Genomic DNA, 86,057 nt, shown 5'->3' on the forward strand with positions numbered 1-86,057 from the left:
GCCGCCACGACATCGGGACAGAAATGACATGTTAGTGAAACAAAGATTTCTATTTTTCTTTTTGGCAATGCAAGTATGTTCTTTTGCAGACTTGCTTCTAACGGCTGCCCCTCGCTGCCGACATTATAAACCGCCAAAACCAACGAGTTTACTTCATGGCCACTAGGAATACCACTAAATTTAATTCCTGTATAGTTTCCTGCCGCATCTAAGAGCACAACGCTAGGCATTTTTTCAATCCCATACAGCAATTCTTTGGCTGGCTCAGTATCTTTCAAAATCGTTTCTAAAGTAATCTTCTGATCCAGACTTGCAAATTCTGTTAAGAATGACTGAAGTTCCAATGATTTTTCATCACTTGCATCCAAAAACTGAAGTAATGTCACTTTTTTGGTTAGTTTAGCGAAAATACCGTTTAATTGTTGGCGCATACTTTCTGGGAACCACTGATGCTTACCAGTAACTTTTGCTGGCTGTTTTTCTTTTGGTTGCTGACTGTTTGTTTCAGGGGCAGATTGATTAGCTAATCGTTCAGTCATTCGCTTCGTTACAATCGGTTGGCCCGCCTGTGTTTTTTGTTCTGTCACGTAACGTTGCGCATGAGTGGCGGCAATTGCACCGTCTGCAACCGCCGTCACAATTTGACGTAATTCTTTTATTCGTAAATCTCCTGCTGCATAAACTCCGGGAATATTGGTTTCCATATTCTCAGTTGTTGGCACATACCCACGGTCTAAGGCAATTTTCCCTTCAAAAATTTCTGTACTTGGTTTATTTCCAGCAAAAACAAACAGACCAAATGTACTGTCTTTTGGTGCTTCATAAACCGTTTCTTCTCCCGTCTGGTTATTGACAAACACAGCTTTCCGGACAAAATCATCGCCCATAATTTCTTTCACTTCTGTGTTATAAACAATCTTAATTTTCGGGTGATTTTTAGCCGCCTCCGCAGTTAATTTTGCACATGTAAAATCAGGTTCTCGGATAATCATCGTTACTGATTTACCGTAACGTGTCAAATAAACGGCCTCTTCCGCTGCTGCATAACCGCCACCAATCACAAAAATATCTAGGCCTTGGAAAAACTCCCCATCACAAGTAGAACAATAGGCCACGCCGCGTCCTGTAAATTCACTTTCACCAGGGAAACCAATTTTACGAGCAGAAGCTCCTGTCGCAATCAATACTGCATATGCTTGGTAGGTTTGACTCGCCGATTGAACAGTTTTTATCGTTTGACTAAAATCAACATCAATAATCTCGTCGTTTGTAAAAGCTACACCGAAGTCTTGTGCTTGAATGCGCATTTCTTCCATTAGTTCTGGACCTGTTGTGTGACGAATCGCTGGATAGTTCACAATTTCAGAAGTCGTCGTTACTTGTCCGCCAATTTTGTCTTTTTCAATAATTAAGGTATCCATCATTGCGCGACCTGCATAGATACCTGCAGATAAAGCAGCTGAGCCGCCACCAATAATAATCAAATCGTAGATTTCTTCTGTCACTTGCTTCTCCTCTTTCTTCTGTGTTTCAGAAAAAGAGCTGAACAAAACATTTTCTCTGTTTTATCCAACTCTTTGACCTCTATTTACAAAGCGAATTTAAATTTTACCAACTAAATCTAAGCTTGGCGCAATTGTTTCTTCTCCTGGTTGCCAATTGGCTGGACAAACTTTATCACCATGTTCTGCTACAAATTGAGAAGCTTCTAATTTACGAACAAGTTCTTCAGCATTACGACCAATACCCATGTCGTTGATTTCATAAGATTTGATGTCCCCTTCTGGACTCACAATAAATGAAGCACGGTAAGCCATTCCAGAATCTTCATCTAAAACGCCAAAGAAACGAGCAAGTTGACCGTTGGGATCGGCTAACATTGGATATTTAATTTTTCCAATCGTTTCTGTAGCGTCAGCCCATGCTTTATGCACATAATGACTATCTTCTGAAACAGAGTAAACCTCACAATTTAATTCCTGTAAATGCGCATAATGCTCTTGCATATCCCCTAATTCCGTAGGACACACGAAAGAAAAATCAGCTGGATAAAAGAAGAAAATACTCCATTTTCCTAAAATATCTTCTGTTGATACTCGTGTAAATTCACCATCGTGATAGGCATCACATTCAAAGTCAAAAAGTTTTTGATTAATTAAATTCATTGTCGTTCCTCCTCTGTTTTTTTACTCTTTAAGGATAACAGTTTATAATTATTCCGTCAATAGAATAATTATAAACAAACTAGGTTCTATTAGCGTATAATACTGTACTATTGAGAATTATATGATTATCATTCTCAATTAGAAATAGCGAGATAACTTTTTAAATAACATAAAAAAGAAAGCGAATCATTAAAAGAACTTGCTTTTTAATGATTCGCTTTCTTTTTGTGAATACATTCTTTAACTATCTAAAATAATCGTTTCTTTCTCTTTGGTAATTAAAATAACTCCATCACCAAGAGGAACTAAAGTAGAAGTTAAATCAGGGTGCGCCATGACTACATCTAAAAATTGGTTTAATTTACGATGAATCGCTCGATTTTTTTTCGGTACTTCCTCAGCAGGGTCTAAAATTGTCCCAGCTTGAAATACATCATCCACCATCAAAACGCCGCCAACTGGTAGCAACCGTAAACATTCAGGTAAAAATTCAATGTATTTTGATTTGGCACTATCCATAAAAATAAAGTCATAAGGTCCTTCCAACGTTGGTAGAATCTCAGCTGCTTGTCCTTCTAAAAGAGTGACCTTTTCTTCTAAGTCTAGGCGTTGGTAAGTTTTCTTCGCTTTTTTTATCATTACGTCAAAACGATCAATCGTGGTCACGTGACCATCTTCACCGACAAATTGGGCCATCAAGCTTGAAGAAAAACCAATTGCTGCCCCGATTTCTAAAATATTTTTGGGCTTTAGTTGTCCTAGCAAAAATTGTAGAAAAACTACTGTTTCGTGCGGAATAATCGGCACCCCTGCTTCATTGGCTTCCGCCTCCACTGCCCCTAATTCTCCGGGAAGTTTCTTTTGTTTTGTACGCATATACTCAACCAGTTCTGGTTTAACGACTGGTCGATGCATCATTTCGTTTCTCATCACTTTCGCTCCTTTTCGTCCCTTTATTATACGAAGTCCTTGTTCCTCTGTAAAGGATTGAAATAGGATTCTTATTATTTGTTTGAAAATAACATGCACATTCTTAACTTCCTAGCTAAGTGCGGATTACTTCTTGTAAGCACATTTTTTCTTTGTTTCTGCTATTTTTTATTAAGTTTTATTCAGAAAACGTCAAAAAGTAGCCCTCAAGAACATACCTATTGATTTTTTCTCGTTATTTCTTATAAAAATATTTCTACATATGTTAATATTTTCCCTTAAATCACTATTAATTCTTGCTAATTCAAGCCCCAAAACAAGCCTATAACCTTGCTAAAATAAGAAACGTCAAATTTTACTACTTTGTCTGTAAAAATTTGATATCACAAAAGAAAGGAAATCTTGTATACTCTTTACAGATAGTGATTTATAGTGAAGCACATAACCAAATTCCCGGACTTGACTTGGTTCAAGTACATATGCAGGCGAGCTATTTGATAGTTCCCTGATAAAAATCGTTTCGACGATTTTGCACATAGCACTACCTTTCTAAAAGCTAAAAATTATTTTTAGCTAGAAAAAAGACAACCGTTTGAAACGGCTGTCTTTTTTTTAATAAATTAACCCAAGCAAATCTTCTTTTTCGATATTTCCAAAGTATTTTTTAACGTCAATTTGATCAATGGCTTCTTCTAAAGAAGCTTTATCATATTTCACGCCGGTTAAAATATCTTCAACATCTTTAATTTCACCAAGCCCAAAGAAGTCCCCAAAGATTTTAATTTCTTGAATGGCACCATCCGCCACATTCATTTTCATTTCAATTGAACCAATTGGAAAACGATGGCGACGTTCTAAGTTAAATGCAGGTGATTTACCATAATTCCAATCCCAATTGCGATAGTATTGCTCTGAAATTTTGTTAATAGCCGCCCAGTCTTGATCAGTTAATTCATACGTTTTAACTTGGTCGATCGAATCTACGCCGAAAATTTTCAAAAGAATTTCTTGGCGGAATTCTTCCGTTGTCATCTCTTGTTTATCTTCAGATAAAAATGGTTTAATGTTTGTTACCCGTGAACGAACAGACTTGATACCTTTAGATTCGATTTTATCTTTCCGTACTTTCAATGTATTTACAACTTCATCAATATCACTATCAAACATTAAGGTTCCATGCGCAAACATGCGGCCGTTGGTAGCGTACATCGCATTTCCTGAAAACTTCATATCATTAATCACTAGGTCATTGCGCCCTTTTAATTCGGCACCTTCAACGCCTAAGTCCTGCAATGCTTGGATAATTGGTTGGGTAACTTTTGCGAAATCACGGAAAGAGTTGCCGTCATCTGGCATAATAAAACTAAAATTCAAATTACCATGATCATGATAAACGGCGCCGCCGCCACTTAAGCGACGAACAACATGAATGCCGTGCTCATCTACATATTCTTTGTTAATTTCTTCAATTGTATTTTGGTTACGGCCAATAATGATTGACGGCTCGTTAATGTAAAATAAAAGAATGGGCTCATCTAAAGGCATTTCTGTTAACAAATATGTTTCAATTGCTAAGTTCACTCGTGGGTCATTATTTTCATTCGGTACAAAAATCACAATCGGTTCTCTCCCTTGGTATAGTTACTTTTTTAAATCTCAACTGTTAAATCTGGTTGGGCTAATGTCACTGGAATTTCCGTTCCAGCATAGTTTTGCGCTTCTTCCCGTAGTTGTTCCAATGACCCATGTTGTGGTAAATGGGTCAACATCAATTGTTTGACTTGTGCTGCTTTGGCAATTTCACCCGCTTCTCTTGACGTAAAGTGTGCATGATGTCGTTCATTACCTTCAAATAAGTACGTATCCGCTAAGAATAAATCAGCGTCTTTTGCAAAGTCTTCAAAACTTGCTAAGTAACCAGAGTCTCCTGTAAAGACAAAGACTTTGCCAGTCGCTTTTTCAACAATCCGCATCGCGTAACAAGTGACAGGATGAATCGTTTCCATGAAAGTAATTAAAAATGGTCCTACTGCCAACTCTTCTGCTTCAAAATACTCTTTCCCTTCGGAAACGTTAGGAAGCGTTAGTTCTTTGAAATGCATTTGATCTTGTGTATGGCCATATATTGGCAAAATAGGCGTCAGTTCCAGCGTTGGATAAAGCTGACGATAATATTGTAAAACACCTAAATCTGCGATATGGTCATGATGGTAATGCGACAGAATGACAGCATCTAATTTCAATGGATCTAGATAGTTTTCTAAACGCACTAATGTCGTACTGCCTGCATCAATAAGCAAATGAAAGCCTTCAGATTCTAACAAATAGGAACTCGTTCCTTCTCCTTTGTATGGATAAGCACCTAAACAGCCTAAGACAGTCAATTTCATGTGTGGACAACCTCCTTCAATACGATACTTCCATGTTACCATAAAATAACGGAAAAACGAGGTTAAAACGCTTAAATTTTCACAAAAAGACCAAAGAAAAAACCTGAACCCTTTGTCGAGATAACGAAGGATTCAAGCTTCTTTTTTATTCTTCGGCTAAACCTTTTTCTTCTAAGGCAGTTTGATAAAAACTAGCTAACGCTACATAGTTATAAGGAATCACCCATAATAGACCGATACCAATAGCTAAAAAGCCCACAATATACCAACCAATAAAAGAAAATTGTAAACATAAATATTGCCAAAAACGATTTTTCATTAAATATAACGCCTGTTTCAACGCCATCATAATTGGCAGTTCTGGATTATCAAAACGTAGCCACACAGCAAATTGAAAAACGCCACTCACAAATAAACCAATTAAAAAGATCAAGATAGTGGCAACACCAAACGCTAGGAAAAAGGAAAAATCATTTAAGAAAAAGGCTTGGATTTCCTCTGGTGTAACTGTATTAAACATCAATTTGAAATACAAGGTTGTCCCTGCCCCAAATAAAATTGGTAACAAAAATAACAAACCAATTACACGTTCAAGTACTTTTTGAAGTAGGTTGACCACAAATAGCGGACCATAATATTTTCCTTGAAAAACACTCATTAAAATATTGACCCGCACCTTTTCACCACGCAACACCTTCAAGGCTGCGTAATATAGCGCATAACTTAACGCGAATAAAACAAAAATTTGCAGTAATACTGCGGCAAAACTACTTTGAAAAACTTGATTTTCACCAGAAAATAAATTTTGCACAATCGATGTTAAGAAGCTCTGTAAAACCACTCCTAAGAAAGTTAACCAAGCCATGATCCCCCATTGCCCATCAAGGGCTCTGCGAGCATTGGCACGATGTTGCGAATTTGTTACTAAACTTTTCATTCATTCCATCCTTTCTGAAACTAATAACTAGTCAATTTAGCGACTGTTTCTTTATCTAGACGTTTCACCACTTCTGTGACTAATTTGACTGTGTTGAAATAATCATCTTCATGAATAACTGAGGTATGTGAATGCAGATATCTAACAGGCACCGTGATGGCTAATGATGGAATCCCGTTGCGCGTTAAATGCATGCGGCCAGCATCCGTACCTCCCCCTGTAATCACTGTATATTGGAAGGGAATGTTATTTTCTTCCGCCACTTGAATAACAAAATCACGTAATTTTTTATGCGGAATCATTGATGCATCATAAATCAAAATTTGTGGCCCTTCACCTAAAACAGAGTCGGCTTCTTTAGGTGTCATTCCTGGTGTGTCACCAGCTGTTCCTGTGTCTAAAGCAAACGCTATGTCTGGATTCACAAGATGCGTACTTGTTTGCGCACCGCGTAGCCCGACTTCTTCTTGCACATCACTGCCTGCAAATAAAATATTGGGGTGCCCTTCTGTCGCTAAATTTTCTAAAACTTTTAATGAAACGGCCGTACCAATTCGGTTATCCCACGCTTTTGCCAATAAAAATTTTGTATCATTCATGCGACGATAGTCAATATATGGTGTCACCATATCCCCTGGATGAATCCCCCATTCTGCAACTTGTTGATCGCTACTTGCACCAATATCAATAAACATATCTGCAATCTCATAGGGTTTGTTACGAACTTCCGCTGTTAACACATGCGGTGGTTTAGACCCAATGACACCATGGTAAACCTTACCAGTCGTGGTTTTAATCTGAACTTGTTGGGCCAACATCACTTGCCCCCACCAACCGCCAACGGTTTGAAATTTTAAAAAGCCTTTTTCTGTGATTTGGGTAACCATGAAACCGACTTCATCCATATGCCCAGAAATGTAGACTTTTGGTCCTTCTTTATCACCAACATTTTTTGCAATAATACTGCCAAGGCCATCATATAAAAATTTATCCGCATACGGTGCTGCATACTTTTTAAATAACGAACGTACTTCGTCTTCATTCCCAGCAATCCCTTTAGCACTTGTTAAATCAATTAACATTTTTTCTTCTTTTGCATCCATAAAAATAACTCCCCTCAAAAACCAATTTTATCCATTATACCACGAACTAAAAAAATACTTACAAAAAATAAATTGAGCAACGTTCTCCACTAAAAATAAACGAAAAAACAGCCTGCACGCTCGTTATTCAACGGCAGGTACAGGCTATTTTCATTGTTACGAAGCGTTTCTAGTCCGCTTCAGATAATTGGTACTTGATCCATCTTGCCTTCTTAAAATTGAGGTAAGACCAATGGATTTTGTTGTTGCCAATCTGTCTGATAAAAACGATCATCAATTTGATACGCTAACTTTTTAGACGCAGGTTGTTTCATAAATTCATCTACTTGACGATCAACAGCGAGCCAACCACGCCAACCTAAATGAATCGTGTCCGCCATAAAGTAGCGTTCATTACTACATGTTGAGAAGTCAGCAATGTTAGTAAACCCTTGCTCTTGAAGTTGATATTTCAGCTTGCGTGCTACTTGTTGCAACATATCTTGTGACAAGCCCGTATAGTCCGACCAACGTTTGTTAACAGGTGGGATTACAAATAAAACATCGACATTTTTTTCTGCTAACTGTTCTAACGCAGCTTGGAAATCACCATATTCTGGAGAAAAACGGTAATCCCATTTCTTTTGTGAATGAGCTAATTTCGGTAAAACTGGTTTAATCCGTTGGCGATAAAAACCGTTACTAATTTCAAATTTATTATTAATGGCTTTTGCCGCAATTTTTCCAGCTAGCTGATCTAATTCATTAAAATTATACGTAGCAGGTAATTGTTTCATATCTTTTTCAACAATTGGTTCTCTGCTAACCATGCCAATTTGGCTAAACAATTCATCTTCACGATTCAAGAAACGGAGATTCATTATAAAATAATCTCGTTGAGAGCGTTGGGGAAGTTGCCCTGCCTGCAGATTTGCCAAGGTTTCCATTAAGACTTTGTCTTTTTGAACAACTGGAAATTTGGTCAAACGTTGTGCTAGATATTGGTCACCGCTGGTTAATTCGGTTAAATTAGCTAACCATTGATAGGTTTGTAATTGTGAATAGTGTGCACCAAAACTATCATTAGGTACACCCTTTTTGACAAACCATTGCGGAGATAAAATAAAGACCGCTTTCTTATTGGCAATCGCATCGCCCATCGAATGAATGACCATTGCTTGGGTTAATGACTGTGTGCCCGCTTCTCCTAGTAAAAACGGTCGGTAGTTCCGTTGATACTTTTCAGAGAGCACACTAGGGTGGAAAGCACTAAATCGACTTAATTCAGAAGAGCCAAAAAAAGGAACATATTTACCAGAAGCCACTGCTTTGTTTTTAATCACATTGCCTTTTAAAACGTTCGGTGCCATTGACGTTGATGCTTCCTTCAACGTTTTTTCGGAAGTTAAATTGATTCTGAACGGTGCAAAAAAGAACACTGCAACCAAGACCGCTGAACAAAGCACTGGACCTAAGATTCTGATTAGTCGTTTTTTTCTAGACATTATTGTAAAGCTTCCACTTGTTGAATGATTTGTTTTGGTGTTCCCCATACTTCACGGTCAAAGTCTGATACAGGAACTTGGATTCCTAATTGTCCTTCAATTTCTACTAATAATTGAACCGTTGCTAAAGAGTCCAATAATCCTTCTTCAAATAATTGAATGTCTTGATTGTTCACAACTTCGTCTGTTCCTGTAATATCTTCTAAAATGTTTAATACTGTTTCTTGAATGTTCATTGTAAATTGCCCCTTTATATTTTTATTTTTGTTTATTTAAACCATAGTTTGTCTAAAAATCCTGAGAAAATCAGGAAGCTGACACAAACCGCTTGGAAAGTTAAAAAGACTGCAAATGCATGTGTAAATTTGTTTGATGGTATCTTGTCTTTATGTTTTTTCTTAAAACGTAGCCAAGCATCTGTTACACAAATTAGTGTTGCATGGTAGAGCCCATAAGCGATGTAGAACCACGTTAATCCATGCCAAATGCCCATGATTAAGAACAACGCAAAGTAACCAATATTAGAAGTCACAATCCGACTTTTAAAGACTTTCTTTTTCATTAAGAAAAACATTAAGCGCATGTAAATGTAATCACGGAACCAAAAAGATAAGGTCATGTGCCAACGATTCCAGAATTCTTTAATATTCCAACTTAGGAACGGTTTGTTAAAGTTCATTGGTGTATCATAGCCCATTAAATAACTTGTGCCAACGGCCAGTAAACTATAGCCTGCGAAATCAAAGAATAGATACAAACTGTAATTATACATATAGCCGACTGTCCACCAAGATAAACCACCTTGTGCCAAGGCCATTTTTTCCACATGTGGTAAAAAGACACCACCAAGATAATGACTGATAATAAACTTATATAAAAATCCTAGAAATAAATAAAAAATTCCTTTTTCTAAAAAGTCTAAATATTTCTCCGCACTCGGCGGGTTTTTCAAATCTTTTTCAAAGCGCCGATAACGATCGATGGGTCCTGAAGAAATAGTCGGGAAAAACAAGAGAAACTGAATGTAACGAAACGGATGATATTCTTTCATTACGCCATCCCGTAAATCCATGACCACTTGGACCGCTTTAAAGGTTAAATAAGAAATCCCTAAAAAGCCAAGTAAGGTTGTTTTGCCTGTCATGAAGGGAGAAACTTTCACCCAAACAAGCGGTAATATAGCTAAAAAGACAGCCAGATAAAAGACCCAACCTGCATTTTTATTTTTTCGATAAGCCGCATAGCCCCACGTTAGTAACGTTTGATAAATAACATATACAATCAGAGCGACTCCTTGTTGCCAAAATTCGCCACCAAAACTGATATATAGAAAGACCAGTGTCACGAGTGTTTGGTACCAAGGCCAACGTGTCCCTTTAATGGCTAAAGTTAAAATCATCGGCAACAAGGCCGCAATTAGCAGAACAAAGTAATACGGTGCATTATAGGGAATCATATGAGGAAAATTCATCATGTGGCATTCACCTCATTCATCAACCCTTTCCGATCAATTTTGCCATTACTTGTCAAAGGTAATTGTTCAACATATACAAATTTTTGTGGAATCATATAGTCCATTGTCAACGTGGCTAATTCTTGTTTAATTGCCTTAGTTAATTGAAAATCACTTGAAAATTCATGTGCTTGCGGAACGACATAGGCAATTAATTGTTGGACTTTATTTCCTTGATATTTCGGCACAACGACTGCTTGTTTCACGTAGGAAACATTCGTTAAGTGATGATCCACTTCTTCTAACTCAATGCGGTAGCCATGCAATTTAATTTGAAAATCTAAGCGTCCCTCATACTGCAATAGGTTATCGACTAACTTTCCAGCATCGCCTGTGCGATAAGCTGGTACGCCATCTAATTGGAAAAAAGCTTCAGCTGTTTTCGCAGGATTATTTAGATAGCCTTTGGAAACACTTGGTCCAGCAATGACGATTTCACCAATTTCACCTGCAGGTAATTTTGACATGCCTTCCATAATATAAATTTGCGTATCCTCTTTCACATACCCGATTGGTAAACGTTGGACACTTTTTAAAACTTCTTGAGTGATTTCAATGGCACTAATCGCTACAGTCGCTTCTGTCGGCCCATACGTATTATAAATATGCGCAGTTGGGAAACGAGCGGCTAATTTTTCAGCCGTTGGTTTTGGTAATTCTTCTCCACAGAATAAAAACGTGCGCAGTGCTGGTAAATGTTCACCATCAAAGCTTGGTTCCATTAGACACAATTCAATAAAGGACGGTGTTGAAACCCAGACGTCGATTGTTAATTGTGGCAAACGCGTAAATAATTGTTTAAAATCGTTAATGATTTCATTGGGTAACGGAGTTAATGAGCCACCTAACGCCAATGCGGGATAAATAGACATCACCGATAAATCAAACGAATAAGGTGCCTGTGCTAAAAAGCGGGCCCCTTCTTCTAAACCAAAATCTTGCAACAACCAATTCGTAAAGCTAACTAAATTATCATGGCTGATTTGCACACCCTTTGGTACGCCAGTTGTCCCTGAAGTGAAAATGATATAGTAATTACTTGCTCCTGTGACAGGCGTCAACGCAGGCGCATATCGGGGTGCATGCATCATCATTTCTGTTAATTCTTCCGCCGTAATTACTGGCACTTCGGTGGCTAATTCAGGCCATTCATGCACAGCAATCACTGCGGTTGGTTTGGCTACGTTTAGAATTAGTTCAATGCGTTCTTTTGGTGTATGTGCATCAATGGGGATATAGCTAAAACCAGCTTTCGATGCGCCTAAAAAACTCACAATCATTTCAAAATCTAATTCTCCGTATACGACAATCGCTGACTTGTCCGTTTTCAGCTCAGCTAAATAAGCGGCTAGATTGTCTGACTTTTCTTTTAACTCTCCATACGTAGAGACTTTTTCTTCGGTTAAATAAACAGGACGTTGGGGTTCTTTACGTGCCCATTCATCAATCGTTTGAATCATATTAATTACTTTTTCCATGTATAGCCGCCTCCTTAAAACTCGTTATAAATGAAGGTTCCTCCATTGATATTCTTGTAATGATAAAGATAAATTAATGCAATGACAATGAAAGAATAAAATAACGTTTTACCGATGAATTTAAGACTTTCGTTATTGAGAATTTTCTGAAAAGTTGTTTTCATTATCATTCACCTCCTAAGGTTAATCGCTATCCATTATTTTATGCTATATTTCAGCAAAGTCCATTGAAATTTCTTACAATTTAATAAAAAAACTAACAATTTCGTCACTTCTTAAATTTTCATGATTTTCATAAACGGAACTCTCATAATTTTTTCGCATAAAGAAACTGTAAAAACCGCTTCACAACGGCTTTTACAGTTTTTTAAAAATGGATGTGTCGAATCATCCGCGCATAAATGGCAGACGTTAAAATATAAAAAATTAGATAAACAATTATTAAGATTCCACAAGAAAGATATACTAACAAATATCCTGGACTCTTAATAAATTGGCTTAGCAAATAAATGGCAAAGGTAGTATGCAAAATCCCAATGACCATCGGCGGAAAGAAAATCAAACTATTCTGTCGATAAATTTGCTTAGTTATCTCTTTACTAGAAACACCCATCCGTTTTAAAGTCACGTAATCTTGACGCTCACTTACAGCTGAAAACAGTTGTCGTAACATCAAAATACTGCCCGTAATAAACAACGCTAAAATCGCCACAAACATGGAGACATATAAAGTCAAGCCGTTAATTTTTCGTTCATAGCGTAAAGAGGCGTAGCGATCATTCATATTTAGTCGCCAAGTTTCGGTGACATCATCTTGCGTATTCTTTGCCTCTTCGTTAGGCATTTGTTTGGCAAAACCACTCAACTGCTGGTTATTTTTTTCATACTTATACAAAATTGGCGCTTGCCATTCTGTGGCAATCTGTTTATTTACGGCTTCATAAAGTTTTTCACGGCTTTTCGTGTCAACATTTACGGCGTTAATCTGATACTGAATGGAATTTTTTGTCACTTTCTGATAAAGGGCATCGGAAACGACAATCGTTGGTAAAGAATATTGCAATAAAAAATTGCCTAGATAGTTAGGCAGCACTTGTTGTAGTTGTGCCTTCTCCCCTTCAACAAATTGCAGTTTCGATTCATAACGAGACATACCACTTAAAATATTGGTAAAGCTATCCATATAGATAACACTTTGGTCATTTTTTAAATGTAAATCGTTTAAATAAGGATTAATTTTTTGATAGTTGCGGTAGTTGGAGAAAGATAAAACATTAACTGCTTCAATCGTTTCTTGTTCCTCTTGCGCTTGACCAATTCGCAAACTGCGTTCAATTCCAGTAATTTTATAAGAAAGTGTCACTTCATTTTTTATTTTGGTGTCCTTCGCTTCATCGAGAACTTTCTTCAATTTAGGATAGCTTTCCTGTGAAACTAAAAAGTCCACGGGGCCATCACTGTTGACCGTGTGCATACTAATCGTATACACAAAAACCATCACGCCAATCCCACTCAAGGCTGTCGCAATTAACAAGGTCAAACCAGTGAGTGTTTTGCTACTTTTAAATAAGTAGCGTTTGGCATTGCCTAAAGTAATCATGCGTAAATCTTGGTAATACCATTTTTTTCTATGATTAAATAAGCGAATGATAAAATACATGGTATAACGGAAAAATAAATAAGTTCCCACCACACAGAGACCCAAAATGATAAAAGGCGTCAATGTAATAATCATCGGAATCGAGATATCCAATGAATCATTTAATTGTTTATACACAATACCTGTCGCTAAATTCCGAAAATCAAACGCAATAAAATAACCAGCCAGTAAACAAATAGGTCCTAAAATACCTAGAAACTGCCGCCGTTTCGTTAAACGACTATAATTAATTTGACCAATTTTTTCTTGGTGCATAAGCTGCGACAATGGATAACGATAAATCATCCAAATACTTCTTAAGCAGACAATCAAAATCATAAATGCAAAAGCTATACCGGTTTCAATAACGGAACGCCAAGAAATATAGAAGAAACTGGGGACTTCTAAAAACATAACTTTGGCTAAAATCATTGAAAACAACTTGGTGAAAATCACTCCTAAAATAATCCCATTAATTAGTGAAACAAAGCCTAAAACTAAATTTTCCACTAAAAAAATTAGTGAAACTTGGCTCTTTCTCAAGCCAATTAATCGATACAAGCCAATTTCTTGGCTACGTTTGCCTATAAAAAAGCGATTTGCTGCCAACATAAAGCCCAAAATAATAATGGTGACTAAGGTACTACCGAGTCCTAAAGATCGCTTAATTTCGATATCACGGCCTGCACCTGCGACAAGAGGTTGGTTGTAAGCGATCGCACGGAAACAATAATAAACGACCGCTGCAAAAGTCATACTAATGTAATAAACCAGATAGTTAGGTACATGAGCTTTTAAATTTTTTAATGATAGTTTAAAAATCATTTGCGCGCCCGCCTCCACCAATCGTTGCTTGCATATCTATCACACGATTAAAAAATTCCTTACGTGATCCTTGACGAACAACTTCTGAGAAAATCGCACCGTCTTTAATGAACAAGATGCGATTGCAAAAACTGGCCGTGTACGGGTCATGTGTCACCATCAAAATTGTGGCATCATCATGTAGATTAATTTCAGCTAAATATTTCAACAATTCTGTTGCTGATTTTGAATCCAGTGAGCCAGTTGGTTCATCTGCAAAAATAATTTTAGGGTTCGTAATCAAAGCACGAGCAGCTGCTACCCGTTGTTTTTGTCCCACAGATATCTCTGGTGGATAAGCAGATAAAAGCTCCTGAATCCCCAAAATCGAAGTCACATGTAACAAACGTTTATCCATTTCTTCTAATGAAACTTTTTCTACAGCTAAAGGCAACAAAATATTGTCCTTCACATTTAACGTATCAATTAGGTTAAACGATTGAAAAATAAACCCCATTTCGTTTCTTCGAAAATCACTTAATTGATTATCTCGCATTTTTAAAATATCTTGTCCGGCGATGCGCACGATTCCTGCGGTTGGCAAAATAATCGAGGATAAGACATTCAATAGTGTCGATTTCCCAGCACCGCTGGGACCCATAATCCCCACAAATTCGCCTTCATCAACGGTAAACGAAATATTATCTAATACTTCTGTTTTATTATTTAAACGACCATATGTCTTGCTGACATGGTTTACTTCTACAATTTTTTTCATTTTTCTCGCTCCAACGTTTTGTTATTACTCTTATTTTACCAAGAAAAAATCTGAATGAACATCGTTTTATCTTACAATATCGTTCGGTAGTCAAAGAATAATTGTCATTTCGTGAATAAATCCGCAAACAATTATTATTTAATAATTGTTATTTTTTAGTGTTACTTTTAGCAATTTGGCAAAAAACTCTTTGCTGTTTTTTAATTTTGACAAAGAATTTTTTTCACGCAAAAAAATTTGCTCAATCCTTTTCTTCATTTGTTTTCATATTTTTTCAAAACAGCACAAGCACAATATATAGTGTTTGTCTAGTGATATTTTACTAAAAATACGCAATATATCGATTGAATTTAGCCGACCTTTGTATTAGGATAGTTACTAACGAGATATAAGGAGCTGGATAAAATGATGAAGATTACTGATGAAAAAGCCGAGGATGTTAATCTCTCAACAATTAAAGTCGTCAAACGGGATGGTCGTTTAGTGACTTTCGATGATCAAAAAATATACGATGCTTTGATCAAAGCTGAACAAAAAATACATGACCAAGTCACTCCTTTGACACATCAAAAAGTCCAATCGATTGTTGCCGATGTCAATCGAGAAATTGCCGAACGTTTTACCAATAACGTAAAAATTTATGAAATTCAAAATATTGTGGAACATACTCTGCTATCCAACAACGAATATGCCTTAGCCGAAGAATACATTCATTACAGAACCCAACGTGATTTTGAGCGTAGTAAAGCGACTGATATTAATGTATCTATCGGCAAATTAATTAATAAAGATCAGACTGTCGTGAACGAAAATGCCAACAAAGACAGTGACGTTTTTAATACGCAACGTGATCTAACCGCTGGGATTGTTGGAAAATCAATTGGTTTAAAGATGTTGCCTTCACACGTGGCTAATGCCCATCAAAAAGGCGACATTCATTACCACGATTTAGATTATCATCCATATACTCCCATGACAAACTGCTGTTTAATTGATTTTAAAGGCATGCTAAACAATGGCTTTAAAATTGGGAACGCTGATGTCGAATCACCAAAATCAATTCAAACGGCCACTGCACAAATTTCTCAAATTATTGCCAATGTAGCTTCCAGTCAATATGGTGGTTGCTCTGCCGATCGGATTGATGAATTATTAGCGCCTTTTGCGGAACGTAATTATGAAAAACATTTAGCAGATGCGCAAGAATGGATTGAAGGAGAAGAACGCCAAAAAGCATTCGCTCAGAAGAAAACGAAAAAAGATATTTTTGATGCCATGCAAAGTCTTGAGTATGAAATTAATACTTTATTTACTTCCAATGGACAAACCCCTTTTACTTCTCTGGGATTTGGTTTAGGTACCAACTGGTTTGAGCGAGAAATTCAACGGGCGATTTTACAAATCCGAATTAATGGTTTAGGGATTGAAAAACGAACAGCTATTTTCCCAAAACTAATTTTCACAATTAAACGCGGCGTCAATGCGCAACCTACTGATCCAAACTACGATATTAAACAACTGGCACTGGAATGCGCAACGAAACGCATGTATCCTGATGTTTTAAACTATGATAAAATCGTTGAACTAACAGGTAGTTTTAAGGTACCAATGGGCTGTCGTTCCTTTTTACAAGGCTGGAAAGACGAACAAGGTGAAGAAGTAAATGTTGGCCGAATGAATTTAGGCGTTGTGACCTTGAACTTACCAAGAATCGCTTTAGAAGCGCAAGGAAGCCAAGAAAAGTTCTGGCAAATTTTAAATGAACGTTTGGCGATCGTTAAAGATGCTTTGGTTTATCGGGTTGAACGTGTTAAAGAAGCTAAACCAGCGAATGCACCGATTTTATACATGTATGGTGCATTTGGAAAACGTTTAGCTACACAGGATGCCGTAGATGAACTGTTTAAAAACAAACGTGCCACGGTTTCACTTGGCTATATTGGCTTGTATGAAGTGGCTTCTGCCTTTTACGGCGGTGCTTGGGAGGACAATCAAGAGGCCAAAAACTTTACACTGGATATTTTAAAAGAACTGAAAAAAAATGCCGACAACTGGGGCAACGAATACGGCTATCATTTTAGTGTCTACTCTACACCGAGCGAAAGCTTGACTGACCGTTTTTGCCGTTTAGATACTGAAAAATTTGGCATCGTCGAAAATATTACAGATAAAGAATATTACACAAATAGTTTCCATTATGATGTACGCAAAAATCCAACGCCTTTTGAAAAACTTGATTTTGAAAAGGATTATCCAAAATACTGTTCTGGTGGTTTTATCCACTACTGTGAATACCCCATGTTACAGCAAAATCCCAAAGCACTTGAAGCTGTCTGGGATTACGCTTATGACAAAGTTGGCTATTTAGGAACCAATACGCCAATTGATCATTGTTATGCCTGTGGTTTTGAAGGGGACTTCCATCCAACTGAACGTGGCTTTGAATGTCCAGAATGTGGCAATCATGATCCTAAGACTTGTGATGTCGTTAAACGGACTTGTGGTTATTTAGGTAACCCGCAAGCTCGCCCAATGGTACATGGTCGGCACAAAGAAATTTCCTCTCGTGTGAAACATTTAAAAAATTAAACTCGATTATTCTATAGAAAGAAGTTTTGCTGATGCGTAATCCGAAACCACAAGAATGGAAAACCGAAGACTACAGCCAAAAAAAGATTGCCGATTACAAAGCGTTCAACTTTGTTGATGGCGAAGGTGTACGCAATAGTTTATATGTGAGTGGCTGTCTCTTTGCTTGTGAAGGTTGTTTTAACAAAGCTGTCCAAAATTTCAATTACGGTACGCCGTTTACAGAATCTTTAATGAATCAAATTATTGAAGATTTGTCCCATGACTATATCCAAGGTTTGACTCTTTTGGGTGGTGAACCTTTTCTGAATACAGATGTTTGTCTTAGTGTAGTCAAACGTGTGCGGGAAACATTTGGCTCAGCCAAAGATATCTGGTCTTGGTCTGGGTATACCTTTGAAGAACTACTTTTAGAAACGCCTGATAAGCTTGAACTACTCCATTCAATTGACATTTTAGTCGATGGGCGTTTTGAACTGGCAAAACGTAATTTAAATTTACAATTTCGTGGCAGTAGTAATCAACGGATTATTGATGTACCCAAATCACTTGCTGCTGGCAAAGCTGTTATTTGGGAAAAATGTCATGACGCCGAAACGTCTTATGAACAAATCAAAAAATCAATTTAAAAAAGTTAGCCCTTTAGCCATCTCTTGAGGATGTGTCTAAAGGGCTAACTTTTTTCCCATAAAGGTAAAACAATGTTTTCATACGCTAGTGGATCTAAATTCGTTAAAGTAATGCCTAATAAACGGATTCCTTGTTCTAAACCTAAAATATCTTCCCAAATTAAATTCGCTTGATAGAAAAGTTCTTCTTTTTTAGAAATATATTCAGGTAATGTCACACGTTTCGTAATCGTCGTATAGTCAGTATAACGAACTTTCAGGACTACTGTTTTGCCATGCTTTTGCACTCGTTGCAATGCACGCTCAACACCTGCTGCTAATTGTCTCAATTGAGCCGTAACCTGCTCTTCCGTCGTTAAAGGGGTGCCGTAAGTATGTTCCTTGCCTACCGACTTACGATCTCTAGTCACTTGAACTGGCGCATCATGGATACCACGGACTTTACGATACAATGAATAACCCATTTTACCGAATAACCGAATCAACGTCATCTCATCTTGCTTGTATAAATCTGCTCCAGTAAAAATCCCTAGTTCATGCATTTTAGGCACTGTTTTTTTCCCGATTCCGTGGAAATCTTCAATCGGTAATGCTTTCAAAAAATCTTCGGCCTCTTCTGGTAAGACAACCGTCAGGCCCTTTGGTTTCTGGAAATCTGATGCTAACTTGGCTAAAAACTTATTGTAACTAACACCTGCCGAGCAAGTTAACTGCAATTCATGCCAAATATCATACTGGATCATTTTCGCAATTTTAATAGCCGACTTACTGTTGACCTTATTTTCAGTTACATCTAAATACGCTTCGTCAATAGATACCGGTTCAATCACATCTGTATAGCGGCGAAAAATTTCACGGATTTCTTGAGAAATTTCACTATATTTCTGATAATTACCTGGCTTAAAAATGGCACTTGGACATAGTTCATACGCCTTTTGAGCACTCATAGCCGAGTGAATACCGTACTGTCGAGCAATATAATTCGCTGTAGTCACCACTCCTTTGCCCCCAGTATCACTTGGATGGCGCGCAATAACTAACGGATGTCCTACTAACTCTGGATGATCTCGTTCTTCAACTGAAGCAAAAAACGCGTCCATATCTATATGTATAATTTTTCTCGACGTATCTTTTTTTAAGGGAAAACGTAATTCACTCATCATTTTGATTCGCCTCCTCCTTCTATTATATACGAACGTCCGTTCTTTTTCAAATTGAAACTTCTTTATTTCAACCAGAAAAAGCTGAAAATCCGTGAAGTTATAAACACAGATTTCCAGCTTTTTAATTAAACAACCAATTGTTTTTGTTGATTATAGTAGCCTTTATAGGCAAGATAAGTTGCAATCACTGAACCAATACTTGTTGCTGATAACAACATAAAAGTCACCATAATCTGATATTTTATCGCATGGACAGGATCAACGCCCGCAAAAATCAAGCCTGACATCATCCCAGGTAAACTAACAATTCCGACAGTTTTGGCAGAATCAATCGTCGGCGCCATCCCGGTTTTCACACTTTGTTGGATAATTGGTAAAGAGGCGAGTTTGATAGTTGCACCTAATGCTAGTTTCTCCATTACCGCTTGCCGTTGGTTTTGAAAAAGAGTATCTAAATTGCGATAGCATAAACCAATTGCCACCATCGAATTGCTGGCAATCATCCCACTGATAGGAATGATTTGAGAAGGAATAAATTTGATAGAACCAGAAAAAATCAAAATACCAATGGTAATTCCTGTACTACAACCAATTGCAATGAAAGAAATCAAAAAGCCCTTTTGTAATTGCTGGCTGCGTTTTTTTGCATTAAAGGCTGCGTTGGAAACAATCACCAAAACCATGATGAGCGTTAAAATCAGGTTATTGACTTGAAAAACATATTTTAATAAATAGCCGACTGCGACTAATTGAATGACTGCTCGAATCACACTAATAATAATATCTTTGGTAAAACCTAATTTTTCTTTAGTACTAATAATTAATGCGACCACTACTAGCATGGCTGAAAAAAATAAGGATAAATTATTAACTGCTAAATCCATCTGTCGGCGCCACCTTTCCTGCTACAATACGAATCACTTGCTGTGCTTGCTGAATTTCTTCGGTATCATGCGTGATACGAACCAGCGTGACTCCTTGCTCTTTGTTTAATTGGTTTAACAATTGATTGACAATTTGTTTGCTTTCTTCATCTAATCCCGTTGTAACTTCGTCTAATAATAAAACATCTGGTACAAAAATAATGTTTCGTAGCAAAGCAACCCGTTGTCGCTCACCACCAGAGAGTTCGGCTATTTTCTTTTCAAGATAAGCAGCGGGCAATTTCACTTGTTGGAGCAATGCCACGACTTTTTCCTGATTAAACGCTTCTTGTCTGACGGTAAATGGAAATAATAAATTATCATACACGGTTTCACCAAATAAAGTTGGCTGCTGAAAACAATAAGAAACCTTTTGGCGGTATGTTTCGATTGGCATTGTAGTAATTGGCGCTTCTTGATAAAAAATTTCGCCTTCTGTAGGACTTAATAATGAAGATAAAATTTTTAAAAATGTACTTTTCCCGCTACCTGAAGGACCAACAATTGTTGTATTGCTGCCTGTTTCAAATGACAAATCAATATCAGAAAGAATGCTACGACCATTTACTTGATAAGACACGCCTTCTGCTCGCAATAAATTACTCATGTTTCTCTCCTTTTTTAAATGGAATGATATTCTTTATATACTTCTTGTTTTTTTACATTTCTCAATTTAGCCACTTCTTTGATTGCCTCTTTTGAACTCCGTCCCTCTTCCTCCATTAAAACTTGCACATGTTCCTTGAGGGAAATAGCTGGCATTGCTGCTATTGTCTCTTTCTCACCAGTAAATCCGCTAACTAATAAACAACACTCGCCTTTTAGCGTATTTTCTGCTAAATATTCTGTTAGTTCTCCTAAGGTACCACGCAAATACTCTTCATGAAGTTTCGTTAATTCTCGACAAATCACAGCGGGGCGTTCTTGACCATAGACTTCAGCAAACGTTGCGACCGTTTTAGCAATCCGATAGGGGGACTCATAAAAAATCTGTGTCGGCCGTTCTTCTTTTAATGCTGATAACACGTCTTTCTGTTCTTTTTTCTTTCTTGGTAAAAAACCATAAAACGTAAATGGCTGTGGTAAAAGACCCGAGGCAATCAAGGCGGTCATTCCTGCCGTAGGTCCTGGCAAGGCAATCACTGCCAGTTCTTCTTCAAGACATGCTGTAACCAATTCATGACCAGGATCACTAATTGAAGGCATACCTGCATCGCTAACTTGGGCAATCGTTTCACCACTCAGCAATCGTGTAATCAGTTGAGGAATTCGCTCTTTGTAATTATGTTCGTGTAAACTAATTTGTGGTGTTGTAATCTCAAAATGATTTAGCAATTTTTGTGTGTTTCTTGTGTCCTCACTAGCAATCACCGTTGCTTCTTTCAATATGTTTAAACAACGAATACTCATATCTTCTAAATTGCCGATCGGTGTTGGGACAAGATACAATTTTCCTTTTGTTGTTTGCTTATCAAAACTTTTCTGTTTTTGCATAGCGCATCCCTCATTTTCCTTTTTCGTTCTATAAATAGATAAAGGTTTGATTTGACAATCGATTGACTGTCAAACCAAACCTTTCCTTTTTATTTGCAGTGTCCACTAGACTTAACGCGTACGTTCCCCATAAATAACATCAAGACAAAAGGCACATTCTTCATCATTTTCACGTCTTGAACCATATAAAATATTGCAGACATGGAAGCCCTCTTCATAAAGTTTTTCCAAATTCATACGTGATTTTGATAGCTCTTGTTTTTCAGTTTCAGTTGTATTTCCTGCTAACTTATTCAGTTCTTGGAGATGCTCCCGTAAGCGTTGGTTTTCGATTTCCAACGTGGTATTTTTTTCTACCAACTCATGGAGTGCTGCTTTAATTTCTCTTAATTGTGTCACTGAACTGTCTAAATCAGTTTCCAACGAATTTAATCCATCATAGAGCGAACGTTTATCCATTTTGATCACCTTTTTCAGCAGCAACTTTCGCAGTAGCTTCTTTGATTTCTTCGTAATCATAATCCGCTGCGATTTCACGACCATGCAGACGAACTTTGACAATCCGACTTAATAGATTCAACCCGACGACTTTGCCTTTGCCATCTGGTGTTATTACTTCTTTTCCATAATCTGGTAATTCTTTTTTAGCGGCTTCATATTCGTCGTTTTCGTATTTCAAACAACACATTAAGCGGCCACATAATCCCGAAATTTTGACAGGATTTAAAGATAACCCTTGATCTTTAGCCATTTTGATTGAAACTGGCATAAAATCTCCTAGAAATGTTGAGCAACACAGTTGTCTGCCACAAGGGCCAATGCCACCTAATATTTTCGCTTCATCTCGGACACCAATTTGACGTAACTCAATTCGCGTCCGGAAAATAGCCGCTAAGTCTTTGACTAATTCACGAAAATCAATTCGCCCATCTGCCGTAAAGTAAAAAATCATTTTGCTACGATCGAAGGTATATTCTACTCGCACTAATTTCATTTTTAAGTCATGAGCTCGAATTTTTTCATTGGCAATGCTTTTGGCAGCTTCTGCATCAGCCAAATTTTTTTGTTCTTTTTCTAAATCATTGGCTGTTGCTTTATTTAAAATGGGTTTTAGGTCCTCTGGTAAATCGTCTGAATCGACTGTTTTTTTAGGAATAGCAACAGTAGCTAATTGTTTTGACTGTTGAGATTCAACGAGTACTTTCTCATTATAAATATACTCAGATTTTCCAGGAGCAAAATAATAGATATGACCGGCTTCACGGAAGCGAACTCCTACTACTTCTACCATTTTATTCCTCCTAATCTAGTTCAAGTGAACGTCGCTTCAATCGGTTAAGGAACTTGCTGAAACAACTAAGTTCCTACTATATTATGAAACTGAATGCCACTTGGCACTTTTTTCCTTTATGATTTAGGGTGAATCATTTGGATAACTAATTGTTCACAAACATTTTGCCAACTAACATTGGCAGTCCATTTTTGGCGTGCTTTCAAAATTAGCGCCAACCGTTCCGCCTGCTCTTCCGTTACTTTTTTGGCTTGCTGTGTCGCAACACTTTCTTCCAATAATTGACGGTAATAAACCATGAGCAAGTCAAAGCTAAGCGCTTGTTGTTCTTTTTCCTTAAATACTTTGACCATTTTCTTCTGAACGTAGATAAATGCCTGTAAATCATTACTTTTTAGATAATTAAACCATTGCAAAATGATTTCCCTAGCTTCATTAAACCATTCATCTTGAGAGATTTCAACTGCTTTCTCAAAACTATTTGTCAGCTCAGCTAAAAGGGTTGCAGTCTTTTCACCAATCCCCTGTTTGATTAAGCGATCAATTAATGTTTTTTTGACTAATGGTTGAAAATGTAAGGTTTGGCATCGTGATTGAATCGTTGGTAAAATTCGAGAAAGCGAAGTGGTTTCTAAAATAGCTAAAATTTGTCCTTCTGGTTCTTCTAAAAATTTTAAGAGACTATTGGCTGCGCCGGTACTCATTTTATCTGCTTCTTGAATTAAGAAAACTTTTTTAGCAGTCTCGACCCCACTTTTAGAAAACTCCGCTTTTAATTCACGGATTTGGTTCACTTTGATGGTTTGCCCATCTGGCGCAATTCTTAAAACATCTGGATGTTCATTTTCATTAATCCGCACACAATTATGGCATTCGTTACAAGGCTGTTGATTTACTAAATTCGTACAAAAGACATGTTTCGCCATCCATAAGCCAAATTCTTGTTTTCCAGTTCCTGTATCTCCTTCAAAAAGATAAGCATGGGCAAGACGACCATGCTCAAAACTTTTTTGGAGTTGCTTGTACAGCAAAGGTTGCATTTGCTGTAGCTGTTGTGCTTCATTCATCTTAATATTGATGGAATCCTTCAACTGGTAAGACGAAGCAAGTAGCGCCGCCTACTTCAACTTCCACAGGATAAGGAATTTGGCCATCCATTGTGATATCTAAAGTCACAGGTGTTGAAACATATTGTTTTCTTGATTGACATGTTTCTTTAATTAAAGCTAATGTTTCGTCGACACGTTCATCATCAATCCCAATAATAAATGTGCTGTTTCCCGCTTTTAAGAATCCACCTGTTGAGGATAATTTTGTAGCACGAATATTGGCATCAATAAATTCGTTGGCTAATCGGTTACTATCTTTGTCTTGTACAATGGCTAAAATAATCTTCATGGTCTACACCTTCCTATAATTAAAAGTTTTCTGGATAACGTTCAATAATCGCCTGATACGTTGCTTCTACGACAAGTTCTAAACTCATCCGTGCATCAATCTTTTTGATACGTTGTGGATTTTCTTCTGCTAATTTCAAATATTCATGACGAACACGTTGATGAAATTCTAATCCTTCTGAATCTAAGCGATCAATTTGCTGTGTTCGATTTTCTTGAATCCGCCGTAAGCCAGTATCTGAGTCAACGTCTAAATAAATTGTAAAATCTGGTGAGACACCTTCTGTCGCAAACGCATTAATTGAAGCAATGGGTGCAATCCCAATTCTACGCCCAGCGCCTTGGTAGGCTAATGAGCTGTCAACAAAACGATCACATAGGACTAAATGACCCGCTTCCAAAGCTGGCAAGATTTTTTCCACTAAATGTTGACGACGAGCAGCTGCGTAAAGTAAAGCTTCTGTTCGCTCATCCATTCTGTCATTTCTTGGATCTAAAATAACTGTTCGAATCTTTTCGGCAATCGGTATGCCGCCTGGTTCTCTTGTAGTGACAATTTTTCGTTTTGACTCTTTAGCTAATCTTTCAGAAACTTCCTTCAAAACACTGGTTTTGCCAGCGCCATCTGGACCTTCAAATGTGATAAAAATACCCTGCACGTGCGAAAACTCCAATCAATTTTTACTTGTATCTATTATACTTCATCTTGCTCTATCAGTCTAATTGAAATCCTTATGTCCAATTTAAAGTAATGCATCCGCTGAAAAAAAGAAACTGAAAAAGAAGTACGGAAAAGCTTGAACTGCGACATTTTCTCACAGAAACGACCTACTTCGATTTCAACTTCTTTTTCCAACGATGTTTCTTTTAAATTTCTCGACGTCCTTCGACTGCTTTTAGCAAGGTTATTTCGTCTGCATATTCAATATCGCTGCCGACAGACAAGCCGTGTGCCAAACGAGTAACGGTGATTCCAGCTGGTTTAATGAGCCGTGATAAATACATCGCCGTCGCTTCTCCTTCAGTGGTAGCGTTTGTTGCTATAATGACCTCTTTCACTTCATCATCGTGCAATCGTTTGATCAAAGAGGCAATATTAATATCTTCTGGTCCTGTTCCTTCCATCGGTGAAAGCACCCCGTGGAGTACGTGATACAAGCCTTGATATTCACGCATTTTTTCCATTGCCATAACGTCTTTTGGTTCTTCCACTACTAAAATAATACTACGGTCACGATTTTTATCTTGGCAAATTTCACAAGGATCTTCTTCAGTAATATTTCCGCAAATACTACAGAAATGGAGATCTCTCTTGACACTAATTAGCGCTTTTGCAAAAGCATTAGCATCTTCTTCTTTCATATCAATTGTATAAAAAGCAAGCCGTGTCGCTGTTTTTTGACCAATTCCTGGTAATTTCATATAACTTTCAATCAATTTTGCAATCGGTTCTGGATAATTCATGAGGCTTCTACAGTCCTTTCTTAGCAAGGCGTTTCTGTTATTACTGAGCGAGTTACAACAGATTTTGCGTCACTGAATATCTTATCACGACCTGTCAAAAAAGCAACTGACAATTACTGCTTTCTAATACAAAAACAAGTCGTTAGTTACGAGCACTAAACGACTTGCTTTTGTATTAACCAATCCAGGTTTCGTGTGTATAGGCCATTTCCCAAAAAGCGTATTCCATCTCACTGCTGATAACAAAAGCGGTGATCATAGCTGCTTGTTCTTGTGGTGAACTTTCTTCATATAATTGGTCTAACAGTTGGCGTTCCTCTTGGACGTGTTGGTACGCTTCCTCCCCAGCATAGGTTTCAATCCAACGTTGGTACAGTGGCTCTGGTGAGTGTTGTTTGACTAACTGTGCACCAATTTCTTGATAGAGCCAAGAACAAGGCAACATACTTGCTGCGGCCGTCTTAGGCGTTCCTTCAATAAGTTGGCGATACATATGAGAAACATAGTGATAAGCGGTTGGTGCAATCGGTGTCGCTGCAACTTCTTCTTCTGTAATCGCTAGTTCTTCAAAAAAAGTTTCACGAATAGCTAATTCGCCCAACGCGAGATTTTCCGCATTTGTTAAGAGTAATTTTTTCAATCGAGGTTGTTGCGTTTGTGCCGCAATCAAGCGATAAAGCTGACTAAAATGTTTTAAATAGTAATGATCTTGAATTAAATAGTAGCGAAAAATCGTTGGACTCAAGGTTCCTTCATGTAACTCTGTGATAAAAGGATGCTGAAAACTTCCTTGCCAAGAAGCTTGCGCTTGTTCTTTGGCTTGTTCTGTAAATGTCATAGGTTTCTCCTTTACGTTAGAAAAATAAACAAATTTGTAAAAATGATGATCAAAATAGCAAGCCCCAGACTGACTTTTGCTGACACAAAATGCTCTTTTCGACTTCTGGTGGCTCCTTCTTCATAGCCATGGGCAGACATTGCTTCCGTATATTTATCTCGCCAAGAAACAGCAACGAGCAGTGTTTTAACATAAAGCATCGGCGACCAAAAATGAAACGTTTTGCCACGGAGTAGGCTTGCTTCTTTTAAATCATTAATTTCTCTTTTCACTTCCGGTAAGGCGTGAACCACCACTAAAATTCCATAAACAAAGTTTGGTGCTAGCCCCTTTTGTTCCAATAACAACAATAATTCTTCAAAATCAACGCCTACAGCAAAAGCTAGTCCTAAACCGGCAAAGGCATACGTTCGACTAAACAAAAGCCAGGCTTGTTGACTACTCGTACCATGCAAATAAATAGACCAAAACGTCCCGATTGCTGGTAAAAGTGGCAAGAAAAATAACCAAAGCAGTAAGCGGGATTTTCGCTGGCCTATTAAAAAAATGACACAACCCATAAAAACCGCCAAATTTGCCAAAATTGACTGAGAAAAAGATAATTCAAAGGTCAAAATAAGAATCAAAGAAGCATAAATTGCTGCATTTGTTTGCTTTATTTGCATGTGGTTCCCTCCTGCCAGATAATCAGTTGTTGCTGCAGCAATTCTATTCGGTAATTGCTCACGCCAGAGAGAGGTTCTAGCCGATGCGTGACGATTAGAAAATCTTGTTGCGCACTTTTTTCTTTGATCCATTCAACAAAATAATTGCATGCTCGCTCATCTAATCCAGCAAAAGGTTCATCTAAAAGTAAACAGTCCAAATCTAAGCTCAGCAAACTAATTAATTGCACCATCTTTTTTTGCCCTTCACTTAGTTGAAAAACACTGTACTCTAGTTTTTCTTTTAAACCTAAAAAAGTTAAGGCTTCCTCTTGTTTTCTTCTTTTTTCTGCTGTCATGTTCTGACCAAACAAAAGCTCTTCTCGTAAAGTCAACGTGACAAACTGACGATTGGCTTGTTGCACCGCTAATGTCATGTGTTGATACAATTTTTTTGAAGCCCGCAAGCGGCGGCCCGCCAAGAACATTTTTCCTTGATATTTTTGTCTCTGAACGATGGCTTTTAATAAGGTGGATTTCCCCGCCCCATTTGGCCCCGTCAACGTGGTAATTCCTTTAAAAAAAAGCGCTTCTTTTTCTTCAAGTAGCACTCGTTTTCCCTGAGACAAACGAAAATTTTTCAATTGGAGCATTGGTTGTTTTACCACAGAAGTTGTAAGCTGAAATGTCTGCGGTTTTGTTTTGATAAACGTCAACGGTTGCTTTTCAAACTGGCCATTTTTCAACGTGACGACTTGGTCCACAACATCAGCGTAATCGTTGAAATCGTGGTCGCACACCAAAATCGTTTTGCCTGCTTGATGGAGTCTTGCTAAAATTTGAATAAATTGTTTTCGAGAGGTTGGATCAATGCTTGCAAAAGGTTCATCTAATAAAAGAATATCTGGGTTCATTGCTAGCAGAACTGTCAACGCCGCTTTTTGTTTTTCACCACCAGATAACGTCGCTAATTCTCGTGTGAATAAGGTTTGAGTCTGAACAAGTTGAAGCGCTGTTTGGATTTTTCGGTTCATTTCTTCAGGCGAGATTCCTAAATTTTCTAAAGCAAAAATCAGTTCTCGTTCCAAGGTTTTCATTGTAAATTGTTGACTGGGGTTTTGAAACAGCATGCCAATTTTTTGCGCCTTTTCACGAGTTGATAATTGTCGGCGCTCCATTCCTTCAATCAAAATTTCTCCTTGGTAATCAAGCGGAGCAAATCCGGCAATCAATCGTAAGAGCGTTGATTTTCCACTACCACTATCGCCAATTAATAAGGAAAACGTTCCTTGAGGAATTGCTAAATTTGTCTTTTCAAACAAGGGTTGTTCTCGTGAAAAGGACACAGCTTTTAATTGGATACTATTCATTTTGCCTTCACAGCTAACCCTTGCGCAGACTGATACATTCGTAAAATAACTTTCGTTAAGAAAATACCAAAGAAACAAATAGAAACGAACCGAACGCTAATTAAAGCAATGTTCATCCCCAGTCCGTAATTGCCATAACCAAACTTAAAGTATTCATACACATAACTAAAAATAGTCGTCCCAATCGCACTATAAAATAACGTTAGTGTATCGTACCGTTTGTAGCGTGTCACCAAAAAGCCACTTTCACTACCTAGACCTTGAATCACACCAGAAATTAATACACTAGGACCGAAATACGAACCATAAAGCATTTCTGCCAAAGCGGCTAAAACTTCCGCCAAAACAGCACTTCCCGCTCGTGGAATCAGCATCGCTGCAATTGGTGCCACCATGGTCCACATTCCAAATAAAAGCTCATTGGCAAATGGACTCAGTCCTAATGGTAACAGCGCAGCATTCAATAACGCATAGAGGAATCCTGCCCCCATAAAAACACCGCCAAACAAAAAGGCTAAAAAAGCGAGTAAGACGACTTGTTGCAATGACCATTTTTTCAATAAAAAAACTCCTTTCTCTTAACAAAAAGCAAAAGGAGTGACTTAAATAAACCCTGATAAAAGAAAACACACTCATCCTAGGACAGAATGAGTGCGTGAAAAATCAAAGTAAATCGGCATTTCCCTGCGACAGTACTAACTGCATCAGGTTCAATGGGTATCATCTCAGCCATAACAGCACCCCAAATGTTTTTTATTAAAATGTACTTTTACTATAGCATAGAATAATTATAAAAACTAGTCTTGGCACTTTTTTCTTTCATCAAAAGCTGAAGAAATCAAACAATTTTGTAAGATAACTGTTAGGCAAATAAATGGTTGGTTTTTCTGGACTTTGTTATATTGTTCTTTATGAAAGAGAGGCGTTTATACTATGGGTAAAACATTAACTGGCTTTCATTTGAAAGTCATTGGGGTTATTTCAATGGTCTTTGACCATCTATTGCAATTTTTTAGTTTTTTAGGCGTGCCTGGTTGGTTCGGATGGATTGGACGAATTGCTGCACCTATTTTCTTATTTGAAAGTTCTGAAGGCTTCATTCACACAAGCAATCGGCGAAAATACATGTTCCGGTTATTGTTAGGCTTCTGGATTATGGGGATTCTGAACGGCATTTTAAATGCGTATTTTTCAACAGGTGGCTTAATTATCAATAATATTTTTGGGACGTTATTTTTAGGTACGGTCTACATGCAGTCTATGGACTATTTTAAACAAAAACAAATTGGTAAAGGGCTTCTTTGGTTTATTGTGCCTTTATTAATCAGTGCCCTACCTCTCGTTGTTTTTAGTTCTCCAGACATATTAAGCAACCCTGCTATCTTAATTGGTTTCCAAATTTTCAATCTGATTGTGCCATCACTAATGATGACAGAAGGTGGGTTTTTATTTGTTCTCTTGGCCGTAGCTTTTTATTTATTCCATGGCAAAAAGTGGTTACAAATTTCAGCAATTGGCGTTGTTGCGTTGATTTCAGCAGCCAGCTATAATTTCCAAGAACTATTCGGGGTGAACCACCAATGGATGATGATTTTAGCAGCGATTCCAATTGTTCTTTATAATGGTGAAAAAGGCCGTGGCATGCGGAATTTCTTTTATATTTTCTATCCAGCTCACATTGCTATTTTTGCAATTATTAGTTTCTTCATGCAACGTTAATTATTTTCTGCTTGACGATTGCCTAAAAACTGTTTACAATGCAACATGTAAACAAATCGTACAGATAACACGCAAGTTGCGTGTCGAGAGAGAGGCGGTTTCTATTCTTATAGAAACTGCTTCTATTTTTTTACGAAAAAATGAAAACTATAGAGGTGATTAAATGGAACAAAAAAACGTACGATTATTCCCTGCCGTTTTAGCGACAGGAATTATGTCTTTTGCTGGCGTATTAATTGAAACAGCAATGAATGTAACCTTTCCGACATTAACAAAGGAATTTGGTGTTTCCACCGGTACCGTGCAGTGGGTGACAACGATTTATTTATTAGTTATTTCTATCATGGTGCCCTTATCCAATTATTTATTAAAAACCTATTCGTTAAGACGCTTATTTATTGTTGCGAATCTTTTCTTTTTGATTGGTTTAGCGATTGATGTCTATTCGCCATCTTTCAGTATCTTGTTATTAGGCCGACTCTTCCAAGGGGCTAGCACTGGGATTGCTTTGCCACTGATGTTTCATATTATTTTGAACTTTACCCCGCTGGAAAAACGAGGAACGATGATGGGGGTAGGCACATTGACCACTTCAATTGCTCCAGCCATTGGTCCAACGTATGGTGGAATCTTAACATCTTCCCTGTCTTGGCACGCCATCTTTTTATTCTTAATTCCTATTTTACTGCTTTCTTTGTTTATGGGCTTATCTGCTATTCCAGAAATACCTGTTAAAAAAACCACCACTCTTGATTTGGTTAGTTTAATTGGTATTGCCCTGTTATTTAGTGGTTTGTTGATGTTTTTAAGTAAAATTGGCACATTGTTTGGCTGGCTTTCACTTCTGGCAGCTGTTATTGGCTTTGTTATTTTTTATAAACGAGCAACGACCGCTGAACAGCCACTAGTTCGTTTGACAATTTTAAAAAATCCCGCCTTCGTTTTATTTTTATGTGGCTTTTTAGTTTGTCAATTCTTATTGTTAGGTATTTCCTTTGTCTTACCAAATTTTGTTCAAATCGTCCTTGGAAAAAATGCGTTTGTAGCTGGGCTAGTCATGCTGCCAGGTGCTACAGTTGGGGCCATTTTGGCACCACTTTCTGGACGAGTGTTGGATCAATACGGCGCTAAAAAACCTATATTATTTGGCTTAAGTTTGGCGACAATCGGTTGGCTAGCTTTAACAATTTTACTAGAGATGCCTGTTTTATTAGGATTCGTCGCTGGACATGTTACCTATATGATTGGTCTAGGTTTTGCATACAGTAATATGATGACGACTGGTATGAGCTTGTTAGAGGAGAAAGATTTTGGCGACGGCAATACGTTATTTAATACACTTCAACAATTTTCTGGCGCTATTGCGACGGCCATTGTAGCGACGATTATTAATATCGCTCAAGACCACGCAGATAATTTTGCTCAGGGGACAACGATGGGCTCCCTCATTTCTCTGATTTTCTTGTTAACCTTATTAGTAATTGTTTTAATTGCTTGCTGGAATTATTTCCGCAAAAAAGCTTAAAAAAAAGCAGCTGGTCAGTTCCATAGTGACCAGCTGCTTTTTTTAGTTTATGACTTTAGTCAGTTGAAATCTCTAAAGAGATTTCGACAAAAAAACCACGCGTACTGCGCGTGGAGGCCAGAGCTTTAGCGATAAAAACTCCTTTCGATATAATAGATAAAGGCTACCAACCGTTATCAAATCGAAAGGAGTTTTTGAATGTCGAACGACGATAAAAGTTTAGCACATACTCGTTGGAATTGTAAGTATCATCTTGTGTTTACACCAAAATATAGAAGAAAAGTAATCTATGGTAAATTGAGGCGAGATATAGGGAAAATACTAAGGAAATTGTGTGAGATGAAAGAAGTCGAGATCATTGAAGCACATGCAATGCCCGACCATATCCATATGTTGGTAAGAATTCCGCCGAAGTTGAGTGTATCAGGTTTTATGGGTTTCTTAAAAGGAAGAAGTGCAGTAATCATTCATGAACGTCATGCGAATTTAAAATACAATTATGGAAATCGATCCTTTTGGTCAAAAGGCTATTATGTGAGCACTGTAGGATTGAACCAAAAAACGATAGCTAAGTATATACGAGAACAAGAAGCAGAAGATCGAGTAAGGGATAGTATAAACAAAAGAGAGTATAAAGATCCATTTAGGAAGTAACAACTAGATAAGAATAGAATGGTAGCGGTTGGCGGTCTCTAAAAAAAGCTCCCTTAAAGGGAGCAGCAGGTAGCGAGCCCTTCTAGGGCTATTAAAAAGCCACCCGCTATGCGGGTGGATATTTACTTTCTAAAGATAGTTGTTTTTTTGTTCTTCTTGCTTCCGAATATAAAGTACGAACAAGACAGCAATTAGCACGATAAAACCACCAAAAATCGGTGTATATGTTACTGATAAATGATCTGTGACCACCCCACCTGTCATTGAGCCGAAGGTAATCCCAATATTAAAGGCTGCAATATTAAAAGCTGAGGCCAAAGTGATATCTTCTGGAACATACTTTTCCGCTAATTCTACAACATATAGTTGTAAACCAGGTACATTCATAAAGGCAAATAGGCCCAACATCAAACTTGCTAATAAGCCTAGAAGACTGTTATCCATTAAAACAGTAATGAATAAAAAGACTAAGGACAGAATTAATAAGCTAAACATTTTTACTAACGAATCTAAAGGTTTTTTATTTGCCCAGTGACCACCTACTGTATTGCCAATTGCGACCATTACGCCATAAACAACTAAAATAATCACTACCGCGTTGGCTGAAAAGCCTAAATTTTCCAATAACGGTGACAAGTACGTATATGCAGCAAACGTTCCACCATAACCAAAAGCAGTAATTAGAAAAGAGAAAACGAGGGGTTTGTTCGTAAAAATCCGCGTGATTCCTTTTATGTCAACCTTCCCTGGTATCGGTAAATTTTTGGGAACTAAAAAATAACTAGCAATCAGTCCCACCAAGCCAATACTGGCTATAAAAAGAAAGGACATATGCCAAGCTGTTTGTTGCCCAATAAACGTCCCTAAAGGTACGCCAGTCACTGTTGCAACCGTTAAGCCCGTAAACATAATAGCAATGGCGCTGGCACGACGTGATGGCGGCACAACATCTGCGGCGATGACAGTCGAAACAGACATGAAAATGCCATGCGCCAATGCAGAAAGTATCCGCCCTACCAATAAAATAATAAACGTTGGCGCAAACGCAGCAATTAAATTCCCACTAATGAAAAGAAGCATAATCCCCAGCATTAATGAGCGACGATTCCATTTTCCTGTCAAAATTGTTAATAACGGCGCCCCAATCGTCACACCTAAAGCGTACAAAGAAACAGTCAAACCTGCTTGGGAAAGACTAATATGAAAACTTTTAACAATCATTGGTAATAAACCCACACTAATAAATTCTGTTGAACCGATTGCGAAAGCATTGATAGCTAATGCAAAGAGCGTTAAATTTGGTGAAATTTTCTTTTCCATTCTCTTCCTCCTAAAAAACATTTGAATTTCAACAAAAATTACTATATACTAAGATTGAAATTTTGATAAGTACCTACTTTTTTGTATCATAGGTACCTTTTAGTAACTTTTGGTTATTATCAACCTATTAAGGAGGAATGTTTTTTGGAAACTCGTACATATGCGATTGGTGTCGAAGCAACGATGGATGTTATTGGCGGTAAATGGAAACCAATTATTCTGTGTAATTTACGGCACGGCGCCATGCGCCCCAGCGATTTAAAACGCGGTATTACTGGCATTAGTCAAAAAATGCTGACACAACAATTACGGGAACTCGAAGAAGACAACATTATCGAGCGGAAAGTTTACAACCAAGTTCCACCAAAAGTCGAATATTATTTAAGCGATTATGGTCAAAGCCTCTCTGCTGTCTTAGATAACTTATGTAATTGGGGAGAATCCCACGTGGCTCATTTGCAAGAACAAGGCCAAGAAATTTATTTAAAATGTGAAGATTAGTGAACAAAACGTTTATAAACTATATTAAGAGGGAGCTTTAAGCTATTTAAAGCCTGGGGAAAAATCATTTTAGATTTTTCCCCAGGCTCTTCTTATGCTTTAATAACTTGAATATCTTGCGTTAATTGGGCCCAATGATTAGTAGGTCCGTGACCATGTCCAACAGAAATTGCTTGGCTAATGGCCCCTTGTATAAACTGTTTGCCAATCACAATCGCCGCTTCTAACGGCGTACCTTTTGCTAATTCGGCTGCGATACACGCTGAAAAAGTATCTCCTGTTCCATGAGTATTTTTCGTTACAATTCGTGGTGCACTTAGCCAAAAGCTCGAACCGTCTTCCATTAACACATAATCAGCCGCTTGTTGATTTGTGCTATGTCCGCCTTTCATAATAATATTTTTTGTGCCCAATTGCTGTAATTTTTTTGCTGCGGTCTGCATTTCTTGTTCTGTCTTGATGGTCGTCTCTAGTAAAACTTCCGCTTCTGGTAAATTAGGTGTCACGACCGTTGCTAATGGCAACAGTTGCTCTTTAATCGTTTGAACTGCCTCGGCTTCTAACAAATGATGTCCACCTTTAGCCACCATTACAGGATCGACAATCAACGGACCAAAATCAACTTTCTGCAAATTGCGAACAACAGCTTCGACACGCTCACTATCTGCTAACATCCCCGTTTTCGCTGCCCCAATTTTAAAATCAGCCGCCAGTGATTGGAATTGTGCATCAATAAATGAACTAGGAATCGGTAAGCTATCTTGCACGCCATACGTATTTTGTGCCGTCAATGCAATGACAATATTTAAGCCAAATGCCTGCCGTGCTTGAAATGTTTTTAAATCTGCTTGCATGCCAGCTCCCCCACCAGAATCAGAACCAGCAATCGTGACTACTTGTGGGGTCAAATTATATTCGGTCATTTTCTCGCCTCCAACATTCGCTCCGTTACACGCATCAACCCTTGAACTTTCTCGGTTATCTGTTCAGCCAGCATAATTTCACTGACCAGTGAAACACCAGCCACTCCCGTTCCCATAAGTTGTTCTATATTTTCTTCTTTGATTCCACCAATCGCTACAACAGGAATCGTGACTGCTGCGGCAATTTCAGAAAGTGTCTGCAAAGAAGTTAACGGACTGTCCTTAGTCGTTGTGGGGAAAATTGCGCCCACGCCTAAATAATCGGCGCCCTCGTTTTCCGCTTCAACTCCTCGTGCCACCGTTTTGGCTGAAACACCTACGATTTTTGTGGACCCAACCAGTTTTCGCACAAGAGCAACCGGTAATTCATCATCCCCTATATGCACACCTGCTGCATCCACTGCCAAGCAAATATCGACACGATCATTAATAATCAACGGAATCTGATACGCATCTGTTACCACTTTAACTTTCACTGCTAATTCGTAAAAGCGCCGTGTTGACACTTCCTTTTCGCGCAGTTGGACCAATGTCACTCCACTGCGACAAGCAGTTTCAATTCGTTTTAAAAATTCAGTATCACTAAAATCATACCGGCCTGTCACCAAATAAACTTTCAATTGCTCTCTCATAGCACTCGTCCTTTCACCGCCTCAAACCAATCCTTCTCCTTCATTAAAAGAGATAACTGATTTAACGTATTTTGGCGAAAATCGGCCAGCCCTTGGCTCTTAGTCTTGGCTTTTTCTCCGCAAAGATTAAAATAGCTCACTGCGGCTACTGCCGCAGTCATTGGCGCGTTGCCTTCACCTAATAAAGCGGCAACTAATGCGCCGACTAAATCGCCCGTGCCAGTGAAACAATCCAACTCAGGAACGCCATTTTGTAAGACAATCACTTGCTCTTGGCTAACCAAAACATCTTGAATCCCTGTTGCTAAAAATACCGTCTGGGGAAACTTTTGCGTTTGTTGACGTAAAGCCTGAATCAGTTCCTCAATTGCTTCTTCACTTTGATCCAAAGGGCTGCCATCCACTCCTCGGCCATGACTCACCAACTGGCAAAAAGTCCGCATTTCTGAAAGATTTCCTTTCACAACGGTTGGCTGATTGTGCACCAGCTTTTCCCCGACTTCACTCCGAATATCACTGGCGCCATAACCGACTAAATCGACTACGGTCGGTTTATTCACTTGCCGAGCATAATCACTAGCTGCTAACAAGCTTTGCTCTCGTTCTTGTGATAAATGGCCTAAATTCAAAACCAAAGCACTGGTTTGCTGAAACATCTGCGGAAATTCCCGGGGATCATCTGCCATAATGGGTTTAGCATCAATATAAAGTAATGCATTCGCCATAGACTCACACGTAATTTCATTCGTAATGCACTGAATTAATGGTGCCGTTGTCAGTGGAAAAATCGTTTCAAACTTAACGCTTGTTTTCATAAAAGTACCCTCCTAAAAATAATTCCTGTGTTTGTTTAAATACCCGAGTTTCTTTCAGTTTTACTAAGACAAGCCAAGCAATCACTGAACCAATCAGTGTGGCACCAATAAATCGTGGTGTATAAATGAACCAATAAAAATTCTGCTTACTGCCAGTAAACCAAACCATTACAGGATAGGACAATAACGAGCCAATGATGCCTGTCCCAAAAATTTCCCCTAGCATCGACCAGCCTAATTTTTGTCCCCATTGATAAAATAAACCAGCAAAAAACGCGCCAAAAACGGCACCTGTTAACGCTAATGGCGGAATACCTAAGAATGTCATACGGATTAAGCCGCAGACAAGTGCCATGAGCGTTCCGTAAAGAGGACCTAATAAAACTCCGGCAATAATGTTCATGACACTGGACATAGGGGCCATTCCCTCAATTCGCATTAACGGCGATAATACAACGTCCATCGCAATCATTAAAGCCAGTAACGTAACTCTGTGGATTCGATTTTTTTCCACGTAAAAAAACTCCTTTCTGCGAGAAGCAAAAGGAGGCGCGACTGAAAAAGACAGAAAAACCCAACCACAAATAAACGTAGTTGGGTGCAATAATCGGTCAAAATTTCAAGACATTTCCCTGCGCCAGTCCTAACTGTTTCAGGTTCCATGGGTATAATCTCAGCTAATAGCACCCCAAATGTTTCTCTTCAATTGGCTTTAGTATAGCATAGTTTTTTGGAAGCGACTACTAAAATTGCCAAAGAGTTTTCCCACAAAAACAGAAAAAACATCATGCCCAAAAAGTTCGATTTTTTGGGCATGACGTTTTTCATACTTTCGTTTGTCTTATTTTTTAGAATCCTGGCATTCCTTTGGTGTATTTGCCTAAAGTTGCTTCGGTTTCTTTTTCAATTTTTACTAACGCGTCGTTGACAGCCATAATGACTAAATCTTGTAGCATATCAACGTCTTCAGGATCAACCACGTCTTCTTTAATGATCAAATCTTTCATTGTGCGATCACCAGTAAATGTCGCTGTCACAAGTTGATTGGTGGCTTCACCGATAAATTCTTTTTCATTTAGTGCTTCTTGCGCTTTGGCCATTTCTTTTTGCATTTTTTGTACTTGTTTCATCATGCCTTGCATGTTGCCCATTCCTCGCATCATAATTCCTCGACTCCTTCATATTAATCATCTAGTACTTCGACAAGCTCTTCACCAAACATAGCGATTGCTTCATCTACTACTGGATTTTCTTGTGAATGTTCATTTGTTACAGGCGGTTCGTCCGCTAGACGAGCCATTTCATTTTCAGGTTCAGAATGATTCAAACTGCCCTGATTTTGGTTAATAAAACTTTGTCTTAGTTTTGGCCAGCTTTCTCTAGTAATGCAGACCATCTCTGGTGTATAGTCCATCAAACGGCTTAAATTATTATTGAAAGCTAACTGCATCTCTTCATCGTCTGTTGCACGAGCACAAACAATCTCATAGTCAAATGCCACCACGATGCCCTTAGGACTCGCTGCGACAGGTTCACTAGCCTTTAGCATCGCTCGTTGAGTCACAGATAATGTTTGCAGTAAGTCTTCCCAGACATTTTTCACATTCATTAAATGTGTTCTAGTCGCTTCGTTTAAGACTTGATATACCCGTTCTGTGGGTACACGGAACGAACTTTTTGGCGCTTGTGGTCGTGCTTGTTGACGTGGCGCATCTGCTTCTTTAGCAGCTACACCGTGTTTCTTTAATTCAGCCAGTTCTTTCTTCAGTTGCCCGATTTGATTTTGTAAATCTGCTAATTCTGGATTTCCCTCTGCACTACCATCTTGATTAGCTGTTTCTGGCGTGTTGTGTTTATTGGGTTGCACCGTTTTAGCTAATTTGACAGTGGCTACTTCCAGATAGATATTCGCATTGTTGGTAAAGCGGATCTCATTTTGTGTGTCACTTAAAATTTGGATTAGTTGGTAGATTTTTTCAGCAGGCGTTTGTGTAGCTAGTTCCTTAAATGCTTCTGTCAAAGTTCCTGCTTTTTCTGCTAATAACTTCGGTGCTTGCTGATACATCAGCAAATCTCGACAATATAATAACAAATCTTCTAAGAAACGGCGCGCTTCTTTGCCTTCGCCTAAAATACTTTCCAAGCCTTCTAATGCTCGTTCAACATCACCGGCGACACAGCACTGAATATAATGATCCATCATTTCATAGGTTAGGCTGCCTGTCACTTGCATTGCATCTTCCAGTGTTACTTTTTCATCACTAAAGGAAATCGTTTGATCCAAGATACTCAAGGCATCTCGCATCCCACCTTCCGCAGCACGCCCAATCACATAAAGGGCTTGTTCCTCATAATCGAGAGCCATTTCCTGCATGATATGGGCCATATGATCGACGATATCTTGCGTACTAATTCGCTTAAAATCAAAGCGTTGCGTCCGTGAGATAATCGTTAACGGAATCTTGTGTGGTTCAGTCGTTGCTAAGATAAAAATAACATTTTGTGGCGGTTCTTCCAAGGTTTTTAAAAGTGCATTGAACGCGCCTGTTGATAGCATATGAACTTCATCAATAATATAAACTTTGTACTCGGCTTGTGTCGGTGCATACTTTGCTTTATCACGAATATCACGGATTTCTTCCACGCCATTATTACTCGCCGCATCAATTTCAATGACATCATTTAAACGACCTTCCGTAATGGCTACACAGGTTTCACAAACATTACAAGGTTCACCATCTTGACTATGTTTACAGTTAATCGCTTTAGCGAAAATTTTTGCGGCACTGGTTTTACCTGTACCACGAGGGCCAGTAAATAAATAGGCATGAGATGTTTTCTTTTGCACTATCGCATTTTTCAGTGTCTGAGTAATTGCTTTTTGTCCTACTACGTCATCGAAACGTTGTGAACGCCAGACCCGATAAAGTGCTTGATAAGCCATTTTTTACCCTCCCTTATTTTTCATTCTTATCTATTATACGTGATTTTTAGTCATTCGGCATCTTTTTTCTTTTAATGAGTCACTGGCGCAACCATTGCTAAAAAAGCCGCTTTTCCTTCACTTGTTTCTGCAAACGCACTGGCTTCTTTTAATCGCTGTTGATACGCTGAAGCGACAGTTTCAAGTGCCTGCGTTTTCTGGTTGTTCCAAGTCGTTAAACCTTGGACTTCTGCTAACGTTAACGAAGGCTTTGCTTGAGGTCGACTAAAAATTAAGTCCATGACATATAAAAGTTCTTTTCGTCGGGCAACGATTTGTATCTCATCCGTTGGCAGTTTTAGCATTTGCCATTGCTCAAAAATATCATTTGCGGCTTGGGCAACTTCTGACGCATTCGGTCCCTCTAGGCGAAATGTCGCAACTGGCCAATTCACCATTCCTGCGTTGATTAAAGGATAGTTAGCTAACTCAACATATTCTGAAATGCTCGCTTCGGCTAATGGAAATTGTTGCAAACCCGTTTGATAATAGACATGCTCATTTTGTTCAAAGTCAGCATCAATCCCAGCAAAATAATGAGGAAAGACCTCAACAATTTTCAACAATTGCTGAAAAGTCTTAATTGAACGTTTCGCTGACTGATGTTTTTCAAACGCAATCACACCTTGTTGCTGATATTGTGCCTGTTTTACAAAGGAAAACCCCCAGCTTTCGCCATCTAAGTTCATTCGAATCACTCGATGGTTCGTAGTCGCAGGAAATTGCTGACTTCCCTGGTAGCCTTCTGTTGCCATGCACCATTCACAGCGGGGATAGCTTTGTGCAGAGAGCGTTGCTTTTGACGCCTCACTGTGGACCTTATTTGCTAAAAAATCACCATAGACTGTTGAAAAAACAACAGGTTCTTCCTGTTCAATGACCGTACCGTTTTTTTGACAAAGTTGGTAAAAATACTCGGTAGCCTCTTGTGGCTCTTTGGCATAATGTTGTGCAAAAAAAGCATTAACCACAGAAGGTGGCGGTGTTAACAAATCCATCAATTGCACCATGAACTGTTCTTTTTGTTGCTCTGTTTTTACAAGTTGGTTGGCACTCGCAACTTGACACAATTGTTCCGCCAAATCAGCGGCGGGTGTTGCCACAGGCCGTATGTCTACTTCGCCTAATTCTTGTTCACCAATCATTGATAATAAACGGTTCTGAAGATATAAGCGATCCAATTCCATCCAACCACCTGCTTGAATAGCAAGTGTGGTAAAATCGGCAATCATTTGACTCGTGGTCATCGATTCATTCCTCCTATTACTTTTCTTGATATCCATGTGGATGAGCTTGATGCCATTGCCAAGCGGTGGCGATAATATCCTTGACCTCAGTTACTTCTGGTTGCCAGCCTAAAACTCGTTTGGCTTTTTCACTAGAAGCAATTAACGTACTAGGATCCCCTGCTCGGCGTGGCGCGATTGTCGCAGGAATTTCTTGACCTGTCACTTCGCGAGCAGCATCTAACATTTCTTTAACAGAATAGCCGTTGTTGCTTCCCAGGTTAAAGACGTCACTTTCGCCGCCATTTTTCAAATATTCTAAAGCCAAAATATGTGCTGCAATCAAGTCTTCAATATAAACATAATCTCGAATGCACGTGCCATCTGGTGTATCATAATCATCCCCAAAAATACTTAGCTCTGCTCGTTGGCCTAATGCCACTTGTAAAATAATTGGCACAATATGCGTTTCTGGCGTGTGATCCTCACCAATTGAGGCATCTTTTTTTGCTCCTGCAACATTAAAATAACGCAAAGCAACATATTTCATTCCATAAGCGTTGTCGCACCATTTCATGATTTTTTCCATCATTAATTTACTTTCCCCATACGGATTTTTAGGATTCGTTGGGGTTTCTTCTGTAATAGGCATTGCTTTTGGTTCGCCATAAGTGGCCGCTGTGGAAGAAAAAACAATGTGTTTCACTCCGAATTCTTGCATGACTTCCAAGGCAATTTGAGTGCCGTGAACATTGTTATTGAAATACATTAACGGTTTCTCCACGGATTCTCCTACTAAAGAATTGGCCGCAAAGTGCAACACCCCTTCAATTGATTCCTTTTCAAAGACACTACGTAAAAAAGCTTTATCACGAATATCGCCTTCATAGAAAGTCGCTTGTTCATGAACTGCTGAACGATGCCCCGTTAATAAATTATCAACAACCACAACGGCATATCCTTTTGAAATTAATTGATCGACGGCATGTGAGCCGATGTAGCCTGCGCCACCTAATACTAAAATAGACATAAATACGCTCCTTTTTCTCTCTAATTTCTTTTTCTATTGTACCATTAAATAAGGTTTACTTCTGAATTATTTCATTTTGTAAACAGGATTTAATTTGGCCATTTCTCCTTATTCATTTTTCCTATCAAAATACAGAAAAGACTTGGTAAATTTTAACAAATCTCTAAATTAGTCGTAGAGTTTATGAAAAATCATTGTAACTATTGGATTTTTTTGCTTTTTTCCGTCATAATAGAAACAAATACAATTTGAAAGAAGGAATGAACGATGAAAAAATTTGTATCAGGTATGTTAGTCGGTACTGCTATCACAGTTGCTGCTTTAGCCGGTGTGGCTACAACTATTAAAAAAACAGTCATTGATCCAATTGAAGAAAAAGAAGATATGATTGAAGAAAACCGTAAAAAAGCGATGCGTAAACGTATTGCACGTTAAAAAATAGCTGTGACGTTGAGATAAAAAATCTAACGCCAAGAAATCAACAGGAGCGCTTCTGGCTCTGTTGATTCTCTTAAGCATAACAAGTGGTCATCCATCGCTTTGATGGATGACCACTTGTTATGCTTTCTTTTTTACCAAAGTAGCTGACTATTTTTCTTAACTATTAAAAATAGTAGCAGCAATCCGATCCATATCGCGCATATTCCAAGGATCCACACCAGGACGAGCTGCAGCGGCTGTTAACCAATGAATACCTTCTGTTGGAATACCACAACTAAAAAGGCCTGTCGCCACCTGTCCATCTTTTGTGATGACTTGATTCGTGGCAGGTACAATCAAGAGTGCACCTGTTTTGACTATTTGACCATCAGCTAATGCCAGTTGATGGAGCGTAGCTAGCTTATCGGCTAACAACTGCCTCGTTAAAGGATTCAAACTTTTTTCATTATTGACTTTGGGAATGCGCGCTTCAATTAAAAAGTGACTATTATACCGATTTTCCGGAAACAAATTAGCATAAGTAATAAATTGACCCGCTTTCATTTCGACACGCATTTCTGGCCCCAGAATCGTGACTAATCCCAGTTCAACTAACGCCTGTAGCTCTTCTGTTCTTTCAACAGAAGGTCCCACTGACAAAAAGGTATTCAACGGGGTAAACCAATGCCACAACCACTTTTGACTCTCGTCATTCGTTAATAACCCTTCATCCAAAACAAAGCGAATCTGATCTCTTAAATCTTTTAAACTGTCTAAAGCAGTGGTCAAAGGACCGCTAAGATTGCCTTTCTCTGCTTCTTGAATATCCCATTTTAAATACTCTAGTAAAAACGAACGAAAACTTTCATGAGTGGTTTTCTTTGTTTCAGGATGTTCTAACGCTTGCCAATCAAACCAATCTTGTTTTTCAAAGTGGGCTAAGCTTTCCGGCGCTCCCTTGGTTTGAATAAACAGCTGTTGAAAGGCCTCTTTAGAAAGATGCGGATATTTTTCTTCGATTAAGCAAGTGTAATACACATATTCCACTTCTTTTTTTAAATACCCAAAAAACTCTGCGCCTGTAACCTGTCCTTTTTTACGACATTCAGCTAAATACGTTTCGGTTAAAAAAACAGGCTGATAGGTTTCCCCGTAGCCTTTTTGATTAATCCCTCGAGGATGAGAAGGAAAACCGCGACCAGAACCAGCAATAATAATAGGCTCTCTTCCAGAAGGTTTATAACGTAAGCGGCCATTTTGACGAGAAAAAACACCCCCGCGGCCAATCGTCAAGGCAGATAAATAGTCAAAAAATGCCAAACCTAAGCCTTTTAACACAACGGGTTGTTTTGCAGGTATATTAGCAAGTGCCAATAAAGCATCCGCCGCATTTTTAGGAGAAGAATAAAACAAACGATGCTCCTTGGCGTAGTCCGCAAGCTCTTGTTCAACAGTCGTTAATTCATTTTCTTGGTGACCCAAAGCTAAAATTACTTTGTCTGCCGTAAACTCAATGGATTGAGTATACACATAATAGTTATCCTCTCCTGCCCGCACAGCAGTTACTGGCTCTTTAAAAAACGTCAGCGATGTTTGTTCGTTACACCTCGTGGCTAAATACGTATAAAACCATTTTTGGTACATGCCATAAAAAGCCCTCGAGCAGTGATCATTCGGTCCAAGGCGATGACATTCTTTCAACAACTCAAGATAATTATAGGGTTGTTGCTGTTGAATGTACTGCGCAGCTTCTGTTTGGGTCCATTCATAGAGAGTAGGGCCCTTGACAATTGGTCCTTCGCCACTAAAAGATTCATCTGTAAATAAAGTGACTTGACTAATCACGGTGTTCATTAATAAATAATTAGGTTGCTCTGCTCGCCAAATTTTCCCACCTGGACCGTATGGATCAAACAACGTGAGCTGAACATTTATTTCCGTTTTACGAGCCCATTCAATGACTCGTTCTGCAGCTGATAAGCCTCTGGGTCCAGCACCTACAATTGCAATTTTCATCCAATCACCTACTCTATTTTTCTAATAATTCTTTTAAGACAACCGCTTGATTATGCACTGTATCTTTCGCCCCATAGACCAGCGTGACTACTGGCTGATTTTTTACAATCGTCTGTAACTGCTTAAACGCTGTGGCAGTTGGCTCATGTTTCAATTCTTCTTGGTATTTTTGTTTAAACTCGGGATATTTATTTGCTTCATGATTAAACCATTTCCGTAGCTCTGTACTTGGGGCCACTTCTTTGAGCCATTCATCTAACTTTTCAGATTCCTTGGATTTTCCTCGTGGCCAAACACGGTCAACTAAAACACGGTAGCCATCTTGCTCTGTCGGTGCTTCATATGCTCGCTTGATTTGAATCATCTGCCTTCACCTCTTCTCTTTATTGTAGCTCAAAAAGTGAGGACTGACAAAAAGCAACATCTCTATTAAGCTTTCCTATACAAAAAGAGTTGGTCTCAATGAAGACCAACTCTTTTTGTTATTAACTATTTCTCTTTTTCACTTTCCCAGTCCAGCCATCATAGCCGCCTTTTAAAATATAAATATCAGTATAGCCATTTTTGCGTAATAAATTAGCTGCTCGGATACTTAAAGCTTTCTTCTGATCATAAAGATAAACAGGTTGATCCTTACGAAGAGAACCAATTGTTGTTTTTAACATGCTGTATGGCATGCTGCGCGCCCCTAAAATATGCCCAGCATCAAATGTATCTTTCTCACGAACGTCAATCACTTGTGCTTTACGCATTGTTTCTTTAAATTCTTCTTCCGTCAGCATTTTTGCTGAACGTTTCACCATAATTTTCAAATATAATTCATTGAATACCATCGCTAGTACAATAACTAGCAAAATGCCATTGATTACCCATAAAATACTCATTCTAAAAAGCCCTCTCTATTTCTCTTTTGAAAATTGTAATGCTAGTGAAGCGGCACCAATGACGCCGGCCTCATTACCTAGCTCTGCTAATTTGATTTTTGTACTATTTCGAACTTGCGGGAAGGTAAATTCTTGGAAATATTTTTCGACACGACTACGTAAAAATTCTCCTGCTGCAGAAACACCTCCACCGATAACCACGCTATCTGGATTTAACGTGTTGCCTAAGTTTCCTGTGGCTAAGCCTAAATAGAAGCAAACACGATCCACAACCATTAAAGCAAAATGATCGCCTTTTTCGGCAAATTCAAAAACGTCTTTACTTGAAACATCCTGTCCATCATCAATCGCTTGTTTCAGTTCAGAGTCACCTGCAAACTCTTCTGATAAATGACGTGCAACACGAACGACACCAGTGGCACTAGAAACGGTTTCTAAACAGCCACGTTTCCCACAGGTACAGTCAAAGCCGTTAGGATCAACCGTCACATGTCCAACTTCACCAGCACAGCCAGCAACACCGTGGAGCAATTCTCCTGCTGCAACAATGCCTCCGCCGACACCTGTTCCTAAAGTAATAAAAATCACGTCGGGATTATTTTCCCCCGCGCCCTTCCAACGCTCACCTAAAGCGGCAACATTGGCATCATTATCTAAGGCAAACGGAATTCCTAAAGCAGATTCGATTTGTTCTTTGACAGGCTGTACAGTCGTCCAGTTTAAATTATAGGCACCTACAACAGTTCCTTTTTCAATGTCGACACTCCCTGGTGTTCCCATACCAATTCCCACAAAATCTTCTTTTTTCATATTATAAAGATCTATACGGTGACGAATACTTTCAATAATTGATGGCACAATGTGCTTGCCATCTTCTAAAATATTCGTTTCAATACTCCATTTTTGTTGAACAACGCCATCGGTTGTTAAAATAGCAAATTTGATGGTCGTTCCACCTAAATCAATCCCAATAATCTTCTTATCCATTTAGTCGATTCCTTTCTGCTTCCCTCTAGATTCTTCTATTCGATGCTCTCTTTGCAAAATATGCCGGGCCTGTAAATACGTATCTCGGTCTACCAATTGACCTTCATACAATTTTTTTAATTCAATCATCATTAACTCAATATCATAAATCCGTGCACCGACATAAATATACATCCCAAACTGTTTAAAAAGTTGTTGTACATCATATAACGTTTCCATACGAAAACACTTCCTTATTATACAGGTAAACCGTATTTTTTAAAACCCAATAACAGACAAATTACGACAAGAAAAATAAAAATTAACGTGGCCATAATTCGCTCGTGCTTATTAAATGCTTCTTCACGATTTGGAACAGCAAAAGCCGTCGCGACTAATAGTCCACCAATTAGACCGCCAACATGACCCATCATATCTACAGAGCTACTAAACAAGTTAAATAACAAATTAATCACAATAAACATTGAATAGCGTTGCACCATATACATAATCGCTGGATTGTCTCTAAAATGGCGTCCTAAAATAACAAATGCGCCAAACAAACCAAAAAGCGCTGTACTAGCACCCGCTGAGACACTGTTGGGTGTCCCAAAGGCAAAACTGGCGATATTTCCAGCAATCCCACTCAATAAATAAATTCCCAAATAGCGCCAATGCCCATAAATTGCCTCAACCTGTGCGCCGATATAATAAAGAGTAACCATATTCAAAATAATATGCATAAACCCAATGTGAAGAAACATTGGCGTGATAAACCGCCAGTATTCATGATTTTGAGCTACCAGTGGACGAACCATTGCTCCCCAATTAACTAAGTTTAAAATATTTTCTGATCCTCCAGTTAATTCCAATCCAAGGAAAACAATGATTGAAATACCTAAAAGGGCATACGTAATGAACGGCTGATTTTTTAGCCGTTTCAATTTCATTTCTGTTTGATAATTCATTCCATTCCTCCTATTGTATAAATAATTGTTCGATTGGCTGATCAAACGCTTCTGGTTGCCATTGCTCATGGAGTTGTTCACTAAAAACTAAACTACATGAATGGCCCGAAAAATGTTCCAAATAACGATCATAAAAACCACCGCCGAAGCCTATTCGATAGCCAGCACGATTGAAAACAATCCCTGGCACAATCAATAAATCAATCGCTGTAGCTGTTATTTCTGCCGCTGTTAACGGAGGTTCTTCCACGCCAAATGCACTGGTGTCATAAACCGTCTCTGGAAAGACTTGATAAAAGTGCATTTTGCCTCCTTTAAATGTTCGCGGCACCGCCACTTGCTTGCCCTCTTGCATGGCCCGTTCGAAAATTGGCTGTGTTGATAATTCTAGCGGTAACGACCGAATCATTCCGATTGTTTGTGCTTGTTGCCATTGCTGACTAGCAAACAACTGTTCATAGAGACTTGATTCTTTATGTTGTTTAATTTCTGGATGTTGTTTTAGCCATTCCAGGGCAGTTAAGCCCACTTTTCTCAACTTATTTTTCTCCATGTACACCTTCAACCCCTTTTCTGTTAAGTTTATAGAAAGTGTTCTTAAAAAACAAGCTGATTCCCCTTTTCTCTTTGAAAAATCCCGTTATTTTTCTAACGTTTTTGACGCTTCTTTAAAAAAGTCAACAACCAAATCCATTGTTTCTCCTTTCACTAAATGCCGCTCACCGATTTCCGTTATAAATTGCGTATTTCTCGCATACGTTTTCCCAGACACTAATTGTTCAAAATCAGCCATGTCTTCATAGGGAATTTTTTCATCTTCCGTTCCATGCCAAAACAGCATCGGTCGTTCTTGTAGTCTTTCTGGCGTTTGTGATAAATCGTATTGATGTACCCAACTTAGCAACAGTGGCAAGTCTTTAGGTACAAAAATAGCAAATTCTTTCGCCCGTTGAATCACTCGCTGAATATAGCGCGCCGGATAGGGTGTTCCCATTAAGCAAGCGGCAGCTTGAATCTCAGGATGTTGGGTCATAAGAGCGCTGGTAGTAATACCGCCCATGGATACACCACCCACGCCAATCCAATTTTCTTTAATCAACCCTAATTTATGAAAATGATGGATAATTACTGGAAATTCAATCAAATTATATTGAATGCTACTCCAAAATGTAATCGATGGAATCGTGGAAATAGGTCCTGTTTTTCTTTCTCCATGGTTCATGGCATCTGGTAAAATGACCCGAAACCCCTCGTGTGCTAATTTTCTTGCTTGTGTTAAAGATAATTCTTTAGCTGATTGCCAACCATGATAGTAAACAATTAAAGGTAATGCTTCGTTTTTTTGCTCTTCTGTTGTCACTTCTAATGCTGGAATTTTTGCTATGTAGCGATGTCTAATACTGATTTTCATTCATGATTCCTCCATTATAAAATATCTTCTCTTATTTTACCGTTTTTTGATAAAACCTGCTCTTTATATGATTTATCAAAAAAACCACAAAATATGCGAATTCGCATTTTCCTATTTTATTACTTTCCGTTATAATCATTTTATTAAATACAAAGGGGTGTTTTTATGGTTAAAATTGAGGAAAAAGGTAAAGTAACATTTGGACAAGCTTTTAAAGATTATTTTCGTGGATATGTTGATTTTAAAGGTCGGACCACACGTGCTGGTTATTGGTGGATGACATTGGTATTAAGCATTTTAGCACTTATTTTTTATATTGCCATTGTCGGCAAAGCCGTGTCAGCAATTTTAGCAGCTGAATATTTTGAAACCTATGATTTTGGAAACTTATTACCGTTGATGCTTTTTGCACTTGTTTTATGGTTAGCTTTATTATTACCAACGTGGGCAATGTGTGTACGTCGTTATCGTGATGCTGGGATGACAGGTTGGGGCGTGCTTGTTTTATATCTACTTTCTATTGCCTGTAGCTATACACAAGTTTTCTCTGTTATGTCAACTTTTAAATATGACGTTCAAACAGATACTGTGATAACAGGTGGCAGTCCCGTCTTCTTATTTTTCACTCTTGTGATTAGTCTGTTTTTCTTCTTACTAACAGTCTTACCGACAGATAAACTAACAACAACTAGCCAAAATAGCGTCTTACGCTTCTTCTTCCGTTACAAAGAAGTGAAGTAAGGAAAAGTTTTAAGCCTTTCTTTTAAAAGAAGGGCTTTTTTCTTATTTTAAAATCTTTATGATAAAATAAGAACTAGTCTAGCTAAAAAAATGGAAGGAGAAAATATGTCTACTTTTAAACGGATTCTGAATCTAGAAAATTATATTTTTACTTTTTTTATTTTATTTGTCTTTTACGGCGCAATTAACTCTCCCTATTCTCTGGTAAAAATTCTTTGGGAAAAGCCTAAGCACTTGCTTGTTTTACTTCCTCTATTAATTATTCTATTGTTGATTATTTATAAAAACAAAAAATTTCTTTACACTAAGATTCAAGCGCTCTGGCACTTAATAAAAACCCATGATCGTGTGGTTATTATTGGTAGTTTGGTCAGTTTATTTTTACTGCAACTTTTACTCCTGACGCAGATTACTGTGCCGATTGGCTGGGATGTTTTTGACAACTTTCATAGTATTACCACTGAAAATAAGGATTATTCAAAAATCGTACTTTCTTTAAACCCCAATAACGAATTTTTCTTTTTCATGATGTATTACCTGAATAAATTTTTGCGTTTCATTGATGTAACAGGGAGCTGGAGCAATACTTGGTTTAGTTGGCAAGTGGTTAATTGCTTGTTTATTAATAGCAGTTTATTTCTCTTTTATCATGCCTCTAAACGTGTCTTTAATCCATTAACGGCCTTCGTTGCTTACAGTTTATTTTTTCTTTCTTTCGGATTGTCTCCATGGTTACTCACGCCTTATACAGATACGGCCGTCTTATTGTTCATCAACCTAGTCTTTTTTGCATATAGCCTTTTTGACCAAGTTTCCCATCCCTTCGTAAAATATTGTTTATTACTGTTTATTGGAATTGGCTTAGCTTGGTGTTTTTTAATGAAACCTTCGTCTATTATCTTTTTTATTGCATTTAGTTGTATCAAAGTGCTGCAACTTCTTTTAGTAAATCGGAACAAACAGTCTATCGTAAAATTAACCGTGGTTGCCCTCTTTTTACTGACTGGTTTCGTCAGCGCATATTATAGTTTTCAATTTTTTGTGGAAAAACAAACGATTACGGAAATCGATAAAGAACAAGCCAAGCCTTGGACACTTTTTGTAATGATGGGTTTGACGGGAACTGGCGGTTACAATGATGCAGATACACAAGCAGTAAATCAGTTGCCTACACAAGAAGCCAAAAAAGCTTATACCATAAAAATGATTCAAGACCGTTTAAAAAATAAAGGATTCTTCGGTTATCTCCGTTTTCTGGCTCAAAAAAATCGTCATAATACTGCCAATGGTGATTTTGACTGGGGTTGGGATGGCGGTGATTTAATTCCAGAAACACCTTCTAAAAATCGTTGGCAAGAACACTTGCGGTCACTGTATTATCCACAAAATCCCAAAAGTAACTATCTACGAATTTATATGCATTTTTTCTATTTACTCACATTACTAGGTCTATTGTTCAGTATCCCTCTAAAAGATTCAAAAAATAACTACGCGATTTTAAAATTAGCTTTCATTGGAGCTATTCTGTATTTATTGCTCTTTGAAGGCGGCCGCTCTCGCTATCTAATCCAGTTTATGCCGTTTTGGTACTTGTTATCAGCGAGTGGTTGGCTGGGGTTGAGAGAGATTCGAAGATACAAAAAAATAGTAAAATAGAAAAGAGGATTGAGTTAAAAATGAAAAAAAGTTTGCTGGGGTTGATTGTTTTTTTATCCTTACTGACCCTTACTTCCTGCAGAAATAAAGTGACCACAAAAGAGCTAATGGCAAACGAGTGGGCCGTAAACTCCAACGTTGATGAAGTAGTAATGATTGTATCATTCAGCGAAGATACCGCTACTTTCAAAATCAATACAGATGAACACACATCAACTGCAAAAAATGAGTTGGAAAAAGCAGGCGAAGAATTAGGTAAACAAATTGCAAATAAAATAGAATACAAAGTCAAATACCATCTAAAAAACAATCAAATTCGTTGGGAAAATGAAGGAAAAGAAGTAGCTTACAAGATAAAAAAAGAAAAGCAAAATCTACTTTTCACTCCTACTAAGACAAACAATTCTGATAACCAAACAAAACTAGTTTTGAAACCTTACACAAAGAAAAGTATTGATTCTTCCACTCAAAAAGATAAAACGGAAGAAACCAGCTCTAATTATCAAAACGTCTCATCTGAAACAAACCAATCTACCTCTTCATCTACTACTAAAGAACCGCTACCACAAGTTAGCTTAGCTGATTTTATAGGCGGGTGGGGTATTCCTCAAAGTGATAACTTATTTTTTATAAATGCTGACGGAACACTCACTAGCATAACTCAATCGAATGTTCCTCTTCAAAATGTAAGTTTTTCTGTGGATGAGAATGGTAATCAAATAATGACGTTTCTTTTGAATAATACGCCCCGAACAGTAACGAAAAATAATGATGGTACTTTAACTGTTAATGGACAAATATACACTTATCTAGGTAATATTACGTTGGAACAATTAATTGAAAGAAATAATCAAACTCAACAAATTTTTGAACAATCTGAACAGCAACCACCACAAAACTCTGATTCTCGTGAACAAATACAAAATTCTAAATCAGACCAACCTATATACGATACGGTACGAAGTGGTGAAGGTGGGCGACAGTTAGCCGAAAGAAATGGTTTAACCTTAGAAGAATTATTAGCGTTAAATCCAGGCATTGAAACTTCTGTTTTTTATCCTGGTCAGTCATTACGAATTAAATAGAAATTTAGGTATACTAATAGATAATAGTCTATAAAAGTAGAACTGGACCATCTACCATTTACTTTGGGATACCAGTTGATGGCAATCAGTTTGACGAAGTGGAACTAGACCTTGTACCGACTGACTCAGCAAAAATTGCGACATTTGATATAGCAGTTGGGCATTGATTAACAGCATGCATATAATTTGATAATATGGAATATAAACAAAAATGTCTAAGGAGCCTAACATTCTTTCAAGAAAGAATGTTAGGCTCCTTTTATTCAGACAATTTCAGCCACTCTTTGCGATTGCAATAGGACATAGTTTTTACAAAGACAAAATGATAAAGCAAACCGTAAGCTAGCCCCAACATATTTAACAAAATTCTTAAGTAAAGACTTGTTTCTAGCCCAAATATCATAGAAGCTGCCATGATAGCACCAACACAATTAAAAATCGTTTTACTTTTATAAGATGTGCATAAGCCTAAACAAAGTCCTCCTAAAATACCAAGTAGGTTCGTTGGTATATAAAATAACAAGATAGCCGATACTAGAGAACCAATAACGACCCCTATTATTCGTTCTTTGGCTCGTTCAGACAATTTAAACGTATCATACCCAGAAAATAATGATGAACTAGCAAATGTTGCCCACATAAAGCGGTCAATCTGAAGGTGCGTTCCTATAAAAAGTAATAAGCTAATGCCTAAAGCGTAATAACCAAACCAAATATTTCTTTGATTAAAAAAACCATTTTCTGTAACCATCTGTATAAAAGTAATCTCTTGATCCAACTTTTTATGTTTCACATGATAAACAAAAGCTAAAAGTAGATAAGCAAACACTAATACAAAGAAAGTTTGTTCTAATTGCTGAAACGATTGATAGTGAACCGTGCCAACTAAATATAAGTAGGAGAACGTATACAAGCCAGGATTACCCATTTTAGGGTTTCTACCAGTTAAGAAAAACAATGCCAGCAAGCAGATAAAATGAAGGCCCAATTGTAAAAATGATACAGAAATCAGTGAAATTAATGGACTAACACCTAGAATTGTTAACACGATTCCTAAACTAAGCAAGGCCTGTTTTTCCCTGTAGCCATATGAGACGAAACGGATACTCAACAGCAAACAAAATAATACAATTGAAAAAGGCGCTACAGCTTTTCCAAAGAAAAAAGTAATTGTCGACACCCATAAAATCGCAAACGAAACTAATAAAATATCTCTTATTAACAAGGCGCGCCAAAAATATCTCCGCTGTTTTTTAGTGTCCGCTTGATGAATTTTTTGTTTTAAAATAAATGGATCTAACTGCAATAATTGATAAAAAGTCACCTAAAATCATCTCCTAAAAATCGACTCTTCTCAATTCATTATTCCAACTTTTCCTTCTATGAAATCATAAGAAAAGTAGTTGTGACGAACATTTTACTACAACTTTTTTTCTGAATCAATACATGCTTTATTTCTTAATTCAATACCTCTCCCGATACGATTTGCTTACTTCATAAAAAATAAGCCTAGAAAAAATCAAAATGATTAATTCTAGACTCAAAATTAAATAACTGTTGAACAAAAGCTAGCGCTTTTTTACATAAACTTTTCCAACAGATCCATTTCTTTTTCTAATTCTTTTTCATCATACTTGTCATACTTACCAGCTTCGTGTGCAATTTTTTTAATCTCATGAATGGCTTTTTTTTCAACAATCCATTTCTTCATACTATGTTTTTTTGTATCCTCATCTAGCGAGTCCAACTCTTCTAAACTTGCATCCAATTTATTCAAAATGTCTGCAATTTTTGCTAATGCTTGCGCTTCTTTTTCTTCATAGTTTGACATAATAGACACCTCTTCTTAAGTATTTTTCTACTTTAAGTGTACGTCTCTGTCGTTTTATTTGCAACTAATAACTCAACTGCTTCTCGGTACGGAGGATAAGGGATTCGAACCCTTGCACGATGTTACTCGCCTAACGGTTTTCGAGACCGTCCCCTTCAGCCAAACTTGGGTAATCCTCCCTCTACATTCCATCTACAAATGAACATGTAATGAATCAATAGATAAAAAGCCTAGACCCTTACACAACAAGGATTCTAGGCTCTATCTAACTAAATTATTTAGTTTCACGGTGTAAAGTAACTTTTCTTTCACGTGGGCAATATTTTTGTTTTTCTAAACGATCAGGATTGTTACGTTTATTTTTATTTGTTAAGTAGTTACGTTCTTTACAAGAAGTACACTCTAAAGTGATGTTTACGCGCATGTTTTCCCCTCCTACTAATAATTGATCTTTCCAAGAGATTTCTTAGACTTGAATATCATACCATTTTTTTTGTCATTTGACTACCCTTTTGGGCAAATTTGTAAAGTAGTTCTACTTTACAAATTTTATTTTTTGTACATTTCCATATACGATTCTAAAACTTCTTTGGCAATCGTTTGATTTGGTTTGGAAGATTCATCATTTAAGTGTGGTAAAACAACGCTAATTGCAATTTCAGGATTTTCGTACGGCGCATAAGCCACCAAGTTACTATTAACCGTTGTATGGTTTACTCCATTAGCATCTGTTGCTTGCGTTTCGGCGGTCCCTGTTTTAGCAGCAATCGAAAACTTGTCTGATTTTAAACCACGTGCAGTTGTAAAAGGACTAGTTCCATTTACTACATTATAGAAACCTTGTTGAAGAATTCCTATCTGGTCTTCAGAAATATTCACCTTATTCAAAACTTTTGGTTCAATTTCTTTTAAAATTTTTCCTAAAGCTCCATTTTCATCATTGCCATAGATTCCTTCTACCACATGGGGTTGCACGCGGATACCATTATTTGCGACAGTGGAAACGTACTGTGCTAATTGTAACGCGCTATAGGTATCATATTGTCCAAAAGATAGGTCAAGAAGATTACCGCCTTGTGGCGCAGAAGACGAATCCTTAAAGTCCTTGTTTTGAATTCCTGTTGTTTCTCCTGGTATATCAATTCCAGTTTTCGTTCCCATACCATATTCTGCAAAAGCTTTTCTTAATTCTTTAAAGACAGTGTCATCTCCTACTTCATAAGGGAAAATCATATTGGGATAATAATTCACACCCATCATTTTAAAGACTAATTTCATCATATAGGCATTCGAAGAATATTCTAACGCTTGCTCCGCAGTTAATTGCATGGTTGTTCCGCCAGAAGCATTCCACCAAGAAGCTTTTGGATTACTACCTGCTAGTAAAATAGCTTCATCTGTTAAAACGTCATTGCCTTTAATGACGCCTGTTTCATAACCAGCTGTTAAAGTACCTGCTTTCACAACTGATCCAGGAACTTCAGAATTCAAAATAGGTGCTAAAGGATTAGGTGTGACTTCCCCAGTTGCTAAATCATGATGAAATCCGGACATCGCTAAAATAGCACCTGTTTGAGGGTTCATAGCAACGACATATGCATTTTCTGAGTATGGTCCAATGGTTTTGACTATTTGTGAATAGTTTCGTTGTAAAATTTCATCAACTTTGTTTTGGAAATTTGAATCAATCGTTAATTTTAAGTTGGAGCCTTTTTCCCCTTTGGAAATTGGGGTTTGTGAAACAATCTTTCCGTTATTGTCTAAAACGACTTCTGATTTTGCTTTTTTACCTTGTAGAACGTCTTCATATTGTTTTTCTAAATAGCTAGTTCCAACACGGTCATTTCGTGCATAGCCTTTTTTCAAATATTCATCGACTTCTTCGGCTGGCAATCCTTGTTTTTCAGTTGAAACGGTGCCCAACAGGCTACGTAATGCACCACTTTGAGAATAATCACGCGTCCAATCAGTCCCTGTTGAAACACCAGATATTTCCGCTGTGTGTTCACCAATTGTCGCAATTTCACCTTCTGTTACCCCTTCATTCTTGATGAAGACCGTGTTCATTTGTGACGCTGCATTCATTCGTTTAAAAATCGTTACTGCTTGTAAGGTTCGGTCATCAAACGCAATTTCTTCAGGGGTGACTTTTTCAACTGCTTTGGCATATAATGTGCCTTCGTCCGTAATTTTGTTGCCTTTTTCATCTTCTTTATCTTGATCGGTTAAACGGGCTTGGGCTGCTTTTAAATTTTCAGGATTCGCTAACCAATAATCTTTTTTGTCACGATCCGTTAAGTTTGGATCAACTGGAACGTTAATAAGTTCATTAACTTTATTCGCAATCGGTAAAATATCTTTTCCTTCAATATTTTTTCCTCGTGTGTAAGTGATTGCTAAATTGGCTTTGTTAGAAACCAAGACTTTTCCTTGTGAATCATAAATTTGTCCTCGAGGGGATGGTGTCGTGATTTGTAGTGAAGAATTGGCAGTAATTTTTTTGTTAAACTCTTCTCCTTCAACAATCTGTAAATACCCTAACCGGACAATTAATGAAACAAATAAAGTGAATATCACAAAAAATAATAAGTTCAATCGAAAAGGAATATGTGGCTTTCTACCTCGTTGACTCTTTGCTGCGGCATCTGTTTTTTTTATTTTATCTATAAATGAGTTTTTCTTCATACCTCTAGTCCCTTCACTAAAAAGTTTCGCATTCTCATTGTAACAAAAATTAGTCAAAAAATCAGGATTATTCCTAGCTCTAAGGAAATATTTAATTATTTTGTTGTTGAAAAAAGTCAAAAGGACTTCTGAATTCAGAAGTCCTTTTGACTTTTTCTCTTTTTTTAACGGCTGTAATTGTGAACTTCAGCAGCCATGCTGTCAATGAAAATTGATAAATCTTCGACAGACGTTTCTTTGCTTCCATAACGACGGACGTTCACCGTTGCGTCTTCCATTTCTTTGTCCCCGACCACTAATTGATAAGGTACTTTTTGTGTTTGAGAGGCCCGAATTTTGTAGCCCATTTTTTCGTTACGATCATCGACTTCAACACGTAAGCCTTGTGCTTGTAAACGTTCTTTGATTTCATAAGCATACTCAGAATGCGCTTCTACAGAAACTGGGATAATAGTTGCTTGAATTGGTGCTAACCAAGTAGGGAAAGCGCCTTTGTAAACTTCTGTTAAGTAAGCCACAAATCGTTCCATTGTTGAGACAATACCACGGTGGATAACAACTGGGCGATGTGTATTTTCACCATCTTCGCCAACATAAGTTAAGTCAAAACGTTCTGGTAATAAGAAGTCTAATTGGATGGTTGATAATGTTTCTTCCATTCCTAAAGCTGTTTTTACTTGAACATCTAACTTCGGACCGTAAAAGGCAGCTTCGCCTTCTGCTTCAAAGTAATCTAATTCTAATTCATCCATGGCAGCTTTTAACATCGCTTGCGCTTTTTCCCACATCGCATCATCATCAAAATATTTGTCTGTATTATTTGGATCACGATAGCTTAAGCGGAAACGATAATCCGTAATGTTAAAGTCAGCATAGACTGCCACCATTAACTCCAAAGTACGTTTAAATTCGTCTTTAATTTGGTCAGGACGAACAAAAGTATGGCCATCGTTTAAAGTCATTTCACGAACACGTTGTAACCCTGATAATGCGCCAGATTTTTCATAGCGGTGCATCATCCCTAATTCAGCGATTCGAATTGGTAATTCGCGGTAACTATGAATGTCATTTTTATAAACCATCATATGGTGTGGACAGTTCATTGGACGTAATACCAGCATTTCGCCATCGCCCATATCCATTGGTGGGAACATATCTTCATGGTAATGATCCCAGTGACCAGATGTTTTGTATAATTCCACATCTGCCATAATTGGTGTATACACATGTTGGTAACCTAAGCTAATTTCTTTGTCCACAATATAACGTTCAATTGTACGACGAATGGTTGCGCCTTTTGGTAACCAGAAAGGTAACCCTGAACCAACTTCTTGTGAAACCATAAATAAATCTAATTCTTTTCCTAATTTACGGTGGTCACGTTCTTTGGCTTCCTCGCGCATTTTGATAAACTCTTTTAAATCTTTTTTATCGAAAAAGGCAGTGCCGTAAATCCGTTGCATCATGTGATTGTCAGAGTTTCCGCGCCAATAAGCACCAGCTACTGAAAGTAATTTAAAGACTTGAATCCGTCCTGTTGAAGGGACGTGAACACCACGACATAAATCAACAAAATCGCCTTGATCATAGACAGTGATGATTTCATCTTCTGGTAAATCTGTAATTAATTCAACTTTGTAAGGATCATCAGCAAATAATTCTAACGCTTCTGCACGTGAGATTTCTTTACGAACGATTGGGTTATTTTCCTTCACAATTTTCATCATTTCGGCTTCAATTGCAGGTAAATCTTCCGCTGTCACAGGGGATTCCCCATTATCTGTATCATAGTAGAACCCAGAATCAATCGCAGGACCTACGCCAAATTTAATGTTAGGGAAAAGACGACGTAAGGCATTAGCCATTAAATGAGCTGACGAATGACGTAAAATTCCTAAAGCATCTTCATGATCAGGCGTCACGATTTCAAGCGAACCATCTTCTACGATAGGACGATCTAAATCGATTAAAACACCATTGAATTTACCAGCTAAAGCTTTTTTGGCTAAACTGTTGCTAATACTTTTAGCAACATCAAATGTTGTAACCCCAGAATCAAACGGTTTGACAGCGCCATCTGGAAAAGTAATGTGAATAGACATAATAAAATTCTCTCCTTTTAATTTTTTTGATTTGAAGCGTTTCATTGTGTTCCTGTTTTTCACAATGAAACGAAACAGCCACCTGTTCCCCTTGTTAAAAAACAAAAAGTCCTAGTATTCTAACGAATACTAGGACGAAAATATCGTGGTTCCACCTAATTTTGAACACAAATAATCTGTGTTCCTCTAGCGTGTTAACGGTGCGACCGCCTTTGTTTCAACAAAGGTTTCGAAAGTGGTCATCCCTTGTGCCAATCTGGAAAATTTTCAGCCAAGATTTTCCTCTCTAATAGATCGCGGGCAAGTTCAGTTGTCTTTCTCATCAATCATTTATGCACTTATTTAACCACTTATTTTCAGAAAAAGCAAGTGATTCAACAGAAATTCTCTGAAAACTTATTTTTTCCATTCGCCGCCTTGTGCATAGCGGTCTTTTTTCAATTCATTGACAATCACATGGATATTCTCTTTTGGTGCACCAGCGTTTTTTGACACAGCTTCTGTAATATCTTTGACCATATTAGTTAACTGTTCTTCTGTGCGGCCTTCAATTAATTCTACATGTACAAATGGCATCTTCGTTCCCCCAATTTAAATTGCTTGTTCTGTTTGTATCATAGAGCGGGTTATGACGCTTGTCAATAAAAAATTGGAGACGTCAGTCGTTACGGTTGACGTCTCCAATTTTTATTTTTCAGATACATAGTTGGACCAAAGTGCGGTCTTGCCTAATATCTCTTTTTATACTTCTTCGCCGTAATCTACAGGTTTATCAAATTCACCTGGTGCATCATCATAGATATGTCCGTAAATAATTACCGGCATTCCGTCATAGGATACATCAAAGATTTTTGAAACTTCTGTTCCTGGCGTATTGATACAGCCATTACTACCAGCATCGGTTTTAAAGGCTTCTTTATCGCCATACTTATCCAATTTATGGTCGGAGTCATGAATCCCGATTTGTGTGACAACGCCCCCTTGACTTAATAACGGCATCCAATATTTTACTGGCACACTGTATCGAGAACCATCAAGCATTTGACCTTCTAAATTCACATCGGTTGTCCGATATAAAATTGTATGGAATCCTGGTACTGTTGCGGTTCCTTTGTTATATCTGCCAGTAATGACATCTGTGGTGACTATTTTTTTGCCATCAATGAAACAATACATTTTTTGATCTTTTAAATCAATTTCAATATAATTATTGGCTATTTTACTATTTTCTTTGGTATCGCCAACCAACGGAGCAGTGATTGCATTCGTTTGTTCTTGGCTATTCAGCGCGTTTACTAGTAGTTCTTGTGTTTTGGCCCCATCAATCGACCAGCCATAACTTCCGTTGTTTTTAAAACGACGTGTCGTGCCGTGAACATCTGTAAATAAAACTGGTTGATTAGCAGAACCATATGTTGTTTCTAATTGTGTCACCCAAGTAGTTAGTTTTTCTTTGTTGATTGTACCATCATCATTCAGCACGTTTTGAATTTGTGTTTTATCAAAGGCTACTTTTTCACCATTAATATCAACTGTAATTGTTTTATTTAACTTGTTATTGAGCGTTGTCAATGTTGCCTTTAACGTTTGATCCTCTTTTGTAATTTCAGGGGCTTTATAAAAATCTTTGGCATTATATTGATAGTTGCCTTTTCCCGCTTCAACATCCGCAATAATCTGCTGATTTAAGCGCTGTGTGTCCACTACTGTGCCTTGTTCTTCAGGAACAATTTCAAAAGTGCCATTGCCTCGACGGATACTCGCATTTTTGCTTGGTTTCCCCTCTGGAAAACTTAAAGTCGCTAATTTAGCTTCTAGTTCTTTTTTGAATGCCTCGTTTAACGGTAGCTTCACCTTGCTACTGTGTAAATGGTCTTTTAAAAATTTTTGATCCAATTGGTATTTTTTAGGAAGTTGAATTTTTTCTTCTTTTGTCCCCGTTTGAACCACAACTTCTTCGGTTTGATTCACTTGCGCTAATTTTTCTTCTGCGGCATTTACATTTAACCAGCCTACAGAAACTCCATTTACTTTTGTGGTTGGTAAAAAGTGACTTTGAAAATAAACATAGCTGCCCCCAGCAACCAGAGCCAGTCCAACCAAAGAAGTAATAATTACTTTCTTTTTATTATTTTTTCCTGATTTTTGACGACGTGTATTACGCATTTGCATTTCTTCTTTTTTCATTTGTTCATCCTTTATATGAATAATTTTAGGTTTATTTCTTAGAGACTAGGCAACAAACAACTGCGGAGATCTACAATCAAAAAAAGTTCCCTTTCTCTCGCAGATTAATTTTTTCAATTATACACTATTTTTACGTTGTTTTCAGCTTATTTTCCTTGTAAATCCTTTAATCTTAAAGAATTTGTATACTCTGTGACTTTTTTTGCTTCTTGTAAATGATACGTAAACTGGGCCATTTTAGCAAAATCCTGAGCGACGACGTCAAAAAAGGCTTGTGTCTTTATTAAGCTGTTCCAACAAGCTTCTTTACTAGAAAAATCCAGCAACGATGCTAATTGATCCATCGTGTCAGGAGTGACATAATTTTTCAGATACTTAAATTGTTTCCCAACAGAAATTGGCTCCGGTTCCTGCCAAGCCGCTTGCCAAGAAAGCAAGCGCAACAGTTCCTGCTGACAATATTCATAGAGATGTGTGACAGCGTAAAATAGTTCATTCCGACAAAGCCCCTTAACTACATACGTACTAACCCACCAAAATTCATTGCAACAATCGTTAAACTGCTGCTGATTCGGAACTGTTACTGTATAATTTTTATCAGATGCTACAGGTAAAGGCGGCAAATTTTCATCTTTGTCTAACAAGATAATTGCTAAAGAATCGCCTTCATGCCAATTGTCTTTTTCTGCGAGAGGACACAACGTTAAATCGATACGTTGACCATCTTCAAATAACATTAAAAATGTTTCCCGCGTCTTCGGTTCTGTGGGAAATAAGGTCATTTCCTTGGGACGTTGCATAATTAATGGTTGTCCAAATTTTGCTATCCACGTTGCTGTTTCAAAAAACTCAGCACATGGTTCTACAATATAAACAATGTCGAAATCTTGAAAACTATCTTTTGGCGCTTTCACATTCGTGCGAGACCCCACCATTCCCACAGCTCGAATGTGTTCTTCTTGTTTTGCTACATCCATAATAAGTTGAAACATTTCTTCTTCTGTACGCATTCACTCGCTCCCTCTCTTCAAAAGTTTCTATTAAAACATAGATTTTTTTATAAGTCTTTTGTTTTCTATCGCTTTTTCTATGGTACTTCGTATACACTAACATTACAAGGAGGGATGTTTCATGCATTGGTTAAAAATAACAAGTTTATCCATTGTCAGTTTTGGCTTTTGTATTCTTTTGATTTTAGGTCTACTTATTTTTACTGGCAAAAATACGCAACCCACCGATAAACCAGATGCTATTTTAATTTTAGGGGCCCGTGTTTTAGGGACGTCTAAAGAAACCGCACTGCCCAGCCGTGTTTTGCAAGCTCGGTTAGATGTGGCTATCCCCTATATTAAACAACACCCCGAGACACCCGTTATTGTTAGCGGAGGGCAAGGAGCAGATGAGCCGGCTACGGAAGCCGCGGTTATGAAACAATACTTGCTAAATAAAGGTGTTCCAGAAAAACAGATTCTCTTAGAAAATCGTGCCACACGCACCAAAGAAAATATTGTCAATTCACAAAAACTCCTTTCTTTTAAACGGCTAGTGATTGTTACTAGTGACTTTCACATGTACCGCTCGCAACTTTTAGCCAAGCGAGCAGGCATCTCAAATGTTTCAGGCATCACTGCGGCTTCTTCTTTTCCAAAAGATATCAAAAATTTTGGTCGAGAGCTGCTTTCTTTAGGCTATGCCTTACTCTTTGATTGGTAAAAGAGCGTCCTTCGCAAGACCATTTTGCGAAGGACGCTTTTATATTCTGTGGATTTGCTCACTTTTGTTCTCTTCTTCTTGTGTTTAAATTATAAAAATGATAACATATCTTTGTTAGCGCTTACAAATAATATTTATTTTATAGGAGGAGAAAGTTATGGGGCATCAATTGAGCACTCATTTTTTTAACAAGAAAACAGGGATTATTTCAACTTTTTTAAGTTTGATCCTTTTAGTCGGTGGGTTACTGTTTGCACTACCTGCATTTGAAGTACAAGCAGCATCAACTGTTACACCTAAAACAGTCATGTATGTAGAAGTAAACAACCACGATTTTAACAATGTGGGAAAATATACTTTAGCTGGAACCAATCAACCTGCTTTTGATATGGGGATTATTTTTGCAGCCAATATTAATTATGATACGGTCAATAAAAAACCTTACTTATATCTAAATGAACGGGTCCAACAAACTTTAAACGAAGCTGAAACACAAATTCGTCCAGTTCAAGCACGCGGCACTAAAGTCCTATTGTCTATTTTAGGCAACCATGAAGGCGCTGGCTTTGCTAACTTCCCAACTTACGAAAGTGCGGATGCCTTTGCAGCTCAATTAGAACAAGTCGTTAATACGTATCATTTAGATGGTATTGATTTTGATGATGAGTATGCTGAATACGGAAAAAATGGGACGCCTCAACCAAATAATTCTTCGTTCATTTGGTTACTTCAAGCCTTAAGAAATCGCTTAGGCAATGATAAATTAATTACTTTTTATAATATTGGACCAGCGGCTGCGAACTCTTCTGCTAATCCTCAAATGAGTTCTTTAATTGATTATGCTTGGAATCCTTATTATAGTACCTGGAATCCGCCACAAATTGCGGGGATGCCTGCTTCTCGTTTAGGTGCTTCTGCCGTTGAAGTTGGTGTCAATCAAAATCTAGCTGCGCAATATGCTAAACGTACAAAAGCGGAGCAATATGGTATTTATCTAATGTATAACCTCCCAGGAAAAGATTCATCTGCGTATATCTCGGCGGCGACACAAGAACTTTATGGTCGAAAAACGAACTATTCACCAACTGTTCCAACACCTTAATATTATCTCGTGTCTACAAGCGCCAACATGTAAAGAGTTAAAAGCCAGCTTACTACAAGCTGGCTTTTTGGTATCTTGAGCGAATAGTTTTACACAAAAAAAGACCCGCCCTTTGGGTAAGGACGGGAAAGGAGTTAAAAATGAAAAAGTGTTTTGTGTTGTTAAGGTTGTTTGTTGATATGCTTATATCTTACAAACTAAATGTGAAGATTTTGTGATCATTTCATTCTTATTTTGCTACTTTTATAGGAATTAAATAGATTGCCACGAGACTATCTTTAGTTGCCTCGTGCATCCGTTATTCTGACTGTTCCTTGTGGTGATACTCTGTAAAAACCGACAGTTCCTGTCCCTCCATTTGCAACCATCTGTTTCGATTGGGCTCTAAAAAAGAAGTCATTTCCATTCATACCCAAAAATCCAAGGTTCGTATCATTATTTTCTGCATCAGTCAGTGTCTTTCTAATATATGTCTCTGCTTTTTCTTGTGTATCGATGATTTTTGCCTCTTCATTTTGGTCTTGATTTTCCTCTTCAGAAGAACGATAGTAATACTCTTCCGCAGGATAATTTCCACTATCTTGAGTAATTAACAATCGTGGTTTCGTCTTATCCGATTGGTCGCCGTTAGGATTTTCAACACCAATTTTATATAATAATAACGCAGCACCAGTAGGCCCCCACCTAATACTTAAGCTTGTAATTGGTCGCGACTCATCAGTAGGTGAATCCTTCGTAATCATTCCTCCGGTATTTGTACTACCATCAGGATGAATGATCAAACTCTCTCCTTTACCATTTTTCCATGTTCCAACTAAAGTAGTAAAATCGCCAGCATTAATCGCTGTAGTATCTAAATCAGCTGTGGTTAGCTGACTGTTGTTTTCATCAGCTGCAGACTCTTCACTTTTCACTGATTCGTTAGACTCGATACTGCTACTCGCTTGTTCATTTGTCTTATCAATTGTTTCACTCGTTTTTTCATTCGTCTCTTCAACTTTAGAGGATGCCTCCGTTGAAGCGGTTACTTTCTTTTCTTTTGGTTCCCGACAAGCAGTTAATGATAAAACCGCTAGCCCGACAAAAAACGCTAGCATTCCCTTTTTCACGCCTATTCACCCCGTTCAATGATCTATCTTACTAGACTATTGTACTATTAATTCAACTGTTTAGACAAATATTTATGGAACAGACAAAAGTTAATCCTGTCATTGAATGCTTTGTGTCACATGGACCTATCAATCAACTTTCTTTTTTCTATGTATTATATGAAAAAAAGTGAGCCATCAGTCAAAATGACCGATGGCTCACTTTCTAAATCTTAAAACAAACGAACAAATGGATTATTCAGGTAAATCTACATTATGATGGACTTTTTGAACATCTTCTAAATCTTCTAAAACGTCTAACATTTTTTCAAAGTTCGCTAAATCGTCGCCTTCTAATGTTACTTCGTTTTGTGGAACCATTTCTAACTCAGTAACCGTGAATTCTTCAATGCCTTTTTCTTTTAACGCTTCTTGTGCATGGTGGAAATCTTCTGGTTCTGTGTAAACGATAATTTGACCGTCTTCTTCAACAACATCGCGAACATCAATGTCTTTTTCCATTAAGTATTCTAAAATTTCATCCGCATCGTCACCAGCAAAGCCAATGATACCTGTATTATCAAACATGTAGGAAACAGCACCGCTGACACCCATGTTTCCGCCGTTTTTACCAAATGCGGCCCGCACATCTGCTGCTGTTCGGTTCACGTTGTTTGTTAAAGCATCAACAATGACCATTGAACCATTTGGCCCAAATCCTTCATAGCGTAATTCAGAATATTGTTCATCTGCTGAACCTTTTGCTTTTTCAATAGCGCGATCAATAATATGTTTTGGTACATTGTATGTTTTGGCGCGTTCGATTACAAACCGTAATTTTTGGTTTGCATGAGGATCAGGGTCTCCTGACTTCGCTGCTACGTAAATTTCAATCCCGAATTTTGCATAAACACGGCTATTGTTTGCGTCTTTGGCAGCTTTTTTCTCTTTAATATTTGCCCATTTACGGCCCATATTCTCACTTCGCTTTCTCTGATTTGTTGTTAGTATCTTATCCCTTGTTTATTATACTGGGGAAACTGATTTTTGTTAAGTATTTTTTAGGTATCTGGCGAAAATCGTAAGGGAAACCGACCAAAATTTTGTTCTTTTAAAGAAGAATCTCCCATCTGATATAGTTGATTAGCGCGAATATCTAACGAAAGCATTGCGCGGTTTTCTTTAGATACCTTGGAAATTACCGGCAATTGAATCTGTGCTTTGGTTTCTTTTAGATAAGTTTGTCCCTTTGGCGTAAATCCTAGCACATGGAGATAGCTGTCTTGCCAAACAGTTTCAACTTCTTCTTTGGTCATATTTAACAATATATAGGTTGCTAATCGTTGCAATCTTGTCCAAGTATAACGCTTCGTTTTCATGCGTTCCATTAATTCGTGAAAAGAACCTGCTGCTTGGATTTGATCTTTTAGTCGATATTCAAGTCCTTCCGTCATTTGGTAAATGGCTTGTAACTCTTCTAACGAGGATTGAACAATTTTATACTTTAGGAAGGGCCAATAATTTTCCCATGAAATCATTGCCTGTGTTTGTAAATGTTGTGCGGTTATAGAAGGAACCGTTGGCAGTACTTGCGTTATTTCTTGTTGAAAAACACTTTGCCTAATCGCCGTGGCGCTAGCAACTTTCCCGGAAATCGTTGCATCATGAAAGCCCGCTTGTTTTCTAGCAATTGGGTAGAGCGTCATCGGAGTTGGATACGTGGCATTTTCCTTTGCATAACTCATTCCCAAAATATGATTAGGCGAAGAAAAATCGAACCTGCTTTCAGGATATACTTGACGAAAAACAGTAGTCATTTTTTGTGGATAACTCAATTGTTTGTCTGTCAATGTGTGGAACGTTTGATCAATTAAGGATTGATTTTCTTGGACAAACTGGCCGAAAGCCGCATAATCAATTGCGCTTGTACTATCTGTTCCAAAACATAAGCTCTCACATTGCAACGCCTGCAATAACTTTATACCGCCTTTGGCAAAGTAATCCGCAGACTGTACCGACCAAGCTGTCGGCAATTCAATGACTAAATCCACACCATTTTGCAAAGCTTCTTCTGCTCTGGCCCACTTATCTAGTAAGGCTGGTTCTCCTCTTTGTAAAAAATTTCCACTCATTATAGCAATCACTACTTCAGCTCCGCTTTGTTGGCGAGCTTGTTGGGCATGATAGCGATGTCCATTATGAAAGGGATTATATTCCACGATAATGCCACAGGCTTTCACTCTAGCCACCTCCGTTATAAAAAAATGGACTTATCAGCAAAGAGACAAACGTTTTTAAGCGCTGTCCCAAGCTCATAAGCCAAATCTTATTAATCTCTTTGACAAACAAAGAACCAGCGTTCACTTGTTTCAGTTGGTGCTTCATCTGTAAAATCTGCATAAACTTTGACGTTCATGAAACCAGCACTTTCTAACATTCGTAAATAGTTATCTAACGAATAGGTTCGTTCTTGATGCAATTCATCATACCGAACAAAGTGCTCATCTGTTTCCTGTTCTTTCACAAAAAATGTTAAGAAATGTTCGATGCTGTGTTCTTTTTCACCAGCGTAACTATCCCATAGAAAAGCAAATTCTTCTGTTTGATAATGATAGCTATATTCTGGAAAAACTGAATCAATTTTGTAAGTAGAATGAACATCAAAAATGAACGTTCCTTCCTCTTCTAACGCTTGATAAACTTCATCGAACACTTGTTGTACTTCTTGGCGATTAGCCATATAGCACAGTGAATCAGAAAAACAAGTGATGGCTTGGTATTGTCCCACTTCAGATAAATCTAGCATATTTCCCTGAACAAATTGAACTGGCACTTCTTCTTCAAAGGCCCGTTCACTAGCAATCATCAACATTTCTTCTGATAAGTCTAAGGCCGTCACATCGTAACCACTTTTCGCGAAATCAACTGCTAAAGCGCCTGTACCACAAGCCATTTCAAGAATTTGTTGGGTTCCTTGTGGGAGATGACGATTGGAAAAATCCAACCATTTTTGGTATAGGCTTTCGTCCATCACTTCGTCATAGACGAAAGCAAACGTTTCATAGGCCATTTTAGTCGACCCAAGCGCTTAGATCAACCATTGGGGCATCTGACCATAATTTTTCTAAGTTGTAAAAGACACGTTCTGAAGATTGGAATACATGGACAATAACATCGCCTAAATCGATTAAAATCCATTTTCCGCCTTCTTTACCTTCCACACGTTTGACTTCTACTTGATTTTTGGTTTCTTGTTCGTTAATTTCATCAACAATCGCATTGATTTGACGTTCACTATTGGCTTGGCAAATTAAAAAATAATCTGCTAATAATGAAATCTCTCTTACGTCTAATGCGACAATTTCTTCTGCTCGTTTTGAATCTGCTGCTTTGACAGCAATTTCTAAAATTTTCTGGCTATCTATGATAGTTCCCTCCTAGTAATTCTTTCTTCTTTTATTTTTGATTAACGACCCATTGATTGTAGGTCTCTAACGTTTTTGGATAAATTTTATGTTCTTGTTCAATCAAATGTAACAAGGTATGTTTCGTCTCATAAGCAACCGCTGCATCTAAGTCAACAAGGGCAATTTCACGGGCTTCTTTCACACCTGGAAAATCACGTCCTGGTTCAATGTAATCTGCGACATAAATAATTTTATCTAGCAAGCTCATCTTAGCAGCCCCAGTTGTATGCACACGAATTGCCTGCAAGATTTCTTCGTCATCAATGGCTAATTCCCGTTGAACAATATCCGCCCCAACTAAGCCATGCCAAATTTCATTGCCATAGTTTAATAAAGCCAAATCAAAACCATCTCGGCGAATAATCAACTCGAATTCATCGTTTGGACGTTCTTTGGCGTAATCATGCGTCAAAGCAGCAATACTTGCTTTGGCTTCATCGGCACCATATTTCGCTGCCAAGGCCACAGCTGTTTCCTCGACTCCTAACACATGGCGAAAACGACGTTCACTCATTTGCATTTGAACTTTTTGCATTAATAATTCACGTTGTGCAGCATCATAATTTGTTATCCAGCTCATCTTGATACAGTCCCTTCTCTTGAATATAGTTTATCACATTCTCTGGAAGAAGATAGCGTGTTGAGCAACCACTTTTGACTTTTTGTCTAATCAAAGTGGAACTAATCGCCATCTGCGGAACATCGACCCAAATAATTGGATAGGTAGATTCCGTTGGATAATTAGGACGCCGAATGCCGACAAATTGAACTAAATGGAGTAAGTCATCAATCCGATGCCATTTGGGCAAGTATTCCACCATATCTCCACCAATTATAAAATAATAATCAGTATCTGGATTGGCTTCTTTTAAAGCTTTCATCGTATCATACGTGTAACTTTTGCCTTTGCGAATTAATTCAATTGGCTCAATATCTAAGCAGGGATTATCAGACACCGCTAGTTCTAACATTGCTAACCGATGTTCGCTGCTAATTGTTTTCTTTTCGTCTACATGTGGTGGTAAGTACGTAGGCATTAAGTAAACTTTGTCCAAACCTAGTTGATTTTGAACTTGATCGGCCATGACAAGATGTGCTAAATGAACGGGATTAAAATTACCACCTAACAAGCCGACTTGCTTTCTTGTTTGAAAACGTAACGGTTCCTCTTGCAAGAGAACGTCCGCTCCTTGACGCGCTTGTCTTTTTTCTCCCATTGTTCATCCCTCCAATATTAAATCTCTTTGACTGCTGCTGAAATTTTTTGATATTTTTCTTTACTTGATGGCTTGAATAAGACCAACACGCGACCAATAATTTGTACCACATCGCAATGAATGGCTGCTGTTAGTTCTTCTGCAACCTCTTCTGCTACTTCATCTGTATTTTGTAATAACGTAATTTTAATCAATTCACGTTTTTCCAACGCTTCATCAATTTGTGTAATCATTGCGTCATTCAAACCACCTTTGCCTACTTGAAAAATAGGTTGTAAATGATGTGCCTGACTACGTAAATAACGTTTTTGTTTTCCTCTAAGTTTCAAATTGTTTGCCTTCTCTCTAAAATTTAAATTAATGCTTTTCTACGTAAAACATCGACACCTTTAGGCGCCCAACCAGCGACTACACCAGGTTCTGTGACAGTAATCCAACCTAGACCAGCAAACACAATATCCGTTTTTTCTTTCACGGAAAATTCAAAGCGCACTAATTCAGGAAACTCAGCGACTTCATCGGCACGTGGGGGCTGCAATAAGCCACCAACATGTTTTTCATAAAAAGCATCGGCGGTTGCTGTTTTTGTTCGGTGTAAATTTAAGTCATTGGAAACGTAGGCAATGAAGGAACTTTTAGCACCTTGGACATAATCAAAGCGAGCCAAGCCACCTAAAAACAAGGTTTGTTCAGCATTTAATTGGTAAACTTTCGGTTTGATTTCTTTTTGCGGTGCAATAATTTTCAAGTCTTTTTTACCTAGGTAATGTGCCATTTGATGACGGTGAATAATTCCGGGCGTATCGATTAAGAAGTGGCCATCGTCTAATGGAATTTCAATTTTATCTAGCGTTGTTCCAGGAAATTGTGATGTCGTAATCACATCTTGAACACCCACTGTTTGTTGAATGATTTGATTGATTAATGTTGATTTTCCAACATTGGTCACACCTACGACATAAACGTCTCGGCCTTCACGATATTTTTCGATTGTATCTAATAACTCTTGCATTTCTTGTGGTTTCTTGCCACTTGTTAGTAAAACATCAACAGGGCGTAATCCTGCTTCATGGGCCCGTTCTCTCATCCATTGAACCATTTTAGGTTTTTTTAATGATTTAGGCAAAATATCCACTTTATTGCCAACTAACAACACAGGATTATCTCCGATAAAACGATGTAGTCCTGGAATAAGAGAGCCATTAAAGTCAAAAATATCCACTACGTTCACAATCAGTGCATCTTCTGTTCCTAAACCATTCAATAAACGTAAAAAGTCATCATCTGTTAATTGGACATCTTGAATGTCATTATAATGTCTTAAGCGAAAACAACGTTGGCAATAAACTTCCCCTGTTTCCATTCCTTTTTCGAAAGCTGTTTTTGGTGTATAGCCTAATTCATGAGGATTTTCCGTTTGGATAATCGCACCACAGCCAATACAATGAATTGCCTCTGTCATTCTAATCCGCCTCTCCATGTCATTTCTGGATGTTTTTTTGATAAGTATTTCATAATTTTCCGTTCAAAGAACCGATTGATTCTAGTATTCCAGCCATCTGTATCGACAATCGGTTGAACTAAAACATTGCGTATACCCGCTGCGTTAGCTCCCCGAATATCTGTCATAATCTGATCGCCGACCATTAACATTTCAGATGGCTTCAAGCCTAATTTTTTTTCTGCTAATTTGAAGCCACGTGCGGTTGGTTTCAAGGCACGTGCTACATAATCTAAGTCAAACTTTTCAACAACGCGTTTAATCCGGCTGTCTTTGTTGTTTGAAACAACGAGGACAGTAATTCCTGCATTTTTCATTTCTAATAACCAAGTTTTTAATTCTTCTGTTCCATCGGGATTATTCCAAGCAATTAACGTATTATCTAAGTCAGTTAGTACTGCCTTAATCCCCAGTTTTTTTAATTGTGCGGGGGTAATTTTATAAATCGCATCAATCATCCATGTCGGTTTATATTTTGAAAACATCGTGACTCCTCTCACTGACACTATGTAGTTTCTTCGATTTTAAGAGACTGAAACATAACTAAACAATTATGCTTCAGTCTCTACCTATTGTATTATACTGCATTTTACTGAAAATTTCTATAAAGGACGGTCGTTCCTTGTAAAAGAACAAGTAAAATAAAAGAAAAAATAAAAAAAGCCACCCATCAACCCCTGAAAAGTTCGTTGATGAGTAGTAACTTCTAATATTTGCGAAAACGTTGGTATCTTTTTTCTAGTAACGTTTCCGTATCTAATTTAGCTAATTCAGTTAATTTTGAAATAAACGCTTTTTGTAACATGCGATTAATTTTTGCTTGTTCCAGAGGCTGACCGTTCATAACTTCTGGAATTACTTTATCTACAATAGCTAATTCCTTCAGCTCTGTCGCTGTGATTTTCATCAATTCTGCTGCTTCTTTCGCACGACTGCCATCTTTCCACAAAATAGAGGCGAAACCTTCTGGCGAAAGAACCGCATAAATCGTGTGTTCCAACATCCAAACTTCATCTGCGACTGCTAAAGCTAAAGCACCGCCACTGCCACCCTCACCAATGATGACTGAAATGATTGGCACTTTCAAATCAGACATCTCTAACAGGTTTTGCGCAATGGCTTCCCCTTCTCCCCGCTCTTCGGCACCAATCCCACAATAGGCACCAGCAGTGTTCACAAAGGTAATGACTGGACGATTAAATTTTTCCGCTTGTTTCATTAAACGTAACGCTTTGCGATACCCTTCAGGATTAGGTGAACCAAAATTACGTTCAATATTTTCTGGTAGATTTCGGCCTTTTTGGATACCTATCACTGTAACTGGTTTCCCTTGCAAAGTAGCAACACCACCGACTACAGCTAAATCATCGGCAAAGTAACGATCCCCATGAAATTCTAAAAAGTCCTCAAAAATGGCTTCTATATATTCTAAAGTTGTCAAACGATCTTGGGCTCTTGCCAAGGTAACAACATCATTGGCTGTTTTCTTTTCCATGTTAACGCCACCCTTCCAAAGAATGTAAACGTAACAAGTCGCTCAATCGTTGACGCAAAAGATTTCTTGGCACAATCTGATCTACAAAACCATGTTCTAAAAGAAACTCGGCCTTTTGAAAATCATCTGGCAACTCTTGACGAATCGTTTGTTCAATTACACGGCGGCCAGCAAAACCGATTAAACTCTGAGGCTCTGCCAAAATAATATCGCCATCCATCGCAAAACTTGCGGTAACACCGCCAGTCGTTGGATCAGTCAATACCGTAAGATACAGCAAGCCTGCTTTGTTATGCCGTTGCAAAGCGGCCGAAATTTTCGCCATTTGCATCAATGAAAAAATTCCTTCTTGCATACGGGCTCCACCAGATGCAGTGAAAATCACCACTGGTAAATGCTTTTCTGTCGCCCGCTCAAACAAGCGTGTGATTTTTTCACCAACAATCGTTCCCATACTGCCCATGATAAAATTAGCATCCATGATTCCTATTGCAACAGCTTGTCCTTCAATTGTTGCTTCTCCCGTTAAGACAGCTTCATCTAGCCCAGTTTTTTCTTGCATTTTTTCAATTTTTTCAAGATAACCAGGAAAATTTAGTGGATCTTTTGTCACTAATTCACTGTCCCAATTGTGGAAACTTTTTTCATCAACGGTTATCGCTAATCGTTCCCATGCACCAATCCGAAAACTATAGCCACAATGCGGACAGATTTTTTCTGCACCCATTTCTTTTGTATACAGTGTTCGCTTACAAGAAGGGCATTTTGCCCACATATTATCTGGAACAGAAGGCTTCTTTGATGCATCATTTGCATCAGCACGATTTGGATTAATGCGAATGTAATTTTTCTTTTTAAATAATGCCATTTGCTTACTCCTCGTATTTTAGCGGCAAGAGCACAGCTCTTGCGGCGTTCTTTCTTTAATGATTGCTTTCTGGCTCCCAATTTGGTAGAAATGTTTCTTGTAAAAAGCTTGTGTCATAGTCACCTGTCAAAACATTGTCATGTGTAATTAAATCCAATTGGAATTCGGCATTCGTAATAATACCTTCTGTTACAATTTCATTTAAAGCCCTTTGCATTTTCATCAAGGCATCAAAACGATTTTCACCATGTACGATGACTTTCGCAATCATCGAATCATAATAAGGTGGAATTGAATACCCTGAATACATAGCGCTGTCTACACGCAAGCCCATTCCACCACTAGGCAACAAGAGATTTTGAATTTTACCTGGTGAAGGAGCAAAATTAAAGGCAGGATTTTCAGCGTTAATTCGGCACTCAATCGCATGCCCAGTCATGGTAACATCCTCTTGGGTATAGCCTAAAGGTTCACCTGAAGCAATTTCTAATTGTGCTTTGACTAAATCAATCCCTGTTACCATTTCCGTAACTGGATGTTCGACTTGGATGCGGGTATTCATTTCCATGAAATAAAAGTCGCCAGCTGGATCCATCAAAAATTCAATGGTTCCGGCATTTTCATAATGCACAGCTTGTGCCGCTCGAACGGCCGTTTCGCCTAACATCTGACGCTTTTCTTCAGAAATAGCAATCGATGGTGATTCTTCTAACACTTTTTGATTATTTCTTTGTAGTGAGCAATCACGTTCTCCTAAGTGAATCACATGCCCATATTGATCACCTAAAATTTGCACTTCGATATGACGTGCTGGATAAATAATTTTTTCTAAATACATATCATCATTACCAAATGCGGCTTTGGCTTCTTGCTGCGCTGAAGTAAAGTGTTTCGGTAACTCTTCTTTTGAAAGAACTTTTCGGATTCCTTTTCCGCCACCACCAGCAGCTGCCTTTAACATCACTGGGTAACCAATTTTTTCAGCAATCGTCAACGCTTCTTCGACAGAATCAATGACGCCATCACTCCCAGGAATAACAGGTACCTTGGCTTTTTGCATCAGTTGACGTGCGTTTATTTTATTGCCCATTGCATCAATCGTTTCTGCTTTAGGACCGATAAAAGTAATGTTGCATTCTTCGCACATTGAAGCAAATTGACTATTTTCAGATAAGAAACCAAACCCTGGATGAATCGCTTCAGCATTGGTAACAATCGCTGCACTTAAAACAGCTTGAACATTTAAATAAGAATCAGTTGCTTTCGCCGGTCCAATACAAATAGCTTCATCTGCTAACTGTGTGTGTAACGCTTCTTGATCCGCTTCAGAGTAAACAGCAACTGTTTGAACGCCTAATTCGCGACAGGCACGAATAATACGAACAGCGATTTCTCCGCGGTTTGCGATTAATACTTTCGAAAACATTTTTCACCTATCCAATCATAAAGGTTAATTCAGCCTCGGCAACTTTTTTTCCATTAACTTTTGCCACACCTTTACCCATTCCAGCAGAAGCGCGGACTTTTAAAAGTTCAACCTCTAAAATTAATGTGTCGCCTGGTGTTACCTTTTGTCTAAATTTTGCTTTATCTAATCCACCAAAGTATGCCGTTTTCCCTTTGAATTCAGGCATTGAAAGTAATGCCACGGCGCCTGCTTGAGCCAACGATTCAATAATTAAAACTCCTGGCAAAACAGGATTCCCAGGAAAATGACCTTGAAAAACTTGCTCATTAACCGTTACATTCTTTTTCGCTACAACGCGTTCCCCGGGAATGACTTCTTCAACACTATCTAATAATAAAAAGGGATAGCGATGTGGTAAAATTTCTTGAATTTCTGTAATTGTTAATTTCATGTTTTATTCTCCTTTAGCAACTCGGAATAGCGGCTGACCAAATTCAACCACATCTTCATTGTTGACTAATATTTCAGTAATCACACCGTCAACTGTCGCCGTAATTTCATTCATTAATTTCATCGCTTCAACGATACACACAACGTCACCCGTTTTAACAGTGTCTCCTACTTTGACAAAGTTCTCTTTATCTGGTGCTGGTTGTAAATAAACGATTCCTACAATGGGTGACGTAATTTCTTCTGTCTTTTCATTGGCTGTCGGTGTATTAGTTGGCGTTTCTTCAACGACAGAAACTGTTTCAACAGGCACTGACACACCATTAGCGGCTACTGATGTTTCTTGTGGTTGCGCCACTGGTTCTACGGCACTTCGTCCAGAAACTGTATTTTTATTCATATATAATTCAAACGAGCCTTCTCGTAAATCAAATTCGGTTAAAGTTGATTGATCAAATTGTGTTAATAGTGCTTTTACTTCTTCTAACTGCATGTTAATCCTCCCAGCGTTTTAAGCAAATAACTGCATTGTGGCCACCAAAGCCTAGCGAGTTACTTAAAGCATAATCAAATTTATGCTCTTTGCTTTCGTTTAAAACAACGTTCACCGTAATTGCTTCATCTTGATTTTCCACATTAATGGTTGGCGGAATAAATTGATGTTGTAAAGCATTTAGGGTAGCAATTCCTTCAATCCCACCAGCGGCGCCTAAGAGATGTCCCGTCATACTCTTTGTACTACTTACATACGCCGTTTTTGCGGCATCACCTAAAGCCAATTCAATTGCTTTAGATTCTGCACTGTCATTGGCTTGTGTGCTTGTTCCATGGGCGTTAATATAGCCAATTTTTTCTGGAGAAATCCCCGCTTCTTCCATTGCTAGTACCATGGCTTTCGCTGCGCCGCTCCCATCTGGTGTTGGTGATGTCATATGATAGGCATCGCAATTAGCACCATAGCCAACCACTTCACCTAAAATAGTTGCGCCTCGTTCTAGAGCATGATCTAATGATTCTAAAATAAAGACACCCGCTCCTTCTCCCATCACAAATCCACTACGTTCTTTATCAAAGGGAATTGAGGCTTTTTCTGGGTCAGTCGCCTTTGTTAAAGCGGTCAAGGAAGCAAATCCTGAAATACCGATTTCTGTAATAGGCGCTTCTGCTCCACCAGCAATAATGACATCGGAGTAGCCATGTTTGATATTGCGGAACGCTTCCCCAATTGAATGAGTTGCACTAGCACAAGCTGTCACTGTTGAAGTACAAATTCCTTTGGCACCAACACGTAAAGCAATATTTCCCGCCACCATGTTTCCAATCGCCATTGGAATAAATAACGGTGCCACACGTTCAGGTCCTTTGTCGTGCATCCGAATTACTTGATTTTGAATTGTTTCCAAACCACCAATCCCGGAACCCACCATGACGCCAAACCGATCCACATCTAGTTGACTGGTATCCAAGCCACTCATAGCCATTGCTTCTAAGGCCGCATAAATGCCAAATAACGAAAACTTATCCATGCGTTTGCCATCTTTTTTAACAAAATATTTTTCCATTGGAAAGTCTTTCACTTCAGCTGCTAAGGTGACACCTGTTTCACTAACATCAAATTTACTAATCGGTCCGATACCATTTTTCCCTGTTTTCAAACTTTCTAAAAAAGTCTCAGGTTCATTGCCAATCGGCGAGGTGACACCGTAACCGGTAATAACTACTCGATTCATCCTTTTGACTCCTTTCGTTTATCCGTGCATGACTAAGCCGCCATCAACATTCACGACTTGCCCAGTAATATAGGGACTTTTAGCTAAGAAAATCGCTGTAGCTGCGACATCTTCGACTTGCCCAAACGTTTGTAAGGGAATTTGCGCATTCATTTGTGTTTTAACTTTTTCCGATAAAACATCCGTCATTTCTGTTTGGATAAACCCTGGTGCAATCGCATTGCAGGTAATACCGCGCGGCGCAACTTCTCGTGCCACCGATTTAGTAAAACCAACGACACCGGCTTTACTCGCAGCGTAGTTTGCTTGACCAACATTTCCCATTAAACCAGAAACGCTAGCCATATTAATAATCCGGCCACTTCGTTGTTTCATCATACGTTTAACCGCTTGTTGGGTCATGTTAAAAGTTCCTACCAAGTTAATATCTAAACAGGCATTAAAATCCTCTTTTGTCATTCGTAATAATAATTTATCATTCGTAATCCCAGCGTTATTCACCAGAATATCAATCGAGCCTAATTGGTCAACGGTTGCTTGAATCATCTCACCTGCTGCATCAAAATCGGAAATATCTCCAGAAAGGCCAATACATTTTACCCCAAAGGCTTCAATTTCTTGTCGTTGTTCTGGCGTAATCTCACTCCGACCGTTTAAAACAATATTGGCGCCCTCTTTCGCAAAAGCCAACGCAACTGCTTTGCCAATCCCACGAGTGCTTCCAGTAATAAATACATTTTTTCCTGTTAATTCCATTTTTTACCTCCCAGTAAGTGCTGTTAACGTTTCTGTTAATGTTGCAACATCTTCCACACGGTGCATTTCAATTGTTTTGTCAATTTTTTTAACAAAACCAGTTAATGTTTTCCCTGGACCAACTTCTATCATCGTTCCCACGTTCATAGCCTTCATCGTTTCGATACTGTCTTCAAAACGTACCGCAGACATGACTTGCTTTTCCAATAACGCTTGAATTGCCTCTTGGGGCATAATTTCGGCAGTCGTATTACTAATGACAGGAATTTGCATCGTTTGAAAGTTCAATTTTGCTAAATCCTGAGCCAATTTTTTTGATGCTGGTTGTAACAGTGCCGTATGGAAAGGACCACTCACATTTAACGGAATCATTCGCTTCACACCAGCTTCTTTGAGAAGTATCATCGCTTGATCAACAGCAGCAACCTCACCACCAATCACGATTTGTTGTGGTGTATTATAATTTGCTGGAGCCACAATTCCGAAAGTACTGGCTTCTTGACAGGCTTTTTCAATTACTTCACGCTCAGCATTCATGACAGCAACCATTTTGCCAGTTCCTTGTGGTGCTGCTTCTGTCATGTACTGACCGCGCTTTTGGACCAAGGCCACTGCTTCTGAAAAACGCAAAGCCCCGCTGGCAACCAAAGCACTGTATTCCCCTAAGCTTAAACCCGCTACGACATCAGGCGTTAGTCCTTTTTGTTGCAAAAGACGGTAAAATGCGACACTGACTGTTAAAATAGCAGGTTGCGTATATTCTGTTTCATTTAAACGTTCATTTTCAGTAAAACAAAGTTCTGCCATCTCATAACCTAAGATATGACTTGCTTCATCGAAAGTTTCCCGAACAATCGCTTCTTGGTGATATAATTCTTCACCCATCCCTTGATACTGGGCTCCTTGTCCACTAAATAAAATCGCTGTTTTCATACGACACCTCATTTTTTGTTAAAATTATTCACTTAGCCCCAACGCTGATTCATCTTATGTACAATCGCTTTGCATTCAGACATGAGTGAATCAATGATTTCTTGGGCTGTTTCTTCTTTTTTTATTAACCCGGCAATTTGTCCCGCCATGACGGAACCGTAATCCATATCCCCGTCAACGACAGCTTTGCGCAAAGCGCCTTGACCAATCTTTTCAAACATTTCTAAATCAGGTACTTCTTTTTGAAGTTCTTGCTTTTCTAATTGATTATATTGAGCAGTTAATTTATTTTTTAAAGTACGCACTGGATGGCCAAAATGTTGGCAGGTAATTACTGCATCTAAATCACGTGCCTTTAAAACTTTCTGTTTATAATCTGGATGAACGTTGCATTCTTTGGCAATTAAAAAACGTGTGCCTAACTGGACTGCTTCAGCACCTAACATAAAGGCCGCAGCCATACCACGACCATCACCAATCCCACCTGCTGCAATCACAGGAATTGACACAGCGTCAACGATTTGCGGTAAGCCACTCATAGTGGTTAACTTGCCAATATGTCCACCAGCTTCCATTCCTTCAAAAATGACAGCATCGGCACCAATTTTTTCCATTCTTTTTGCTAAAGCAACTGAAGGAACTACTGGAATTACTTTAATGTTATGTTCTTTAAAACGAGCCATGTATTTGGCTGGATTGCCTGCACCTGTCGTTACGACAGGAACCTGTTCTTCACAAACCAAATCGACAATTTCATCGGCAAAAGGTGAAAGTAACATAATATTGACACCAAAGGGTTGCTCCGTTAATTCTTTAACTTTTTTAATTTCTTTTTTTACGACTTCTTTTGGGGCATTGCCACCAGCAATAATCCCTAATCCACCAGCGTTTGACACGGCACTTGCTAATGAAGCATCGGCTACCCAAGCCATACCGCCTTGAAAAATGGGATAATTAATTCCAAGCAACTCACATAACTGTTGATTCATTGATTTTATACGTCCTTTAGTTCTAAGATAAGTACACTTCATTCAAGTAAAAAAGGATTTTTCCGGCTTATTTACTTGTTTTTTTAGGGACTGGGTCATTTAGCAATTAAATGTCCCAGCCCCCTATTTTCATGTATTAGTTTGCTTGTTGTTTTTCTACATATGTTACTAAATCTTGAACGGTTTGGATGCCATCTTCTGTTTCGATTTTCACATCAAATTCATCTTCGATTTCGTTAATGATTTGGAATAAATCTAAGCTATCCGCATCTAATTCTTCTTGAATGTTTGTAGTTAATTGTACCTCTTCAGCATCTTTTCCTAATTCTTCTACGATAATTGCTTGAATTTTTTCAAATACCATGTGTATATTCCTCCAAAATAGTCATTTTCTTCATTTATATGTGAACAGTTTTTTACAGCGTTAGGAGCAGTGAGCCCCATGTTAAGCCGCCGCCAAATCCTGTTAGCACCACGCGTTGTTGGGAACCTAAAATTAAGGTCCCATTTTCAACTGCTTCATCCAACAAAATAGGAATGCTAGCAGCTGAGGTATTGCCATATTTATCCATATTCGTTAAAAACTTCTCGCGGGAAATCTTCGTCTTACGTGCAATTTTATCGATAATGCGCACATTTGCTTGATGTAGTAGAAGATAATCCACGGTTTCGTCCGTCACGAGGGATAAAATATTTTGTGAAACATCTTTAATCGCAAAATCAAAAATACTACGTCCTTCCATCTGTAGCGTCTTACTCGCCTGCTCATGCCCCTGATAAAAAGGACTTTCGTTGATCGTGTAGCCTGACGTTAAAGCCGCCCACCGTTGTCCATCTGCTTGTAATTTTTCATTTAGAAAATGCGGTGTCTCAGCCGCTTCAATCAAGACACCGGCAGCCCCATCACCGAAAAGCACCGCTGTGGAGCGATCGGTCCAATCCAACATTTTGGAAAATGTTTCGCCACCAATTACTAGACCTGTTTGATAACGACCACTTAAGACTAGTTTTTCTGCCATACTTAAGGCATAGACAAAACCAGAACACGCTGCACTGATGTCAAAAGCAAAGGCCTCAGTGGCGCCAATTGCGCCTTGCACTTGGCAAGCAACAGAAGGCATATTGAAATCTGGTGTCACTGTTGCAACTAAAATAAAGTCAATCTCACTTGCTTGCTTTCCAGATTTTTCCAATAACTGTTTTGCGACTTGATGACATAAATCAGACGTATTTTCTTGCGTAACGATGCGACGTTCACTAATGCCTGTTCGCGAATGTATCCATTCATCAGAGGTATCCATCATTTCACTCAGTTGGTGATTCGTGACACAATTCTCTGGAACATAACGGCTTGTACAACTAATTCGTGCATAATTCTTCATGGGGATCCTCACTTTTTATTTGTATTCTTGCAAGAAATCATGAAGATTTTTTAGTGCTCTTAACAGCGCTTGTTCTTCTTCTTGCTCCATGCCTTTCAAAATGTTTTTAACCATTTCACGATGAAAATGCTGATGGACTCTAAAAAGTAATTTTCCTTTTTTAGTTAAGCCAAGCTTTACTACACGTCGATCATCTTCACTACGCAAACGTTCAACATAGCCTTTTTTAACTAAGTTGTTAATCGCTACAGTAAGTGTTCCGACGGTAATTGACAGTTCCTTAGCTACTTCTGAAGACGTTTTTTTCTTGTACATACCAATTGCTTCGATTGTGTGCATCTCCGTAATGGATAAATCATTAAATTGTGATTTTTTCAATTCAGATTCTTCAATCGTTAAGATGTCATTAAAGACACTGACTAAGTAATCGTTGACTGTTTCTAAATTAGGTTCCATTCTGTGCACCATCCATATACTTTGATTATCAAAACATTTGATGTTCAAACTATATCGTAAATAAGCAAAGAATGCAAGAGAATTTTCTATATTTTTAATGAAATATTCTTCAAATATTTCAAAAAAGGCGCATTTTCAAGGGACGAGGCTTTTAAAAAAAGGATCAATTACTTTGATACCCAAACTATTTTCACAGAAAATGGAAAGAAGTGCAACTAAAAAGCATCACTGGCACTCCCCTGATTGAGAAGTGCCAGTGATTTTTGTTATATAATTCTTAAACTCCCACTAAGCTATTGCTACAACTTGACTGGATAATACGAGAAGAGAGTGAACCAGAAGCTTTGGTGCTTCTACTCCACTCCCTTATTAAAATGTAGGACGATTAATTATTGAATTAAGTCGTAAATTTCCATTGCTACAATATCGATGTTATCGAATTGATAGCTTTGGTGCGTATCAGATTCTGTTAATTCAAATGTTTCTGTTGATTTATCAAAACTTACAATACATTTCTCTACGCCTTCACGTTCAAAGCGGCGTACTTGTACTTCATTATCTGCTGCTTCGATCATTGCTTCCAGTCTCTTAATAATCGCCACAAGTTGTGAATGTTTCATCAGTGGGCCTCCTTTTGCAAACTAGTTCTGTACCATTGTAACAAAACATTGCCTAACTTGCATGATTTTTCGTCATTTTTTTTGATTTTTTTGTTGTTCTTTAATTTTTATTCGTTGGTTGCTTGCCATCTGTCCACCAAAGCTTAATTAAGGCCTGTGTGCCATCATTTTCAAACCCTTTATCTGCAAGGCTTTCATATAATTCTGTCGCTTTTTGCGTCGCTGGCAATGGAAGGTCAAGTTTTTTTGCTTCATCTAACGCAATCTTTAAATCTTTGATAAAATGTTTAACAAAAAAGCCTGGCGTATAATCTTCTTTTAAAATACGCGGTCCATAATTACTTAATGACCAGTTCGCAGCACTACCACCACCGACTGTTTCCAGAACTTTTTCTAAAGTTAATCCTGTCGCATTTGCATAAACGAGCATTTCAGTCAACCCGGTCATTGTGCCTGCAATCATTAACTGATTCGCCATCTTAGTGTGTTGCCCTTTTCCAGCTGAGCCATGTAGCATAAACGTTTTGCCAAATGTTTTGAAAATTGGTAAGACGGTCTCATAACTTTCTTGATCGCCACCAACCATAATTGTTAAAGTACCATTTTTAGCACCTAAGTCACCACCAGAAACTGGCGCATCCAACGCATGAGCACCCACTTCTGCTGCTTTTTTGGCAATCTTTTCAGCCAAGGTCGGCGTACTTGTGGTTAAATCTACTACTATTTTACCTGTAAGATCTGCTTGAAAAATCCCTGTTTCATTAAAATACACGCCTTCAACATCTGAAGGAAAGCCAACCATTGTAAAAATGATATCACTCGCTTCCGCAATTGCTTTTGGCGTATCATACCAAACTGCTCCTTCAGCAACTAAATCATCTGTTTTACTTTTTGTTCGATTGTAAACATTGACAGATAAATTGTTTTTCATCATGTTACGAATAATTGATTTTCCCATGACACCTGTTCCAATAAAGCCGATTTTAGACATAGTAGCTTCCTCCGTTCTTAAAATAAAAAACTTTCCTCCTTCAGTATAAACGAAGGAGGAAAGTTTTGCAGTTTATTTTCTTAAAGATGTAAATTTTACTTTAATTTTTTTTATTGAGTCCGCATTTTCTTTTTCCATTTGAAGTTGATCAAAGTAAATCAATGTGTCTTGATAAAATTCAATCATTTTGTTGCCAAAGTTTGTAGAAGAAATTTCAAATAATTTTTCATCTAAAATAGTTTGGTCCATTTTAATATTTGCTTGTATATAGTCAATCAATGTTGGGGCAAAATCACTGTCTGTCTTAAAAGTTTTGCCTAAGCTTTCATGATCAAATAAATTATTTAAATAGGCGTTCCCTTCTGCAACACATTGAACGCCAGCAGCCATCGCTTCTGTATAAGTTAAGCCTTGTGTTTCCGACGTTGAGGCGCTGACAAAATAGTCAGCAGCTTTATAATAAATGGCGACTTCTTCATTTGGCACTTCACCCGTAAATTGAACGTATTCACTGACTTCTAGTTCTTCTGCTAATTCTTTTAAATCCTCTAGATAGGGACCATTTCCAACTATTACTAAACGAGTTTGTGGTAATTTTTCAATAATTTGTGGTAACCCTTGAATAATTGCTTGAATATTTTTTTCATAAGAAATTCGACTTAACGATAACAACATAATCTGTTGCTCTTCAATACCTAGTTGTTGACGCATTCCAGCGATCATTTCTTCAGTAATATCGGGACGTAAAAACTTATCAATTTCGATCCCTGTTGGAATAATTCTCATTGGTGCGGTCACTCCATAATCCCGTAATTTTTCAATTACACGTTCACTGGGACAAACAACACCTGTCGTATGATTTGTAAACACTCTTGAAAAGAATTTAACATGTGATGGACGGACAACTTTTCCTTTAGCAATATAATGTAAGTAATCTTCATACATTGTATGATACGTATGGATGACAGGGATTTTCATTTTTTTCCCAACCATTTTCCCTAAAATACCCGCACCAAATTCAGTATGTGTATGAATTAAATCTAATTCCAATTCTTTGGCAATTAAATAGGCGTACCACATGCCGCGAACCACTACTCGGCGATCTTTAAAAGATACGAATGGCACACTAGGCATTCGTATGACATCTTCTTCAAAATCAGTTGCGTTAGGATCGGTTGTCGTAAAAATATACACTTCATGGCCGTGCTTTTCTAATTCATCTTTTAAGGTCTTAATAGAAGTCGCTACCCCACTCACTTGCGGGAAATACGTATCAGTAAAAAAACCAATTTTCACTCTCATTACCTCCATTTCATCTAACAATAACTGCCTTCAATATTTGTTAAGATAAGACTGTTTCGTAGACTTCTTTTAACTCGTAACCAATTTGCTTGATACTTCTTTGCTCTGCTACTTGATAGCCTGCTTCTCTAGTGCTAGGTATTTTCCCTTCTAATAAGCCTTCAATATATTTTTTAAATTCTTCAATAGAATGACCCATATAACAATTTTCATTAGCTACTAGCCAGCCTTGATAAACTGGAATATCACGCACTAAAACTTGTTGCTGACTAGCTAATGCTTCTAAGACAACAATTCCTTCCGTTTCTTCACGCGAAGGGAAAAAGAAGAGATTCGCTGCCGCATAGGCCCCTTCGATGACATCTCCTTTAATATAACCTGGGAAAATAACATTTTCTGGATGATCTTCTTTAACTAATTGTCGGATATTTTTTGGGATAGAATACATTGGTGTATCACCAAACCAAATAAATTGATACTCTGGTAACTGTCGCGCAACTTCAATAAAATCAGTGATTCCTTTGCGTTCAAAAAATAATCCCACACAAATAATTACTTTTTTCTCTTCATCTATTTTAAAATATTCTCGGAATTTTTGTTCCTTTTCTTCTGAAGGATAAAAGCGTGATAAATCAATACCATTTGAGATCGCCGAAATAGGCACTTTAATGCCATATCCTTCTAGCAATGTTTTAGAATACGGTGTTGGTGTAATTAAATGATCCGCTTTGGAATACAAACTGATAAGATATTTTTTTACTAATGGTGCCAGTTGATTAGACCCAATAAAGGAATTACGAAAATCTTCTTCTGTCGAATGGGCATGATAAATAACTTTTTTTCCTAGTTTACGTGCTTTTCTGACCATACGATGGCTATTTACGCCATATGTATTAATATGCAATATATCATAGTCACTGCAATCAGCATCTAATGTATATTCTATTCCAACTTCAGAGAGCGCTCGTTTCTGGTGATCTAATGCTCGACCAATACCTGATTTGGCTAAGATTTTCTCACCTTCAAAATATAACAATATTTTCAAACCCGCTCCTCCTTTTCTGCTTTACTAACTATAATAAACACATTATACCATAGCTAAAATTTGATGTATTCATTCTTCGGTAGGATCCTTTTAATCTTATAAATGTTTTTAAGGTCCCTTCTTCAAGCTTATCAAAAAATAGTGAATAAAACAAAAAAAGCAAAAACCAAGTTGGTTTTTGCTTTTGCTCAACTCCGGCAGTAGGACTCGAACCTACGACATCATGATTAACAGTCATGCG

General features: G+C 38.0%; 91 protein-coding genes, 2 tRNA genes and 2 riboswitches (2 of these 95 cut by a window edge). Of the genes, 12 read left to right on the forward strand and 81 right to left on the reverse strand.

Annotated elements, in window-relative coordinates; translation table 11 throughout:
- The 14 genes from IGJ03_RS10150 to IGJ03_RS10215 all read right to left on the reverse strand — a co-directional run.
- On the reverse strand, positions 1-1,505 hold the 5' portion of the coding sequence (locus IGJ03_RS10150; RefSeq protein WP_033627541.1) for an FAD-dependent oxidoreductase. The gene continues 178 nt to the left of window position 1, outside the view; 1,505 of the gene's 1,683 nt are visible here — the first part of the coding sequence; it begins with the start codon at positions 1,503-1,505; its stop codon lies beyond the left edge, outside the window.
- A gap of 96 nt (positions 1,506-1,601) precedes the next feature.
- On the reverse strand, positions 1,602-2,165 hold the full coding sequence (gene ahpC / locus IGJ03_RS10155; protein WP_308948822.1) for an alkyl hydroperoxide reductase subunit C: 564 nt from the start codon (positions 2,163-2,165) through the stop codon (positions 1,602-1,604).
- Between the two features lie 240 nt (positions 2,166-2,405).
- Entirely contained in the window at positions 2,406-3,095 is a 690-nt protein-coding gene (locus IGJ03_RS10160; RefSeq protein ID WP_002381418.1) for an O-methyltransferase, read from the reverse strand.
- Between the two features lie 612 nt (positions 3,096-3,707).
- Positions 3,708-4,712 carry a lipoate--protein ligase gene (locus IGJ03_RS10165; RefSeq protein ID WP_002368809.1) on the reverse strand — a complete coding sequence of 335 codons (1,005 nt, stop codon included), beginning with the start codon at positions 4,710-4,712 and terminating at the stop codon, positions 3,708-3,710.
- Positions 4,713-4,744: 32 nt separating this feature from the next.
- Entirely contained in the window at positions 4,745-5,485 is a 741-nt protein-coding gene (locus IGJ03_RS10170; RefSeq protein WP_429861513.1) for an MBL fold metallo-hydrolase, read from the reverse strand.
- A gap of 145 nt (positions 5,486-5,630) precedes the next feature.
- A complete protein-coding gene (locus IGJ03_RS10175; RefSeq protein WP_002365061.1) occupies positions 5,631-6,422 on the reverse strand; it encodes a DUF975 family protein in 792 nt (263 codons plus the stop codon).
- A 20-nt stretch (positions 6,423-6,442) separates the two neighbouring features.
- Positions 6,443-7,525 carry a M42 family metallopeptidase gene (locus IGJ03_RS10180; protein ID WP_002367214.1) on the reverse strand — a complete coding sequence of 361 codons (1,083 nt, stop codon included), beginning with the start codon at positions 7,523-7,525 and terminating at the stop codon, positions 6,443-6,445.
- A gap of 212 nt (positions 7,526-7,737) precedes the next feature.
- On the reverse strand, positions 7,738-9,009 hold the full coding sequence (gene dltD / locus IGJ03_RS10185; protein ID WP_002407260.1) for a D-alanyl-lipoteichoic acid biosynthesis protein DltD: 1,272 nt from the start codon (positions 9,007-9,009) through the stop codon (positions 7,738-7,740).
- Complete coding sequence (dltC, locus tag IGJ03_RS10190; protein WP_002356389.1) at positions 9,009-9,245, reverse strand: D-alanine--poly(phosphoribitol) ligase subunit DltC; 237 nt, start codon at positions 9,243-9,245, stop codon at positions 9,009-9,011. The genes dltD and dltC overlap by 1 nt, the downstream gene beginning before the upstream one ends.
- 32 nt (positions 9,246-9,277) lie before the next feature.
- Positions 9,278-10,483, reverse strand: a complete 1,206-nt coding sequence (dltB, locus tag IGJ03_RS10195) for a D-alanyl-lipoteichoic acid biosynthesis protein DltB (protein WP_002382500.1) — start codon at positions 10,481-10,483, stop codon at positions 9,278-9,280.
- On the reverse strand, positions 10,480-12,000 hold the full coding sequence (gene dltA, locus IGJ03_RS10200) for a D-alanine--poly(phosphoribitol) ligase subunit DltA (RefSeq protein WP_010713131.1): 1,521 nt from the start codon (positions 11,998-12,000) through the stop codon (positions 10,480-10,482). The genes dltB and dltA overlap by 4 nt, the downstream gene beginning before the upstream one ends.
- Before the next feature lie 14 nt (positions 12,001-12,014).
- Positions 12,015-12,164, reverse strand: coding sequence for a teichoic acid D-Ala incorporation-associated protein DltX (locus IGJ03_RS10205; RefSeq protein ID WP_002356384.1), 150 nt, complete (start codon positions 12,162-12,164; stop codon positions 12,015-12,017).
- A gap of 203 nt (positions 12,165-12,367) precedes the next feature.
- On the reverse strand, positions 12,368-14,464 hold the full coding sequence (locus tag IGJ03_RS10210; protein WP_425135947.1) for an FtsX-like permease family protein: 2,097 nt from the start codon (positions 14,462-14,464) through the stop codon (positions 12,368-12,370).
- A complete protein-coding gene (locus tag IGJ03_RS10215) occupies positions 14,454-15,221 on the reverse strand; it encodes an ABC transporter ATP-binding protein (protein WP_002356382.1) in 768 nt (255 codons plus the stop codon). The genes IGJ03_RS10210 and IGJ03_RS10215 overlap by 11 nt, the downstream gene beginning before the upstream one ends.
- Positions 15,222-15,626: 405 nt before the next feature.
- Here IGJ03_RS10215 and nrdD point away from each other — a divergent pair, with 405 nt between their 5' ends.
- Positions 15,627-17,810: an anaerobic ribonucleoside-triphosphate reductase gene (nrdD, locus tag IGJ03_RS10220; RefSeq protein WP_002382497.1), complete on the forward strand. Its 2,184-nt coding sequence runs from the start codon at positions 15,627-15,629 to the stop codon at positions 17,808-17,810.
- Between the two features lie 32 nt (positions 17,811-17,842).
- On the forward strand, positions 17,843-18,439 hold the full coding sequence (gene nrdG / locus IGJ03_RS10225) for an anaerobic ribonucleoside-triphosphate reductase activating protein (RefSeq protein WP_429861514.1): 597 nt from the start codon (positions 17,843-17,845) through the stop codon (positions 18,437-18,439).
- A 44-nt stretch (positions 18,440-18,483) separates the two neighbouring features.
- Here the strand turns inward: nrdG and dinB are convergent, their stop codons facing one another.
- From dinB to IGJ03_RS10295, 14 genes are all read right to left on the reverse strand, one after another.
- Entirely contained in the window at positions 18,484-19,599 is a 1,116-nt protein-coding gene (gene dinB / locus IGJ03_RS10230; RefSeq protein ID WP_023894966.1) for a DNA polymerase IV, read from the reverse strand.
- A 128-nt stretch (positions 19,600-19,727) separates the two neighbouring features.
- Positions 19,728-20,486 carry an ABC transporter permease gene (locus IGJ03_RS10235; protein WP_002356377.1) on the reverse strand — a complete coding sequence of 253 codons (759 nt, stop codon included), beginning with the start codon at positions 20,484-20,486 and terminating at the stop codon, positions 19,728-19,730.
- Positions 20,470-21,132, reverse strand: a complete 663-nt coding sequence (locus IGJ03_RS10240) for an ABC transporter ATP-binding protein (protein ID WP_002359439.1) — start codon at positions 21,130-21,132, stop codon at positions 20,470-20,472. Before IGJ03_RS10240 ends, IGJ03_RS10235 begins: the two co-directional genes overlap by 17 nt.
- Before the next feature lie 14 nt (positions 21,133-21,146).
- Positions 21,147-22,019 (reverse strand): 16S rRNA (cytidine(1402)-2'-O)-methyltransferase, encoded by an 873-nt coding sequence (rsmI, locus tag IGJ03_RS10245; RefSeq protein WP_002356373.1) that lies wholly within the window; start codon positions 22,017-22,019, stop codon positions 21,147-21,149.
- A 111-nt stretch (positions 22,020-22,130) separates the two neighbouring features.
- Positions 22,131-22,478 carry a DNA replication initiation control protein YabA gene (locus IGJ03_RS10250; RefSeq protein WP_002356372.1) on the reverse strand — a complete coding sequence of 116 codons (348 nt, stop codon included), beginning with the start codon at positions 22,476-22,478 and terminating at the stop codon, positions 22,131-22,133.
- Positions 22,471-23,310 carry a PSP1 domain-containing protein gene (locus tag IGJ03_RS10255; protein WP_002356371.1) on the reverse strand — a complete coding sequence of 280 codons (840 nt, stop codon included), beginning with the start codon at positions 23,308-23,310 and terminating at the stop codon, positions 22,471-22,473. The genes IGJ03_RS10250 and IGJ03_RS10255 overlap by 8 nt, the downstream gene beginning before the upstream one ends.
- Before the next feature lie 116 nt (positions 23,311-23,426).
- Entirely contained in the window at positions 23,427-24,377 is a 951-nt protein-coding gene (holB, locus tag IGJ03_RS10260) for a DNA polymerase III subunit delta' (RefSeq protein ID WP_002384059.1), read from the reverse strand.
- A gap of 1 nt (position 24,378) precedes the next feature.
- Positions 24,379-24,708 (reverse strand): cyclic-di-AMP receptor, encoded by a 330-nt coding sequence (locus IGJ03_RS10265; protein WP_002356367.1) that lies wholly within the window; start codon positions 24,706-24,708, stop codon positions 24,379-24,381.
- 19 nt (positions 24,709-24,727) lie between these two features.
- Complete coding sequence (gene tmk, locus IGJ03_RS10270) at positions 24,728-25,366, reverse strand: dTMP kinase (RefSeq protein WP_002356366.1); 639 nt, start codon at positions 25,364-25,366, stop codon at positions 24,728-24,730.
- A gap of 208 nt (positions 25,367-25,574) precedes the next feature.
- Entirely contained in the window at positions 25,575-26,171 is a 597-nt protein-coding gene (recR, locus tag IGJ03_RS10275; RefSeq protein WP_002356363.1) for a recombination mediator RecR, read from the reverse strand.
- 175 nt (positions 26,172-26,346) lie between these two features.
- Positions 26,347-27,009 carry a thiaminase II gene (gene tenA / locus IGJ03_RS10280; protein ID WP_002362330.1) on the reverse strand — a complete coding sequence of 221 codons (663 nt, stop codon included), beginning with the start codon at positions 27,007-27,009 and terminating at the stop codon, positions 26,347-26,349.
- A gap of 11 nt (positions 27,010-27,020) precedes the next feature.
- Positions 27,021-27,674, reverse strand: coding sequence for a CbiQ family ECF transporter T component (locus IGJ03_RS10285; protein WP_002362491.1), 654 nt, complete (start codon positions 27,672-27,674; stop codon positions 27,021-27,023).
- A complete protein-coding gene (locus tag IGJ03_RS10290) occupies positions 27,665-29,023 on the reverse strand; it encodes an ABC transporter ATP-binding protein (protein WP_010777897.1) in 1,359 nt (452 codons plus the stop codon). Before IGJ03_RS10290 ends, IGJ03_RS10285 begins: the two co-directional genes overlap by 10 nt.
- Positions 29,020-29,583, reverse strand: coding sequence for an ECF transporter S component (locus IGJ03_RS10295; protein ID WP_002387204.1), 564 nt, complete (start codon positions 29,581-29,583; stop codon positions 29,020-29,022). Before IGJ03_RS10295 ends, IGJ03_RS10290 begins: the two co-directional genes overlap by 4 nt.
- A 104-nt stretch (positions 29,584-29,687) precedes the next feature.
- Positions 29,688-29,778: riboswitch (TPP riboswitch) on the reverse strand.
- Between the two features lie 178 nt (positions 29,779-29,956).
- Between IGJ03_RS10295 and IGJ03_RS10300 the strand changes: the two genes are divergently transcribed.
- The 3 genes from IGJ03_RS10300 to tnpA all read left to right on the forward strand — a co-directional run bounded on the left by IGJ03_RS10300 (position 29,957) and on the right by tnpA (position 32,921).
- Positions 29,957-30,742, forward strand: coding sequence for a TraX family protein (locus IGJ03_RS10300; protein WP_002356353.1), 786 nt, complete (start codon positions 29,957-29,959; stop codon positions 30,740-30,742).
- Between the two features lie 163 nt (positions 30,743-30,905).
- Complete coding sequence (locus IGJ03_RS10305; RefSeq protein ID WP_002382490.1) at positions 30,906-32,267, forward strand: MFS transporter; 1,362 nt, start codon at positions 30,906-30,908, stop codon at positions 32,265-32,267.
- Positions 32,268-32,465: 198 nt separating this feature from the next.
- Complete coding sequence (tnpA, locus tag IGJ03_RS10310) at positions 32,466-32,921, forward strand: IS200/IS605 family transposase (protein ID WP_010712524.1); 456 nt, start codon at positions 32,466-32,468, stop codon at positions 32,919-32,921.
- Positions 32,922-33,050: 129 nt separating this feature from the next.
- Here the strand turns inward: tnpA and IGJ03_RS10315 are convergent, their stop codons facing one another.
- Positions 33,051-34,241, reverse strand: coding sequence for an MFS transporter (locus IGJ03_RS10315; protein ID WP_429861418.1), 1,191 nt, complete (start codon positions 34,239-34,241; stop codon positions 33,051-33,053).
- A 144-nt stretch (positions 34,242-34,385) separates the two neighbouring features.
- Here IGJ03_RS10315 and IGJ03_RS10320 point away from each other — a divergent pair, with 144 nt between their 5' ends.
- Positions 34,386-34,742, forward strand: a complete 357-nt coding sequence (locus IGJ03_RS10320) for a winged helix-turn-helix transcriptional regulator (RefSeq protein WP_002356348.1) — start codon at positions 34,386-34,388, stop codon at positions 34,740-34,742.
- Positions 34,743-34,834: 92 nt separating this feature from the next.
- Here the strand turns inward: IGJ03_RS10320 and thiD are convergent, their stop codons facing one another.
- The 8 genes from thiD to galE all read right to left on the reverse strand — a co-directional run bounded on the left by thiD (position 34,835) and on the right by galE (position 42,351).
- Positions 34,835-35,665, reverse strand: coding sequence for a bifunctional hydroxymethylpyrimidine kinase/phosphomethylpyrimidine kinase (thiD, locus tag IGJ03_RS10325; protein ID WP_002362487.1), 831 nt, complete (start codon positions 35,663-35,665; stop codon positions 34,835-34,837).
- Positions 35,662-36,297 (reverse strand): thiamine phosphate synthase, encoded by a 636-nt coding sequence (thiE, locus tag IGJ03_RS10330; protein ID WP_002387208.1) that lies wholly within the window; start codon positions 36,295-36,297, stop codon positions 35,662-35,664. Before thiE ends, thiD begins: the two co-directional genes overlap by 4 nt.
- On the reverse strand, positions 36,294-37,112 hold the full coding sequence (locus IGJ03_RS10335) for a hydroxyethylthiazole kinase (protein ID WP_375804878.1): 819 nt from the start codon (positions 37,110-37,112) through the stop codon (positions 36,294-36,296). Before IGJ03_RS10335 ends, thiE begins: the two co-directional genes overlap by 4 nt.
- Positions 37,096-37,584, reverse strand: coding sequence for an energy coupling factor transporter S component ThiW (gene thiW / locus IGJ03_RS10340; protein ID WP_002356342.1), 489 nt, complete (start codon positions 37,582-37,584; stop codon positions 37,096-37,098). The genes IGJ03_RS10335 and thiW overlap by 17 nt, the downstream gene beginning before the upstream one ends.
- 140 nt (positions 37,585-37,724) lie before the next feature.
- Positions 37,725-37,813, reverse strand: a riboswitch (TPP riboswitch).
- Positions 37,814-37,960: 147 nt separating this feature from the next.
- Complete coding sequence (locus tag IGJ03_RS10345; protein WP_002384048.1) at positions 37,961-38,275, reverse strand: YbaB/EbfC family nucleoid-associated protein; 315 nt, start codon at positions 38,273-38,275, stop codon at positions 37,961-37,963.
- 20 nt (positions 38,276-38,295) lie between these two features.
- On the reverse strand, positions 38,296-40,056 hold the full coding sequence (gene dnaX / locus IGJ03_RS10350) for a DNA polymerase III subunit gamma/tau (RefSeq protein WP_002356340.1): 1,761 nt from the start codon (positions 40,054-40,056) through the stop codon (positions 38,296-38,298).
- 71 nt (positions 40,057-40,127) lie between these two features.
- The gene (locus IGJ03_RS10355; protein WP_002380784.1) at positions 40,128-41,378 is read right to left on the reverse strand and encodes a UDP-glucose--hexose-1-phosphate uridylyltransferase; all 1,251 of its coding nucleotides are present in this window, start codon (positions 41,376-41,378) and stop codon (positions 40,128-40,130) included.
- Positions 41,359-42,351, reverse strand: coding sequence for a UDP-glucose 4-epimerase GalE (gene galE, locus IGJ03_RS10360; RefSeq protein ID WP_002388439.1), 993 nt, complete (start codon positions 42,349-42,351; stop codon positions 41,359-41,361). The genes IGJ03_RS10355 and galE overlap by 20 nt, the downstream gene beginning before the upstream one ends.
- Before the next feature lie 267 nt (positions 42,352-42,618).
- On the opposite strand from galE, the gene IGJ03_RS10365 reads away from it, so the two are divergent.
- A complete protein-coding gene (locus IGJ03_RS10365) occupies positions 42,619-42,786 on the forward strand; it encodes a DUF3042 family protein (protein ID WP_002356337.1) in 168 nt (55 codons plus the stop codon).
- A gap of 162 nt (positions 42,787-42,948) precedes the next feature.
- Here IGJ03_RS10365 and IGJ03_RS10370 read toward each other — a convergent pair whose 3' ends face one another.
- From IGJ03_RS10370 to IGJ03_RS10405, 8 genes are all read right to left on the reverse strand, one after another.
- The gene (locus IGJ03_RS10370) at positions 42,949-44,787 is read right to left on the reverse strand and encodes an FAD/NAD(P)-binding protein (protein ID WP_002395387.1); all 1,839 of its coding nucleotides are present in this window, start codon (positions 44,785-44,787) and stop codon (positions 42,949-42,951) included.
- Positions 44,788-44,800: 13 nt separating this feature from the next.
- Positions 44,801-45,151 carry a DUF488 domain-containing protein gene (locus IGJ03_RS10375; RefSeq protein WP_002362343.1) on the reverse strand — a complete coding sequence of 117 codons (351 nt, stop codon included), beginning with the start codon at positions 45,149-45,151 and terminating at the stop codon, positions 44,801-44,803.
- 121 nt (positions 45,152-45,272) lie between these two features.
- Positions 45,273-45,671: a rhodanese-like domain-containing protein gene (locus IGJ03_RS10380; protein WP_002356334.1), complete on the reverse strand. Its 399-nt coding sequence runs from the start codon at positions 45,669-45,671 to the stop codon at positions 45,273-45,275.
- Positions 45,672-45,686: 15 nt separating this feature from the next.
- Positions 45,687-46,658, reverse strand: coding sequence for an ROK family glucokinase (locus tag IGJ03_RS10385; RefSeq protein WP_002356333.1), 972 nt, complete (start codon positions 46,656-46,658; stop codon positions 45,687-45,689).
- On the reverse strand, positions 46,659-46,877 hold the full coding sequence (locus tag IGJ03_RS10390) for a YqgQ family protein (protein ID WP_002356332.1): 219 nt from the start codon (positions 46,875-46,877) through the stop codon (positions 46,659-46,661).
- 17 nt (positions 46,878-46,894) lie between these two features.
- A complete protein-coding gene (locus IGJ03_RS10395) occupies positions 46,895-47,605 on the reverse strand; it encodes a rhomboid family intramembrane serine protease (RefSeq protein WP_002362481.1) in 711 nt (236 codons plus the stop codon).
- Positions 47,606-47,615: 10 nt separating this feature from the next.
- Entirely contained in the window at positions 47,616-48,158 is a 543-nt protein-coding gene (locus IGJ03_RS10400; protein WP_002394065.1) for a 5-formyltetrahydrofolate cyclo-ligase, read from the reverse strand.
- Positions 48,159-48,245: 87 nt separating this feature from the next.
- Positions 48,246-49,016 (reverse strand): alpha/beta fold hydrolase, encoded by a 771-nt coding sequence (locus tag IGJ03_RS10405; RefSeq protein WP_002356329.1) that lies wholly within the window; start codon positions 49,014-49,016, stop codon positions 48,246-48,248.
- 165 nt (positions 49,017-49,181) lie between these two features.
- On the opposite strand from IGJ03_RS10405, the gene IGJ03_RS10410 reads away from it, so the two are divergent.
- The 3 genes from IGJ03_RS10410 to IGJ03_RS10420 all read left to right on the forward strand — a co-directional run bounded on the left by IGJ03_RS10410 (position 49,182) and on the right by IGJ03_RS10420 (position 52,498).
- Complete coding sequence (locus IGJ03_RS10410) at positions 49,182-49,757, forward strand: DUF805 domain-containing protein (protein WP_002379789.1); 576 nt, start codon at positions 49,182-49,184, stop codon at positions 49,755-49,757.
- Between the two features lie 90 nt (positions 49,758-49,847).
- On the forward strand, positions 49,848-51,413 hold the full coding sequence (locus IGJ03_RS10415) for a hypothetical protein (RefSeq protein WP_375804879.1): 1,566 nt from the start codon (positions 49,848-49,850) through the stop codon (positions 51,411-51,413).
- Positions 51,365-52,498 (forward strand): DUF4950 domain-containing protein, encoded by a 1,134-nt coding sequence (locus IGJ03_RS10420; protein ID WP_375804880.1) that lies wholly within the window; start codon positions 51,365-51,367, stop codon positions 52,496-52,498. The genes IGJ03_RS10415 and IGJ03_RS10420 overlap by 49 nt, the downstream gene beginning before the upstream one ends.
- 259 nt (positions 52,499-52,757) lie before the next feature.
- Here the strand turns inward: IGJ03_RS10420 and IGJ03_RS10425 are convergent, their stop codons facing one another.
- The 9 genes from IGJ03_RS10425 to IGJ03_RS10465 all read right to left on the reverse strand — a co-directional run bounded on the left by IGJ03_RS10425 (position 52,758) and on the right by IGJ03_RS10465 (position 62,313).
- Positions 52,758-53,822 (reverse strand): FUSC family protein, encoded by a 1,065-nt coding sequence (locus IGJ03_RS10425; protein WP_010707170.1) that lies wholly within the window; start codon positions 53,820-53,822, stop codon positions 52,758-52,760.
- Between the two features lie 255 nt (positions 53,823-54,077).
- Positions 54,078-54,329: a hypothetical protein gene (locus tag IGJ03_RS10430; protein WP_010713122.1), complete on the reverse strand. Its 252-nt coding sequence runs from the start codon at positions 54,327-54,329 to the stop codon at positions 54,078-54,080.
- Positions 54,330-54,418: 89 nt separating this feature from the next.
- A tRNA-Ser gene (locus IGJ03_RS10435) sits at positions 54,419-54,508 on the reverse strand.
- Between the two features lie 95 nt (positions 54,509-54,603).
- Positions 54,604-54,753, reverse strand: coding sequence for a 50S ribosomal protein L33 (gene rpmG / locus IGJ03_RS10440; protein WP_002356321.1), 150 nt, complete (start codon positions 54,751-54,753; stop codon positions 54,604-54,606).
- A gap of 125 nt (positions 54,754-54,878) precedes the next feature.
- Entirely contained in the window at positions 54,879-57,014 is a 2,136-nt protein-coding gene (locus IGJ03_RS10445; RefSeq protein WP_429861480.1) for a peptidoglycan D,D-transpeptidase FtsI family protein, read from the reverse strand.
- 164 nt (positions 57,015-57,178) lie between these two features.
- On the reverse strand, positions 57,179-59,116 hold the full coding sequence (gene thrS, locus IGJ03_RS10450) for a threonine--tRNA ligase (protein ID WP_002359397.1): 1,938 nt from the start codon (positions 59,114-59,116) through the stop codon (positions 57,179-57,181).
- 396 nt (positions 59,117-59,512) lie between these two features.
- The gene (locus IGJ03_RS10455) at positions 59,513-59,692 is read right to left on the reverse strand and encodes a 2-hydroxymuconate tautomerase (protein ID WP_002356318.1); all 180 of its coding nucleotides are present in this window, start codon (positions 59,690-59,692) and stop codon (positions 59,513-59,515) included.
- A gap of 165 nt (positions 59,693-59,857) precedes the next feature.
- Positions 59,858-61,303, reverse strand: a complete 1,446-nt coding sequence (locus tag IGJ03_RS10460) for a L,D-transpeptidase family protein (protein ID WP_002370561.1) — start codon at positions 61,301-61,303, stop codon at positions 59,858-59,860.
- A 146-nt stretch (positions 61,304-61,449) separates the two neighbouring features.
- The gene (locus IGJ03_RS10465; protein WP_002356309.1) at positions 61,450-62,313 is read right to left on the reverse strand and encodes an aminoglycoside 6-adenylyltransferase; all 864 of its coding nucleotides are present in this window, start codon (positions 62,311-62,313) and stop codon (positions 61,450-61,452) included.
- Positions 62,314-62,434: 121 nt separating this feature from the next.
- Between IGJ03_RS10465 and IGJ03_RS10470 the strand changes: the two genes are divergently transcribed.
- Positions 62,435-63,016, forward strand: coding sequence for a YdcF family protein (locus tag IGJ03_RS10470; protein ID WP_002359392.1), 582 nt, complete (start codon positions 62,435-62,437; stop codon positions 63,014-63,016).
- A 157-nt stretch (positions 63,017-63,173) separates the two neighbouring features.
- Positions 63,174-64,118, forward strand: coding sequence for an endo-beta-N-acetylglucosaminidase (locus IGJ03_RS10475; protein ID WP_002382461.1), 945 nt, complete (start codon positions 63,174-63,176; stop codon positions 64,116-64,118).
- A 278-nt stretch (positions 64,119-64,396) separates the two neighbouring features.
- Here the strand turns inward: IGJ03_RS10475 and IGJ03_RS10480 are convergent, their stop codons facing one another.
- The 27 genes from IGJ03_RS10480 to IGJ03_RS10610 form a co-directional block, all read right to left on the reverse strand.
- Entirely contained in the window at positions 64,397-65,227 is an 831-nt protein-coding gene (locus IGJ03_RS10480; RefSeq protein ID WP_375804882.1) for a DUF6287 domain-containing protein, read from the reverse strand.
- Positions 65,228-65,461: 234 nt separating this feature from the next.
- The gene (locus tag IGJ03_RS10485; protein WP_002356305.1) at positions 65,462-66,181 is read right to left on the reverse strand and encodes a YebC/PmpR family DNA-binding transcriptional regulator; all 720 of its coding nucleotides are present in this window, start codon (positions 66,179-66,181) and stop codon (positions 65,462-65,464) included.
- Between the two features lie 86 nt (positions 66,182-66,267).
- Positions 66,268-67,455, reverse strand: a complete 1,188-nt coding sequence (locus IGJ03_RS10490; RefSeq protein WP_375804883.1) for a nucleotidyltransferase — start codon at positions 67,453-67,455, stop codon at positions 66,268-66,270.
- 80 nt (positions 67,456-67,535) lie between these two features.
- Positions 67,536-68,276 carry a class I SAM-dependent DNA methyltransferase gene (locus IGJ03_RS10495; protein WP_002356302.1) on the reverse strand — a complete coding sequence of 247 codons (741 nt, stop codon included), beginning with the start codon at positions 68,274-68,276 and terminating at the stop codon, positions 67,536-67,538.
- Position 68,277: 1 nt separating this feature from the next.
- Complete coding sequence (gene rsfS / locus IGJ03_RS10500; protein ID WP_438711166.1) at positions 68,278-68,616, reverse strand: ribosome silencing factor; 339 nt, start codon at positions 68,614-68,616, stop codon at positions 68,278-68,280.
- A 46-nt stretch (positions 68,617-68,662) separates the two neighbouring features.
- Positions 68,663-69,253, reverse strand: coding sequence for a bis(5'-nucleosyl)-tetraphosphatase (symmetrical) YqeK (gene yqeK / locus IGJ03_RS10505; RefSeq protein ID WP_002356300.1), 591 nt, complete (start codon positions 69,251-69,253; stop codon positions 68,663-68,665).
- On the reverse strand, positions 69,231-69,890 hold the full coding sequence (locus IGJ03_RS10510; protein ID WP_002379799.1) for a nicotinate-nucleotide adenylyltransferase: 660 nt from the start codon (positions 69,888-69,890) through the stop codon (positions 69,231-69,233). The genes yqeK and IGJ03_RS10510 overlap by 23 nt, the downstream gene beginning before the upstream one ends.
- Positions 69,891-69,907: 17 nt before the next feature.
- The gene (gene yhbY / locus IGJ03_RS10515) at positions 69,908-70,219 is read right to left on the reverse strand and encodes a ribosome assembly RNA-binding protein YhbY (RefSeq protein ID WP_002356298.1); all 312 of its coding nucleotides are present in this window, start codon (positions 70,217-70,219) and stop codon (positions 69,908-69,910) included.
- A 23-nt stretch (positions 70,220-70,242) separates the two neighbouring features.
- Positions 70,243-71,352, reverse strand: coding sequence for a ribosome biogenesis GTPase YqeH (gene yqeH, locus IGJ03_RS10520; protein ID WP_002381381.1), 1,110 nt, complete (start codon positions 71,350-71,352; stop codon positions 70,243-70,245).
- Entirely contained in the window at positions 71,349-71,876 is a 528-nt protein-coding gene (locus tag IGJ03_RS10525) for a YqeG family HAD IIIA-type phosphatase (protein ID WP_002356296.1), read from the reverse strand. The genes yqeH and IGJ03_RS10525 overlap by 4 nt, the downstream gene beginning before the upstream one ends.
- A 221-nt stretch (positions 71,877-72,097) precedes the next feature.
- Positions 72,098-72,886, reverse strand: coding sequence for an acetyl-CoA carboxylase carboxyl transferase subunit alpha (locus IGJ03_RS10530; RefSeq protein ID WP_002367302.1), 789 nt, complete (start codon positions 72,884-72,886; stop codon positions 72,098-72,100).
- A gap of 1 nt (position 72,887) precedes the next feature.
- Positions 72,888-73,754, reverse strand: coding sequence for an acetyl-CoA carboxylase, carboxyltransferase subunit beta (accD, locus tag IGJ03_RS10535; RefSeq protein WP_002356293.1), 867 nt, complete (start codon positions 73,752-73,754; stop codon positions 72,888-72,890).
- A gap of 55 nt (positions 73,755-73,809) precedes the next feature.
- A complete protein-coding gene (locus IGJ03_RS10540) occupies positions 73,810-75,180 on the reverse strand; it encodes an acetyl-CoA carboxylase biotin carboxylase subunit (protein ID WP_002373903.1) in 1,371 nt (456 codons plus the stop codon).
- Between the two features lie 7 nt (positions 75,181-75,187).
- Positions 75,188-75,613, reverse strand: coding sequence for a 3-hydroxyacyl-ACP dehydratase FabZ (fabZ, locus tag IGJ03_RS10545; RefSeq protein ID WP_002356286.1), 426 nt, complete (start codon positions 75,611-75,613; stop codon positions 75,188-75,190).
- Positions 75,614-75,616: 3 nt separating this feature from the next.
- Entirely contained in the window at positions 75,617-76,105 is a 489-nt protein-coding gene (gene accB / locus IGJ03_RS10550; protein WP_010777912.1) for an acetyl-CoA carboxylase biotin carboxyl carrier protein, read from the reverse strand.
- A 1-nt stretch (position 76,106) separates the two neighbouring features.
- Positions 76,107-77,342, reverse strand: a complete 1,236-nt coding sequence (fabF, locus tag IGJ03_RS10555; RefSeq protein WP_002356284.1) for a beta-ketoacyl-ACP synthase II — start codon at positions 77,340-77,342, stop codon at positions 76,107-76,109.
- 18 nt (positions 77,343-77,360) lie between these two features.
- Positions 77,361-78,098 carry a 3-oxoacyl-[acyl-carrier-protein] reductase gene (gene fabG / locus IGJ03_RS10560; RefSeq protein ID WP_002356283.1) on the reverse strand — a complete coding sequence of 246 codons (738 nt, stop codon included), beginning with the start codon at positions 78,096-78,098 and terminating at the stop codon, positions 77,361-77,363.
- 3 nt (positions 78,099-78,101) lie between these two features.
- Positions 78,102-79,031, reverse strand: a complete 930-nt coding sequence (gene fabD / locus IGJ03_RS10565; RefSeq protein WP_153854203.1) for an ACP S-malonyltransferase — start codon at positions 79,029-79,031, stop codon at positions 78,102-78,104.
- A gap of 32 nt (positions 79,032-79,063) precedes the next feature.
- Positions 79,064-80,020 carry an enoyl-[acyl-carrier-protein] reductase FabK gene (gene fabK / locus IGJ03_RS10570; protein WP_002356279.1) on the reverse strand — a complete coding sequence of 319 codons (957 nt, stop codon included), beginning with the start codon at positions 80,018-80,020 and terminating at the stop codon, positions 79,064-79,066.
- A 136-nt stretch (positions 80,021-80,156) separates the two neighbouring features.
- On the reverse strand, positions 80,157-80,384 hold the full coding sequence (locus tag IGJ03_RS10575) for an acyl carrier protein (RefSeq protein WP_002356278.1): 228 nt from the start codon (positions 80,382-80,384) through the stop codon (positions 80,157-80,159).
- Between the two features lie 52 nt (positions 80,385-80,436).
- Positions 80,437-81,402 carry a beta-ketoacyl-ACP synthase III gene (locus tag IGJ03_RS10580; RefSeq protein ID WP_002359378.1) on the reverse strand — a complete coding sequence of 322 codons (966 nt, stop codon included), beginning with the start codon at positions 81,400-81,402 and terminating at the stop codon, positions 80,437-80,439.
- A 15-nt stretch (positions 81,403-81,417) separates the two neighbouring features.
- Positions 81,418-81,858, reverse strand: a complete 441-nt coding sequence (gene fabT, locus IGJ03_RS10585) for a fatty acid biosynthesis transcriptional regulator FabT (RefSeq protein ID WP_002362455.1) — start codon at positions 81,856-81,858, stop codon at positions 81,418-81,420.
- 389 nt (positions 81,859-82,247) lie between these two features.
- On the reverse strand, positions 82,248-82,478 hold the full coding sequence (locus tag IGJ03_RS10590) for a YkuJ family protein (RefSeq protein WP_002379802.1): 231 nt from the start codon (positions 82,476-82,478) through the stop codon (positions 82,248-82,250).
- A gap of 100 nt (positions 82,479-82,578) precedes the next feature.
- Positions 82,579-83,469 carry an NAD(P)-dependent oxidoreductase gene (locus IGJ03_RS10595; protein WP_002359377.1) on the reverse strand — a complete coding sequence of 297 codons (891 nt, stop codon included), beginning with the start codon at positions 83,467-83,469 and terminating at the stop codon, positions 82,579-82,581.
- A 72-nt stretch (positions 83,470-83,541) separates the two neighbouring features.
- Positions 83,542-84,765 carry a cell wall glycolipid biosynthesis glucosyltransferase BgsB gene (gene bgsB, locus IGJ03_RS10600; RefSeq protein WP_002389260.1) on the reverse strand — a complete coding sequence of 408 codons (1,224 nt, stop codon included), beginning with the start codon at positions 84,763-84,765 and terminating at the stop codon, positions 83,542-83,544.
- Positions 84,766-84,811: 46 nt separating this feature from the next.
- A complete protein-coding gene (gene bgsA, locus IGJ03_RS10605; RefSeq protein ID WP_002359375.1) occupies positions 84,812-85,816 on the reverse strand; it encodes a cell wall glycolipid biosynthesis glucosyltransferase BgsA in 1,005 nt (334 codons plus the stop codon).
- A gap of 192 nt (positions 85,817-86,008) precedes the next feature.
- A tRNA-Asn gene (locus IGJ03_RS10610) sits at positions 86,009-86,057 on the reverse strand (it continues 25 nt past the right edge of the window).

Source organism: Enterococcus sp. DIV1315a (genome assembly GCF_051712325.1).
In the GTDB taxonomy this organism is placed as follows: domain Bacteria; phylum Bacillota; class Bacilli; order Lactobacillales; family Enterococcaceae; genus Enterococcus; species Enterococcus faecalis.

Bases quoted from the DNA above. Each gene is read 5' to 3' on its own strand.
- IGJ03_RS10290 (WP_010777897.1), bottom strand. From the start codon at position 29,023: ATGAATAGTATCCAATTAAAAGCTGTGTCCTTTTCACGAGAACAACCC.
- dnaX (WP_002356340.1), bottom strand. From the start codon at position 40,056: ATGGCTTATCAAGCACTTTATCGGGTCTGGCGTTCACAACGTTTCGAT.
- IGJ03_RS10575 (WP_002356278.1), bottom strand. From the start codon at position 80,384: ATGGTATTTGAAAAAATTCAAGCAATTATCGTAGAAGAATTAGGAAAA.
- nrdD (WP_002382497.1), top strand. From the start codon at position 15,627: ATGATGAAGATTACTGATGAAAAAGCCGAGGATGTTAATCTCTCAACA.
- dltA (WP_010713131.1), bottom strand. From the start codon at position 12,000: ATGGAAAAAGTAATTAATATGATTCAAACGATTGATGAATGGGCACGT.
- galE (WP_002388439.1), bottom strand. From the start codon at position 42,351: ATGTCTATTTTAGTATTAGGTGGCGCAGGCTACATCGGCTCACATGCC.
- IGJ03_RS10525 (WP_002356296.1), bottom strand. From the start codon at position 71,876: ATGTTTTCAAAATATAAACCGACATGGATGATTGATGCGATTTATAAA.
- IGJ03_RS10180 (WP_002367214.1), bottom strand. From the start codon at position 7,525: ATGGATGCAAAAGAAGAAAAAATGTTAATTGATTTAACAAGTGCTAAA.
- ahpC (WP_308948822.1), bottom strand. From the start codon at position 2,165: ATGAATTTAATTAATCAAAAACTTTTTGACTTTGAATGTGATGCCTAT.
- thrS (WP_002359397.1), bottom strand. From the start codon at position 59,116: ATGTCTATTCACATTACTTTTCCAGATGGCGCTGTCAAACCGTTTGAT.
- IGJ03_RS10595 (WP_002359377.1), bottom strand. From the start codon at position 83,469: ATGTCTAAAATCGGCTTTATTGGAACAGGTGTCATGGGAAAATCAATT.
- thiW (WP_002356342.1), bottom strand. From the start codon at position 37,584: ATGATTGCGATGGACGTTGTATTATCGCCGTTAATGCGAATTGAGGGA.
- IGJ03_RS10395 (WP_002362481.1), bottom strand. From the start codon at position 47,605: ATGAATTATCAAACAGAAATGAAATTGAAACGGCTAAAAAATCAGCCG.
- IGJ03_RS10530 (WP_002367302.1), bottom strand. From the start codon at position 72,886: ATGGAAAAGAAAACAGCCAATGATGTTGTTACCTTGGCAAGAGCCCAA.
- fabT (WP_002362455.1), bottom strand. From the start codon at position 81,858: ATGGAACCTAATTTAGAAACAGTCAACGATTACTTAGTCAGTGTCTTT.
- tnpA (WP_010712524.1), top strand. From the start codon at position 32,466: ATGTCGAACGACGATAAAAGTTTAGCACATACTCGTTGGAATTGTAAG.
- dltD (WP_002407260.1), bottom strand. From the start codon at position 9,009: ATGTCTAGAAAAAAACGACTAATCAGAATCTTAGGTCCAGTGCTTTGT.
- IGJ03_RS10385 (WP_002356333.1), bottom strand. From the start codon at position 46,658: ATGGATAAGAAGATTATTGGGATTGATTTAGGTGGAACGACCATCAAA.
- nrdG (WP_429861514.1), top strand. From the start codon at position 17,843: ATGCGTAATCCGAAACCACAAGAATGGAAAACCGAAGACTACAGCCAA.
- IGJ03_RS10205 (WP_002356384.1), bottom strand. From the start codon at position 12,164: ATGAAAACAACTTTTCAGAAAATTCTCAATAACGAAAGTCTTAAATTC.
- IGJ03_RS10315 (WP_429861418.1), bottom strand. From the start codon at position 34,241: ATGGAAAAGAAAATTTCACCAAATTTAACGCTCTTTGCATTAGCTATC.
- IGJ03_RS10580 (WP_002359378.1), bottom strand. From the start codon at position 81,402: ATGAAGAATTATGCACGAATTAGTTGTACAAGCCGTTATGTTCCAGAG.
- IGJ03_RS10285 (WP_002362491.1), bottom strand. From the start codon at position 27,674: ATGCAAATAAAGCAAACAAATGCAGCAATTTATGCTTCTTTGATTCTT.
- IGJ03_RS10405 (WP_002356329.1), bottom strand. From the start codon at position 49,016: ATGAAAATCAGTATTAGACATCGCTACATAGCAAAAATTCCAGCATTA.
- yqeK (WP_002356300.1), bottom strand. From the start codon at position 69,253: ATGAGCTGGATAACAAATTATGATGCTGCACAACGTGAATTATTAATG.
- IGJ03_RS10470 (WP_002359392.1), top strand. From the start codon at position 62,435: ATGCATTGGTTAAAAATAACAAGTTTATCCATTGTCAGTTTTGGCTTT.
- IGJ03_RS10400 (WP_002394065.1), bottom strand. From the start codon at position 48,158: ATGGAGAAAAATAAGTTGAGAAAAGTGGGCTTAACTGCCCTGGAATGG.
- IGJ03_RS10365 (WP_002356337.1), top strand. From the start codon at position 42,619: ATGAAAAAATTTGTATCAGGTATGTTAGTCGGTACTGCTATCACAGTT.
- fabF (WP_002356284.1), bottom strand. From the start codon at position 77,342: ATGAATCGAGTAGTTATTACCGGTTACGGTGTCACCTCGCCGATTGGC.
- IGJ03_RS10170 (WP_429861513.1), bottom strand. From the start codon at position 5,485: ATGAAATTGACTGTCTTAGGCTGTTTAGGTGCTTATCCATACAAAGGA.
- IGJ03_RS10175 (WP_002365061.1), bottom strand. From the start codon at position 6,422: ATGAAAAGTTTAGTAACAAATTCGCAACATCGTGCCAATGCTCGCAGA.
- holB (WP_002384059.1), bottom strand. From the start codon at position 24,377: ATGAATGAAGCACAACAGCTACAGCAAATGCAACCTTTGCTGTACAAG.
- IGJ03_RS10495 (WP_002356302.1), bottom strand. From the start codon at position 68,276: ATGGCCTATGAAACGTTTGCTTTCGTCTATGACGAAGTGATGGACGAA.
- accD (WP_002356293.1), bottom strand. From the start codon at position 73,754: ATGGCATTATTTAAAAAGAAAAATTACATTCGCATTAATCCAAATCGT.
- rpmG (WP_002356321.1), bottom strand. From the start codon at position 54,753: ATGCGCGTAAACATCACTTTAGAGTGTACTTCTTGTAAAGAACGTAAC.
- IGJ03_RS10355 (WP_002380784.1), bottom strand. From the start codon at position 41,378: ATGGATATCAAGAAAAGTAATAGGAGGAATGAATCGATGACCACGAGT.
- IGJ03_RS10210 (WP_425135947.1), bottom strand. From the start codon at position 14,464: ATGATTTTTAAACTATCATTAAAAAATTTAAAAGCTCATGTACCTAAC.
- IGJ03_RS10265 (WP_002356367.1), bottom strand. From the start codon at position 24,708: ATGAAGATTATTTTAGCCATTGTACAAGACAAAGATAGTAACCGATTA.
- IGJ03_RS10475 (WP_002382461.1), top strand. From the start codon at position 63,174: ATGGGGCATCAATTGAGCACTCATTTTTTTAACAAGAAAACAGGGATT.
- fabD (WP_153854203.1), bottom strand. From the start codon at position 79,031: ATGAAAACAGCGATTTTATTTAGTGGACAAGGAGCCCAGTATCAAGGG.
- dltC (WP_002356389.1), bottom strand. From the start codon at position 9,245: ATGAACATTCAAGAAACAGTATTAAACATTTTAGAAGATATTACAGGA.
- IGJ03_RS10250 (WP_002356372.1), bottom strand. From the start codon at position 22,478: ATGGATAAACGTTCGCTCTATGATGGATTAAATTCGTTGGAAACTGAT.
- IGJ03_RS10455 (WP_002356318.1), bottom strand. From the start codon at position 59,692: ATGCCATTTGTACATGTAGAATTAATTGAAGGCCGCACAGAAGAACAG.
- IGJ03_RS10255 (WP_002356371.1), bottom strand. From the start codon at position 23,310: ATGGTAGAAGTAGTAGGAGTTCGCTTCCGTGAAGCCGGTCATATCTAT.
- IGJ03_RS10370 (WP_002395387.1), bottom strand. From the start codon at position 44,787: ATGAAAATTGCAATTGTAGGTGCTGGACCCAGAGGCTTATCAGCTGCA.
- IGJ03_RS10445 (WP_429861480.1), bottom strand. From the start codon at position 57,014: ATGAAGAAAAACTCATTTATAGATAAAATAAAAAAAACAGATGCCGCA.
- IGJ03_RS10160 (WP_002381418.1), bottom strand. From the start codon at position 3,095: ATGAGAAACGAAATGATGCATCGACCAGTCGTTAAACCAGAACTGGTT.
- IGJ03_RS10305 (WP_002382490.1), top strand. From the start codon at position 30,906: ATGGAACAAAAAAACGTACGATTATTCCCTGCCGTTTTAGCGACAGGA.
- IGJ03_RS10390 (WP_002356332.1), bottom strand. From the start codon at position 46,877: ATGGAAACGTTATATGATGTACAACAACTTTTTAAACAGTTTGGGATG.
- IGJ03_RS10335 (WP_375804878.1), bottom strand. From the start codon at position 37,112: ATGAAAACAAGCGTTAAGTTTGAAACGATTTTTCCACTGACAACGGCA.
- IGJ03_RS10345 (WP_002384048.1), bottom strand. From the start codon at position 38,275: ATGATGCGAGGAATGGGCAACATGCAAGGCATGATGAAACAAGTACAA.
- fabG (WP_002356283.1), bottom strand. From the start codon at position 78,098: ATGGAATTAACAGGAAAAAATGTATTTATTACTGGAAGCACTCGTGGG.
- IGJ03_RS10590 (WP_002379802.1), bottom strand. From the start codon at position 82,478: ATGAAACATTCACAACTTGTGGCGATTATTAAGAGACTGGAAGCAATG.
- IGJ03_RS10540 (WP_002373903.1), bottom strand. From the start codon at position 75,180: ATGTTTTCGAAAGTATTAATCGCAAACCGCGGAGAAATCGCTGTTCGT.
- IGJ03_RS10410 (WP_002379789.1), top strand. From the start codon at position 49,182: ATGGTTAAAATTGAGGAAAAAGGTAAAGTAACATTTGGACAAGCTTTT.
- dinB (WP_023894966.1), bottom strand. From the start codon at position 19,599: ATGAGTGAATTACGTTTTCCCTTAAAAAAAGATACGTCGAGAAAAATT.
- IGJ03_RS10430 (WP_010713122.1), bottom strand. From the start codon at position 54,329: ATGTCAAACTATGAAGAAAAAGAAGCGCAAGCATTAGCAAAAATTGCA.
- thiD (WP_002362487.1), bottom strand. From the start codon at position 35,665: ATGACCGAATATAATTTGACCCCACAAGTAGTCACGATTGCTGGTTCT.
- IGJ03_RS10235 (WP_002356377.1), bottom strand. From the start codon at position 20,486: ATGGATTTAGCAGTTAATAATTTATCCTTATTTTTTTCAGCCATGCTA.
- IGJ03_RS10215 (WP_002356382.1), bottom strand. From the start codon at position 15,221: ATGAAAAAAATTGTAGAAGTAAACCATGTCAGCAAGACATATGGTCGT.
- fabZ (WP_002356286.1), bottom strand. From the start codon at position 75,613: ATGAAATTAACAATTACAGAAATTCAAGAAATTTTACCACATCGCTAT.
- dltB (WP_002382500.1), bottom strand. From the start codon at position 10,483: ATGATGAATTTTCCTCATATGATTCCCTATAATGCACCGTATTACTTT.
- thiE (WP_002387208.1), bottom strand. From the start codon at position 36,297: ATGAGAGAGCAATTGAAAGTTTATTTGGTGACAGGCCGGTATGATTTT.
- tenA (WP_002362330.1), bottom strand. From the start codon at position 27,009: ATGACATTTACAGAACAAGCCAAAGAACAAGCGCAAGCTTCTTGGCAA.
- IGJ03_RS10510 (WP_002379799.1), bottom strand. From the start codon at position 69,890: ATGGGAGAAAAAAGACAAGCGCGTCAAGGAGCGGACGTTCTCTTGCAA.
- IGJ03_RS10300 (WP_002356353.1), top strand. From the start codon at position 29,957: ATGGGTAAAACATTAACTGGCTTTCATTTGAAAGTCATTGGGGTTATT.
- recR (WP_002356363.1), bottom strand. From the start codon at position 26,171: ATGAATTATCCAGAACCGATTGCAAAATTGATTGAAAGTTATATGAAA.
- accB (WP_010777912.1), bottom strand. From the start codon at position 76,105: ATGCAGTTAGAAGAAGTAAAAGCACTATTAACACAATTTGATCAATCA.
- yqeH (WP_002381381.1), bottom strand. From the start codon at position 71,352: ATGACAGAGGCAATTCATTGTATTGGCTGTGGTGCGATTATCCAAACG.
- fabK (WP_002356279.1), bottom strand. From the start codon at position 80,020: ATGAATCAACAGTTATGTGAGTTGCTTGGAATTAATTATCCCATTTTT.
- IGJ03_RS10375 (WP_002362343.1), bottom strand. From the start codon at position 45,151: ATGATTCAAATCAAGCGAGCATATGAAGCACCGACAGAGCAAGATGGC.
- rsmI (WP_002356373.1), bottom strand. From the start codon at position 22,019: ATGCAAAAACAGAAAAGTTTTGATAAGCAAACAACAAAAGGAAAATTG.
- IGJ03_RS10460 (WP_002370561.1), bottom strand. From the start codon at position 61,303: ATGAAAAAAGAAGAAATGCAAATGCGTAATACACGTCGTCAAAAATCA.
- IGJ03_RS10485 (WP_002356305.1), bottom strand. From the start codon at position 66,181: ATGGGCCGTAAATGGGCAAATATTAAAGAGAAAAAAGCTGCCAAAGAC.
- IGJ03_RS10415 (WP_375804879.1), top strand. From the start codon at position 49,848: ATGGAAGGAGAAAATATGTCTACTTTTAAACGGATTCTGAATCTAGAA.
- IGJ03_RS10240 (WP_002359439.1), bottom strand. From the start codon at position 21,132: ATGAGTAATTTATTGCGAGCAGAAGGCGTGTCTTATCAAGTAAATGGT.
- IGJ03_RS10380 (WP_002356334.1), bottom strand. From the start codon at position 45,671: ATGAGTATTTTATGGGTAATCAATGGCATTTTGCTAGTTATTGTACTA.
- IGJ03_RS10465 (WP_002356309.1), bottom strand. From the start codon at position 62,313: ATGCGTACAGAAGAAGAAATGTTTCAACTTATTATGGATGTAGCAAAA.